This window comes from Herminiimonas arsenitoxidans (assembly GCF_900130075.1).
GTDB classification, from domain to species: Bacteria; Pseudomonadota; Gammaproteobacteria; order Burkholderiales; family Burkholderiaceae_D; genus Oxalicibacterium; species Oxalicibacterium arsenitoxidans.
Map to the genome: position 1 here is coordinate 2,647,880 of NZ_LT671418.1, position 115,343 is coordinate 2,763,222.

General features: G+C 52.6%; 104 protein-coding genes and 4 tRNA genes (2 of these 108 running past the window's edge). 66 read left to right on the plus strand and 42 right to left on the minus strand.

Features of this window, described 5'->3' with window-relative positions:
* Together BQ6873_RS12505 and BQ6873_RS12510 are read right to left on the minus strand one after the other, a co-directional pair.
* A protein-coding gene (locus BQ6873_RS12505; protein ID WP_076592936.1) for a pirin family protein crosses the window boundary here: on the minus strand, nt 1-314 show its beginning. The gene continues 604 nt to the left of window position 1, outside the view; 314 of the gene's 918 nt are visible here — the first part of the coding sequence; the start codon lies at nt 312-314; the stop codon falls past the left edge of the window.
* A gap of 18 nt (nt 315-332) precedes the next feature.
* The gene (locus BQ6873_RS12510; RefSeq protein ID WP_076592937.1) at nt 333-725 is read right to left on the minus strand and encodes an OsmC family protein; all 393 of its coding nucleotides are present in this window, start codon (nt 723-725) and stop codon (nt 333-335) included.
* A 270-nt stretch (nt 726-995) separates the two neighbouring features.
* Between BQ6873_RS12510 and BQ6873_RS12515 the strand changes: the two genes are divergently transcribed.
* Nucleotides 996-2,042, plus strand: a complete 1,047-nt coding sequence (locus BQ6873_RS12515) for an isocitrate/isopropylmalate dehydrogenase family protein (protein WP_076592938.1) — start codon at nt 996-998, stop codon at nt 2,040-2,042.
* 104 nt (nt 2,043-2,146) lie between these two features.
* Here the strand turns inward: BQ6873_RS12515 and BQ6873_RS12520 are convergent, their stop codons facing one another.
* Nucleotides 2,147-2,596, minus strand: a complete 450-nt coding sequence (locus tag BQ6873_RS12520) for a YbaN family protein (RefSeq protein ID WP_076592939.1) — start codon at nt 2,594-2,596, stop codon at nt 2,147-2,149.
* 354 nt (nt 2,597-2,950) lie between these two features.
* Here BQ6873_RS12520 and BQ6873_RS12525 point away from each other — a divergent pair, with 354 nt between their 5' ends.
* Nucleotides 2,951-3,715, plus strand: a complete 765-nt coding sequence (locus BQ6873_RS12525; RefSeq protein ID WP_076592940.1) for a DUF2325 domain-containing protein — start codon at nt 2,951-2,953, stop codon at nt 3,713-3,715.
* Between the two features lie 43 nt (nt 3,716-3,758).
* Here BQ6873_RS12525 and BQ6873_RS12530 read toward each other — a convergent pair whose 3' ends face one another.
* The 6 genes from BQ6873_RS12530 to BQ6873_RS12555 all read right to left on the minus strand — a co-directional run bounded on the left by BQ6873_RS12530 (nt 3,759) and on the right by BQ6873_RS12555 (nt 13,398).
* Nucleotides 3,759-5,660 carry a propionate--CoA ligase gene (locus BQ6873_RS12530; RefSeq protein ID WP_076592941.1) on the minus strand — a complete coding sequence of 634 codons (1,902 nt, stop codon included), beginning with the start codon at nt 5,658-5,660 and terminating at the stop codon, nt 3,759-3,761.
* A 100-nt stretch (nt 5,661-5,760) separates the two neighbouring features.
* Complete coding sequence (locus BQ6873_RS12535) at nt 5,761-7,212, minus strand: bifunctional 2-methylcitrate dehydratase/aconitate hydratase (protein ID WP_076592942.1); 1,452 nt, start codon at nt 7,210-7,212, stop codon at nt 5,761-5,763.
* 174 nt (nt 7,213-7,386) lie between these two features.
* The gene (gene prpF, locus BQ6873_RS12540) at nt 7,387-8,577 is read right to left on the minus strand and encodes a 2-methylaconitate cis-trans isomerase PrpF (RefSeq protein WP_076592943.1); all 1,191 of its coding nucleotides are present in this window, start codon (nt 8,575-8,577) and stop codon (nt 7,387-7,389) included.
* A gap of 20 nt (nt 8,578-8,597) precedes the next feature.
* Entirely contained in the window at nt 8,598-11,207 is a 2,610-nt protein-coding gene (acnD, locus tag BQ6873_RS12545; RefSeq protein ID WP_076592944.1) for a Fe/S-dependent 2-methylisocitrate dehydratase AcnD, read from the minus strand.
* A 93-nt stretch (nt 11,208-11,300) separates the two neighbouring features.
* Nucleotides 11,301-12,458 (minus strand): bifunctional 2-methylcitrate synthase/citrate synthase, encoded by a 1,158-nt coding sequence (prpC, locus tag BQ6873_RS12550; protein WP_076592945.1) that lies wholly within the window; start codon nt 12,456-12,458, stop codon nt 11,301-11,303.
* Between the two features lie 58 nt (nt 12,459-12,516).
* Nucleotides 12,517-13,398 (minus strand): isocitrate lyase/PEP mutase family protein, encoded by an 882-nt coding sequence (locus BQ6873_RS12555; RefSeq protein ID WP_076592946.1) that lies wholly within the window; start codon nt 13,396-13,398, stop codon nt 12,517-12,519.
* Nucleotides 13,399-13,633: 235 nt separating this feature from the next.
* Between BQ6873_RS12555 and prpR the strand changes: the two genes are divergently transcribed.
* The gene (prpR, locus tag BQ6873_RS12560) at nt 13,634-15,310 is read left to right on the plus strand and encodes a propionate catabolism operon regulatory protein PrpR (RefSeq protein WP_076592947.1); all 1,677 of its coding nucleotides are present in this window, start codon (nt 13,634-13,636) and stop codon (nt 15,308-15,310) included.
* Between the two features lie 106 nt (nt 15,311-15,416).
* Here the strand turns inward: prpR and BQ6873_RS12565 are convergent, their stop codons facing one another.
* Nucleotides 15,417-16,016: a DUF2242 domain-containing protein gene (locus BQ6873_RS12565; RefSeq protein ID WP_076592948.1), complete on the minus strand. Its 600-nt coding sequence runs from the start codon at nt 16,014-16,016 to the stop codon at nt 15,417-15,419.
* Between the two features lie 388 nt (nt 16,017-16,404).
* Between BQ6873_RS12565 and BQ6873_RS12570 the strand changes: the two genes are divergently transcribed.
* Complete coding sequence (locus BQ6873_RS12570) at nt 16,405-18,555, plus strand: TonB-dependent receptor (RefSeq protein WP_083664461.1); 2,151 nt, start codon at nt 16,405-16,407, stop codon at nt 18,553-18,555.
* 206 nt (nt 18,556-18,761) lie between these two features.
* Nucleotides 18,762-19,496, plus strand: coding sequence for a 2,3-diphosphoglycerate-dependent phosphoglycerate mutase (gene gpmA / locus BQ6873_RS12575; protein ID WP_231949331.1), 735 nt, complete (start codon nt 18,762-18,764; stop codon nt 19,494-19,496).
* Between the two features lie 59 nt (nt 19,497-19,555).
* Here gpmA and BQ6873_RS12580 read toward each other — a convergent pair whose 3' ends face one another.
* The 3 genes from BQ6873_RS12580 to BQ6873_RS12590 form a co-directional block, all read right to left on the minus strand.
* Nucleotides 19,556-20,791: a DUF1501 domain-containing protein gene (locus BQ6873_RS12580; RefSeq protein WP_076592950.1), complete on the minus strand. Its 1,236-nt coding sequence runs from the start codon at nt 20,789-20,791 to the stop codon at nt 19,556-19,558.
* A 22-nt stretch (nt 20,792-20,813) separates the two neighbouring features.
* Nucleotides 20,814-22,331: a DUF1800 domain-containing protein gene (locus tag BQ6873_RS12585; RefSeq protein WP_076592951.1), complete on the minus strand. Its 1,518-nt coding sequence runs from the start codon at nt 22,329-22,331 to the stop codon at nt 20,814-20,816.
* Nucleotides 22,332-22,502: 171 nt separating this feature from the next.
* Nucleotides 22,503-22,793, minus strand: coding sequence for a hypothetical protein (locus BQ6873_RS12590; RefSeq protein WP_157889221.1), 291 nt, complete (start codon nt 22,791-22,793; stop codon nt 22,503-22,505).
* Nucleotides 22,794-23,265: 472 nt separating this feature from the next.
* Between BQ6873_RS12590 and BQ6873_RS12595 the strand changes: the two genes are divergently transcribed.
* The 4 genes from BQ6873_RS12595 to BQ6873_RS12610 all read left to right on the plus strand — a co-directional run bounded on the left by BQ6873_RS12595 (nt 23,266) and on the right by BQ6873_RS12610 (nt 28,109).
* Nucleotides 23,266-24,327 (plus strand): porin, encoded by a 1,062-nt coding sequence (locus BQ6873_RS12595; RefSeq protein ID WP_076592953.1) that lies wholly within the window; start codon nt 23,266-23,268, stop codon nt 24,325-24,327.
* 10 nt (nt 24,328-24,337) lie between these two features.
* Entirely contained in the window at nt 24,338-25,402 is a 1,065-nt protein-coding gene (locus tag BQ6873_RS12600; protein WP_076592954.1) for an ABC transporter ATP-binding protein, read from the plus strand.
* A 70-nt stretch (nt 25,403-25,472) separates the two neighbouring features.
* Nucleotides 25,473-26,444: an ABC transporter substrate-binding protein gene (locus tag BQ6873_RS12605; RefSeq protein WP_076592955.1), complete on the plus strand. Its 972-nt coding sequence runs from the start codon at nt 25,473-25,475 to the stop codon at nt 26,442-26,444.
* Nucleotides 26,445-26,447: 3 nt separating this feature from the next.
* On the plus strand, nt 26,448-28,109 hold the full coding sequence (locus tag BQ6873_RS12610; protein WP_076592956.1) for an ABC transporter permease: 1,662 nt from the start codon (nt 26,448-26,450) through the stop codon (nt 28,107-28,109).
* Nucleotides 28,110-28,162: 53 nt separating this feature from the next.
* Here BQ6873_RS12610 and BQ6873_RS12615 read toward each other — a convergent pair whose 3' ends face one another.
* On the minus strand, nt 28,163-28,999 hold the full coding sequence (locus tag BQ6873_RS12615) for a hypothetical protein (protein ID WP_076592957.1): 837 nt from the start codon (nt 28,997-28,999) through the stop codon (nt 28,163-28,165).
* A gap of 273 nt (nt 29,000-29,272) precedes the next feature.
* On the opposite strand from BQ6873_RS12615, the gene BQ6873_RS12620 reads away from it, so the two are divergent.
* Nucleotides 29,273-30,016 carry a phosphatase PAP2 family protein gene (locus BQ6873_RS12620; RefSeq protein ID WP_083664462.1) on the plus strand — a complete coding sequence of 248 codons (744 nt, stop codon included), beginning with the start codon at nt 29,273-29,275 and terminating at the stop codon, nt 30,014-30,016.
* A 20-nt stretch (nt 30,017-30,036) separates the two neighbouring features.
* Here BQ6873_RS12620 and BQ6873_RS12625 read toward each other — a convergent pair whose 3' ends face one another.
* The 4 genes from BQ6873_RS12625 to BQ6873_RS12640 all read right to left on the minus strand — a co-directional run bounded on the left by BQ6873_RS12625 (nt 30,037) and on the right by BQ6873_RS12640 (nt 35,502).
* On the minus strand, nt 30,037-30,921 hold the full coding sequence (locus tag BQ6873_RS12625) for a LysR family transcriptional regulator (protein WP_076592958.1): 885 nt from the start codon (nt 30,919-30,921) through the stop codon (nt 30,037-30,039).
* Between the two features lie 249 nt (nt 30,922-31,170).
* Nucleotides 31,171-32,268 (minus strand): ABC transporter ATP-binding protein, encoded by a 1,098-nt coding sequence (locus tag BQ6873_RS12630; protein ID WP_076592959.1) that lies wholly within the window; start codon nt 32,266-32,268, stop codon nt 31,171-31,173.
* On the minus strand, nt 32,265-34,034 hold the full coding sequence (locus BQ6873_RS12635; protein ID WP_083664463.1) for an ABC transporter permease: 1,770 nt from the start codon (nt 34,032-34,034) through the stop codon (nt 32,265-32,267). Before BQ6873_RS12635 ends, BQ6873_RS12630 begins: the two co-directional genes overlap by 4 nt.
* Nucleotides 34,035-34,158: 124 nt before the next feature.
* Nucleotides 34,159-35,502, minus strand: a complete 1,344-nt coding sequence (locus BQ6873_RS12640) for an ABC transporter substrate-binding protein (protein WP_076592960.1) — start codon at nt 35,500-35,502, stop codon at nt 34,159-34,161.
* Between the two features lie 931 nt (nt 35,503-36,433).
* Here BQ6873_RS12640 and oxlT point away from each other — a divergent pair.
* Nucleotides 36,434-37,762 carry an oxalate/formate MFS antiporter gene (gene oxlT / locus BQ6873_RS12645; protein WP_076592961.1) on the plus strand — a complete coding sequence of 443 codons (1,329 nt, stop codon included), beginning with the start codon at nt 36,434-36,436 and terminating at the stop codon, nt 37,760-37,762.
* An 88-nt stretch (nt 37,763-37,850) separates the two neighbouring features.
* Nucleotides 37,851-38,270 (plus strand): hypothetical protein, encoded by a 420-nt coding sequence (locus BQ6873_RS12650; RefSeq protein WP_076592962.1) that lies wholly within the window; start codon nt 37,851-37,853, stop codon nt 38,268-38,270.
* Nucleotides 38,271-38,289: 19 nt separating this feature from the next.
* Here BQ6873_RS12650 and BQ6873_RS12655 read toward each other — a convergent pair whose 3' ends face one another.
* Nucleotides 38,290-39,849 carry an EAL domain-containing protein gene (locus BQ6873_RS12655; protein WP_076592963.1) on the minus strand — a complete coding sequence of 520 codons (1,560 nt, stop codon included), beginning with the start codon at nt 39,847-39,849 and terminating at the stop codon, nt 38,290-38,292.
* Between the two features lie 322 nt (nt 39,850-40,171).
* Here BQ6873_RS12655 and cls point away from each other — a divergent pair, with 322 nt between their 5' ends.
* Nucleotides 40,172-41,593, plus strand: coding sequence for a cardiolipin synthase (gene cls / locus BQ6873_RS12660; RefSeq protein WP_076592964.1), 1,422 nt, complete (start codon nt 40,172-40,174; stop codon nt 41,591-41,593).
* A 78-nt stretch (nt 41,594-41,671) separates the two neighbouring features.
* Here the strand turns inward: cls and BQ6873_RS12665 are convergent, their stop codons facing one another.
* Nucleotides 41,672-42,190, minus strand: coding sequence for a superoxide dismutase family protein (locus BQ6873_RS12665; protein WP_076592965.1), 519 nt, complete (start codon nt 42,188-42,190; stop codon nt 41,672-41,674).
* 362 nt (nt 42,191-42,552) lie between these two features.
* Here BQ6873_RS12665 and BQ6873_RS12670 point away from each other — a divergent pair, with 362 nt between their 5' ends.
* The 7 genes from BQ6873_RS12670 (at nt 42,553) to BQ6873_RS12695 (ending at nt 52,334) form a co-directional block, all read left to right on the plus strand.
* Nucleotides 42,553-44,004 carry a class I SAM-dependent DNA methyltransferase gene (locus BQ6873_RS12670; RefSeq protein WP_076592966.1) on the plus strand — a complete coding sequence of 484 codons (1,452 nt, stop codon included), beginning with the start codon at nt 42,553-42,555 and terminating at the stop codon, nt 44,002-44,004.
* Nucleotides 44,001-45,884, plus strand: coding sequence for a restriction endonuclease subunit S (locus BQ6873_RS12675; protein ID WP_076592967.1), 1,884 nt, complete (start codon nt 44,001-44,003; stop codon nt 45,882-45,884). Before BQ6873_RS12670 ends, BQ6873_RS12675 begins: the two co-directional genes overlap by 4 nt.
* A 73-nt stretch (nt 45,885-45,957) precedes the next feature.
* Entirely contained in the window at nt 45,958-48,306 is a 2,349-nt protein-coding gene (gene hsdR / locus BQ6873_RS12680; RefSeq protein WP_076592968.1) for an EcoAI/FtnUII family type I restriction enzme subunit R, read from the plus strand.
* A 38-nt stretch (nt 48,307-48,344) separates the two neighbouring features.
* Nucleotides 48,345-48,932 (plus strand): hypothetical protein, encoded by a 588-nt coding sequence (locus BQ6873_RS12685; RefSeq protein ID WP_076592969.1) that lies wholly within the window; start codon nt 48,345-48,347, stop codon nt 48,930-48,932.
* A 131-nt stretch (nt 48,933-49,063) separates the two neighbouring features.
* Nucleotides 49,064-51,448, plus strand: a complete 2,385-nt coding sequence (locus BQ6873_RS12690; protein WP_076592970.1) for a DEAD/DEAH box helicase — start codon at nt 49,064-49,066, stop codon at nt 51,446-51,448.
* 225 nt (nt 51,449-51,673) lie between these two features.
* Entirely contained in the window at nt 51,674-51,796 is a 123-nt protein-coding gene (locus BQ6873_RS18360) for a hypothetical protein (protein ID WP_269457243.1), read from the plus strand.
* Nucleotides 51,797-52,031: 235 nt separating this feature from the next.
* Nucleotides 52,032-52,334: a hypothetical protein gene (locus BQ6873_RS12695; protein WP_076592971.1), complete on the plus strand. Its 303-nt coding sequence runs from the start codon at nt 52,032-52,034 to the stop codon at nt 52,332-52,334.
* Between the two features lie 63 nt (nt 52,335-52,397).
* Here BQ6873_RS12695 and BQ6873_RS12700 read toward each other — a convergent pair whose 3' ends face one another.
* Nucleotides 52,398-52,898 (minus strand): GNAT family N-acetyltransferase, encoded by a 501-nt coding sequence (locus BQ6873_RS12700; RefSeq protein ID WP_173830600.1) that lies wholly within the window; start codon nt 52,896-52,898, stop codon nt 52,398-52,400.
* Nucleotides 52,899-53,097: 199 nt separating this feature from the next.
* On the minus strand, nt 53,098-54,267 hold the full coding sequence (locus BQ6873_RS12705) for an MFS transporter (RefSeq protein ID WP_076592972.1): 1,170 nt from the start codon (nt 54,265-54,267) through the stop codon (nt 53,098-53,100).
* A 118-nt stretch (nt 54,268-54,385) separates the two neighbouring features.
* Here BQ6873_RS12705 and BQ6873_RS12710 point away from each other — a divergent pair, with 118 nt between their 5' ends.
* Nucleotides 54,386-55,132: an AraC family transcriptional regulator gene (locus tag BQ6873_RS12710; protein WP_076592973.1), complete on the plus strand. Its 747-nt coding sequence runs from the start codon at nt 54,386-54,388 to the stop codon at nt 55,130-55,132.
* A 64-nt stretch (nt 55,133-55,196) separates the two neighbouring features.
* On the opposite strand, the gene hpxZ (BQ6873_RS12715) is transcribed toward BQ6873_RS12710, so the two are convergent.
* The 4 genes from hpxZ (BQ6873_RS12715) to BQ6873_RS12730 form a co-directional block, all read right to left on the minus strand.
* Nucleotides 55,197-55,580: an oxalurate catabolism protein HpxZ gene (gene hpxZ / locus BQ6873_RS12715; RefSeq protein WP_076592974.1), complete on the minus strand. Its 384-nt coding sequence runs from the start codon at nt 55,578-55,580 to the stop codon at nt 55,197-55,199.
* Between the two features lie 24 nt (nt 55,581-55,604).
* The gene (locus tag BQ6873_RS12720) at nt 55,605-58,103 is read right to left on the minus strand and encodes a branched-chain amino acid ABC transporter ATP-binding protein/permease (RefSeq protein ID WP_076592975.1); all 2,499 of its coding nucleotides are present in this window, start codon (nt 58,101-58,103) and stop codon (nt 55,605-55,607) included.
* Nucleotides 58,100-58,975, minus strand: coding sequence for a branched-chain amino acid ABC transporter permease (locus BQ6873_RS12725; RefSeq protein ID WP_076592976.1), 876 nt, complete (start codon nt 58,973-58,975; stop codon nt 58,100-58,102). The genes BQ6873_RS12720 and BQ6873_RS12725 overlap by 4 nt, the downstream gene beginning before the upstream one ends.
* Before the next feature lie 77 nt (nt 58,976-59,052).
* Complete coding sequence (locus tag BQ6873_RS12730) at nt 59,053-60,237, minus strand: ABC transporter substrate-binding protein (protein ID WP_076592977.1); 1,185 nt, start codon at nt 60,235-60,237, stop codon at nt 59,053-59,055.
* A gap of 188 nt (nt 60,238-60,425) precedes the next feature.
* Here BQ6873_RS12730 and BQ6873_RS12735 point away from each other — a divergent pair, with 188 nt between their 5' ends.
* The 4 genes from BQ6873_RS12735 to BQ6873_RS12750 are packed head-to-tail and all read left to right on the plus strand — an operon-like array spanning nt 60,426 to nt 63,804.
* Complete coding sequence (locus tag BQ6873_RS12735) at nt 60,426-60,860, plus strand: nuclear transport factor 2-like protein (protein WP_076592978.1); 435 nt, start codon at nt 60,426-60,428, stop codon at nt 60,858-60,860.
* Nucleotides 60,857-61,804: a polysaccharide deacetylase family protein gene (locus tag BQ6873_RS12740; protein WP_231949332.1), complete on the plus strand. Its 948-nt coding sequence runs from the start codon at nt 60,857-60,859 to the stop codon at nt 61,802-61,804. The genes BQ6873_RS12735 and BQ6873_RS12740 overlap by 4 nt, the downstream gene beginning before the upstream one ends.
* Before the next feature lie 13 nt (nt 61,805-61,817).
* The gene (locus BQ6873_RS12745) at nt 61,818-63,044 is read left to right on the plus strand and encodes an amidase (RefSeq protein WP_076592979.1); all 1,227 of its coding nucleotides are present in this window, start codon (nt 61,818-61,820) and stop codon (nt 63,042-63,044) included.
* A 31-nt stretch (nt 63,045-63,075) separates the two neighbouring features.
* Nucleotides 63,076-63,804 (plus strand): GntR family transcriptional regulator, encoded by a 729-nt coding sequence (locus BQ6873_RS12750; RefSeq protein WP_076592980.1) that lies wholly within the window; start codon nt 63,076-63,078, stop codon nt 63,802-63,804.
* A 19-nt stretch (nt 63,805-63,823) separates the two neighbouring features.
* Here the strand turns inward: BQ6873_RS12750 and BQ6873_RS12755 are convergent, their stop codons facing one another.
* Nucleotides 63,824-64,087 (minus strand): hypothetical protein, encoded by a 264-nt coding sequence (locus tag BQ6873_RS12755; RefSeq protein ID WP_231949333.1) that lies wholly within the window; start codon nt 64,085-64,087, stop codon nt 63,824-63,826.
* Nucleotides 64,088-64,401: 314 nt separating this feature from the next.
* Here BQ6873_RS12755 and BQ6873_RS12760 point away from each other — a divergent pair, with 314 nt between their 5' ends.
* From BQ6873_RS12760 to BQ6873_RS12780, 5 genes are read left to right on the plus strand one after another with little or no spacing between them, the layout of a single operon-like run.
* Nucleotides 64,402-65,613 (plus strand): amino acid ABC transporter substrate-binding protein, encoded by a 1,212-nt coding sequence (locus BQ6873_RS12760; RefSeq protein WP_076592982.1) that lies wholly within the window; start codon nt 64,402-64,404, stop codon nt 65,611-65,613.
* A gap of 12 nt (nt 65,614-65,625) precedes the next feature.
* A complete protein-coding gene (locus tag BQ6873_RS12765; RefSeq protein WP_076592983.1) occupies nt 65,626-66,489 on the plus strand; it encodes a branched-chain amino acid ABC transporter permease in 864 nt (287 codons plus the stop codon).
* Nucleotides 66,486-67,433 (plus strand): branched-chain amino acid ABC transporter permease, encoded by a 948-nt coding sequence (locus tag BQ6873_RS12770; RefSeq protein WP_076592984.1) that lies wholly within the window; start codon nt 66,486-66,488, stop codon nt 67,431-67,433. The genes BQ6873_RS12765 and BQ6873_RS12770 overlap by 4 nt, the downstream gene beginning before the upstream one ends.
* Entirely contained in the window at nt 67,430-68,164 is a 735-nt protein-coding gene (locus BQ6873_RS12775; protein ID WP_076592985.1) for an ABC transporter ATP-binding protein, read from the plus strand. Before BQ6873_RS12770 ends, BQ6873_RS12775 begins: the two co-directional genes overlap by 4 nt.
* Nucleotides 68,161-68,922, plus strand: a complete 762-nt coding sequence (locus BQ6873_RS12780) for an ABC transporter ATP-binding protein (protein ID WP_231949334.1) — start codon at nt 68,161-68,163, stop codon at nt 68,920-68,922. Before BQ6873_RS12775 ends, BQ6873_RS12780 begins: the two co-directional genes overlap by 4 nt.
* A gap of 22 nt (nt 68,923-68,944) precedes the next feature.
* On the opposite strand, the gene BQ6873_RS12785 is transcribed toward BQ6873_RS12780, so the two are convergent.
* From BQ6873_RS12785 to BQ6873_RS12800, 4 genes are read right to left on the minus strand one after another with little or no spacing between them, the layout of a single operon-like run.
* On the minus strand, nt 68,945-70,084 hold the full coding sequence (locus tag BQ6873_RS12785) for an oxamate carbamoyltransferase subunit AllG family protein (RefSeq protein ID WP_157889163.1): 1,140 nt from the start codon (nt 70,082-70,084) through the stop codon (nt 68,945-68,947).
* 19 nt (nt 70,085-70,103) lie between these two features.
* A complete protein-coding gene (locus BQ6873_RS12790; RefSeq protein WP_076592986.1) occupies nt 70,104-71,312 on the minus strand; it encodes an amidase in 1,209 nt (402 codons plus the stop codon).
* Nucleotides 71,309-71,689 carry an oxalurate catabolism protein HpxZ gene (hpxZ, locus tag BQ6873_RS12795; protein WP_173830623.1) on the minus strand — a complete coding sequence of 127 codons (381 nt, stop codon included), beginning with the start codon at nt 71,687-71,689 and terminating at the stop codon, nt 71,309-71,311. The genes BQ6873_RS12790 and hpxZ (BQ6873_RS12795) overlap by 4 nt, the downstream gene beginning before the upstream one ends.
* Nucleotides 71,689-72,954 carry an amidohydrolase/deacetylase family metallohydrolase gene (locus BQ6873_RS12800; RefSeq protein WP_076592988.1) on the minus strand — a complete coding sequence of 422 codons (1,266 nt, stop codon included), beginning with the start codon at nt 72,952-72,954 and terminating at the stop codon, nt 71,689-71,691. The genes hpxZ (BQ6873_RS12795) and BQ6873_RS12800 overlap by 1 nt, the downstream gene beginning before the upstream one ends.
* A 182-nt stretch (nt 72,955-73,136) precedes the next feature.
* On the opposite strand from BQ6873_RS12800, the gene BQ6873_RS12805 reads away from it, so the two are divergent.
* The 11 genes from BQ6873_RS12805 to BQ6873_RS12860 all read left to right on the plus strand — a co-directional run bounded on the left by BQ6873_RS12805 (nt 73,137) and on the right by BQ6873_RS12860 (nt 84,434).
* A complete protein-coding gene (locus BQ6873_RS12805; protein ID WP_157889164.1) occupies nt 73,137-73,652 on the plus strand; it encodes a MarR family winged helix-turn-helix transcriptional regulator in 516 nt (171 codons plus the stop codon).
* Between the two features lie 672 nt (nt 73,653-74,324).
* Entirely contained in the window at nt 74,325-76,727 is a 2,403-nt protein-coding gene (locus tag BQ6873_RS12815) for a xanthine dehydrogenase family protein molybdopterin-binding subunit (protein WP_231949335.1), read from the plus strand.
* Nucleotides 76,724-77,542 carry an FAD binding domain-containing protein gene (locus BQ6873_RS12820; protein ID WP_076592990.1) on the plus strand — a complete coding sequence of 273 codons (819 nt, stop codon included), beginning with the start codon at nt 76,724-76,726 and terminating at the stop codon, nt 77,540-77,542. Before BQ6873_RS12815 ends, BQ6873_RS12820 begins: the two co-directional genes overlap by 4 nt.
* A complete protein-coding gene (locus BQ6873_RS12825) occupies nt 77,539-78,075 on the plus strand; it encodes a (2Fe-2S)-binding protein (RefSeq protein ID WP_076592991.1) in 537 nt (178 codons plus the stop codon). The genes BQ6873_RS12820 and BQ6873_RS12825 overlap by 4 nt, the downstream gene beginning before the upstream one ends.
* Nucleotides 78,065-78,679: an SRPBCC family protein gene (locus tag BQ6873_RS12830; protein ID WP_076592992.1), complete on the plus strand. Its 615-nt coding sequence runs from the start codon at nt 78,065-78,067 to the stop codon at nt 78,677-78,679. The genes BQ6873_RS12825 and BQ6873_RS12830 overlap by 11 nt, the downstream gene beginning before the upstream one ends.
* 56 nt (nt 78,680-78,735) lie before the next feature.
* Entirely contained in the window at nt 78,736-79,893 is a 1,158-nt protein-coding gene (locus BQ6873_RS12835) for an ABC transporter substrate-binding protein (RefSeq protein WP_076592993.1), read from the plus strand.
* 102 nt (nt 79,894-79,995) lie between these two features.
* Nucleotides 79,996-80,868, plus strand: coding sequence for a branched-chain amino acid ABC transporter permease (locus BQ6873_RS12840; RefSeq protein ID WP_076592994.1), 873 nt, complete (start codon nt 79,996-79,998; stop codon nt 80,866-80,868).
* Nucleotides 80,869-80,870: 2 nt separating this feature from the next.
* Nucleotides 80,871-81,911 carry a branched-chain amino acid ABC transporter permease gene (locus BQ6873_RS12845; RefSeq protein WP_076592995.1) on the plus strand — a complete coding sequence of 347 codons (1,041 nt, stop codon included), beginning with the start codon at nt 80,871-80,873 and terminating at the stop codon, nt 81,909-81,911.
* A complete protein-coding gene (locus tag BQ6873_RS12850; protein ID WP_076592996.1) occupies nt 81,908-82,702 on the plus strand; it encodes an ABC transporter ATP-binding protein in 795 nt (264 codons plus the stop codon). Before BQ6873_RS12845 ends, BQ6873_RS12850 begins: the two co-directional genes overlap by 4 nt.
* Nucleotides 82,689-83,393, plus strand: coding sequence for an ABC transporter ATP-binding protein (locus BQ6873_RS12855; protein WP_076592997.1), 705 nt, complete (start codon nt 82,689-82,691; stop codon nt 83,391-83,393). Before BQ6873_RS12850 ends, BQ6873_RS12855 begins: the two co-directional genes overlap by 14 nt.
* Nucleotides 83,394-83,402: 9 nt before the next feature.
* Nucleotides 83,403-84,434: an XdhC family protein gene (locus tag BQ6873_RS12860; protein WP_076592998.1), complete on the plus strand. Its 1,032-nt coding sequence runs from the start codon at nt 83,403-83,405 to the stop codon at nt 84,432-84,434.
* Nucleotides 84,435-84,978: 544 nt separating this feature from the next.
* Here BQ6873_RS12860 and BQ6873_RS12865 read toward each other — a convergent pair.
* A complete protein-coding gene (locus BQ6873_RS12865) occupies nt 84,979-85,473 on the minus strand; it encodes an AAA family ATPase (protein WP_076592999.1) in 495 nt (164 codons plus the stop codon).
* Nucleotides 85,474-85,837: 364 nt separating this feature from the next.
* Here BQ6873_RS12865 and BQ6873_RS12870 point away from each other — a divergent pair, with 364 nt between their 5' ends.
* Nucleotides 85,838-86,317, plus strand: coding sequence for a VOC family protein (locus BQ6873_RS12870; RefSeq protein ID WP_076593000.1), 480 nt, complete (start codon nt 85,838-85,840; stop codon nt 86,315-86,317).
* A gap of 90 nt (nt 86,318-86,407) precedes the next feature.
* Here the strand turns inward: BQ6873_RS12870 and BQ6873_RS12875 are convergent, their stop codons facing one another.
* The 3 genes from BQ6873_RS12875 to glmS form a co-directional block, all read right to left on the minus strand.
* Entirely contained in the window at nt 86,408-87,109 is a 702-nt protein-coding gene (locus tag BQ6873_RS12875; protein ID WP_076593001.1) for a class I SAM-dependent methyltransferase, read from the minus strand.
* Nucleotides 87,109-87,555: an Rrf2 family transcriptional regulator gene (locus BQ6873_RS12880; protein WP_076593002.1), complete on the minus strand. Its 447-nt coding sequence runs from the start codon at nt 87,553-87,555 to the stop codon at nt 87,109-87,111. Before BQ6873_RS12880 ends, BQ6873_RS12875 begins: the two co-directional genes overlap by 1 nt.
* Before the next feature lie 198 nt (nt 87,556-87,753).
* A complete protein-coding gene (glmS, locus tag BQ6873_RS12885; protein ID WP_076593003.1) occupies nt 87,754-89,571 on the minus strand; it encodes a glutamine--fructose-6-phosphate transaminase (isomerizing) in 1,818 nt (605 codons plus the stop codon).
* Nucleotides 89,572-89,720: 149 nt separating this feature from the next.
* Here glmS and BQ6873_RS12890 point away from each other — a divergent pair, with 149 nt between their 5' ends.
* Nucleotides 89,721-90,194 (plus strand): Lrp/AsnC family transcriptional regulator, encoded by a 474-nt coding sequence (locus BQ6873_RS12890; RefSeq protein WP_076593004.1) that lies wholly within the window; start codon nt 89,721-89,723, stop codon nt 90,192-90,194.
* Between the two features lie 55 nt (nt 90,195-90,249).
* On the opposite strand, the gene BQ6873_RS12895 is transcribed toward BQ6873_RS12890, so the two are convergent.
* Entirely contained in the window at nt 90,250-91,806 is a 1,557-nt protein-coding gene (locus BQ6873_RS12895; protein ID WP_076593005.1) for an MFS transporter, read from the minus strand.
* A gap of 147 nt (nt 91,807-91,953) precedes the next feature.
* On the opposite strand from BQ6873_RS12895, the gene BQ6873_RS12900 reads away from it, so the two are divergent.
* Nucleotides 91,954-92,841, plus strand: coding sequence for a LysR family transcriptional regulator (locus BQ6873_RS12900; RefSeq protein WP_076593006.1), 888 nt, complete (start codon nt 91,954-91,956; stop codon nt 92,839-92,841).
* Between the two features lie 103 nt (nt 92,842-92,944).
* On the opposite strand, the gene glmU is transcribed toward BQ6873_RS12900, so the two are convergent.
* Nucleotides 92,945-94,303: a bifunctional UDP-N-acetylglucosamine diphosphorylase/glucosamine-1-phosphate N-acetyltransferase GlmU gene (gene glmU / locus BQ6873_RS12905; protein ID WP_076593007.1), complete on the minus strand. Its 1,359-nt coding sequence runs from the start codon at nt 94,301-94,303 to the stop codon at nt 92,945-92,947.
* Between the two features lie 18 nt (nt 94,304-94,321).
* On the opposite strand from glmU, the gene BQ6873_RS12910 reads away from it, so the two are divergent.
* Nucleotides 94,322-95,212, plus strand: coding sequence for a DUF6279 family lipoprotein (locus BQ6873_RS12910; RefSeq protein ID WP_076593008.1), 891 nt, complete (start codon nt 94,322-94,324; stop codon nt 95,210-95,212).
* Between the two features lie 27 nt (nt 95,213-95,239).
* Here the strand turns inward: BQ6873_RS12910 and BQ6873_RS12915 are convergent, their stop codons facing one another.
* The gene (locus tag BQ6873_RS12915; RefSeq protein ID WP_076593009.1) at nt 95,240-96,022 is read right to left on the minus strand and encodes a helix-turn-helix transcriptional regulator; all 783 of its coding nucleotides are present in this window, start codon (nt 96,020-96,022) and stop codon (nt 95,240-95,242) included.
* A 113-nt stretch (nt 96,023-96,135) separates the two neighbouring features.
* Here BQ6873_RS12915 and BQ6873_RS12920 point away from each other — a divergent pair, with 113 nt between their 5' ends.
* Nucleotides 96,136-96,900 carry a class I SAM-dependent methyltransferase gene (locus tag BQ6873_RS12920; protein WP_076593010.1) on the plus strand — a complete coding sequence of 255 codons (765 nt, stop codon included), beginning with the start codon at nt 96,136-96,138 and terminating at the stop codon, nt 96,898-96,900.
* A gap of 84 nt (nt 96,901-96,984) precedes the next feature.
* On the opposite strand, the gene ttcA is transcribed toward BQ6873_RS12920, so the two are convergent.
* Genes ttcA through BQ6873_RS12935 form a run of 3 tightly spaced genes read right to left on the minus strand, consistent with a single transcriptional unit; the run spans nt 96,985 to nt 99,154 of the window.
* Entirely contained in the window at nt 96,985-97,920 is a 936-nt protein-coding gene (ttcA, locus tag BQ6873_RS12925) for a tRNA 2-thiocytidine(32) synthetase TtcA (RefSeq protein ID WP_076594125.1), read from the minus strand.
* 16 nt (nt 97,921-97,936) lie between these two features.
* Complete coding sequence (locus BQ6873_RS12930) at nt 97,937-98,332, minus strand: dihydroneopterin aldolase (protein WP_076593011.1); 396 nt, start codon at nt 98,330-98,332, stop codon at nt 97,937-97,939.
* A gap of 42 nt (nt 98,333-98,374) precedes the next feature.
* A complete protein-coding gene (locus BQ6873_RS12935) occupies nt 98,375-99,154 on the minus strand; it encodes an SDR family oxidoreductase (protein WP_076593012.1) in 780 nt (259 codons plus the stop codon).
* A gap of 40 nt (nt 99,155-99,194) precedes the next feature.
* Between BQ6873_RS12935 and BQ6873_RS12940 the strand changes: the two genes are divergently transcribed.
* From BQ6873_RS12940 to BQ6873_RS12970, 7 genes are all read left to right on the plus strand, one after another.
* Nucleotides 99,195-100,355, plus strand: coding sequence for a class I SAM-dependent methyltransferase (locus tag BQ6873_RS12940; RefSeq protein ID WP_173830601.1), 1,161 nt, complete (start codon nt 99,195-99,197; stop codon nt 100,353-100,355).
* A 51-nt stretch (nt 100,356-100,406) separates the two neighbouring features.
* Entirely contained in the window at nt 100,407-100,601 is a 195-nt protein-coding gene (locus BQ6873_RS12945; protein ID WP_076593013.1) for a DUF2905 domain-containing protein, read from the plus strand.
* A 43-nt stretch (nt 100,602-100,644) separates the two neighbouring features.
* Complete coding sequence (locus tag BQ6873_RS12950) at nt 100,645-100,863, plus strand: DUF2905 domain-containing protein (RefSeq protein ID WP_076593014.1); 219 nt, start codon at nt 100,645-100,647, stop codon at nt 100,861-100,863.
* Between the two features lie 126 nt (nt 100,864-100,989).
* Nucleotides 100,990-102,321 carry a hemolysin family protein gene (locus tag BQ6873_RS12955; protein WP_083664465.1) on the plus strand — a complete coding sequence of 444 codons (1,332 nt, stop codon included), beginning with the start codon at nt 100,990-100,992 and terminating at the stop codon, nt 102,319-102,321.
* A 180-nt stretch (nt 102,322-102,501) separates the two neighbouring features.
* A complete protein-coding gene (locus tag BQ6873_RS12960) occupies nt 102,502-103,953 on the plus strand; it encodes a DHA2 family efflux MFS transporter permease subunit (protein ID WP_076593015.1) in 1,452 nt (483 codons plus the stop codon).
* A 148-nt stretch (nt 103,954-104,101) separates the two neighbouring features.
* Entirely contained in the window at nt 104,102-105,328 is a 1,227-nt protein-coding gene (locus BQ6873_RS12965; RefSeq protein WP_076593016.1) for a GGDEF domain-containing protein, read from the plus strand.
* A gap of 204 nt (nt 105,329-105,532) precedes the next feature.
* Entirely contained in the window at nt 105,533-107,206 is a 1,674-nt protein-coding gene (locus tag BQ6873_RS12970) for a response regulator (protein ID WP_076593017.1), read from the plus strand.
* Nucleotides 107,207-107,215: 9 nt separating this feature from the next.
* Here the strand turns inward: BQ6873_RS12970 and BQ6873_RS12975 are convergent, their stop codons facing one another.
* On the minus strand, nt 107,216-107,587 hold the full coding sequence (locus BQ6873_RS12975; protein WP_076594128.1) for an ArsC/Spx/MgsR family protein: 372 nt from the start codon (nt 107,585-107,587) through the stop codon (nt 107,216-107,218).
* A 270-nt stretch (nt 107,588-107,857) separates the two neighbouring features.
* Between BQ6873_RS12975 and BQ6873_RS12985 the strand changes: the two genes are divergently transcribed.
* The 13 genes from BQ6873_RS12985 to rpoB form a co-directional block, all read left to right on the plus strand.
* Nucleotides 107,858-108,919, plus strand: coding sequence for a gamma-glutamyl-gamma-aminobutyrate hydrolase family protein (locus BQ6873_RS12985; RefSeq protein WP_076593019.1), 1,062 nt, complete (start codon nt 107,858-107,860; stop codon nt 108,917-108,919).
* Between the two features lie 118 nt (nt 108,920-109,037).
* Nucleotides 109,038-109,123: transfer RNA gene (locus tag BQ6873_RS12990), tRNA-Tyr, on the plus strand.
* Between the two features lie 53 nt (nt 109,124-109,176).
* Nucleotides 109,177-109,250: transfer RNA gene (locus tag BQ6873_RS12995), tRNA-Gly, on the plus strand.
* Nucleotides 109,251-109,300: 50 nt separating this feature from the next.
* Nucleotides 109,301-109,375, plus strand: a tRNA-Thr gene (locus tag BQ6873_RS13000).
* A gap of 82 nt (nt 109,376-109,457) precedes the next feature.
* Nucleotides 109,458-110,648 carry an elongation factor Tu gene (gene tuf, locus BQ6873_RS13005; RefSeq protein ID WP_076593020.1) on the plus strand — a complete coding sequence of 397 codons (1,191 nt, stop codon included), beginning with the start codon at nt 109,458-109,460 and terminating at the stop codon, nt 110,646-110,648.
* 73 nt (nt 110,649-110,721) lie between these two features.
* Nucleotides 110,722-110,797: transfer RNA gene (locus tag BQ6873_RS13010), tRNA-Trp, on the plus strand.
* Between the two features lie 35 nt (nt 110,798-110,832).
* Nucleotides 110,833-111,216, plus strand: coding sequence for a preprotein translocase subunit SecE (secE, locus tag BQ6873_RS13015; protein ID WP_076593021.1), 384 nt, complete (start codon nt 110,833-110,835; stop codon nt 111,214-111,216).
* A complete protein-coding gene (gene nusG / locus BQ6873_RS13020) occupies nt 111,216-111,818 on the plus strand; it encodes a transcription termination/antitermination protein NusG (protein ID WP_076593022.1) in 603 nt (200 codons plus the stop codon). The genes secE and nusG overlap by 1 nt, the downstream gene beginning before the upstream one ends.
* A gap of 140 nt (nt 111,819-111,958) precedes the next feature.
* The gene (gene rplK / locus BQ6873_RS13025; protein ID WP_076593023.1) at nt 111,959-112,390 is read left to right on the plus strand and encodes a 50S ribosomal protein L11; all 432 of its coding nucleotides are present in this window, start codon (nt 111,959-111,961) and stop codon (nt 112,388-112,390) included.
* Nucleotides 112,390-113,085 carry a 50S ribosomal protein L1 gene (rplA, locus tag BQ6873_RS13030; RefSeq protein WP_076593024.1) on the plus strand — a complete coding sequence of 232 codons (696 nt, stop codon included), beginning with the start codon at nt 112,390-112,392 and terminating at the stop codon, nt 113,083-113,085. The genes rplK and rplA overlap by 1 nt, the downstream gene beginning before the upstream one ends.
* 314 nt (nt 113,086-113,399) lie before the next feature.
* Entirely contained in the window at nt 113,400-113,948 is a 549-nt protein-coding gene (rplJ, locus tag BQ6873_RS13035) for a 50S ribosomal protein L10 (RefSeq protein WP_076593025.1), read from the plus strand.
* Nucleotides 113,949-114,044: 96 nt separating this feature from the next.
* Nucleotides 114,045-114,419, plus strand: a complete 375-nt coding sequence (gene rplL, locus BQ6873_RS13040; protein ID WP_076593026.1) for a 50S ribosomal protein L7/L12 — start codon at nt 114,045-114,047, stop codon at nt 114,417-114,419.
* A gap of 262 nt (nt 114,420-114,681) precedes the next feature.
* Nucleotides 114,682-115,343 carry the 5' portion of a DNA-directed RNA polymerase subunit beta gene (gene rpoB / locus BQ6873_RS13045; RefSeq protein ID WP_076593027.1) on the plus strand. The gene runs 3,445 nt beyond the window's last position, so the window shows 662 of its 4,107 coding nt (coding positions 1-662); the start codon lies at nt 114,682-114,684; its stop codon lies beyond the right edge, outside the window.

Below are 115,343 nucleotides of genomic sequence, written 5' to 3' on the forward strand. Positions count from 1 at the left end.
ACGATGCCGCTGCCGGCGGTCATCCAGTTGACTGCGCCCGGCTGTATGGTTTGTATCGAGCCGACGCTGTCGCGATGTTCGATTTCACCTTCAAACAAATAGGTGACGGTGGCCAGGCCGATGTGCGGATGTGGTCGCACATCCAGCCCGCGCCCGGCCGCGAACACGTGCGGCCCCATCTGGTCGAGGAAGACGAAAGGACCGACCATGCGCTTCTGCGAAGTCGGCAAGGCACGCCGTACTTCAAAGTTGTCGCCGAGATCGCGCGTACGCGGGATGACGACGGTTTCCAGTGCGCTTAGGTCGGTATCCATATCTACCCCAGACTTGGTTTAGTTGGCTTGCGTAATGATCTTGATCTCGCCGGACAGTGCTTTGTGTACCGGGCATTTATCAGCGATCTTGTTCAGGCTGTCTTTTTGCTCAGCGCTCAGATTGCCATGATAGTGCAGCGTGCGATTGAAGACATAAACACCATCTTGTTCAGCTGCGACGACGGTCACATCGACTTTTTCCAGCGGGAGTTCTTTGCGGCCGGCATACATATTCAGTGTGACTGCGGTGCAAGCGCCGAGTGCGGCTGCCAGCAAATCGTGCGGCACAAAGCCTGCATCGTCGCCGCCGAAAGCGGACGGTGCATCGGCGATCAAGCTGTGCGGGCCGGCTTGGACGATCTGTTGCAGCTTGCCTGCGCCTTTGGTTACTTTGATTTCGGTTTGTGCCATCTGTAATGTCCTTAATATGATGCGTGATTGATAGGTGAGTTGAAGACCGATCCTGCGGTAGAACCGTGAGCCTCACTATAGCCCAGGCCTTAATACATCGTCTTGATCTAGGCTTGGTTTGTTAATTTGTAATCTTGTCAAAGATTTACGTCCTCATAAAAAGCCTCAACTCTTATATATGACATAAGACTTTTGAGTTAAACTACGTCCTGCGACTTTTACACAAAGTCATAGCGCTTTTAATTATCTTGATCATGGATAGGACACAACATGCTTAACAGCACGCAGCAACAAATTCCGGTAACGCTTATTCCCGGTGATGGTATCGGCCCTGAAATCGTTGATGTGGTTGTGCGCGTGTTTGACGCGCTGGGCAATCCATTCGCATGGGAAACCCAACAAGCCGGCGTCAATGCGCTGGAAAGCAGCGGCGATTTGCTGCCGCAAGCGACGCTGCAGAGCATCGCCCGCACCGGCCTCGCGTTGAAAGGTCCGCTGAGTACGCCTATCGGTGGCGGCTTCCGTTCCGTCAATGTGCGCCTGCGTGAAGAATTCCAGTTGTACGCCAATGTGCGTCCCGCACGCACCATCGTGCCAGGCGGCCGTTACGAAAAAATTGATCTGGTGCTGGTGCGCGAGAATCTCGAAGGCTTGTACGTCGGTCATGAACATTACGTGCCTATCGGCGATGACGCACATGCAGTGGCAATGGCGACGGGTATCAATACTCGCGCCGGTAGCCGTCGTATTTCCAAGTTCGCATTCGACTATGCAGTGCGTAACAATCGCAAAAAAGTGACCATCGTGCATAAAGCCAATGTGCTGAAGGCATTGACGGGTCTGTTCCTGGAAACCGCAAAACAAGTCGGTCTCAATTACGCCGATCAAGTCGAATTCAACGATCGCATCGTCGACGCATGCGCGATGCAACTGGTATTGAATCCGTGGCAATTCGACGTCATCGTTTCCACCAATCTGTTCGGTGACATCTTGTCCGATCAGATCGCAGGTTTGGTCGGTGGTTTGGGTATGGCACCGGGTGCGAATATCGGTGAGCGTGCTGCTATTTTTGAAGCAGTGCATGGTTCCGCACCGGATATCGCTGGCAAAGGCATGGCTAATCCGACAGCGCTCTTGCTGGCAGCTGCATTGATGCTGGAGCATAAAGGTTTGGATAAGCAGGCCAAGCTTTTACGCGATGCCATCGATTCCGTATTGAGTACAGAAAGCGGTCGTACTGTCGATCTGGGCGGTACCGTATCGACTTCCAAATACGGTGATTTGTTGATCGAACGTATACGCGATATGCAAAAATAAATTGGTTATTGATTGCGGTGCGTTTGCAATCAAACGCACATTGAACAGCAGTAGATAAATGAAAGCGCATGGTGCCTATCCGGCACGGTGCGCTTTTCTCATTTCTACGGCTTGCCTACGCTTGACGACGATGATGTGGCAGATGGTGGTCGAGTCGGTATGCGTAATACCGTTGCCGCACCGATGCCGCCCAGAATGAGCAAGCTGAGCTGTATCCACGGCTGGCCAGAGAAACTCCAGATAGAGATCGCTATCATCAGAGACATTGATCCTATTGCTACGCATTTGGTGCGGCGCGTGAGGCTGCGATGTTCTTCCCAGTTGCGCAGCATGGGTCCTATCAACTTGTGCTGCAACATCCATAGATGCACGCGCGGCGACGCTTTCGCGAAACAGGCGGCCGCCAATAAGACGAAAGGTGTGGTTGGCAAGCCCGGCAAAAAGATGCCGATAATGCCCATCGCCAACGCCAAGCCGCCGACTAGTCCATATAGTATTTTGGCCAAGCGAGATAAGGGCTTGGTTTGATTGCTAGGTGCGATGCTTTGAGTCATGAAAGCAAATAGTAAGTGTGTATGGCTGCTTGAGGCGTGTCGGCCATTGCGCTTTCGGATTCTTTGCGGAGATAAGCAAGAATACATGCTTTCCAGATAGTCGCCGAACTTAGGGGGTGAAGCTTGATTGTCTTGTCCCTTTCCTTGATCAGTCGCTGGTCGATATTGCCATCAGGCCATTAGTATTCATTTCTTCAAATAATAATGATTCTCATTTATAATAAGCCAATTCCTCAAATTTGAGGAGCTGTTATTGGTATGAAACCAAGGTCATTGTTACTGAGCACGTGTCTTGCGGCGCGCCGCTTCTGAAGTGTCTGATGCGCCGCCGCTGATTAAGGTGAAGGATAGATCATGAGTATTTCTCCCAAAGATTTGGATGATATGGCGCGTGAGCATCGCGTGCTGATCAATCAATATGGCCGCGTGCAAAACCGTTGCAGCGAACTGGTAGCACGACAGGTCGATCAAATTGAAGCCTTGCAGGCTGAGCTTGCACGTGCGCGGACAGAAGTAATGCGCTTGCGCGTAGAAGTGATCGTGCGTGATACCGAGTTGGCGTATGTGCGTGAGGATATGGCGGCTCTGCAAGCATCTATTCCCGGCTTGCCTAATCGAATAACTTTGGCGCGTCGCGTCGAATCCTTGACCGAACATCTACACAGTCTGATGCGTGAGCGTCTAGGTTGGCAATGGCGGGCCAAGCCTGCGAGATTTGAGCAACGTGTTGTTCATCCAGTCATCCCTGCAGATTTGCGACAAAAATCCGTGCTGTGTATAGGCAAGAATGAATCGAGCACGACGGTCGCCCAATTGGAAGTGGAGAAGGCCGGCGGTCATTTCTTGCATCACAATGGCGTTGACGGTGTCGACGATGCGGCATTGGAAGCCAGTCTGATTGCGGCCGATCTCGTTATCTGTCAGACCGGCTGCGTGAGTCACAATGCATATTGGCGCATACAGGATCATTGCAAACGTACTGGCAAACAATGCGTGTTGGTCAATCAACCGCAGGCCATGTATTTTGTGCGTGCAGCTACAGACCAGATGACGCTTGCCGACTCAAGCACACAAGCGTCTGTGTTGGAAGTCGAAAATATATCGTCCGCAGATAAATAAGGCGGCAACAAATGCAAGCAGATTTCTCTGCTTGCATCGTTCTCTACGAGGTCACCAATACCGCACGTATTTGCTGCAATGCGGCCGGATCTTCAATCACCGATAAATCACCCGGATCGCGTCCTTCGCAAATCGCTTGTATCGAGCGTCGCAGCAATTTGCCGGAGCGCGTTTTTGGCAAGGCCGTGACAAAGTACACATGCGATGGTCGACCGATCGGCCCGAGTCGCTTATCCACCACCTTCATGATTTCTGTTTCCAGCTTGTGCGCATCTTCAGGAGTTGCTGCGGCCGCATTTTTCAGGATAACAAAGGCAACCGCGCACTGTCCCTTGATTGCATTTTCAACGCCAACGACGGCGACTTCCGACACATTGGGATGGCTGGAAATGCTTTCTTCGATTTCGCGCGTACCTAGTCTGTGCCCTGCGACATTGATGACGTCATCGGTGCGGCCGAGGATGAAGTAATAACCATCGGCATCGCGTATGCCCCAGTCGAAAGTCGAGTAGGCTTCGCGTTTGAAATTGCGCCAGTAGGTATTGACGAAGCGTTCGTCATCGCCGTACAGGGTTTGTAGGCAACCGGGTGGTAGTGGCCCTTCGATGACGACCACACCTTTTTCATTCGGCGCACATTCTTCACCTGTTTCTTCGTTGATGATCTTGCCCTTGAATCCATACAGCGGCTGACCAGGACTACCTGAGCGTGCGGGTTTGTCGCCTACTCCTTTGGCGATCGAGATGGTCGGCCAGCCGGTTTCTGTCTGCCAGAAATTATCGATGACAGGTACGCCAAGTACTCCGGATATCCAATCGGAAGTGGTTTGATCCAGTGGTTCGCCTGCCAGATAGAGTGTCTTGAGCGAAGAGAGATCGTGTTTCTGCAATAGTTCCAGTGGTTGTTTTTTCAGTACGCGAATCGCGGTCGGTGCGGACGACATGCGCGTGACTTTGTACTTCTCCACGATGCTCCACCATATCGAGGCATCCGGTCGTATCGGCAAACCTTCATACAGTATGGTTGTCATGCCTGCCAGCAAAGGGCCGTAGATGATGTAGGAGTGACCGACTACCCAGCCGATATCCGAAGTGCAGAAAAAAGTTTCGCCGGCCTTGCTGCAAAAAACCAAATCCATCGAAGTGGCCAGCGCCACGGCATAACCACCGACGTCGCGTAAGACGCCTTTCGGTTTGCCGGTAGTGCCTGAGGTGTACAGGATGTAGGACGGCGCATTCGATTCCAGCCATACGACTGGCACGACTGCATTCAAATGTTTTGCACGCAGCGTGGCGTAGTCGATGTCACGCTCTGGCACCATCTTCATGGGCGCAAGACCGCGATTAACCATCAATACATGCTTGGGTTTGTGTTGCGCCAGCGCGATGGCTTCATCAAGCAAGGACTTGTAGGGCGTGACGTGACAGCCGCGTGAACCTGCATCGGCAGAGATGATCAAGACCGGTGTTGCATCATCGATGCGAGTTGCCAGACTGTTAGACGCAAAGCCGCCGAATACCACTGAGTGAATCGCACCTATGCGCGCGCAGGCCAGCATCGCGAATGCAGCTTCGGCAATCATCGGCATGTAAATCAGTACGCGATCGCCTTGTCTTACGCCCAGCGCTTGCATCATGGCAGCACTGCGATTTACCTCTGCATACAATTGCGCGTAGGTATAAGTAATCTCCGTGTCGGTCTCAGTGGAGATGGCGACCAATGCAGCTTGATCAGCGCGCGTTGCCAGATGGCGGTCTACCGCGTTGTAACAGAGATTGGTTTCGCCGCCGACAAACCATTTGGCGAATGGCGGTTTGTCGTAATCCAGCGTTTTTGTGAATGGCTTATGCCAATCTATACGCTTGGCCTGCGTGGCCCAGAATGTATGCGGATCATCAACTGATAAACGGTAAAACGCGTCGTATGCTGCGGCATCGAAACTCATAAGTCTCCTCCGGCCAGATAAAAATATTTTTTTAGAATGTTATTTTTATAGTGAGGCAGCCCATGCCGATTCTTGCTTCGGTATGGGCGTTACAGCAAAACTAGATTACGTACAGATCTACATACTCATGGACAGGCATGGCTTCCAGTGCTTTTTGACTCAGTGATACATCCAGAATTTTTTGCTGCTGTTTGGTAGGGAACTGGCGCGCCAGATTGATCTTGAATTTGGCTTCCAGCAGCGGAATACCTTCCTTGCGGCGACGTGCATGACCGATCGGGTATGCGACGACGACTTCTTTCAGCTTTTGACCGTCCTTGAATTCTACCGTTAGTGCATTGGCGATGGAGCGTTTCTTTGGATCGTGATAATCCTTGGTGAAAGTAGGATCTTCCACGCAGACGATTTTGTCGCGCAGGGAGTCGATACGCTTGTCGCTGGCGATGTCATCTTCATAATCACTTGCTATCAGACGACCGAAAATCAGTGGTACTGCCACCATATATTGAATGCAGTGATCGCGGTCGGCCGGATTATCGAGCGTGCCTTTTTTATCGATGATGCGGATGCAGGCTTCGTGCGTACGGATGGTGATCTGTTTGATGTCTTCGACTTGCTTGCCAGATTTGGCAAGCTCTGCGTGCAAAGTCATGGCTGCTTCCACAGCAGTTTGCGCATGGAACTCTGCAGGGAAAGAAATCTTGAACAACACGTTTTCCATCACATAGGAGGCGTACTTGCGCTGGAATTTAAAGGGTTGGCCTTTGAACAGCACATCGTAGAAACCCCAGGTCTTCGCAGTCAGTACCGATGGATAACCCATCTCGCCGGTCTTGGCGATTAGCGCGAGTCGTACCGCACGTGAGGTTGCATCGCCGGCGGCCCATGATTTGCGCGAACCGGTATTTGGCGCATGGCGATAAGTGCGCAGTGACTGACCGTCTACCCATGCCAGCGATACTGCATTCAGAATTTCATCGCGTGTGAGATCCATCATCTCGGCCACTACTGCAGTCGATGCCACTTTTACCAGCACTACGTGATCGATGCCGACTTTGTTGAAGGAGTTTTCGAGTGCGATGCAGCCCTGAATTTCGTGCGCCTTGATCATGCCGGTTAGCACGTCTTTCATTGTCAGTGGTTTCTTGCCGACAGCGACTGCATTGCGCGACAACCAGTCAGCAGTGGCGAGTATGCCGCCCAGATTGTCGGACGGATGACCCCATTCCGCCGCCAGCCAAGTGTCGTTGAAGTCCAGCCAGCGGATCATCGTGCCGATGTTGAATGCCGCTTGCACCGGATCGAGCTGGAATTGCGTGCCCGGCACTTTTGCGCCATTCGGCACGATAGTGCCGGGTACTATCGGCCCCAGCAATTTTTTACATGCAGGATATTCCAACGCTTCCAGGCCACAACCCAGTGTGTCGATCAGGCAATTGCGTGCCGTGTCGTAGGCGAGTTTAGAAACGACTTTGTATGTGCTGACGTAATCGACAATGTCGACCAACACTTGGTCGTACTTGGGGCGGGTATTGGAAATAGGCGCAGACATATTTTTCCTATTATCTAAACACGATTAGAAAATCAGAAAATATCGTTTTTGCCCGAACCCAGAAGCGTAGCTCGTCTATTGCGGGTAAAAAGAACGTGTATGGAATCTTACCAACTTCCGTTCCGCGATTCTCTTCCCGATTACTCTTGTCTGCCTACGACTACTTAATAGTGGTCAAAATGCATCGCCTGGAACGCGTACCCAGCCTTCCATCAAGACGCGCGCACTGCGGCTCATGATGGCTTTGGTTACACTCCATTCACCATCGACCAAATGTGCTTCTGCACCGACACGCAAGGTGCCGGATGGGTGGCCGAAGCGCACTGCCGTACGCTCACCACCACCCGCGGCGAGGTTCACCAGCGTACCGGGAATCGCAGCGGCCGTACCGATGGCGACTGCAGCCGTGCCCATCATGGCGTGGTGTAATTTCCCCATGGACATCGCGCGCACCAGCAAGTCGACATTATTGCTAACAACTGGTTTGCCGCTGGATGCAATGTAATCGAGTGGCTGGGCAACGAAGGCAATTTTCGGTGTGTGTTGGCGTTTGGCTGCTTCGTCGAGGTGCTTGATCAAGCCCATGCGCATCGCGCCATGTGCACGTATGGTTTCGAACTTGGCCAGAGCTTTCGGATCGCTGTTGATGGCGTCCTGCAGTTCAGCGCCGGTATAACCGATGGCTTCCGCATTCAAGAAAATGGTTGGAATGCCGGCATTAATCATCGTCACCTTGAAGTTGCCTATGCCCGGCACATCCAGATCGTCGATCAGATTCCCGGTCGGGAACATGGCACCGCCGGCGCCTTCTTCTTCCGCTGCCGGGGCCATGAATTCAAGTTGCACTTCGGCCGCAGGGAAGGTCACACCATCGAGTTCGAAGTCACCGGTTTCCTGTACCTGGCCGTTGGTGATCGGCACATGCGCGATGATGGTTTTGCCGATGTTGGCTTGCCAGATGCGTACGATACATACACCGTTAGCCGGAATGCGATCGGAGTCGACCAGCCCGCTGCTGATGGCAAATGGACCAACTGCCGCCGAGAGGTTGCCGCAATTGCCGCTCCAGTCGACGAAGGCGCTGTCGATGGACACCTGACCAAACAGGTAATCCACATCGTGATCGGTGCGACTGGATTTGGAAAGAATGACAGTTTTACTGGTGCTCGAAGTGGCACCGCCCATACCGTCGATTTGCTTGCCGTATGGATCCGGGCTGCCGATGACGCGCATCAGCAGCGCGTCGCGTGCTGCACCTGGTACTTGCGCAGCAGCTGGTAAATCCTGCAAACGGAAAAACACACCTTTGCTGGTGCCGCCACGGATGTAGGTGGCGGGGATTTTGATTTGCGGTACGTGAGTCATATGCATATATTCCTGATTACTTAAGCGGCCTTCGCCGTCGATTCGAGGAAGTCTTGCGCAAAGCGTTGCAGTACGCCACCGGCTTCGTAGATTGAAACTTCTTCCGCAGTATCGAGACGACAGGTCATAGTGACATCGACACGCTCACCATTCTTGCGAATGATCACCAGCGTCAGATCGGCGCGTGGTGTGCGCTTGCCGACTACGTTGAAGGTTTCTGTGCCGTCGATGCTCAGTGTTTTACGTGTCACGCCCGGTTTGAATTCCAGCGGTAACACGCCCATACCGATTAGATTGGTACGATGGATACGCTCGAAACCTTCGGCTGCAATCACTTCCACACCTGCAAGACGTACGCCCTTGGCCGCCCAGTCGCGCGATGAGCCTTGGCCGTAATCGGCGCCGGCGACGATGATCAGTGGTTGCTTGCGCTCCATATAGGTTTCGATTGCTTCCCACATGCGTGTCACTTTGCCTTCCGGTTCGATACGAGCCAGCGAACCTTTTTTGACTACACCATCGACGACGGCCATTTCGTTGACCAGTTGCGGATTGGCGAAGGTGGCGCGTAGCGCGGTCAGGTGATCACCGCGATGCGTTGCGTATGAGTTGAAGTCTTCTTCCGGCAAGCCCATCTTGGCCAGATATTCGCCAGCGGCTGAATCTGCAAGAATAGCGTTGGACGGCGACAGGTGATCGGTGGTGATGTTGTCCGGCAATACCGCCAGTGCACGCATATTGGTCATGGTGCGCGCACCAGCCAGTGCGCCTTCCCAGTATGGAGGACGACGGATGTAAGTGCTCATGGCGCGCCAGTCGTACAGCGGACTGACTTGTTCGTCCTTATCTACTTGCAGTGCAAACATCGGCGTGTAGACATTGCGAAACTGTTCTGGCTTGACCGAGGCTTTGACGACGGTATTGATCTCCTCATCGCTAGGCCAGATATCTTTCAAGCGAATTTCCTTGCCATCGACCACACCCAGCACATCTTTCTCGATATCGAAACGGATGGTGCCGGCGATTGCATACGCCACTACCAGCGGCGGCGAAGCGAGGAAAGCTTGCTTGGCGTACGGATGGATACGGCCGTCAAAGTTGCGATTGCCCGACAAGACAGCAGTGGTGTACAGATCGCGGTCTATGATTTCCTGCTGGATGACTGGGTCGAGCGCGCCAGACATGCCGTTGCAGGTGGTGCAGGCAAACGCGACGATGCCGAAACCGAGTTTTTCCAGATCGCCGGTTAGGCCGGCTTCATCCAGATACAACTCCACGGTTTTGGAGCCAGGGGCCAGAGAAGACTTTACCCACGGTTTGCGGGTCAGTCCCAATTTGTTGGCGTTGCGCGCCAGCAGACCTGCGGCAATGACATTGCGCGGATTGCTGGTGTTGGTGCAACTGGTGATGGCTGCGATGATGACTGCGCCATCCGGTATCAGGCCTTCCGCTTCCTGCGCGCGTGCTTGAGCCAGATCGACGGCGATGCCGCGTTCGGCCAAATCCGATACTGGCAAGCGGCGATGTGGATTGGATGGGCCGGCCAGCGTGCGGACAACCGTGGACAGATCGAACTTCAAAGTGCGTTCGTATTGCGCAGTCTTCAGGCTGTCGGCCCACAAGCCGGCTTCTTTCGCATAGATCTCGACCAGTTTTACCTGTTCGTCGTCGCGACCGGTGAGTTTCAAATAATCGATGGTTTGCTGGTCGATGAAGAACATCGCCGCAGTTGCACCGTATTCCGGTGCCATATTGGAAATCGTTGCACGATCACCCAGCGTGAGTGCAGACGCACCTTCACCACGGAATTCCAGATAGGCGCCGACTACTTTTTCCTTGCGTAGGAATTCGGTCAGCGACAGCACAACGTCAGTCGCCGTGATATTCGGCTGTGGTTTGCCAGAGAGTTCGACACCGATGATTTCTGGCAGACGCATCCATGAGGCGCGACCCAGCATGACGTTCTCGGCTTCGAGGCCACCAACACCGACCGCGATGACGCCCAGCGCATCGACGTGTGGCGTGTGACTGTCGGTGCCGACGCACGTGTCTGGATAGGCCAGACCATTATCGTTGTGAATTACTGGCGACATTTTTTCCAGATTGATCTGGTGCATGATGCCGTTGCCGGGCTGGATCACGTTGACGTTTTTGAAGGCTTTCTTGGTCCAGTTGATGAAGTGAAAACGATCTTCGTTGCGCCTATCTTCGATGGCGCGATTCTTCTCGAACGCTTGCGGATCAAAGCCACCGCACTCCACCGCCAGCGAGTGATCGACGATCAGCTGCACTGGCACGACTGGATTGACTTGCGCCGGATCACCGCCTTGATCGGCGATGGCATCACGCAGACCGGCGAGATCAACCAACGCAGTCTGGCCAAGAATGTCATGGCACACCACGCGTGCCGGGAACCACGGAAAGTCGTGATCGCGCTTGCACTCGATGATTTGCGTCAGGGATTCCGTGAGGATGGCCGGATCGCAGCGGCGCACTAGATTTTCTGCATGCACACGCGACGTATAAGGAAGCTTGTTCCAGGCACCGGTCTTGATTGTCTCAACCGCGGCACGGGCGTCGAAATAATCCAGTTTGGTGCCAGGCAAAGGTTTGCGGTTTGCGGTATTCATTGCTCAATCCAGAAAGAAACATGGCTAAGAGATGCAGCCTGCCCGCCACTCACTGGCACGGCAGGCTGCAGATGCTGCGAGCGTCGGTAAAAATTACTTGCGCTTGCTGATAGGCTCGAACTTCAAATCTTCCGGACCGACATAATTGGCCGATGGGCGGATGATCTTGTTATCGATGCGCTGCTCGATGATGTGCGCCGCCCAGCCGGAGGTGCGTGCGATCACGAACAGCGGCGTGAACATCGCAGTCGGTACGCCCATCATGTGATACGACACAGCCGAGAACCAATCCAGATTCGGGAACATTTTCTTCGCGTCCCACATCACTGTTTCCAAACGTTCTGCGATGTCGAACATCTTCAGTGAACCGGCATCCTTGGACAGCGTGCGCGCCACTTCCTTGATGACCTTGTTGCGTGGATCGGAGATGGTGTAGACCGGATGGCCGAAGCCGATCACGACTTCCTTGTTTTCGACGCGTTGTTTGATATCGGCTTCTGCTTCGTCAGGGCTTTCATAACGTTTTTGAATTTCAAATGCGAATTCATTGGCACCACCGTGCTTCGGTCCGCGCAAGGCGCCGATCGCGCCGGTGATCGCGGAGTACATATCGGAGCCAGTGCCGGCGATAACGCGACCAGTGAAAGTCGATGCGTTGAATTCATGTTCCGCATATAGGATCAGCGACGTGTGCATTGCTTTTTCCCACAAGGCTGATGGCTTTTTGCCGTGCAGCAGATGCAGGAAATGCGCGCCGATGGATTCATCATCGGTTTCGACTTCGATGCGTTTACCGTTATGGCTGTAGTGATACCAGTACAGCAACATGGAACCGAGCGATGCCATCAGATGATCGGCGATATCGCGTGCGCCCGGCGCATGGTGGTCATCTTTTTCCGGCAATACGCAACCGAGCACCGATACGCCGGTGCGCATCACATCCATAGGATGCGAAGAGGCCGGCAGACATTCCAGCGCTGCCTTGACGCTGGCTGGCAAGCCGCGCAGTGCTTTCAGCTTGATTTTGTAAGCTTTTAATTCTGCTGCGGTTGGCAACTTGCCGTGCACCAGCAGATGCGCGATTTCTTCGAATTCGCAGCTATCAGCGACATCCAGAATGTCGTAGCCGCGATAGTGCAAATCGTTACCAGTTTTGCCGACGGTACAGAGTGCGGTGTTGCCTGCGGTCACGCCGGACAGTGCGACTGATTTTTTCGGTTTGAAGCCTGGTGTTGTTTGTTGTTCGCTCATAGTTGTCTCCTTGCTGATTTATATATTGATGTCCGAGTTGGGATTATTTTCTACGTATTTATTTGTAGCCGTATTTCTTTTCCAATTGATCGAAGAGGGGTTTGTTGACCAGACGCTGACGTTCGGCGAATGGCGTTACGAAATTCGGATCTTCGTCGAGCCTATGCGTGTCGCGCAATACGGTTAGCGCTTTTTGCATGCCGGCCACTGCGCCTTGCAGTGCTGCGTTGGCGTACAACACGATGCCGTAACCGAGTCCGGCCAGTTCGTCGGCGTTGAAGATAGGTGTCTTGCCGCCGATCACCAGATTGACCAGTTGCGGCTTGTCCAGCGCTTGCGGCAGACGACGGATTTCTTCGGCGGTTTCAGTTGCTTCGACGAACAGGATGTCGGCGCCTGCTTCGCTATAGCGTGCTGCGCGCTCCAGCGCATCGTCGAAACCATGTACGCTGCGTGCATCGGTACGCGCCATGATCAACATGCCTTCGTTGCTGCGAGCATCGACTGCGGCATGGATTTTGCCAACCATCTCGGCACAGGAAATGACTTCCTTGCCGCTGAAGTGGCCGCAACGTTTGGGGGAAACCTGGTCTTCCAGTTGTACTGCATCGGCACCGGCTCGTTCCAGCGTGCGTATGGTGTGGCGTACGTTCAAGGCGTTGCCGAAACCGGTGTCGGCGTCGACGATGATGGGGATATCGACTGCATCGCGGATGCGTGCCGTGTGGTCGGCCAGTTCATTCAAGCCTATGAAGCCCTGGTCCGGCATGCCGAAATACATATTGGTCACGCCTGCGCCGGTGATGTAGAGCGCTTCGAATCCGAGATCAGCGATTACGCGTGCCGACAGTGCATTGAATGCGCCCGGCACCAACAGGCCGCGACGCTCGTTAATCTTGTCGCGCAAAATCTGTTTGCTACTTTTGGACTGACTACTCATGGAGATCCTTTTGCCGGAATGTTTCATGGAGGTTGTTTGTGCCTATTATTGCAATGCGCGTGCCATGCAACTCTTGATGTCCGGCTACCCCTGGATTGGCTTCCATGATTTCTCATAAGTACATGAAAAATAAGACACTTATATATTTGTGAGTCACGACTGACTACTTGTTCGTCAGTGTGCCATCGTTCCATCTTGTGTTACATTTGGAACGTTTGAAACATTGGTGTGAAACATGAAACGTCCTTCCTCTTCCTTTCGCGACCATGCTGATAAACCGGTGATCTGGACCGTTTCGGTATCCCGCCTGTTCGAGTTGTTCCGCGACATCACGCTGGAATTCGACGATCAAGCCGACATCGAACCGATCAATCTGGGCTTCGAAGACGCGGTACGCCATATCCGCGAACGTCTGGCAACCGAGCGCTGCGATGCGGTGATTGCCGCCGGTTCGAACGGCGCATATTTAAAAAGTCGTTTATCCGTGCCCGTCATCATCGCCAAGGCCAGCGGCTTCGATGTGATGCAGGCACTGGCGCGTGCGCGCAAGATCACGCCTGATATCGGCCTGATCACTTATCAGGAAACCATGCCGGCGCTGACTGAGTTTCAAACTACCTTCGGCTTCAATATTGCGCAACGCACTTACGTCACAGAAGAAGATGCGCGTGCGCAAATCAATGAATTGAAAACGGCCGGCATCAAAGCCATCGTCGGCGCGGGCTTGATTACTGATCTGGCGGAAGAAGCGGGCTTGACCGGCGTCTTCGTTTATTCAGCAACATCAATACGCCAGGCATTTGACGATGCGCTGGAGTTGGCACGGCTGACGCAACTGGAAGCCACGCGTGGGCGCAGCTTTCCAGTCGCCGATACCTTGCGTGCCAAGCATCACATCAATGACTTGCGCGGCGATTCGGCTGCGATGGAAAGCGTAAGGCTATCCGTCACGCTATTCGCTAAATCGCCAGCTACGGTATTAATTCAAGGTGAAACCGGCACCGGCAAGGAGTTGGTCGCGCAAGCAATACATCGCGCTCATCCTCTGATGCAGGGCAAGACGCAAGCCAGTCATCCTTTTGTTGCCGTCAACTGCGGCGCGCTGGCAGAGTCGCTGCTGGAGTCGGAATTATTCGGTCATGAAGAAGGTGCGTTTACCGGCTCGCGTCGTGGCGGACGTGCGGGTTTGTTTGAGGCGGCGCATCGCGGCACCTTGTTTCTGGATGAAATCGGCGAGATGCCTTTGTCTTTGCAAACGCGTCTGTTGCGCGTGTTGGAGGAGCGCGAAGTAGTGCGTGTTGGTGGCACACGGCCGATTCCGATCAGTGTACGCATCATCAGCGCGACACACTGCGATCTGGATGCGCGTGTCAGGGAAGGGCGCTTCCGCGCAGATCTATTTTATCGTTTGAGCGTGTTGCGTTTGACGCTGCCGCCTTTGCGTGATCGTCCTGAAGATTTGCCGCCGCTGGCCGAGTGGTGTCTGAAAAATGCCTTGGCTTCGCTGGATATGCGTCCACATGCGAATCTGCCTGCCGAAATACTCGGCTGTCTGCCTTTACTGGCAGCTTATGCGTGGCCTGGTAATGTGCGCGAGTTACGTAATTTGATGGAGCGGCTGGCCTTGTTTTTGGCAGCAGAACCCTTGCAAGCACTAACGCCCGCATTTTTGAAAAACATTGCGCCGGAACTTGTCGCACCGGGCATGAGCATGCCAACGCTTGCTTCTCATAAAACGTTTGTACAGAATGCGACGCCAGTAAAAACCGAGACGCTGCAGCAAGTATTGCAGCGTTATCACGGCAATCGCGAGGCGGCTGCAAATTATCTGGGCATCAGCCGTACAACTTTGTGGCGTAGATTACAGGCTGCCGGTGGAGTAAATGCGGTAGAGGACGGGGAAGAGAATTAAGCGCGTGCTTAAAAAATCGTAATAGAAATGCGGATATGTTTTTAGACTGATTTAGGAAGCAGAGCTTGATGCACTCTGCTCCACATAACACTCGGCGGCCGGCAATCTAGTCCCCTGTCGTCGACTTAGCCTGAGTACGGAATGATTTCTCCGGCATCTCCATGGTTTCCGATGTCGGTGAGTCTTCATTGGCCAGATAGCGTTCTACCAATTGAAAGAAGCGCGTGTAAAACTTCTCGGATGAAATCGTTTCGCTGGCGACTTTCACCAGCGAATCGTCGCTGGATGAAAACGGTAAGGACAGCGAACCAAGTGCACCGACGCCGAGGCTGGCCGAGTTATTGGTTTTCTTCAGCGCGTATCTATCTTCCAGCGCATTCACAAACACCGATGCCATCGCACCATCCGCTGCATCGGTCGCACACACTACGCGAAATGCGATTTGCACGTGTACATCGCTCTGCGGTTGAAAGCTCTTGCGGCCATCGATCTGATTATTGCTGGCCGCGCTGATGACATAACCTTGACTGAGTAAGGTGCGACGAACTGCCTCGCACGCCACCTCGGACGACACCGGAAAGCGACGCGTGAACGTATCGGTGGAGTCGAATTTTTCAGCCTGATAGACAACTGGTTTGGTCCCCGCACAACCGGCGATGACAGCAAGAAGTCCTGACAGCAACAGGACACGTGAGCTTGATCGCATAAATATGGCTACTTCCTTTTTATTCCGTTTTGCATGTACCGCGTGACATGCCTTCAATGGACAGTCCAACTCGTCAAAGATTCCTGTTTTCACGTTTCTATAAAAATACGGTCCGTATGACGTCATCCATTGTATGTTGCATCGATTAACGACTATCTAACACTTGCTTAACGCTAGTTTTAGATGTTGGTCACATAAGTTTTCATCCTGCCAATTTCTTTTCAGAAACGTGTTGCCCGACCACGACAAGATGCAAATTTAAGCGCTGCGGAGCCGGGTAATTTTGACAGGATAAATATAATAACCATTCTCATTCCGAGAATCTGCCAGCCAGCCAAAATTTGTTGCCTAGCCAGCCCGCAGCAAACTATCCACGCCCCAAGGATTTATGAATCACTCATTGCGATTACGCACTATTGCGGTCGCGGCCTTTGCTATCGTCAACGGTTTACCTATGCAGGCTGCATACGCAGACGATCAATTACCGGAAATCGAAGTCACCGCGCCGCACGAACATGGCGAGAACTACGCACCGACCGATACCAGCACCGCACTCAAGATTCGTGCGCAACAAAAAGATGTGCCGCAAACCATCAATGTGATCACGTCGGAAGTCATCCGCGATCAAGGTGCACGCACATTAACCGATGTACTCAAGAACGTTCCCGGCATCGGTCTGGCGACTGGCGACGGCCAACGCGATGCTTTCGTGATTCGCGGTTTTACTGCGCTGTACGATATTTTGCTTGATGGCGTGCGCGACGATTCGCAATATTTCCGTGATCTGTACAACATCGACCGCATCGAAGTACTCAAAGGACCTGCAGCCGTATTGTACGGGCGTGGCTCATCCGGCGGTTTGATCAATCGTATTACCAAGAAACCTAGCTTCACGCCATCGGCAGAGATAGGCGTCACGGTAGGTTCTTTCGATTTGCGTCGTACCGACTTCAACGTCAATCGTCCTGTTAGCGACACCGTCGCGATTCGTCTGGATGGCGCGTATGAAGATTCGGGCAGCTATCGCGATCAGGGCTATATACAGAACAAGGATATTTCTCCGAGTCTGTTGTGGAAAGATGGCGCGCAAAGTTTGTTGCTGCAATTTGATTACCAGCATCAAAAGCGTTCTATCGATTTTGGTGTTCCAGGCTTCAATGGGTCGCCGCTTAACGTAGATCCAGCTACGTACTACGGTGCAAAGAATGCTTATCCGAACGATTACACCGAATCGGAAGTGAAATCGACGACTGCGCAATACAAACAAAAGATTTCGGATACGACTTCCTTCACCAATACCTTCCGTTACTTCGATTACACGCTGGACCGTAATCACACGCGTGTTATCAGCATCACCGGTACCGCTGCGAACCCGCTTCTGAATTTCCAACGCGGCAATATTGCGCGTCATGAATACGGCTGGTTCAATCAATCGGAGTTCACACATGATCTGACCTGGGGCAATACCAAGCATCAATTGCTGATGGGGCTGGAATTCGGTGAGCAAAACAAATACCAGATGGTGAACAATTCTAGTACTGGTGTATATACGTATGCAACGTCGCTGTATAACCCGGTATTGCAGGATTTGCCGTTTACCGTTGCAACCAAACCGCAAAACAAGGGAACTGCAATCCTGAGTACGCAAGCTGCCTACATACAGGATTTGATTACGTGGACGCCACAGATCAAGGCCTTGTTTGGTTTGCGCTTTGATCGCTTTGGTCAAAAATATAATGATGAACTTGCTGGTAACAACTTGAATCGCACCGATAACGTTTTCTCGCCACGCGCAGGTCTTGTTTGGCAGCCTACATCGACCCAAAGTTATTACGCGACGGCTTCTAAATCATTTCAACCTTCAGCTGAAGGTGGTGCTCTTGCGACTAACAACGCACAACTCGCGCCGGAAAAAACGCAGAATCTGGAAGTCGGTACCAAGATTGATTTATTCAACGGCGCAGCCAGCTTCAATGCGGCGGTGTATCAGTTGACTCGTAGTGATGTCAAAATCACTGATCCGAATAACACGACTCTGTTGATCCCGATAGGCGAGCAACAAACCAAAGGTCTGGAGCTGAGCATCAATGGCGAAGTCGCACGCGGCTGGCAAGTGATCGCAAGTTATTCGTACATGGATGGCAAGGTGACCAAGGCAGTAGGTAATGCGCCGACAGTAGCAATGGTAGACGTAGCAGCATCAGCGCTGCAAGGTAAAACACTGGCATTGACCCCACGTCATACCGCCAGTTTGTGGACCTTGAAATCTATCGAACAGTGGATACCCGGCGTGCAAGTTGGCGGCGGTGTGACCTATCGCGGCGGGAATTATGCGGCGATCGATAATGCAATTAAATTGCCGGCATTCACAACTGTTGATCTGGCCGCGTATTACCGTCCTGCGCCTAAGGGCATGAGTCTCGCGCTGAACCTGAAGAATATTTTCGATAGACGCTATTACATCTCGGCCAATAACGATTTTGGCATCATGCCTGGTGCACCGCGCAGTGTAGAGTTGACTGCGCGTTATGCGTTTTAAGTAAGACGCTTACGCCGTGTTTTGCACGGTGCAACGATGATTTGACGGTGCTCTTTATTGCCGCCTGCTTAAAACCGGGCGGCAATTTTTTATCTGCATTCATGCAGGAATGGCAATAAATTAGGCAGGAAAAATCCTCTGAAAAGCGATGAAGTCCATGCCGCCTAGACGAAACTCAGTTAATCTTCATGCTTTGTCGCTTCAATATGAGAAAAGCAATGGGTAATCTGGTGATTGTTCGCCATGGCGAGTCACAGTGGAACAGGGAAAACCGCTTTACCGGCTGGGCAGATATCGACCTGACAGCCAATGGCATCGAGCAGGCGCGCTGCGCTGGTCGTGCACTGGCGCAAGCCGGTTTCTGTTTCGATCTTGCGATTACCTCGATGCTGAAAAGAACCATCCGTTCGCAATGGCTGATACTGGATGAGATGGATGCGATGTTTACCCCCATCATCAGTCATTGGCGTCTAAATGAACGGCATTACGGCGCATTGACCGGTCATAGCCGTGCCGAAATGATCGCCAAATTTGGCGAAGAGCAGGTATGGGCTTGGCGTCGTGGTTTCGCCAGTCGTCCGCCTTTGATGGATGTCAGCGATGCGCGCGCACCGCAGCAGGAAGCACGTTATGACGATGTGTCGCGCGAACTGCTGCCGTTGGGTGAGTCGCTGGAAGATACGGTGGAACGCGTCCGCGTGTTGTGGGATGGCATGATTGCGCCGGTCTTGCGACAAGGCAAAGACGTGATCATTTCATCGCACGGCAATAGCCAGCGTGCTTTGGTCAAATTGCTGGAAGATATGCCGGACGAAGAAGTCGCACGTTTCGATGTGCCGAACAGTGTGCCGCTGGTGTACAAGCTCGATAAGGATTTGCGCGTGCTGGAAAGAAGTTCGATGACGCATATCCCGCATCCGGCGGTATCCGCGATACTTTAATTGCCTGACATAAAAAAAGCCGCTCACTCAGCGGCTTTTTTTATGGGCCTTGTCTGAGATCAGGTACGCATGAAGTTGATTCTGCCGCCCATCGATGGCGCAGATGGAAACAGTTGCGTCAACTGTCGGTCACTCAAATACAAATGACGTTCCGCAATCTGCGCCAATACCGAACGGAAGTCCGTTGTCACTGGCACATCACGGTCTTCATGCAAGCCAGCCGACGATAAACCTTTCCAATCTCCATACACTTTGCCACCGGCGATATCACCGCCGAGCAACCACATCACATTGCCGTGACCATGATCGGTGCCGCCGTTGCCGTTTTGGCGTGCGGTGCGGCCGAATTCGGACATCACGATGATGGTCGTGTCTTTGAACATCGGGCCGAGTTGCTGCGCCAGCGTCGCCAAACCTTGTCCCAGCGGTGCGAGGCGACTGGCAAGTTGTCCTGTACCTGCGCCTTGATTCGCATGTGTGTCCCAACCACCCAGTGCGAAAAAAGCGATCTGTATCTTGGGATCGTTGCGCATCAAGGTCGCCAGGCGTGATGCATCTTTAGGGAAACCATTCGGCAACGGTGCACCATTGTTGGCCATCTGCATTTCATTTTCCAGCGACGCATTCATGACTTCTTTATGCGCATCTTTTGCATCCTGATAAGTGCGAGAGAATCGTGCACTGTCTTGATACAGCTGATCGAAGGCCGTACCGACTTGTGGTTTATCCAGCAGATTGGCTTTGGTGTCGGCATCGCCGGAAGCCAGATTGGTAGCAGAAGCGCGGCCGCTGAGTATGCGCGGCATGACGGGACCGATGCTGACGGCGCGGGTGGGCGACGCGTTGCCGGGCAAGACCGTCAACATGCGATTGAGCCAACCGTCTTGCGTGGATTTTTTGCCCGGTGTGCCGGACTCCATATAATCCTGCGCATCGAAGTGCGAGCGTGTTGGATCGGGCGAACCGCTGGCATGAACAAAGGCCAGTTTCTTTTCTTCCCACAGCGTTTGCAGCGGTGCCAATGCCGGATGCAGGCCGAAGTAACCGTCTAGATCGAGCACGCCATTTTCTTGTCCCGGCCGCGCCAGCGCGATAGTCGGGCGCAGTCGTGCATAGTCAGCATCACCGTAAGGCGCGACCACATTCAAGCCATCTACTGCGCCGCGTAGCATGACGACGAGCAATTTGCGATTGGTGTTTTGATTGTCGCCACCAACTGCGGCCCAGGCCGATTGACCAACCGGGATCATCAATCCGGCGGCTGTAATCATGTGTAAAAAATCTCTGCGTTGCATGGTGTGCCCCAATCAATTTGGCTTATTGCTGCATGAAATCTGGACTGCCCAGCACCATCGCGCTGCGTAAGTTAGCCGGATTGTTCTCTATCGTCGTACGCGTCTGAGCCGAGATGCCAGGGCCTAAGGTGTCGAGTAAGGCATCGGTATTCAATGGCGGTGGATTTTGTATCGCGGGCGGATTCATCGCCTGTGCTTCGTCGTTGATCTTGTTCAAAGGCAGACGACCACTTGCCAGCGCATTGGCAAATGCAATGCGACGCGTCAGCGCATCCGGATTCAGCCAGGCGCTCTCGGTATTTTTATAACCGTCCGGTGTTTGGCAACCGTAGAGCGGCATGCCAAGTTGATTTAATGCATTAAGGAATGGACGCACATTGGTGAACTGCACTTGCCCGGCACGGGCGGCAGAGACGACGAATTGATATGGCGTCTTGAACTTGCTGCCGGTACCGGCTTGCGCCATGAACTCGCGACTATTGAACAAGGTGAGCAAGACTTCGCGGATATTGCCGCCGGTTTCCAGATAGCGACGCGATAGACGTTCCACCAATGCAGGCGGCGGTTGATCTTGTACAAAATATTGCGCCAGTTGATAACTCAGGTGGCGCGCAGTGGCAGGGTGCATCGCCAGAATATCGAGCGCTCTTTCGCCTTCCAGCTGACCTTCGGCGCGTATCGTTTGACCCAGCCATTGCTTGTCGCCATAGTCATGACGCTGTGGGTCGAAGCGGAAGGTGCGGTTATTCATCACCATATCGCGCTGATCGAAAGTCCAGCCGGTGAAGATGCGCGCCAGTTCGGTGACATCGTTCTGGCTATAGCCACCATCCACGCCCAGCGTATGCAACTCCATCAACTCGCGCGCGTAGTTTTCATTCAAGCCAGAATTCTGCGCATTCTTTCTACGCGCCTGATACTCGGCTGAAGTAGATAACCAGTTATCCAGATAGAACAACATGGCCGGATGCTTGGCGGTCGCACCTAGCAGATCGCGGAATGATCCCAGCGCGTAAGGGCGTATCGCATCGCGCTCATAACTACCAACCAGCGCACGATCCAGACCTTTGCCGGAAAACACATTGAAATGGTTGAACCAAAAATCGACCATCACTTCCTGCAACTGGCGTGGGCTATCAATGGCTTGTGCCAACCGCGCTTCAGCCGTTTGATCCGTCAGCCGTGTCACAAATGCACGTTGCTGCTGTTTGGCTTCCTCATCCTTTTGCGCTGTTGCTGCTTTACGCAAGGACAAGAAATTGCCGAGGAGGATGCCGTCGGCTTGATTGACGGTATCCAGCGCGTCGAGTCGCGCGACCAGTGTTGCCGGCAAGGGAATATTTTCGGGATGTAATTGCTGATCGATGTAGCGCGTGATCCCGATTTGTTTGACGCGTTCTATATCGCCGGGTTTGGGACCGTAGCCTAATCGGTTTAGTACGAGCAATACTTGCTGATCTTGCGAGACATTCGCTGCATGCGCATTGAAAGCGCACAGAGCAACGATGAACAGAGCGGCCAAGCGAGTGTGAAATTGCACGTCATGTCTCCAGACAAGATGAGCGAATAAGAACTGTATTCCTTATTGCAGCGAGATGCTTTATTGCTGCAATCACAATATTTCTGCGTGTTAAAAAATGAAAAAGCCTATGCAGGCTTTTTCATTGATCCACCAAGCGCGATAACAAGTATCTCGAATCGATGCAGACGATTAGTGACCGATTTGTTTGCTGACACCATTCTCTTGCTGATTCAGGGTGCGTTGCTCTTGTTTGGTGATATGACCGCCGTTCTGGCTGGCCATCGCGTGTTCTTCCTTGCGAATTTGGTGATCTTCATGGTGCAGCTGTTTTGCCTGTGCCTTGGAGATTTTTCCGGTCTTTACTTCATTGTGTATACGTTTGTCCTGATTTGCCAGGCGATGGTTCACTTCTGCGCGGCGCGGATGATCTTTTTGGAATTCAGTTGCCGCAAATGAATTGCCGGTCACAGCGGCAAGCATGCCGACGACGCCGATCAGGGCAAAGGTTTTACGCAGATTTTTTGTGTTCAGCATGATGTGTTCCTTGAGCGTTGATTGAGTTGTAGCGGTGTGTATGTCACCACCTGTACATCAACGTGCGTGCAGCATCTTTGCTGACAAGGATTGTCAGGTGAAGTGTAAGGAATTGTTTCGATATGCAAATTTAATTTGTCGAACAAAAAATATTTTCCGCATGCCAATTACTTTGTATTTGACGCAAGCTGGCACTTACTGATCATCGTGTGCTGTCGCTGTCTGTTTTTCGGAACAAACAATTCACGTCACACAACTGTCATCAGCACGAAATATTTCTCTCTTATTCTTCACGTCGCTGTTGAGTTGAAACATACAGGGATTACTCAATTATCGAATCGCACGGCGTTGCGATAACGGCGCACGGCTTCGTTCTGTCATCAACAGAACGATTTCTTTTTTACACCAGGGGAATTCAATGCAGTTAAAAACACTCAGCGTCGCGATCAGCGCCGCTGTCGCATCATTGTTGCTGGCCGGTAGCGCCGCAGCACAAAGCAACGTAGAAATTTACGGTATCGCCGATGCCGGTATGGAAGTCATCAACCATGCAACTACTGGCTCCAATTCGAACCTGGCACGCTTGAGCTCGGGCAATCTGTCCGGTTCGCGTCTTGGCTTCCGCGGTACGGAAGATATGGGGAATGGCTTGAAAGCAGTCTTCGTTCTGGAAAGCGGTATTGCTTACGACACCGGTGCATTCCTGCAAGGTAGTCGCGCATTCGGACGTCAAGCTTTCGTCGGCTTGCAAGGTTCGTGGGGCAGTTTGTTACTTGGCCGTCAAAACAGCTTGATGCTGGAGTGGATGAGTAAGTACAACACCATGGATAACGCAACATGGTCATCCAAAGTGCATGACGAAGCATTCTCGGATCGCATGGATAACTCCGTTAAATACATCGGTAAATTCGGCGCGGTTGATGCTTCAGCTTATTACAGCACTGGTTATGATTCCACTAAAGGTGGTGAAGTTGCTGGTCATAGCAAAGCTGGTCGTCAATTAGGTGGTGGCCTGCAATACAACGGCGGCGATTTTCGTGCAGCAGTTGTTTATGACCAAAAGAATGGCCAGACCGCAGTACTGGAAAACAATACCGACAAGCATCTGACCTTCGGTGCGCGTTACAAGTTTGGTTCAGCTGAAGTATTAGGCGGCTATCTGCAACGCAAGCAAGAAACCGTAGGTACAGCAGATGTTCGCACCAATATGTCCTGGATCGGCATGACTTATCAGGTAACGGGTGCTTTGCAACTGAGTGGTTCGTACTACAAAACCGACGTTAAAAATTCGAACAAAGATCCATCGTCCATCATCACCATGGTCAAGTATTCCTTGTCCAAGCGTACCGATCTGTATCTGATCAACTCATACGCGATGAACAAGAATGGCTCGAATCTGGGTGTTAACGGCTTCGCCAAGGATATCGTCGCCGGTGAGAATCAGTTCGGTACGATGGCTGGCATTCGCCACACATTCTGATGTGTAAGCAATGACAGAGAGTCTAGTCAAAAAGAAGGCAGGCACATCGATCACCATCGATGGCCTGACTCATCGCTTTGCGCAAAACCCGGTACTTGATCGGATCGATATACATCTCGAGCCCGGCCAGGTACTGGCTTTGCTCGGCCCTTCCGGTTGCGGCAAGACGACCTTGCTGAAATTGCTGGCAGGTTTGTTGCCAGTCGCAGCCGGACACGGACGCATACTCTTTGGCGACAAACTGGTGGCCGGTGACGGTCACTTTTTGCCGCCTGAAGCGCGTGGTCTGGGCATGGTGTTTCAGGATTACGCATTGTGGCCGCACATGAGCGTCGGCAAGAATGTCGCCTTCGCTCTGGAAATGCGCGGCATGCCGAAGAAGCAGCGTGATCCGCGCGTCGCGCGTGCGCTGGAAATCGTTGGCCTGAAGAATCACGAAGATCGCAATCCATCCAGTTTGTCCGGTGGGCAGCAGCAACGTGTGGCTTTGGCGCGCGCGATTGTGGCTGAACCGCAGGTCTTGTTGTTTGACGAACCTTTGTCGAATCTGGATAGAGATTTGCGCGAAAGCTTGTGTCATGAAATTGGCAGTCTATTGCGCGAGATGGGCACGACAGCCGTCTACGTCACGCACGATCAGGAAGAAGCATTTGCTCTGGCAGATGTGGTTGCCGTGATGCAGGGCGGACGCATCCGTCAGTTAGCTACGCCGGATATGTTAGTCACTGAGCCGGCCAATACCTTGATCGCTGAATTCCTGAAGCTGGGTACCTTGCTGCATGCAAAAGAAGTTCCGCATTCCTGGCATCCACGTTTTGCACAAAATTCTGCAATTGATGCACAGCATCTCTTCATTCCGCAATCGGCATTGTCGCTGGCATCGGATACAACGCACGCATTTCGCGGTGAAGTCTTGATGCAGCGCTATCGCAATGGACGCTTCATTACCGAAGTACGCACCGCCGAGGCTCCCAAGGGTTTGGTCTTGACGACCGACACCCGTTTATCACACGGCCAAATCATAGATCTGACTGTGGATTGGCAGCGTTTGCGCTGGTTGCCACAAGCTGCCTGAGCCTCGCAAGTACACCGGCCGCTTGCGGCCCATCATCGAACAAGTAACAGGAACGCAATAGGACAATTCCATGAAAAAATTAATGCCACTCACCGTCGCCTGTCTGTCGCTCGCAGCGGCATTCGCAGCACCTAACGCATTAGCGTTAACCGTTTATAGCGCCGGCCCCGGCAAGTTGATCGAAACGCTGGCAGCAGATTTCAAGGCAAGTACCGGCGTGACGGTTGATGTATTTCAGGCCGATACCGGCAAAGTCATGGCGCGCTTGCAGGCTGAAGCTTCCAATCCGCGTGCCGACGTCGTCATCTCAGCATCGTGGGATAGCGCGCAGGATTTGGATAAGCGCGGTTGGTTATTGAATTATCAAAGCCCGAACGCACAACAAGTGCCGGCCCGCTTCAAGCAGCCAGCGTATGTGGCGCAAGGTTTGTCGGTGTTGTCTATCGTATGGAATACCAAGAGCGGTACGCCACGCCCGACCGACTGGGCCGATTTGACGCAAGCACCGTTCAAGGACAAGGTCACCATGCCTGATCCATCGCAATCAGGCGCTTCGCTGGATTTGCTGTCCGGTTTGCAAAGTCGTCAAAGCGAAAAAGCCTGGCAATTGTTTTCTGCATTGAAGGCCAACGGCATGGTCATTTCCGGCCCGAATGCGCAGGCGATGAATCCAGTCTTGCAAGGTGCAAAGGCAGCGGTATTCGGCGCGGTTGATTATGTGGCACTGGGCAGTCAAGTCAAAGGCGAAAGCATAGAAGTGATCTTCCCGAAAAGCGGCACCGTCGTCGCACCGCGTCCCATGATGATTTTGAAATCGTCGAAGGCACAGGATGATGCACGCAAGTTCATTGATTTCGTCTTGTCGCCGCAAGGTCAGGCGCGGGTGGCCGAGGCTTACCTGATCCCGGCGCGTGTAGACATCGCAGCCAAACGCCAGACTTTGAAAGAGATCAAGTTGTTGCCGGATGCAGAAGGCGATGCCAACTACGCATCACGTGCTGCACTGCTGCATCGCTTCTCGACTTTGTTTGGTCGCAAGTAAGTCATGCGTGGAGTGAATGGCACGCCGCTGATCATAGGCGGTACGACGGCGGCTTTACTGATAGTGGTGGCATTGCCGCTGCTCTTCGTTCTGTTACAGGCGATTTTTCCTGAGTTTGCGAATGGTTCGCTGCTGGCACCTTTATCGCATCTGGCCGTTATTTTCAGCGATCCGGCTTTGCTCGGTCTGACCTTCAATACCTTGCGGCTTGGTGTTTGCGTCGTTTTGCTTAGCGCTGCCATCGGTATTCCATTGGGTGCTTTGCGCGGCTTGTTCAAATTGCCATTCGCTGGTTTATGGGATTTGCTATTCCTGGTACCTTTCATGATCCCGCCTTACATCGCGGCGCTAGGCTGGATCATGATGCTGCAACCGAATGGCTATGTTGAACAATTGGTCGGAATACACGCGGCCTCGTTTCTGTTTTCATTTGGCGGCGTGGTCTTCGTGATGACGCTCAATGTCTTCCCTGTCGTGTACTTCGCCGTGTCGCGTAGCATTGCCAGTTCCGGTTCGCGTTTGGCGGATGTCGGTCGTGTTTGTGGCGGCTCGCCATGGCAATGTTTTTTCCGTATTACGTTACCGTTGGCGACACCCGGCATTGCGGCCAGTTTGTTGCTGGTGTTTGCGATGGCGATAGAAGAATACGGTACGCCGGCAGCATTGGCGGCCAATGCAGGTTTCTTCGTATTGGTTACCGGGATTGAACGTCGCTTCTCTGATTGGCCGATTGATTTACCCGGTGCTGCAACTTTGTCGGTGGTGTTGGTGATCTTGGCGATGCTGGCATTCTGGTTGCAGCGTCGCATTCAGGGCAAGCAGGTATTTGAAACGTTGAACGGCAAACCGAGTGATACGTCGCTGCGTCCTTTGGGTGTCTGGCGCTGGCCGGTGACTATCTTGTTTGCAACGGTGGCACTGATAGCGACTTGCGCACCTTTGTTTTCTATCGTGATTACGGCATGCATGCGCACCTTGTCGGGTGGATTGCAGCGCGACAATTTATCGTTCACGCATTTCGATGCGATCTTCACTAGCGGTAATGCAGCCTTGCAGGCACTGGGTACCAGTGCGGCATTGGGTGTCGCGACTGCTTTGCTGACTGGCTTGTTGGGTTTGCTTGCGGCTTATTGTGTGGTGAAAACTTCGATGCGCGGACGCGTCTTGCTGGATGCCTTGTCGGTGATGCCGAATACCTTGCCTGGCATTGTGGTCGCAGTCGGTTTGATTTTGGCGTGGAATCAATCGTTCTGGCCGGTGACGCCATATAACAGTTGGGTGATTCTGTTACTGGCGTATTGCTGCTTGCTGTTGCCGTATCCGGTGCGCTATGCGAGTGCCGCCTTTGCGCAGATTGGTGACAATATGGAAGCAGCGGCACGCGTGCACGGCGCGAGCCTGCGACAAACCTTGCTGAAGATTTTGCTGCCCTTGGTGTTCCCAAGTTTGTTGGCAGCGATGTTGCTAGTGTTTGCGGTGGCATCACGCGAGTTGGTCGCTTCGCTGTTACTAGCACCGACGGGTATTCAAACCACATCGCTGTTTATCTGGCGACAGTTTGAACAAGGTTCAGTCGGGCAGGGCATGGCCATGAGTGTCGTAACTATCTTGATGACGACGACAGTGATGGTGGGTGTGACTTTATGGCGGCAACGCCATCAGTGAAGAAATAAAACGACACCGGATTACATGCTTGTATTCCGGTGCGTATGAATTCCCTAACGGGTGACTTCGAAGAAATCCCGTTTCAAAAACTCTTCCAGCTCGGCACTGTCTTGCACACGTGCCGACAAAATAACGACGCGACCCAGGCGGGGAGAATTCCAGTTGAAGTCGCCTTTTTCGTACATGCGTATCAATTCAATCATGCGCCGTACGATGGCAGTGTCGATGTCGAGGTTAGGTCCGGCATCGACAGTAATCAACTGACGCGAATTGGTGCGGCGGCGCAAATCCCAGCCACGGAATAAAAACTCTGCCGTACGTACACCCTTGAATGTGATTTGAAATACGCCACCGGATTCATTGCGTCCGCGCGACTGTCTTTGCATCATCTCGGCAATATTGGCGCGCGCAATCGCGTTGTCGTCTTGCGCTGGTTGCCTGTCACTGGAATCCGGTTCCATGATGCCGGCCGCACGACGACGCTCACGTGCGGCCTGGATCATGTCGGACATGTCTGGCGGCAAAGGCGTGGTGTTGGTCGATTTTGGCGCGATTGGTGGCGGCTTGGCCTTGGCCACCTCATTCGTCTTGCTAGGTGAAGATTTTTTCTGCGGGCTGGCTTTGGCTTGTTTGGTCTCGTTCGGCTGCCCGGATTTTTTGATTTGCGGCGATGGCTGTGTAATCGCGGTTGATGCGTCGGGTTTGGACGAGGGTGCTTGCGCAATCAGACTAACGGTCAGCGGCGCGGTCGGCGAGTCACCTGATTCTGCCACGCGCACGGTTGGGCGATCCAGCGCATAGAGCAGGATCAGAGCATGTATCAGCAGTGAGAGCCCGATGCCGATGGCAGTGCGAGCGCGCTTGTTGGATAGAGTCGGGTTGGACTTCATGTTCTACAGCAAATGGAAACTGCTGCCATTATGAACGCGCTGAGGATTTTTGTTTAACTGATCTTTTGTAAAGTTAATCGCACAATTTGCGCATGGCGGTGCTGTTTTAAGTGCAATTTAATAATGATGTGTTGGTCACGCTGGTGACAAAGATCAACTTTCAGAGTTTTTCTGGCACGCAAGCTTGTCCATCTGTCATTTGATGCTGCTTGCAGAGTGGGCTTGAGCAGGAGCAAGATAGCCCAACTTTATAAAAATGGCTGGAGACCTTTCATGCACATCATCCGCAAATTCTACGGCTTACTCCTTGTTGTTTTCCTCACGGCATGTGCGACGCAGGCGCCATTGCCAGTCAGCACATCGACTGCCAATGCCCAGGTAATTGCCGCGCCGGTACAGCAGGTTTACCTCAGTCCGGAGCAGATTGATACCACGCGTTTCCTCGGACCACCGCCGGATGAGGCTGCCACCAAGCGCGAGATTGCTTATATGTTGTCATTGCAAAAGCAGCGTACGCGGGAGCAAGCCAAGGCTGCTGCGGCCGATCTGGACCAAAGCGTTTTCCGCTTTGCCGATGTGATGGGCGACAAGTTCGAAAAGGAATTTTTACCCAAGACGGCTAAATTGTTCGCGAACTTGTACAAGACCGGCAACGGTCTGGATAAACAAGGCAAGAAGAAGTGGAAGCGCGTGCGCCCGCCTTTAGCCGATGCGCGTATCCATCCAGTCACCAAATATTCTTCCAGCGGTTCTTATCCTAGTGGTCATGCCACTTTCAGTTACCTGTCCGGTATCGTCTTGGCAGATATGGTGCCGGAAAAGAGTGAGCAGATTTTTGCGCGTGCTCGTGCTTTTGGCGAGAATCGTGTCATCGGGGGCGTGCATTATCCGAGCGACGTGGCGGCAGGGCAGCGTTTAGCGACGATGATTGCTGTTTTAATCCAGCAGAATCCGGCGTTTCAAAACGACTATGCGGCAGCGCGTGCAGAATTGCGTGCCGAGCTGGGTTTGCCGTGATTGCTTGAAAAGTTGAGTGCTTAAACCGTTGCGCCCCAGGCATCGCGCAAGATAGACAGCATGCCAACGATCACTGGTTCAAATTCAGCCGCGACTGGATACAGGAAGGAGAGTTGCGTATCGACGGTGGCGTGACTCCAGATCACGATCTCCGCTTTCTCCGCAGCCACCAGCGCCAGATCTTCTCGCATCAGCGCCAGGCCGACACCGGCACGCACCAGACTGTGTGGCGAAGTCAGTTCATCGGTTTCCATCACGATGTTGGCTTGCAAGCCCTGACGGCCGAACATCGCAACCAGTAATTGATGGACATGACTTTTATCCGGCGCGCCTATCCACGGCATTGCCGCGATATCTTTCCAGCCGCAAGTAGAAAGCTGCTTCGCATAACTGATAGGTGCGACCACGCGATAGCGCACGCCGCGTAAGGGCAGGCTGGCGACATCGCGATTGTTGACGGTGCCGATGTAGAAGCCTGCAGCAATTTCACCACTGGCGACGCCTTCCAGAATCGCGCCCGCCAACACGGAGCGCGTTTTGATTTCCAACAGCGGTAGAGCGGCCATCAAGCCGTTGAGAAAACTACCCAGTCGCAGAAAATCCGGATCACCCAATGTGCCGATCAATACACGGCCAGTGATTTCCCCTTTGATTTCCTTGGCTTTGGCCAGCGTGGCATTGAAGGCGCTGAGCGTACGCTCCACTTCCGGCAACAATAACTCGCCATCTTTAGACAAGGCGATCCGACCATGACTGCGGTCGAATAATGCGATGCCGAGTTCCTGTTCCAAGGCCTTGATATGCCCGGTCACTGCCGGTTGTGTGACGTGCAACGTTTCCGCAGCCTTGGTGATGTGCCCCAGCTTGGCAACTGTCACAAAGGTTCGAAGTTGATAAATTTCCATAGGCGGCGTGCGCTCCCTTTTTACATCCAGCCGATTTGCATCAGTCTGCTTGAGCCCGGTGTGCCGAACGATATTTTTATGATCATCGCGAACGGCCGGTCTTGTTCTGCAAAATTCTCGCGCCACGCAAGTACGCGAGGCAAATGGTCTTGCATGCAGTGTAGACGGCGACGCGGGGAATCGGCAACAAATCGATAGCGTTACGAAGGCGTGAACTGATTGCGTTCACGCCTACGCTAAACGATTTGATCAGGCTGGCAAGTAGCGGATTTGCGATGCATCTATGCCCAGACGGACCGATGCTGAATCTGCGAACTGCGCCATGCCGGAGAAATGCGCCTGATCAGCCGTGATGATGGCTTCACCGACGCGCACGCGATAGCGTGTGAACTCGCCGAGGAACTCGCTGTGTTCGACCGCACCGTTGAGCCAGATGTAAGCGCCGTCATGTACTGCATCGCCGACGATCATCTTGATCGTGTGCGGACGGAAGCTGATGGCGACACGACCAGCGCGTGCCGACGGATGTTTCGGCAAGGTGATGTCGCCGATGCCGGGCGCACGGAAGCGCAAGGTATCGCCGCTAATGTGATCGATCTCGCCGGACAGCAGATTGGTGGTGCCGACAAAATTCGCGACAAAAGGATTGGCCGGGTAATCGAACAAAGCGGCTGGCGTACCAAGTTGCTGCACGATGCCTTTGTCCATTACCGCCATGCGGTCAGCGGTCGTCATCGCTTCTTCCTGATCGTGCGTGACGAAGACAGTGGTGATACCGAGCTTGCGTTGCAGCGACAATAATTCTTCACGCATTTGCACGCGCAGCTTTTTATCCAGATTCGATAAAGGTTCATCCAGCAGCAGCACTTGCGGTTCGATCACGACAGTGCGCGCCAAGGCCACGCGTTGTTGCTGACCGCCGGACAGTTGATTCGGACGACGATTGGCGAATTGCGACAGGCTGACCAATTCCAGTACCGCGCCTACCTTTTGCTTGATGGTGGCTTTGTCCATGCGACGTTCAACCAGACCGAAGGCGACGTTGTCCCACACGGTCATGTGCGGCCACAACGCGTAGCTTTGGAACACCATGCCGATATTGCGCGCATGTGGTGGCACGCCGGTAATGTCTTTGCCATCAACCAGCAACTGGCCGCGCTGATGCTGATTGAAGCCAGCGATCAAACGCAACAGCGTGGATTTGCCGGAGCCGGATGGGCCGAGCAGCGCGAAGAATTCACCCGGCTCTATGCGCAGGCTGATGTCTTTCAATACTTCTGTTTTGCCACCGTCATACGACAGGCCGATGTTTTTGCACTCGACTGCGATTTTTTTGAGTTGTTTCATGATGTCGCTTTCACTTCATTAGTTGCTATCGTGCCTGTCGGCAGGCTTGGTGTGAGGTTCGCCAATGGCGGCAGCTCTTCGTCTTCAACGCGTTTGGATCTGGTCAGTGCCGAAGTACGTTCGACGACGACATGCGATGCATAAGTGCCAAGCGCGACAATGATGACGGCCAACACGCCCAGCGCTGCGCCCGGCCCGCGACCCGCGATACTTTGCATATATAGATAGATGCCATAGCTCATAGGCGCTTGCGATTCGGATGAAGTCAGCAAGATGGTGGCCGACAATTCAACTGCAGCAGTGATGAAGCTGGTGACGAAGCCCGCCAGAATGCCGCCCGCCATCAGCGGAATCACGATGCGTTTGATGGTGCTGGCCTTGGATGCGCCCAGACTTTCCGCCGCTTCTTCCAGACTGACGTTGATCTGCTGCAGTGCTGCCATGCAAGAGCGCAGCGCATATGGCAGACGACGAATCGCATACGCAATCATGATCAACACCCAGGTTTGCGTGAACAGCGTATCTGTGAAAGGAATCATCACGTCTTTGAACAAACGCAGATAACCGATCGCCAGCACCACGCCGGGAATAGCCATCGCCGCGCTCGCCGCGTAATCCAGCCATTGGCGGCCGACCATCTTGGTACGCAGTATCAGATAAGCGATTGCAGTACCGAGCACCACGTCGATCAAGGCTGCCAAGCCGCAATACAGCAGCGTGTTGCTGATCATGCTGCCAGAGTTGGAAACTACCGTTGTGTAATGTTGCAGCGTGTACGCATCCGGCAATACCGAGAAGCTCCAGACACTAGCCAGCGACAACAGCAAGATGCCGAGGTGCGGTGACAAGACCACCAGAAGTACGATGGCGATCCAGCCATACGCCATGAAGGATTGCCATTTGCTCAGCTTGCGACGCTGAATGGCGCTGCTGCCTTTTTGTGTGGTCGAGTAATCCTTGCCTTTAAGCACGCGCGCCGACATCCACAATGCGAGGATGGAGAAGCCGATCATGATGAAAGAGATCACATAACCGAGCGGATCGTCGAGGCCGACTGATGTGATGCGCAAGTAAGCCTGCGGTGCCAGCATATTGGTCGTACCCAATACCAGCGGCGTACCCAGATCATCGAAAACCTTGACGAAGACCAGCGCCGCGCCAGCGATAAAGCCAGGCATCGCCAATGGGAAGATCACGCGACGGAACAGGCGGAAACCTTTTGCGCCCAGATTCAATGCGCTCTCTTCCATTGCGCCGTCGATGTTGCGCAAGGACACGATCAAATTCATCAGAATGAAAGGGAAGTAATGAATACTTTCCACAAACACGATGGCGCTCAGACCATCCATGATCGGAATCTTGAAATCGAACCATTCGCTCAGCAACAAGTTAATGCTGCCGTTCGTGCCGAAGATTAATTGCAATGCCACCGCGCCGACGAAGGGCGGCATGATCAGTGGCAACACGCCTAGTGTCTGGATCAGAATGGCGCCACGGAATTCAAAGCGCACCGTCAGATAAGCGAGTGGAATCGCGATCATTGAGGCAAACAATACCGACAGCAAGGCGACGCTCAAGCTGTTGATAAAGGATTCGCGCAGTAACGATTGCTCGAAGAAGGTGACGAAGTGATGCAGCGTGAAGTTGCCATCCGTGCCAAAGGCAGAAAGGATGACGGTACCGACCGGCAGAATCAGGAACGTCAACAGTATCGCGGCGATGATGATCGCGATCAGGGTTGGCGCAATTGGATATCGAAATCTCATAGTGGTGTCCTTCTCGGTGCCTGCGCACTGAGAATGTTGGTACGGAATAGCTGATGGATGAGGGACGAATCCATGGTGAACTAGTGGACTCGTCCCGTTCGCTAACGCAACGCTGCGCTAGTTATTACTTGATTGCTGCCGATGCTTGCTGCGCCAGTTCCGCCGCCTTCAGGTAATTAGCCTTGGCTTTGGAACTCCATTGTTCTTCCAATGCAGAGACCTGACGATTGTTGGCGTCGCCGCTGCCTTTTTTCGACAGTGTTTTGGAGAACAGTTCGAGGAAGGCTGGTTGCTCTACCAGTTGCACATCAACCTGCGGTGAATAAGCCAGCGTACGCGCTTGCTTGATCAATGCGGCTGCTTGTGGCGATGGTTTCGCTGCCAGTTTTTTCTCGGCTTCTTGAATTGCCTTGGTTGCAGCTTGCAATTCCTTGAGACGGAAGGTGATTGTTTGATCGAACATCGACGTCACAACGTGATAACGCGCTTGTGCTTTCATCGAATCAAATTGCACCTTGGACTTCTTCGCGACTGCAAAGATATCCGGGTAGCCTGGCGGCACTTTGGTTTTCAGTTTGTCGTAAGGGACGATAGGCATGCGCGAGATTTTTGGATCGAGCAATACTTCCTGTCCTTCGTTCGACAGGGCAAAGGCCATGAACTTCTTCGCATCGCTTGGATTCTTCGCACCGGCTACCAGCGCAATGCTGGCTGGTACCACTGCCGTGACGCTTGGATAAACGAAGTCCACCGGGAAGCCGCTGTACTTGCCGGCCAGACCAAAGAAGTCGATCACCATGCCAACGCCGAATTGACCACTGTTGACGCCGTCCGGCACGCCGAAGGAGCGCTCGGTGATTTGTGCGCAGTTGCCGGAAATCTCCAGCATCTGTGCCCAACCCTTGTCCCAGCCTTCGCCTTGCAAGATGGTTTCGACCGTCAGATGCGAAGTGCCGGAGCGCGATGGCGCGCTGAATGCAACGTGACCGAAGTAAGCCGGTTTGGTCAGATCGCTCCATTCTTTAGGCACAGGCAATTTGTTCGCCGCCAGATAGCGCGTGTTCCACATGATGCCGTAGCCCGACAAGGCCTGGCCGTAGTACATGCCGTCCGGATCGTTCAGTGGATAGTTACCGATCTTGGCAGGCGCATTTGGATTTTTTACTTCAGGTGCTTTTTCCAGCAGCTTGTCATGCGCCAGTACTTCAAACGCATCAGGTGCGGACGCCCAGAAGATGTCCGGACGTTGTCCCGGCGAGACTTCCTTGATGAAGGCCAGCGAAGCAGTGGTGTTCTTGTTCAGGACTTCGACCTTGATGTCCGGGTATTTCTTCTCGAAAGCCTTCTTGTAGGTCTCGGTGATTTCTTTCGGGAAGGACGTGATGATGGTGATAGGTGCCGCGTGAGCGCCGGCGAATGCCAACGATAAAAGCGATGCAAGCACCGTATGACGTGCTGTGAATTTCATTGTGTCTCCTCGTATATGGACAGCGCGCAGCTGTTCTGTCCGGACTATAACGAGGGCAAAAATTAAGAGCCAATCATAAATTCCGATGTCATTACAAAGAAATCGTGATGCTGCACTGCAATCACTGCTTTGTTGGTCGAGGTTTGCTTTATGGCTGTTTGGATGGCGCAACAAAACCCGCAAAAAGACATTCCATATTTACAACTTGCTGAAGAAATTTAGAAAAAAATCGCCATGCTGCGGCGCAGCAATTGCATGTAAATGTGTGCTCGGAAATTTTTCAGGATGGGCGATTTCTGGCGCAATCACGAATTCGGTTTTTCCTATAAATGGTGCGGCTTGGCGGGCGATTTACATTATAAATTTTATGAATATCAGGCATTCATCGCAACGCAGCAGAAGGCCAAAAAAGTCGATTTTTTAAGGGTAATCACGTATTGCGGCTACGTATAAGTACGTATTGTTCGCCCAATGGTAACTACGTATCGTCACGAAATCTTAACGTTAGCTTCACCCTATGCTGAGATGGGCGACCAGCCTTTCTCATCTTCCCTAAGCTGCTCCGCACCGACATTTGCCAACCTATCTGGCAGTCGAAATGTTCCTCGCTCATAGGTGGAATGCACTGCGGCAAAGTTTAGGAAAGGCTGGGCCATCAGCTCAGAAAATGGTTTGTTTCACGAAAGTGAAAGTGAGAATTAGGTTAAGAAAACTGCTTTGGTGATTCGATAAGGATTGCGAAAGCAGAAGGCGGAACGGCACTACGACCGATTCATAAAATGACTGCCTTAAAAACAACATTCTGCGCGTGTCTTTGCAGCAGTATGCGAACACATAAATTTATCAATCGTTGTCTGTTTTGTAAAAAATACAAACAGTGGCGAACATGAGGAAGAAAAATGAAGGCATTTTTTAATTCAGGAGTATCCAAATGAGCGGCGGACCAGCATTAGCATTAGACAAACCAGTCTCCAACAAGCGTTGGTGGCAGTTGGTCGTCGGCGTCGTATGTATGATCGCAACTGCGAACATTCAGTACGCATGGACATTGTTCGTTCCAGAAATTCAACAAGAATTCGGCTGGAAACGTGCAGAGATTCAAATCACATTTACCATTTTCGTTCTGGTACAAACCTGGCTCGCACCAATTGAAGGTTACTTCATCGACAAATTAGGCCCACGCCTGATGGTCGCATTCGGTGCATTGTTCATCGGTTTTGCTTGGTACTTGAACTCGCAAGCTACCTCCCTGACCGGCTTCTACGTCGGCGCAGTGTTCGGTGGTATCGGCGTCGGTTCGATCTACGCAACCTGTATCAACAACGCGTTGAAATGGTTCCCGGACCGTCGTGGTCTGGCAGTTGGCTTGACCGCTGGTGGTTACGGTGCTGGTTCTGCAGCAACGATTCTGCCTATCGCAGCAATGATCGAATCGTCGGGTTTCCAAGAAACCTTCCTGTTCTTCGGTATCTTGCAAGGCGGCCTGGCATTTATCGCTGCATGGTTCCTGCGTTCGCCAGCTAAAGGTGAAGTCAGCGCATCGAGCAAATTGGCACAAGCAACTCGCGATTACACGTTGAAAGAAGCACTGAACACCAAACTGTTCTGGCTCATGTTCTTCATGTTCATCTGCGTAGTTACTGGCGGCATGATGGCTGTTGCTCAGCTCGGCGTTATCGCAAGTGATCTGGGTGTTAAAGAGTTCGAAGTCGATTTGCACTTCTTTGTCATGGCAGCATTGCCACTGGCACTGATGCTCGACCGCATCATGAACGGTATCTCCCGTCCATTGTTTGGCTGGATCTCAGACAACATCGGCCGTGAAAAAACCATGGTTATCGCGTTCACACTGGAAGGCTTCGGCATTATTGCTCTGGGCTACTTCGGTCACAACCCATGGGCGTTCTTGATCTTGTCCGGCGTCGTGTTCCTGGCATGGGGCGAAGTTTACTCCCTGTTCTCGGCTCTGGCTGGCGATGCATTCGGCACCAAGCACATCGGTAAGATCTACGGCGTGTTGTACACCGCTAAAGGTATCGGCGCTCTGTTCGTTCCAGTCGGTAACTTGATGATGGAAGCAACAGGCACATGGTCTACCGTTCTGTACACGGTTGCATGTATGGATATCACGGCAGCGATTCTCGCTATCGTGGCACTCCGACCAACACTGGCGAAACACGTTGCGCACTCGAAAGACTTGTTGGCGAAGGAGAACGCGGCAGCAGCTAGCGGCGGCGCTCCCTCACCAGCGCATGCGTAACTAGGTTTTTTCCCTAGTAGTAACAGACTCAACTTTCAAGGCTCCTTCGGGAGCCTATTTTTTTTCTAGCAAGAATGAAAGCCGTAACATGAAAGAGGAACAGCAGCCTGCTGTGATCAATGCCCTGCTTGAAGGTGCCGCTCGCGACAGGAAGGCGATGAGCGATGCCATTGTTGCGCTGAATCAGCGGATCGAAGAATTAAACGGCAACGCAAAACGCGCATTGACCAAAGAGCAAGAAGTCACCAAGGGCTACATGCGCTGGCTGCTTATCCCGGCAGTCGCCATGGCGATAGGGCTATGGTTATACGTGCCCAGCCCATTCTCGATACAAGATATGCGGGAAGAAAAAGCAAAGCTGACCAAAGATATCGCCAAACTTAGGCAGAGCGGTGCCAACGCCGACGTAATTACTTGTGAAGTGGAGCAGGAAATACGCTTCTGCGCCAAGATAGACAAGAGCGTGCGTGGTGATTGGGATGGCTATCAAGTCATCCAGAATAAATAAGTCAGTAATACAATGCGCATCAACTCAAGGGTTTGCGTTGCAGGATGTTCTCTTTATAGAAGGCGATAAAAGCCTCCGCCGGCAATGCTTTGGCAAACAACCATCCCTGACCAAAATCAACCTCGCGCGCCAGTAGATAGTCTGCTTGCGCTTGCGTCTCTATACCTTCCGCCACAATTTGCAGCTTCAGTGTCTTGGCCATATCGATGATGTGCGAGGTCACGCTGCTGGTCGCAGAATTGGTATCTATCGTATCGACAAACGATTTATCAATCTTCAAGGCATCCAGTGGGAAGCCCTGTAAATAAGACAGGCTGGAATAACCGGTGCCAAAGTCGTCTATCGCCACCGCGTGTCCCATCTTGCGCGCCTGATCGATAGTCGCACGGGCCGCATCAATATCCATAAAGCCGCGCTCGGTTGCTTCCAGCCAGATTTGCTGCGTTTGGATGTCGGTCTTGGATAGCGCATGTTGCATCACATCCAGAACGCGCCCGGTTCTAATATCCTGCGCGCTGATATTAATAGCGATGTGCAAATCGCGATCTGCCACCAATACTGCTTGCATGTCGTGGATCACGTCATCGATGACCTGGTCTGTAATCGGCAAAATCACGCCACTTTCTTCCGCCAATGGAATGAATAAGTCCGGCCGCGTCATCTGGCCATCCGGCCGTTGCCAGCGCACCAGCGCTTCCGCACCTATGCAAAGACCAGTCTTGAGTTCCATGATCGGTTGGTAATGCACGATGAACTCGCGTTTCTCCACCGCGATCTTCAATTCACCCAGTGGCGACAAACGCCTGCGTGAAAACCAGACCACCAAGCCAACGATAAAGGCCGCCATTAAAACGCCCAGCGGCAGCAACACCTTGATCTCGTTCTGCAAGCTTTCGGCGATATTGCCGTCAGGCTCGATCACAACCGCCATCAGATCGGCGTCGGGCAATACGGTAGAGAAGTAATCGTTGTTCTGCTTCTTCGTTTGCAGCAGGGCGTGGACTTGCGCGGGATCGGGATCGTGCAGCGTGCCTAATATTTTTCCATCTGCCGTTGTGATCGCCAGCTGTATCTCGGGATCGAGAATGATGTCGGCAAAACGCACAGGATCGATCAGCACCTTATACGCTTTGTACGACAGCCCAACCATGCCCTTGCCACCGTTGATCGCGGGGATCACGTTCAGGCTAACCTCGATACCATCTTGGGTAGTGAAGTCGGCAGCAGTCTGCGGCACGATGTTCTTTACGATTCCGCCAGAAGTGCACTTCAAAAAGCCATTCTCGAAATAGCCCAGGTCTTCAATGCTGCGGGTATTGACGGCGATGATGCGCATTTGCCGTATGTGTTCTTCCGAGCAGGGCGCGGCAGTCAGATAGTCGGCCGCATGCAAAGCCTGGCTGGCATCACTAAAGGAAATGCGGGCGCGCTCAAGTCCGCGTTGTGCAAAGGAGAGCAGGCGTTCCTGTTCAAGATCGGAGGCGCGCACCCAGGATAGATAAAGTGTTGCAGAGATAGGGAGCAGAACGCCGATCACCGCCAGCAGCGTCGCAATGACTATGACCTTTGCACGATTCAATGCGTCTCCTTGTTCGATCTGATGGATGCGTCAAGTGATTGTCGGTACTGATCATACGTCTTCCTTATTGCCGGAATGACGTGTTGGATAGAAAACATTACGCCGGTTTTCGTGGTTTAGGCTGATTTTATTACGGCGTCCGGTATTTTATTTTTCAGCCTATTCATTTTTGTCTGTAGTCCGGCGTCGTTCTTTTGGTCTCTTGCTTGACGAGTCACCTAAAGAAAAACACATTCGCGCCATCCATGGGCAAGCAAGAGTTTGTATTGAAGGCTGGGCTTATTGGTTAAAATGGATTCATACCAACACGGGAGATGACTGCATGTCGCATGTACCGCTTGGCCTGATTTCCATCGTCATCCTCCTCTTGCATGCGGCCGGCATACTCGCTGCCGCACATGCCTTGATGCATACGCGTACGCCGCAGGGCGCAGTCGCCTGGGTCTTTGGCTTGATACTGCTGCCGTACTTCACCTTGCTGCCTTATCTCTTCCTCGGCAGTAAACATTTCTCCGGCTACGCCGAACTGCATCAATCAAGACAGGCGCGCAAGCGCACCTTGACCGATGCGAACTGTCAGGCATTGAGCAGACAGCATCCGCCGCATCCGGATGCACAACGTTACGCTGCGATTAGCGCCATGCTCGGCGTCCCTTTCCTGAGCGGTCATCACTTGCGTTTGTTGATCAACGGCGCGACTACCTTTGACGCGATCTTTGCTGCCATCGCTGCGGCAGAACACTATGTGTTGGTGCAATTCTTTGTCATACACGACGATGAGCTGGGTCGCCGATTGCAGGCTGCGCTGCTTGAACGTGCCGCGGCAGGTGCGCGCGTTTATCTGTTGTACGACGGTGTTGGCAGTCACGCGCTGCCCAACAGCTACGCCGCCATCTTGCGTGCCGGTGGCGTGCAAGTACATCCATTCGCAACACGACGCTGGAAGAATCGTTTGCAACTCAACTTCCGCAATCATCGCAAGGTCGTCGTCGTCGATGGTTGGCGCGGCTTTGTTGGCGGCTTGAACGTCGGCGATGAATATCTCGGCAAGAAGCCGCCGCTGTCACCATGGCGCGATACGCACATGGAGTTGCAAGGCCCGGCAGTCGCCGATCTGCAAATGGCGTTTGATGAGAACTGGCACTGGATCACTGGCGAACAACTGCAGCTGTTGGCACCACGCGTCACCGATGGCCCGGCTACCAGCCTGATTGCTGCGACCGGCCCGGCCGATGAGCAAGAGACTTGTTCACTGTTCTTCGTGCAACTGATACACGCCGCTCGTGAGCGCATCTGGCTGAGCACACCTTATCTAGTGCCGGACTCCGCCTTGAACGCCGCATTGCAACTGGCCGTGTTCCGTGGTGTCGATGTTCGCATCCTGATTCCATCGCGTCCCGATCACCGTACTGTGTATATGGCGTCCACCTTGTACGCCCATGAATCGGTGCGCGCCGGGATACGCGTATTCCGCTATCAGCCCGGCTTTGTCCATCAAAAGGTCATGCTGATCGATGATGACACTGCCGTAGTCGGCAGCATGAATCTGGATAATCGTTCACTGCGCCTCAACTTCGAGATCAGCGCGCTTAACGTCGATGAGGCTTTTGCGGGAGAGGTGGAGGCGATGCTGCGCAAGGATTTTGAGCAAGCTGTCGAGATCGGCGGCAATGACTACGCGCACTTGCCTTATCTATATAGAGTGGCCATACACGTGGCGCGCTTGTTCAGTCCGGTGTTGTAGCTGGGCGATTTGATCGAACGGCCGCCATGTTTCGGCGGCACGTTACGATCATTCATATTGCTGTATCTACGCCGTGACTTACATCAACTTGATGACACCACAGCCCAGGCGTTTGCCTGAGTTGCCAGTTGGCTGTGTTTTGTAATCGTCAGGATCAGCGTGCACGATCAGACCTTTGCCAATAATGCTGGACGCGGCATCATTGCTGATTGCGCTGGCCGGGATGCTAAGTTGCAGTTGAGCATTGCCGCTGGCATCGGCTGTAATGTTGCCCAGATCGCCGACATGATGCGCGCCATGCATAGGATCGCCATGCGGCTTGCCCGTCGGGTTGAAGTGACCGCCGGCGCTCATCCCATCGGGCGCGCTGCAATCCCCTTTTTCATGAATATGGAAGCCGTGCGGGCCAGGCGGCAAGCCGGTCAGCCGCGCATCCACCAATAACTGATCGCCTTTTTTGATAAAGGACACAGTGCCTTGCGCCTTGTTGCCCTGCGTGGGAGCCATGTTGGCGACAGCGATAGGGTCTGAACCTGACATTGATGCACAACCGGCAACGACGACGATGCTCAATAGTGCGAGAGACAGTTTTTGCATGACGAACTCCTGTGTGAGTTGGCAAGGATGGCATCCGTCGTGATAACGATTGCCGAAGTTTCTTTATACAGGGTTTGATGGCTTTTTTTTGTTGCTTATCGAACATTTGTAATTCACGCAGTTCCTTTTGCGTTAAGTCGAGACTATATATTCTGTCGCATCTATATATGGCGTATGTTGTTGCTGGCATGGACACTTATGGTTTTTTGTTGAAAATTTAGTAATCAAGATAAGTTGATAGGTGGTGCTATCTATACTTTGTCACCATTTAAGATAGGCCTGAGGGATAATTTCTTTCCGTTAGAAAAATCGGCATAATACATTGCCTCTTAAGCAACTAAAAGTAACAACAGAAAGATTCAATGTTCGAGCAAGCTTTCAAAAATATCGACGATATCCTGCATAAAGATGCAGGTTGTACCAGCGAGCTGGACTACACCGAGCAAAGCTCGTGGTTGTTGTTCCTCAAATATCTGGAAGCGCTGGAAACCGAGAAGTCGCAGATCGCCGAGCTTGATGACAAAAAGTACAAATACATTCTCGAGGAACCGTATCGCTGGCAAGTCTGGGCTGCGCCGCGCACGGCAGATGGCAAGCTCGATCACAACAACGCAATCACCGGCCCCGATCTGCTGGACTTCGTCAACAGCAAGCTCTTCCCGTATTTGCAAGGCTTCAAGCAAAAAGCCACCGGCCCCGATACCATCGAATACAAGATCGGTGAAATTTTCAGCGAGATTAAAAACCGTATTCAAAGCGGCTATAACCTGCGTGAAGTGATCGAACATGTGGAAGAACTCAAGTTCCGTTCACAAACCGAGAAGCACGAACTCTCGCACCTGTACGAAGCCAAAATCAAGAATATGGGCAACGCCGGGCGCAATGGTGGCGAGTACTACACACCGCGTCCGTTGATCCGCGCGATGATCACGGTGGTAGATCCGCGCATAGGCGAGACGGTCTACGACGGAGCAGTGGGGTCGGCTGGCTTCTTGTGTGAAGCCTTCGATTACATGAGCATGCAGACGAAAAAGGCCGCAGACCTCAAGACGCTGCAGGAAAAGACTTTCTACGGCAAGGAAAAGAAAAGCCTCGCCTACGTCATCGCGATCATGAATATGATCCTGCACGGCATCGAAGCGCCCAATATCATCCATACCAACACGCTGGGCGAGAACATCAACGACATCCAGCCCAAGGATCAGAAGGACGTGGTGCTGGCCAATCCTCCATTCGGTGGCAAGGAGCGCAAGGAAGTACAGCAGAACTTTGCTATCAAGACCGGCGAAACCGCCTTTCTGTTCCTGCAGCACTTCATCCGCATGCTTAAGCCTGGCGGACGTGGCGCGATCGTCATCAAGAATACTTTTCTATCGAACAGTGATAACGCTAGCGTCAGCCTGCGCAAGTTGCTGCTGGAGAGTTGTAATCTGCATACCGTGCTTGATATGCCGAGCGGTACCTTTCAGGGTGCAGGTGTTAAAACCGTAGTGCTGTTCTTTGAGAAAGGCGCGCCTACGCGCAAGGTCTGGTACTACCAATTCGACGCTGGTCGCAACATGGGCAAGACGAATCCGTTGAATGACGATGATCTGCAAGAGTTTGTCGCTTTGCAAAAAACTTTTGCTAATTCAGCCAAGAGTTGGAGCGTGGATGTTGCAATGATCAATGCAACTAACTTTGATTTGTCGGTAAAAAATCCTGATGGCGGTGAAGCGATAGTGCAGCGTAGTCCGCAAGAGATCATGGATGAGATTGCAGTGCTGGATGCGGAGAGTGCGGACGTGCTGGCGAAGATACGGGAGTTGCTGTGAAAACGGGATGGAAGGCACAATTACTCGGCAGTCTCTTTCAGATTGGTTCAAGCAAACGTGTGTTGAAGTCGCAATGGACGACAGAAGGAGTGCCCTTTTACCGTGGACGAGAAGTCACGCGGATGTCTATTGATGGATTCGTAGACAATGAACTCTTTATTGCTGAAGATCATTATGCCGAACTCGCACGCCAGTATGGCATACCTCAGGATGGTGACATTATCATCACCGCTATCGGGACAATTGGTAATTCGTACATTGTTCAGACAGGAGATCGTTTCTATTTCAAAGATGCGAGCGTTCTTTGGATGAAAAAGACTTGCGATGTTAGTAGTCAGTTCATTAATTACTGGTTGAAGTCACCAGTGTTTTACGACCAACTTGATCGCGGAAACGGAGCGACTGTAGATACGCTGACGATTCAAAAACTTCAAAATGTTCAGGTGCTCACTCCGCCGCTCGCAGAACAACAACGCATCGTCACCACCCTCGACGAAGCCTTTGAATCCATCGCGACCGCTCGTGTCAACGCTGAGCAAAACCTGCAAAACGCCCGAGCTCTTTTTGAAAGTTATTTGCAATCAATTTTCACGCATCGCGGTGAAGGATGGGAGGATGCAAAGATCGGTCAACACATTCGGTTTATTGACTACCGTGGCAAGACGCCGACGAAAATGAACCAAGGTCTTCGTCTCATTACGGCAAAAAACGTAAAGATGGGGTATGTCCAGCAAGAACCAATGGAATTTGTTGCCCCCGAGTCTTACGCCCCATGGATGACGCGCGGCATTCCACGTCGAGGCGATATTCTATTCACTACAGAAGCTCCTTTAGCAAACGTGGCCCAATTAGATACCGATGAAAAAGTCGTTTTCGCGCAACGAATAATTATCATGCAGCCAGACGCGTCCAAGCTTGACAGCACCTTCCTAAAGTACTTGCTTCTCTCTCAACCTATTCAGCAACGTATTCGAGCAAAAGGGACTGGTGCAACAGTCCAAGGAATCAAAGCTAGTCTTCTGAGGCTGATTGATATTTCTTTCCCCACATCTCTGCCTAGTCAGCGAAAGATTGTTGAGATGCTCGACTCCCTTAACAGAGAAACCCAACGCCTGGAATCCATCTATCAACAAAAACTCGCCGCTCTGGATGAACTCAAGAAATCCTTATTGCATCAAGCATTCTCTGGCGAGTTGACCAAGCATTTCAATACCGCAGTCGTAATTCCTTTTCCTAAAGCGAAAAACGACATGGCGCATATCGAATTGCACGCAGGCCTGCTCGCAATTGCCTATCAACGCCATCAAGAAGCTGGAAGCGCAAAGTTTTTCCATCACGTGAAATCTGAAAAAATTGTGCATATGGCGGAGGCGTATCTAGGCATTGACCTAGGTCGTACTCCAATCAAGGATGCTGCCGGCCCTAGCGATAAGCAGCATAGACTTGATGCTGAGAATTGGGCATATGAGAGTGGATTTTTCTCTTTCAAGCAAGTTGACGGCGGCGCTTACGATTTCAAAAAATTACCGAAATTTGACGCGCTTGTCGCGCAGACAAAGCAAATGTTAGGCGATCGATGCGCCGACCTTGATCGATTGCTGCAATTGATGTTGACAATGGATATGCGTACTTCTGAGTTATTAGCGACGGTCTATGCTGCCTGGAATAATTTGCTCTTGCTGCAGAAGTCGGTTGATGATGAAGGTATTGTTCTAGAGGCGAGAGAAAACTGGCATCCCGATAAAAAGAAGATTCCGCGCAGTGAATTCTTTGACATGATCGCCTGGATCAAGCAAAAAAATATAATTCCTCTAGGTAGAGGAAAATTTGTTGGCCTGAAAAACAGTCCAGGTAACCTCCTTGACGTTTTAGATAACTGATATCGAGAACGTTGCAGTACCAAGTTTTGCGTTTGGTTTCATATTTAATAATTAAAATTAAGAATTTCAAACTATGAACGAAGCCGAAACTCGCGCTGAATATATTGATCCTGCTCTAAAGGCTGCCGGTTGGGGTGTGGTCGAAGGTAGTCGGGTGCGACGCGAACACATCACGCCGGGTCGTATCGAAGGCGGTGGTAAACGCAGCAAGCCGGAGATTGCCGATTATGTACTCGAATATCGCAATCGCAAACTGGCGGTGATCGAAGCCAAGGCTTGGGGCAAACCGCATACCGAAGGCGTGGCGCAGGCCAAGACTTACGCACACAAGCTGGCGGTGCGCTTTACCTATTCCGCTAACGGGCAGGTGATCTATGGCATCGACATGGTGAGTGGCAAGGAAGGCGATGTGCTCGCTTATCCGAGTCCGGATGAACTGTGGCAAATGACCTTTGCGGTTGAGAATGCATGGCGCGACCGTTTTGCTGTTGTGCCTTTCGAGGACAAAAGCGGAACTTGGGGCGCTCGTTATTATCAGGACAACGCCATCAATGCCGTGTTGGAGGCAATCGCAGCCAAGCAGCAACGGGTTCTACTGACATTGGCAACTGGTACCGGTAAAACTTTTATCGCGTTTCAACTGGCCTGGAAATTATTTCAGAGTCGCTGGAGCTTGAAGGCGCGGGAAGTAGACGATGCGCAAGTTGAGTTGGAACCTACGGTGTATCGCCGTCCGCGCATTCTGTTTTTGGCTGACCGTAATATTCTCGCGGATCAAGCTTATAACTCGTTCTCCGCTTTTGCGGAGGATGCGCTGGTGCGCATCGATCCTGCCGATATACGCAAGAAGGGGCGTGTTCCCAAGAACGGCAGTATCTTCTTCACGATCTTTCAGACATTCATGAGCGGGCCTAAAGTAGATGGTGTGGCCACGCCATATTTTGGCGACTATCCGCCAGACTTCTTTGATTTCATCATCATCGATGAATGTCATCGTGGAGGTGCAAATGATGAAGGCAACTGGCGTGGCATTCTGGATTACTTTGCGCCGGCAGTACAGCTTGGATTGACGGCAACGCCAAAACGCCGCGATAACGTCGATACCTATGCTTACTTCGGTGAACCGGTCTATGTGTATTCACTGAAAGAAGGAATCAACGATGGTTTTCTGACTCCGTTCAAGGTCAAGCAAATCGCGACCACGCTGGATGAGTATGTGTATACATCGGATGATGAGTTAATTGAAGGTGACGTCGAGGTCGGTCGGCGTTATGAAGAGAAAGATTTCAATCGCATCATCGAAATCAAGCAACGCGAAGCGTATCGCGTGAAGTTATTCATGCGGATGATTGATCAGCGTGAAAAGACAATTGTTTTTTGCGCGACGCAGTTGCATGCGTTGGCAGTGCGCGATCTGATCAATCAAATCAAGACCGCTAGCGATCCGTTTTATTGTGTGCGTGTGACGGCAGAGGATGGTGCGTTGGGTGAGCAATCGCTACGCGATTTTCAGGATAATGAAAAAACCATTCCTACTATTTTGACTACGTCACAAAAGTTATCGACTGGTGTTGATGCACGCAATGTGCGCAATATCGTATTGATGCGGCCTATAAATTCGATGATTGAATTCAAACAAATCATAGGCCGTGGTACACGCCTGTATGACGGTAAGGATTTTTTCACGATCTACGATTTCGTCAAAGCGCATCATCATTTCAGCGATCCAGAATGGGATGGTGAACCAGTTGGTAACACAACGGAGTCGACAAATTCCTCCACTACGGTAGTTATTGCTGATGATAGAGCAGATCAAGAGCGTGAATCCTACGAAACGCGTAAGAAAATTCGCATCAAGTTACGAGATGGTAAGGAACGCAGCATTCAGCACATGATGGCAACTAGTTTCTGGAGTGCCGATGGCACACCCATGTCAGCAGCACAGTTTTTGGAAAGCCTGTTTGGTACGTTGCCTGATTTTTTCAAGAATGAAGATGAATTGCGTGCAATCTGGAGCTTGCCGGAAACACGTAAGGCATTGTTAATGGGTTTGGCCGACAAAGGTTTTGGCAAAGACATGATGGCCGAGATGCAAAAGGCCGTCGATGCAGAAAAAAGCGATCTCTTCGATGTATTGGCCTATGTCGCATTTGCCTTACCAACATTGACGCGCGAAGAACGTGCTGCCAATGCGCAAATAGCGATCCATGCCAATTTTAACGATAAGCAGCAGAGCTTTCTTGATTTTGTGCTGGCGCAGTATGTGCAACAGGGTGGTGATGAACTTGATCAGGAGAAGCTATCCCCATTGATCAAGTTGAAATACAACGCGATTGCCGATGGCATGGATGCATTAGGTGGACCGGCACAGGTACGCGATGTTTTTGTCGGGTTTCAGAAATATTTGTATCAGCAGGCTTGAGCGAATCTCCCAATTATTAATAATCAACAGAAGAAATAATGAAAAAACTTTTTCCCCTCGCATCGGTATCTTTGGTTTTATTGCTCTCGGCTTGCCTTGTTCCTGAAAAATTTTCTGCAAAAATTGATGTTCAGCCAGATGCTAGTTATATCTTTAACTATTCCGGCACGGTCATCAATGCACTCGCGGCTGCGCAAATAAAGAAGGCAGGTGCATTGAGTGAAAAAGACCAGGCCAGCCTTGCAAAAGAAGTGGGTGCTTTTTCGAAAAATGCCGATGTAAAACGCGCGGTGTACAAAGGCGATGGTCGTTACGAGCTAGAAATTGAAAGCAAGAAAAAACCAGGCGAATCCTTGCGCATGCTTGATATTTTTAGCGTCAGTACCGATAAGAGTGGGGTGATGACTTTGGCGTCTGCTGAAATTAACGACAAGACGAAACGTGAGCTGGCCGAGTTGGATATTAAGATCGGCGGCACATTAGAAATCAGCCTCCCTAAAAATGCAGAAGTCCTTTCCCATAACGCAACGTCTTCGCCTAAATTATTTGGCCTGTTTGGTACTTATTCTTGGAAGATTGGGAGTGCAGATCAACGGCCGATGATGAAAATTAAATTTAAGCAATAAAGTCCTCAGTAAGTAAGCTAGTTAGAAAAAGCTCGCGTATAAGGCGGGCTTTTTTATTACTTGGGCCAGCAAGAGAGTAAACTGCGCTCATCTTTCGCATTTCCGCGATACGAACATTCTTGTGAGTAACTATGTCTGAAGCATCCTTCCCCCTATTTGCCGACCTTAATCTGAGCGAGCCTATCCTGCGCGTGCTGCAGGAATTGGGTTATGAGTCGCCGTCGCCGATTCAGGCAGCCACGATCCCGCTGCTGATGAATAACCGCGATGTGCTTGGGCAAGCGCAGACCGGTACCGGTAAAACAGCGGCTTTCGCTTTGCCTATTCTGGCGCGTATTGATATCAAACAGACCACGCCGCAGGCTTTGGTGCTGGCGCCTACGCGTGAACTAGCGATCCAGGTGGCGGAGGCTTTTCAGCGTTATGCGACGTATATTCCCGGTTTTCATGTGTTGCCGATTTATGGCGGCCAGAGCTATGGCTCACAGTTGAGCGCATTGCGCCGTGGCGTGCATGTGGTTGTCGGTACGCCAGGTCGCGTGATCGATCATCTGGAAAAAGGCTCGCTTGATCTGTCCAAGATCAAGACGATGGTGCTGGATGAAGCCGATGAGATGCTGCGCATGGGCTTTATCGATGATGTGGAAACGATTCTGCAAAAAACACCGGAATCGCGTCAGACCGCATTGTTCTCCGCGACCATGCCTTCTGCCATCAAGCGTATCGCCACGACTTACTTGCGCGATCCTGACTTGATTACTGTCGCTGCCAAAACCGGCACTGCCGACAATATCCGTCAACGTTACTGGCTGGTCAGTGGCATGCAGAAGCTGGAAGCGCTCACGCGTATTCTGGAAGCGGAAACCTTCGACGGCATGATCATCTTCGCGCGTACCAAACTGGGCACCGAAGAATTGGCGAGCAAATTGCAGGCGCGCGGTTTCTCCGCTGCGGCAATTAATGGCGACATTCAGCAACAACAACGCGAGCGCACGATCCAGCAACTGAAGGATGGCAAGATCGACATTCTGGTGGCGACCGACGTTGCTGCGCGCGGTCTGGACGTTGAGCGCATCAGCCACGTTATTAACTACGACGTACCGCACGATCCGGAAAGCTATACCCACCGCATCGGTCGTACCGGCCGTGCTGGCCGTAGCGGCGAAGCGATTTTGTTCATTGCTCCGCGTGAACGCAATCTGTTGAAGGCGATCGAGCGCGCTACGCGTCAGCCTATCTCCGTGCTGGAATTGCCTAGCGTGGAAGCGGTCAACGATGTGCGTATCTCCAAGTTCAAGGAGCAGATTGCAGAAACCATCGCTGCCGGTGGTTTGGATGTATTCCACTCGCTGATCGAGGATTACGAGCGTGAACACAATGTGCCTGCAGTGGAAATCGCTGCGGCATTGGCCAAAATGGCGCGCGGTGATGTGCCGCTGCTGATCGATAAAAACAAACCAGCGCCACGTGAATCGTGGGGCAGCGACAAGCCGGTATCCGGCGGTCGCTTTGAACGCTCAGAACGTTTTGAGCGCAATGATAGACCAGAGCGTTCGGAAAGATTTGAGCGTCCTGAACGTAGCGAACGCTCGGCTGCGCCACGCAAGGAACGCGTTCCACGTGCGCCGGATGAAGGCATGCAAACCTTCCGTATCGAAGTCGGTCATGCGCACGGCGTCAAGCCGGGCAACATCGTCGGCGCGATTGCGAATGAAGCCAACCTCGATTCCAAATACATCGGCCGCATCGAAATCTACGACGATTACAGCACGCTCGATTTGCCTGAGAGTCTGTCGCCGGAACAATTCAATCACCTCAAAGCAGTGTGGGTGGCTGGACAGCAATTGAATATCAGCCGCGATGGCGAAGCTGCATCATCCGCGCCAGCACCAAAGGCTGCACCGCGGAAAGAAGCCTCGTTCGACAAGCCTGTGCGTAAAGAAAAAGACTTTTCTGAAAGCAAAGAACGTCCGGCACGTGCTGAACGACCAGCGCCGACAGCTGCAGCTCCGAAAGAACATTTTGAAAGCGACGAGCCAGCGGTGAAAGAGCCGGGCGCGCAAAAGAAAGAACGTACTGCACAGAAAAAAGCAGGCGCGGTTGAGATGGAAGCTTTCCGTATCGAGGTTGGCCATACGCACGGCATCAAGCCAGCCAACATCGTTGGTGCCATCGCGAATGAGGCGGGACTGGAAGCCAAATATATCGGACGCATCGAGATTTTCGATAATTACAGCTTGCTGGATTTGCCTGCCGGCATGCCGACAGAAGTATTCGATCAACTGAAAACGGTCGCGATAGGTCAGCACAAATTGCGCATCAGCCATTCCGGCGTGCGTCCAACGGAAGAGCCATCTCTCGACAAGCGCGTCACTCTGGCTGCGCCGAACAAAGGCGGCGACCGACGCGTAGCGGAAAAAGCGCGCAATACCAAAGCGCCTTCGAAAAGAACAGCTGGCGCGCCTAGCCGTCCTTTTGATCCGACCAAGCCTAAGGTGAAGTTGAATCGCAAGTGATGATCTGAGTAATTACATCTAATCGCTTGCGTTTGATCGCAGGTACACAGAGTTAAAAAGAGGGCGATTTATTTCGCCCTCTTTTTTTTGTCCTTGTCATTTGGGTTGAGTGTACGCGCTGGTCTGTTGCTGATTTGATGCAATCCGCTGGCTCATACTCCAAAAGTGCCACCGCGCTCAAACCTGCGCTATTATTGGCAATCGGCAACCGCCTGCGAGGTAATGATGAACACCTTACTTTTCGGTTTGTTTTGTATCGTCCTGCCACTCTGGCTGTTCGCGGGTTTGTATCTCGGCGTGGAAATCGCCGACGACCTGAAGAAGCGCTATCTCAAGAAGATAAAGTGAGCGCTCTCTGCCGATAGTTGGCGCTCACATCAGCGGAGCAATTCCGCGTGATGGCAACTCCTTCCTTGCATCCTTGATAACGTCCGGATGTCTTCCCCGCAGTGATGATGCTTATTGAGTCAGTGTCGCGCGCGCCTGTTTCTATCTCTATCGATTTGTTTCATCACCGTGGCATGCATAGTTCGCAGGTGCGGCAGGCATAGTCTGTATAGTGCGTGATCGACTCAAGGCATACATGAAAAAAATCACCGTCACTTTATTACTGAGTATTTCTTCTGCGTTCGCACATGCTGACGCCAACATGGATAGGCAATCGTATTGCGCCAGCTACGGTGCCATGTTCACATCCATCGCCGCATGGCGCGATCAAGGTGCAAAGCCTGAACATACGCTCGACATGATCATCGGCGTCAAAGGGATACCGCTACAGGCGAAGAAGGATGCAATACAGACGGTTTATTTTGACAAGGCTTTGGCAAATTCCAGAGGCAAGGAATTCGGCCATCAAGTGCGCTTGAGTTGCCTGGCCGAGAAGTGAGTTGAAGAGATGCTGCGACGATGCGTGCTCTGGCTGATCGTCGCAGATAAAAGCGTGAGCGCTCTATCCGATATAGGATAAAACAGCGAAGTCTCCGCCATTGAATTGAAATTCCCCCACCTCGCGCATACCCATGCGTGCATGTGCGCGTATCGATGCTTCGTTATCGCGTCGTATAAAGAGTATGCCTTCGCGCCCCGATTCCAGACGGCGCAATTCTGCAAACATGGCTTGCGCCAAGCCCTTGCCGCGCTCATTTGCATCTACGCAGATTGGGCCATATACATAAGCATTCGTTGAACCTTTGTATGCAGCGAACATCGCTTTGACTATCGCCAGATCGGCATTCATCTCGCGTGTGGTCGTCATCAGGAATCCAACTACTTTCTCATTGCGGCGCGCAACGATTAGCGGCATATCCTCCATCATCGCCGCCACGCGTGGGCGTGGCAGATTGGCCGACAAGGTGCCGCCTTGATCTACCTGATTGGCAGCTTGCAGTTTGAGGATGCCGTCTAGATCAGCTTCGCTGGCCTTGCTGATGGTGCCGAGGTTTTCAGTCATAGAGTTAGTCTCCGACAAGAGGCAGTCTGTTCATGTTTTTGCAAGCGTAGTCTATGCGCTACTCATGTTGCAAGCGCTTGCGATGTGTTTTTATTTGTGTCGGAATCAGCGCTTAAACAAAAGGGTTACGTTCGCACGTAACCCTTTCTTGAGTCTGAGCGCGACGGATTAACAGTCAGTCGCTCGAATAAACATCTGCTTAAGCGTTGGATCGCTCTTCATTTGGAAAAGCAATGGCCGCAACGATGATCAACACACACAGCGCACCCAAGGCCTGCAACATCAGCGTGAAGCCGCCGCGCTCATGCAGCATTGCAACCAGTCCGACCGAGGCACCCGCTGCGGTAAATCCTAGGAAGTAACGTACCGAGTAAGCGCGCGAGCGCCATTCGTCGCTGGTGTACTTGCCTATCATTGCGTCGTTGACGGTGATTTGTCCAAAGATGCCGATGATGATGCCGATGCAGACCAAAACCAGCGGGATGCCGGACAAGGATGCGCCGAGGAAAAGCAGTGGTGCAAGTACCACGGCCAGTGGCAGGAACAAGGTTTTGAGCGAATGCTTGTCGAGTAAGTGTCCGATCGCATATTGTGCAAATGCGCCGAACACATAGGTGCCCGCAGCGATGAGGCCGATCAGCGCGGTATTGCTCGTCAGGTCAGCCAAGCGTTCTGTGAACAGTTTAGGCAATGCCACCGTGAGCGCATTGAACGTGGTGGAGCTGGCAATGATGGTGATGATGAGTGCGACGATCACGCGCCACATCGCATCTTTCGATACGCGTGCCGTGGTGGTGCTGGCCGCCTTGCGACTGCCGCGTGCTTCGTGTTTGACCTTGCTCATGAAGAAGATGCCAGCCATTACTGCAGCGAGACCCGGCAACACAAACGCCCAGCGCCAGCCTATGTATTGGCAGACCACGCCGGTGATGAGTGCAGACGTCGCAACACCGAGATTGCCCCACACACCATTGATGCCGACTTCGCGACCGAGCTTGTCGGCATGCGCAACCAGCATTGCGGTGCCGACCGGATGGTAGATCGCAGCGAACAGGCCGACGGCGAGCAAGGCGATGCTCAATTGTTGCGGCGACTGCGTCAAACCGACAGCCATCATCGCCAGACCGATACCGATAAAAAAGATCACCATCATGTGCCGCCGACTCCAGCGGTCGCCCAGCCATCCAGTCAATAGCGAGCCAGCGCCGAAAGCGATAAAACCGGGCGTCGCATACGGCAGCAAGTCGGCGTAAGACATGCCGAAGACAGGTGCCATGACGATGACCGCTGCGGCGAAGACCAGCATCGCGTAGTGATCGATGAAGTGGGCGATGTTCATGTAGAGAATGACGGTGCGGGGATTATTCATTTGCCTAACCTTTCTAAAATAGCCTAGCTAGGTTAATCTGACTGTTCATCGACGGGGCGACAACTAACATCGCTTACACGCCAATTCTTAGTCGTATTTTTGGGTTTGAGAGGAAGAAATGATCGTTGGAGCCACCGCTTACGCACGCGGCACGCATTTGGGATTGCACGTACATCGCGAGGCGCAATTGCTGTTTGCATCCAGCGGCATCATGCAGGTGACGACGCCCAAAGGTCGCTGGCTGGTGCCGCCTGCGCGCGCAGTCTGGTTGCCGCCGGGGATAGAACACGCGGTCGATGTGCTGGCTGATATTCAGATGCGTGCCTTGCTGGTGCCTGCGGATTGGTTGGCAACACATCCCGAAGCGCCACGATTGCAGCGCGAATTCGTCGTCGCAGTCGGCCCCTTGTTGCGCGAGACGATACTCGCCGCATTCAAGCAAGGTTCACATCCCAAGCGCATCGATCTATTGGTGGAGCTAGCCTTGTTCGAACTCGCCGAGGATGAAGATGCTGCGACCTTCATGCCTTTGCCGACTGATCCGCGCGCACGGCGCGTGGCTGAAATGATCCTGGCCGATCCAGCCAACGACCGCGAACTGGAAATCCTCGCGCACACTGCCGGCGCATCAGCACGCACGATCACGCGCTTGTTTCCAGCGGAAACCAATTTGACGTTCAAGGAGTGGCGACAACGCGCGCGCATCATGTCTGCAGTCGAAGCTTTGGGTCGCGGTGGTTTGTCGATCAAGCAGATATCGGCACAACTGGGATTCAGCAGCGTCGCGGCTTTTGGTCATGCGTTTCGGCAGATCATGGGGATGACACCGAGCGAGATGGTGCGGAGATCGGGAGCCAAGGATTAAGTGCTGGTGAAAAAATGGCACCGAAGCTGAGTGCCATCGGTGCCATTGAATGAAATTTCGTAGTTTATGCAGACATCAAGGACACATGCGCCGCCACGATGCGCCAGCCTTGCGGCAGACGCAGCCATGTATGACTTTGACGGCCGATACGTGTTTCGCCTTTGCGGGTGAACTCGGTATTGGCGGTGGCGTAGTCGCGACCGTAAGTCGTGATGACGGTGTTGACCAGATCGCGCTCCAGTCCCTTGGATGGACGCGCAAGGCGGAATGCCTGGATCGCGTCGTAGCCCAGCAGATTTTCTCCGACACCGTAGCGTAGCGTGTGCGGACTGTTCCAGAACAACTCATCGAGTACGGCGACATCATTGCCGGTGAGTGCTGCTTCATAACGCATGAATGCAGCAGTCACTTCGGCAACGACTTCCGGCAAATTGATTTCGTGTTCCATCTTGCTTGTCCCTTTTTATATTCGTTAGTGTCCGCCAAGATAAGCCTTGGCCAATCCATCATTGCTGGCGATTTCCGCTGCTGTTCCTTGCGCCGCAACACGTCCGCCTTCGATCACATACGCGCGGTCGGCCAGCGCCAGGGCCAGAGCTGCCATTTGATCCACCAGCAATATCGTCATGTTCTCGGCACGTAGTCTATCCAATGCAGCAAACAATTCGGCGATTATCTTGGGTGCCAGACCAAGCGATGGTTCATCCAGCAGCAAAATCCGTGGCCGTGACATCAGACCGCGCGCCACTGCCAGCATCTGTTGCTCGCCACCGGAGAGCAGGCCGGCACGTTGATGCAAGCGTTCGCGCAAACGTGGGAAACGCGTCAGCATTTCTTCGACGCGCGTGTTCATGTCTTGCGGATACAAGAAAGCGCCCAGTCGAATGTTATCCAATACCGACAAATCTTTAAACACTTGTCGTCCTTCCGGCACCAGCACCAAACCTTTGGCGACGATGGCGTCTGCCGACAATTTGCTTAATTCGCTACCTTCAAAATGGATGCCGCCGCTGACTGGTCTATGCAAACCGGCGAGTGCGCGCATCAAGGTTGATTTGCCGGCACCGTTGGCACCCAGTAGCGCCACCATCTCACCGCGTTTGACCTGGATGTTGATGCCTTGCAGTACAGGTTCTGCGCCGTAGCCGGTTACCAGATCGCCGACGCCGAGTACTTCTTCTCCCGTAACGACTCTATGTACGCGTTTGGAAATATCGCTGCTATCCATATTGGCGTCGCCCAGATAAGCCTGACGCACAGCAGGATCGTTCTGGATATCGGTCGGTGTGCCTACTGCCAATCGTTTGCCTGCATCCAGCACTACGATTTGGTCACAGATATCCATTACTAAAGTCATATCGTGTTCGACCACGACAACACTGATGCCTGCGGCGGCTATGCGTCGCAACAGCGCGGCCAGTTGTACTTTGTCTTCGGTCGAGAGACCGGCGGCCGGTTCATCCAGTAAAAGAACATCCGGGTCGGTAGCGAGTGCGCGTGCGATTTCTACCAAGCGTCTATCGACATGCGCGAGATCTGCCGCAGGTGTATCGGTTGCGCCGAAGTAGCCGCAGTAAGCCAGCAACTGTTGACTCAAGTTGCGCACGCTAGATGTGTTGAAGCGTGTCGTGTCGAGCAAGTGTCCCAGCTTGCCGCGACTCATCGCGAGCGCTACATTGTCCTCGACGCTGAGGGTGCCGAATAATTCTGAAGTTTGATACGTACGCGCAATCCCTGTTCTGGCAATCGCATAAGCATTTTTGCCTTGCAAGGCTGCGCCATCCAGACTGAAGCCGCCCTTGGTCGGTTGATAGAAACCACTGAGCATATTCAGCGCAGTGGTTTTACCCGCGCCGTTCGGACCGATCAAGCCGGTAATGGCAGCCGGTTTGACTTCAAAGCTCAGATCGGTGACTGCACGCACGCCGCCGAACACCATGCTGAGTGCATCGGTACGCAGTGTGCGACGTGGACGCGAGGTGAGTGCCATGTCCGCTGCATTTGCATGGCTGGCAGAAGTTTGTTTTTGCGTGCGACGTGGTTTGCCGAGTTGACGCAATGCACCGACGACGCCATCCGGCGCGACCCACAGAACCAGCAGCAACAATGTGCCGAAGAACAGCAAACGATATTCTGCCAAGCCTGACAACAACTCAGGCAGCAAGCCGACGATCAGCGCGCCGACCAGTGGTCCGGCAACGGAACCAGCACCGCCGACGACCACGATCAATACGAACAAGATCGATTGCATGAAGCCGAAACTATCTGGTGTGACGAATGCAGATAAAGGTGCAAACAATCCGCCAGCCAATCCTGCCAGCATCGCCGAGACGACAAACGCAGCCGTCTTGATCGTGAGTGGATTGAGGCCTATCGATTCGGCGGCGGTTTCGCTATCCTTCACTGCGCGCATGGCTGCGCCCCAGGTGCCGTTCGCAAGACGAGAAAATGCAATGAAGAGAACCGCGGCCGTGATCAGTGCAAGTAATGCGATCCCTGTTTCACCAGCGACGAGGCCGCCAAAGCTGGGTGCTGCGATGCCCATGATGCCGTTCTGTCCGCCGGTCAGTCCGCGCATTTCCACTATGCCGTGCTGCACGATGAAGCTGAACGCGATGGTGATCATCGCTAAGTACGGACCTTTGACACGCAATGCAGGCAAGGCAAGCAACAAGCCGAAGACGCCGGATATCAGCGCAGCGACTGGCCATGCGAGCCAGAAACTCCAACCCATGCTGGTCGTCAATATGGCGACCGCATAAGCACCGATGGCATAGAAGCCGACATGGCCGAACGAGACTTGTCCGGTGAGGCCGAGCAAGACGTTCAAGCCGATACCGACTATTGCCGTGAGTGCGATGCTGGCCAGCACGAAGACATAGTAGCCATTCAGTCCAAGAGCAAGACCGCAGGCCGCGGCAAGAAATACAAGTGTGAGCGCGAGCTGCGATGGAAAAGAAAATTGCTTCATACTTTTTTAACCTCGTTTTGCCCAAACAGGCCGTTGGGCCGCACAGCCAGTACGACGATGACCAGCGCGAATGTAATGATCTGGGTATAACCGGAACCTAGCGACGATGTCACCAGCGCTTCGACGATGCCGAACAACAGACCGGCCAGCATGACGCCCCATGCACTCGTAATGCCGCCGAGGATGGCAACGGCAAATGCCTTCAAACCGAAGAGCGTGCCCATATCGGCATTCACGTTAAATAGTGGTGCGATCAAGATGCCGGCAACGCCAGCGAGTAGAGCGGAGAGTGCAAACGCGGCAGCGATGGTGCGCTTGATCGGTATGCCCATCAGTTGTGCCGCCTGACGATTCTGTACCACCGCGAGCATCGCAATACCCCAACGCGTGCGGCGCGAGATCGTGTGCAGCAATGCCGCCAAGGCCAGTCCCAAAACAGGAATCAGCAATTGCAGCGGATAGACGCCCAGACCAATGCCACCGATTTCTATCGGTGTCATGGCCAGGTCGGAAGGCAAGCTGCGTGGTTCTTTGCCAAATGTATGCATCACCAGATTATCGAGAACGATGCCGAGCGCGACGGTGGACATTAGCCAGGCATTGGAGCCGCGACTGGCAAACGGACGTACCGCCAGCAACTCCACCAGCAAGCCATAAGCTGCACACAAGGCCAGTGCAAACACGATGGACAGCCACATCGGCAAGCCCAGTGTTTGCGTAAAACAAAAGCACAGTACTGCGCCCAGCATCATCGAACTGCCTTGCGCAAAATTGACTGTGCCGGACACGGCGTATGTGATGTAGAAGCCCAATGCGAGCAAGCCGTACATGCTTCCCAAACCGATACCGCTAATCAGTGCTGATAACAACATTTGTCATTCTCCGAGTCGTGCCATCTGCAAAGCTGGCAGGCATCAAGTGATGCACTGCCGCTACTTTGAGGATGTATTTATTTCGCCAGACCGACAGGCAGGATGCGGTTGTCGATGAATTGCGCCCACACATAATCGTTCTCGCTGAGCGCGTCATGATTGGTCGGGCTGTATGGCTTGGTGTAGGTTTTGATCAAGCCTTCGTAACGGTCGATGCTCTCGAGTCCTTCACGAATGGCTTCTCTATCGCTGGAACCTTTTTTTGTGATCGCCAGCGCCACCAGTTGCATGCCGTCATACGCATTTGCTACGCCGACAGCCGGTGTTATGTCGTCCGGGCCTTTGACGTTGGGATATTTTGCTTTCAGCGCATTGATGACTTTTTCACCAACCGGCGATTGCTTGCCGAAGAAGCTATAGGTTTGTACGAAGTGCACGTTCTTTGCATTCGGACCTGCCAGTTCGGTGAAGCGTCCGCCAGCCGGACCCCAGTGCGAAACGACCGGGACTTTCCAGTCCATGCGATCCAGCGATTTGACGACTTGTGCGGATGGTCCGACGTTGCCAACCATATAGAGCGTGTCGGCACCGGCTGCTTTCAGGCGATTGAGTTGCGGTACGACATCGATGTCACTGCCTTCGAATTTTTCAATACCGACTGGCTTGGTACCTTTTTCAGCGAGTGCTGCGACCAAGCCTTTTTCATTCGATTCGCCCCAAGGATTGTTGATCAGGATCAGACCGGCCTTGCTGGATTTGAAGGTTTTTTGCGCATATTGCACCATCGCTTTGTCGACAATCTCATCGACTGCGGATACGCGGAATACGTAATTCGGGCTTGCGCCATTCTTGGTAATGCCAGTGCCAGCAGCCCATGGACCCATGAACGGTACTTTTTCCTGATTCACCAGCGGCACCATCGCCATCGATACCGGCGTGTCCAGTCCACCGAAGATCACGGAGACTTTTTCCTTGTAGATTAGTTCGCGTGCAGCGATCACGCCTTTGGCTGGATTGCCTTCGTCATCGCGACGTACCAGCTCTATCTTGCGTCCTCCCAACAGACCGCCTTTGGCATTGATCTCATCAATAGCCACGCTGAGCCCGCGTGCAATTGCTTCGCCTGCTTGAGCCGATTGTCCTGACAAAGCGGTGACCAGACCGATCTTGATTGGGTCGGCGGCGAATGCGGTCGGTATGAAAGCGCTGCATGCAACGAGCGTGCAGGCGGCGGCGAAAGTGCGGCGGGTAAATCTAATCATGATGGTTCCTCTCGGTGAGATTAAGGAAATGGAATGCCCGGCACGACTTATGCAAGGTGTGTGCCATCGCAACAAAATGATGTTCATTTCATTGGCAATTTATTGACTGTATTGCCGACAATTTGCAGAAAAAGCGATTTGGTCTGTTTAAACAGCGCACAAGAACTGTGCGAACACTGGAGAAAATGATGCAGCACGCACCACTAGGCAGCACGCAAGTACAAGCCACCGAGGCAGCAGCAGTTGTAGATGAATATCTGCGCTTGCTGATGATTCCAAATCCCGAAGCCGCGCGTCGTTTGACGGCGGCTGATTTGGTCATTCGTTTTACCGGCGGACGATTGATGCAGGAGCCGGCAGAATGCGCGCGCTTCAATGCTGCGCGTTATAGCTGGGTCAAGAAACGTATCGAGAGTACGGAAGTCGTTGTCGGTGGCACGCCGCAGCACACGATTGTTTACAGCTACGGGACTTTGTATGGCGCGTGGCCGGACGGCAGCACATTTGAAGGTAATCGTTATGTGGACCGCTATGTAGTGCGCGATGGCTTGATCGTACAAATGGATGTCTGGAACGACAGCGCGGAATGGTTGCTGGTGCGCGCAGGTTTGGCGGTGCTATGACGACGCGCGATTCCACCATCATGAATGCGTTTGCGCCATTAAATACGCACCAGCGCTTTCCCTATTCGGCAATTACGCAGCGACCACAGTACCGCTGGCCGAACGGTGCAGGTCTGGCTGTCTATATAGGTTTCAACATCGAACACTTTGCTTTCGGCGAAGGCATGGGCGCAAAACTAGGCCCGGCTTGCCCGGAACCGGATGTATTGAATTACGCCTGGCGCGAATACGGCAATCGCGTCGGCGCATGGCGCTGTCTGGAGTTGTTCGATGCGCTTGGCTTGCCAGCCGGTGTGTTGGCGAATACCGCTCTGTATGATCACTGCCCGGAATTGATCGCTGCTTTTGTCGCGCGGGGCGATGAACTGATAGGACATGGACATACGAATGCGCGGCAGCAGGGCACGTTCCCCGAACAGGAAGAACGCTTGCTGCTGGAACATTGTCGCGAGCGCATGCTGGCTGAAAGCGGTAGCGCACCAGGCGGCTGGTTATCACCGTGGATTTCAGAGAGTCTGGTCACGCCGGATCTGCTGGCAGAAGCCGGTTATCGCTACACCTTGAACTGGTGTCACGACGATCAACCGATACGGATGAATACACGTAGCGGCAAGTCGCTGTGGTCGCTGCCGTATCCGCAAGAGGTGAATGACATCCCGATGATCATTGCGCGACAAATGGACGGCAAGGATTTTGCGCAACTGATCGTCGACAACTTCGATGAAATGCTGGAGCAATCCAAGCAGCAGCCTTTAGTCATGGGCATCGCGCTGCATCCTTATCTGATTGGTCAGCCATATCGTTTGCGCCATTTGCGCGCTGCACTGACGCATCTCACACGCGCTCGTGACCAAGTCTGGTTTACCACGCCGGGCGCGATCTGCGACTACGTCGATACCCTGGACGTACTCAAAACCAACGAACAACTTATTCAACATATATAGACGGAGCATTTGCATGAACTTAAATACTGACGCTATCAAGGCTGATGCCAACTTCCCGATTCTGGACACCATAGGCGCATGGGTGCCGTATGGTCGCTTTGTCGTTAACGGTGCACCGACGGGGCCGCTGGCGGGTTTGACTTTCGCCGCCAAGGATTTGTTCGATGTCGCAGGTTATCCAACTGGTGCCGGTAATCCAACCTGGCTGGCGACGCATCAGATCCCAAGCAAGAGCAGTCCCATCATCGACACATTGTTGAATGCTGGTGCGACCTTGGTGGGCAAAACGCTGACCGATGAACTGGCGTACAGCATCAATGGTGACAATGCGCATTACGGCACACCGCTCAATACCTTGGCGATAGGACGCGTGCCGGGTGGTTCATCCAGCGGATCAGCGGCGGCAGTGGCGGCCAGATTGTGCGACTTTGCGCTGGGTACTGATACTGGTGGTTCGACGCGTGTGCCAGCCAGTTATTGCGGCTTGTGGGGTTTGCGTACTACGCACGGTTTGTTGCCGAGTGCAGGCATGGTGCCGCTGAATCCCAGCTTCGATACACCGACCTGGTTGGCGCATGATGCGGATACTTTCATGCGCGTCGCCGATGTGTTGCTGCCGGAATCACCGACATCCAATTTCCGCCGCGCGATGTTGTTTGATGATGTGCTGGCGCAGGCCGATGAGGTGTTTCATGAAAAGGCCGAGCAAGTCTATGCTGCACTAGGACAAAATCTGGAGACATTCCGTACACGGGTGACGACAAACGGAACGAGCGAAGAACTGGATGAGTGGCGCTTAACATACATCAGCGCATCGGCGCGCGAAGCCTGGCAAGTACATGGCGAGTGGATAGAAAAGCATCAACCCGTTTTCGGTGCGGCAGTCGCCTCACGTTGGGAGATGGCGCGCAATACCAGCCAAGTTGCAGCCGATGCCGCAGTTGCCAGACAGGTAAAAATTCGTGCTTCCATCAGAGATATGCTGGGTACTGACGGTGTGGCTGTGATTCCATCCGCAGCCGGTGTTGCGCCGCTACTGACAGCATCCGGCGCGGAGGTGGATAATCTGCGCAGCCGTACCTTCCGCATTACCTGTGTTGCCGGTCTGGCGGGCTTGCCGCAAGTCAGCTTGCCGTTCAACTCCGCGTCGGGCTTGCCGATAGGCATATCACTGATAGGACCGGCTGGCAGCGATCGTGCTTTGATAAAGCTTGCGGTGGCACTATGGCAGCAGTTATAACAATAATCTTGTGAGAAACGACGAGCAAAAGATGGCGAAATCACCTGCCCCAATTCAGGGCATAGTTGCAGAGGCTGATCGTACGGATAGCGGTGATGCGCTGGTACTCCGTATTTATCAAACGGTATTTGACAGCGTCATGGGCCAACGCCTGAAGCCCGGCACCAAGTTGCCGGAAGCAGCGCTATGCGAATTGTTCAATGTCGGCCGGACGACAATTCAAAAAGCACTGCAAAAGCTGGCTCATGATCATATCGTCGAACTGCGTCCGAATCGTGGGGCGGTGGTGGCGATGCCGACCAAGGAAGAAACGCGACAGATTTTTGAAGCACGTCGCGCGCTGGAAACAGCGATGCTTCCGCTCGCTGTAAAAAATGCGACCAAAGCAGACATCGCCAAATTACGCGGCATGCTGGATGAAGAGCACAAGGTCATGCACACTTATAAGCAGGTGGATTGGGCGCGACTGGCATCCAACTTTCATTTGCGTGTTGCCGAGCTGTCGCACAACCCTTTGTTGCAACGTTATTTGAGTGAATTAGTGTCGCGTTGCTCGCTGATCGTTGCCTTGCACGAGCCGGGCGGTCACGCATCTTGCGAACATGACGAACATACATTGATCGTTGAATGTATAGAGCGTGGTGATGTCGAGGGTGCGACGCAAGCGATGCAGGCGCATCTCTCGGTGCTGGAAGAACGTATAGAACTGATGAATGAGAAATCAGAAAACAGTTTGGCGCGCATGCTGGGGATGAACTAAGACGGGATTTCGTCTTGGTTCATTTTTTCTCTGTGGTGCCGTGGGACTCTGCGGCCATCTTTTTCTGTGTCGCTCTCACCAGGGTTTGTACTGCGTTGAGCAAATCACCTTTAGTCGTCGCATCCTCTATAACAATTCCGTAACGTTCAGCTTCATGCTTGTGTTGCTGATCGGCGGCCTCATCCTGGTCTTCCCGGACCGTCATCGATAGTCTGATCGCATATTCCAGATTTGTTAAGCGCTCAACTAAATCAGCATGACTAGTCTCATTAACATTTTTCAAGATGTGCTCTTTTCATAGAAATAACTGGCGCACGATTTTACCAATGCCGCCATCGAGCGGGGATCGTGATTTTGAGTGATGGCATCTTGTAATTAGGAACTAAAACTACGGGAAGTGTTCTTACTCAAACGGGTGACGCCATCATTGTATGTATTTCTGGCAACTTAAAGCGAGAGTGCATCAGCAAGCGCATAGTTTCCGGTTTGTCATCTAAGGCAGCTTGTGTAAGCGGCCTGGACGGATGGGTTGTGCAGGAGTAATTTGATTTCCCTTGAAGTGTGAAGTGTCTGAATTGCATAAGAAAGAGGTAACCCATGTTACTCACATCTTTTCGTTTATTCTCAGCGCTACTGATTTCCTTACTCTTCGCGACTCCCGTCACTGCCTCGGCGCAGGATGTGGTGCTCGGCGCATCGGTACAGCTGACTGGACCGGTAGCCAATACCGGGCGTTATTACCGCGATGCCTACCAACTCGCGATCGACAAAATCAATGCAGCAGGCGGCGTCAAAATCGCCGGTCAGCAACATAAGCTAGCGCTGAAGCTGTATGACAACCAGTCCGACGTCAATCTCAGTGTGCGCCAGTACACGCAATTGATCACACAGGACAAAGTCAATCTTCTACTCGGACCATTCGCTAGTAATTTCGCACTGGCGGATTCTGCCGTGTCGGAAAAATATAAAGTGCCTATGGTGCAGGGCGGTGGTGCTTCCGACCAGATCTTTACGCGGCAATTCAAATACATATTCGGCACACTGGCACCCGCCAGTAATTACTTCGGCAGCACGATAGACATGTTGAGAGCGCTGAAGCCAGTGCCGAAAACGGTCGCACTGCTGTATGCCGATGATGCTTTCGATGTATCGGTGGCGGAAGGTACGCGGCCGAAATTGAAACAAGCCGGCTTTAATATCGTGATGGATGAGCGTTACAGCACGAACGCCACGGATTTCAATTCACTGTTGTCACAAATTAAAAGCAAAAATGTTGAAGTTGTGTTGGTTGCCGGACACGAAACTGAAATTTTGAATTTCGTGCGACAAGCCAAGAGCTTGGCTGTGGCACCGAAAATCTATTCATTTACAGTCGGCGTACCTAGTGAAGATTTCCGCAAGGCACTTGGCGCGGATGCTGATTACGCATTCGGCATGACGGCATGGTTGCCATCGGCATCGCTTAAAGATCGCTGGTTTGGTGATGCTGAAAAATTCGCGAAAGAGTACAAGGCCAAATATGGCTACGACCCTGATTACCATGCAGCGTCTGGTGTCGCTGATGTAGAAGCACTGGTACAGGCGATGGAAGATGCCAACAGCATGGATCCGCAAAAAGTGCGCGATGCACTCGCGAAGGTGAAATTCGATAGCCTGTATGGCCCGATTGCTTTCAATCAAAATGGACAGATAGATTTGCCACAGGTCGTCATTCAAGTACAGGGCAATGAGCTGGTCGAAGTTTACAACGCGAAAGGTTTCGTCAAGCAACCGAAATATCCGATGCCGGCCTGGAATGCACGTAAGTAAGGGCGGCCTGCCATGGACCTGCTCGCGCAAATCCTCGTCAACGGGGTACTGTTAGGCGGACTGTATGCGGTGATGGCGCTGGGTCTGGCGCTGGTGTGGGGTGTGCTGAATATCGTTAATTTGGCACACGGCGCCTTCATCATGCTGGGCGCTTACGCTTCCTGGTATCTCTACACTTATCTGCACATTGATCCCTTCATCGGCTTGCCGCTCACGGCACTGATCATGTTCGGGTTCGGCTATGTGTTGCAGCGTGGACTATTAAATCTGGTCATACGCGCGCCGATGTTCAACACCTTGCTGATCACCTTCGGGCTGGAAGTCGTATTGACCTATCTGGCGCAAATCATGTTCTCGGCAGATTTCCGCACTATCAATCCCAGCTATGCCGGTAACAGTCTGCAATGGGGACCGGTGGTGGTGCCGGTAGTGCGTCTGGCCGCTTTTGGCGCAGCGATTATCTTGACGGTGGGCATGTGGCTGTTCTTGCTGCATACGCGGCTCGGACTGGCTATACGTGCCACTGCGCAAAATCTTCTTGCGGCGCGCCTGTACGGTGTGGAGCCACGTCATCTGTATGCCACCACGTTTGCACTCGGTCTTGCTCTGGCCGGTGCTGCCGGCGGACTGTATGGCACCGTGTCGCAGATCAATCCATACATCGGTGCCACGCTGACGGCCAAATCATTTGCGATTGCGATTATCGGTGGCCTCGACAATCCGCTAGGGGTGTTGGTGGGTGGTTTGTTTTTGGGGATAGTGGAATCGCTGACTGCGCTTTACATCGGCCCTACGTATTCCGACGTCGCCAGTTTCGGCATTTTGGTGCTGGTGCTGATACTGCGTCCTAGCGGTTTGTTGGGGAGAGCCGCGTGAAAGGATTACGCATAGGGTTGATTTTGGTGGCACTGGTGATTCTGGCTGGCGTGCCTTGGTATGGTTCAGATGTGTTGGTGCAGTTTGGCATCAACGCTTTATTGCTGGCGGTATTGGCGCAAGGCTGGAACATCATCGGCGGCTATGCCGGTTACGCTTCGTTTGGCAATTCCGTGTTCTTCGGTCTAGGTAGTTATGGTGTGGCGATTGCGATGGTGCAATGGCATCTACCATTCGGCGTCGGCATGGTGTTTGGCGTGGTGCTGGCAGTGATTTTTGCGGTGCTGCTGGGTTTGCCGGTGCTGCGTTTGCGTGGTCATTATTTTGCGATTGCGACGCTGGCCTTGTCGCAGGTGATGACCGCTATCGTCTCCAACATTGGCGTCGCTGGGCAGAATATCGGCCTGGTGTTGCCGCCGCTGAATAACGATCCCTTGTTTTACGAATTGTCGCTGGGTTTGCTGGTGGTCGCGACTTTGACGATATTCTGGCTGACGCGCAGTCGCTTCGGCTTTGGCTTAATCGCAATACGAGAGAACGAAGAAGGTGCGGCGGTGATGGGCGTCAACACCACTTTGTACAAGGTATTGGCGTTTGCATTGTCTGGCGTATTCAGTGCGCTGGCCGGTGGCATACACACTTACTGGATTACCTTCCTTGATCCGGTCAGCGCCTTCGACATCAGCCTCAACGTCAAGATGATCATCATGGCGGTGTTCGGTGGCGCAGGAACAATATTCGGGCCTATCGTCGGCGCCTTGTCGCTATCTGCCATTTCAGAAATTCTGTCGAGTGAAGTGACCAGCATTGCCGGCTTGTTCTTCGGCATAGTGATAGTCGTCGCGGTGGTGCTGATGCCGCGTGGTCTGGCCGACATGCTGCGACGATTCCGCAAAGTCGGCTGGCGCTATTTCATTGAAAACATTCGATCGCATCGACTATGAGTACGCTACTGGAAGTCCGCCATGTCACCAGACGTTTTGCCGGTTTGATTGCCGTCAACGACGTTGATTTTTCCTTGGCGCAAGGTGAAATTTTGGGCTTGATCGGCCCCAATGGTGCCGGCAAGACCACGCTGGTGAGCTTGATCAGCGGCACGCTGGCACCCAGCTCCGGCGACGTACTGTTTCAGGGCGAGTCGATTACTGCCGTGCCTGCATATCGTCGGGCGCGCTTGGGCATAGGTCGGACCTTTCAAATCATGCGGCCGTTTCCAGGCTTGTCGGTGCTGGACAATGTGGCGGTTGGTGCCTTGTTCGGACGCGATGGCGGTCAAGCCAAATTGGGATTGGCGCGTGAACAGGCGCGCGCTTGTCTTGATTTCGTCGGTTTGGGAAAAAATGTAGATCAGCGCGCAGATGAACTTGGTGGTCCAGGTCGCAAACGTCTGGAGTTGGCGAAAGCCTTGGCGATGCAGCCGAAAATTTTATTGTGCGATGAAGTGATGGCCGGCTTGAATCATGTCGAAATTGAAGAAGTGATCGAAGTCATCCGCAAGGTGCGCACACAAGGCATCAGCATTCTGGTGATCGAACATGTGATCAAGGCGATCAAAAGTCTATCTGATCGTTTGCTGGTATTGCATCACGGTGAAAAAATTGCCGAAGGTACGCCGGATGTAGTGTTGTCGAATCCGGCAGTGATACAGGCGTATTTGGGAAGGAAACGCGAATGAGCAGCGTTCTGCAAGATGGATTGCAAGAGCCGCGCGCTATGCCGCATCGTGCTCCCTTGCTCAAAGTCGCAGGACTGTCCGCCGGCTATGGCGAAATGCCGGTGTTGCATGACATTGCCCTGGAAATTTACCCGGCAGAAATGGTCGCACTGGTCGGCAGCAACGGTGCCGGCAAGACGACCTTGCTGCGGGCGCTGTCGCGCATGTTGTCGTGTAATGGCAGTATTCAATTGAATGGGCATGAGCTGGTGAGCATGACGCCGGATCAGGTGTTTGCTCTCGGCCTTGTGCAAGTCCCGGAAGGGCGTCAGTTATTCGACCGCATGTCGGTGCAAGACAATCTGTTGATGGGGAGTTACAAGCGCCGAGACAAGGCGGAGTTGATGCGCGATCTGGAACGCATGTACACCTTGTTCCCGCGTTTGGCAGAACGGCGGAAGCAACTGGCCGGCAATATGTCGGGCGGTGAACAACAGATGTGTGCGATGGCACGGGCCTTGATGGCCAAGCCGGTGTTGATGATGATAGACGAGATGAGTCTGGGTCTGGCGCCGGTCGTGGTGGATCAGCTGATGGAAATATTGGCTGCGATACAGCAAGACGGCGTGACCGTGTTACTGGTCGAGCAGGATGTGCAACTCGCCCTATCCGGAGCCGATCGCGGCTACGTGATGGAAACTGGTCGCATCGTGCATGAAGGTTTGGCCAAAGTGCTGATCGATGATCCAGCGGTACAGCGCGCTTATCTGGGCGTTTGACTGTACCGCTGTCGCAAGATTTTCAGGACTCAGTGCATGAGTACCTTAAAGTGACTTCACTCGGATCTGCAAACAATTGCGTAGGCACTTTGAAAACACCGCGTCCGATCAAGCCTATCTCTGCAGCTTGATCGAGAATGGCGAGGTTGACCATGGGCGAGCAATCTCTGCTCAGGATGTTGGTTAAGTCCACCATGCCACTGCGAGCATTCAATACCTGGGATCGATGCGCGTGCAAATCGCTGGGTAAAAATTCTTTCCAGTCATTGGCCAGCGTCGGTACATAAGCCAGTGCCTGTGCACCCAGCCCGCAGAAATCGATGACGGCGCTGTCGCCTATCGCACCAAGCGCCACCGTGTTTTCATATCCCTTGAATCGCGTACCTTGCGGTGGCGTTGCAGGAATGGTTTGCCATTCATTTGTTTCGCGCAGACGATAACCGAAAACCTGTCCATTGCCACCTGCAGCAACGATGTGTCCGGTCTGTTCCAGGCGCAATGCACATGCCGCCATCAAAATTGGCAGCACGAAACCCGGATTGGCCAGTATGACCTGGCGATCTTGGCTGCCTAGTGCATGGAGTTGTGCGGTCAGTGCAGTATTGGCGCGGGCTGTGAGTGCATGACATTCTTCCCCACCGAGCAAAGCGTAGTGTATCGGCGTGGATAAGGTGATGGCCTGGTGCTTCACTATCGGCTTTAATACATGCATGCCAAATTGTGAAAGTAGCTGCAAATGCGCGCGTGAACTTGCGTTCGGTTTACCGAAACGCAGGGCGGGTGCGGTACCTTCGACCATGGGCGCATAACGCGTTGCGCCCTTGTTTTTGACGACGAATAGCGGCATCGAGGCAGACACTACTTGCGCCAGTGGTGTGACGACTCCGTGATCCTGAGCCGGCATCAGTATGACCTTGCCCTGATCAAGCAATTGCGCTGCTGCTTCATGATGTTCTGCCAGTCCTTCAAACAACAAGGCTTCCATCGCAGCTTGCCTGATCGATGCAGGCATTTCACCTACCAGCGGTGGACCGGCATGCAGCAGTACATCGGCGGGCAAATCAGGTAGCGCCTGGGAGCGCAACACAACATCCGTCCAGAGTATGTCGTGAAAGCGGTTTGCGATCAGTGCGATTTCATCGTCGAGACTGGCTGTGTTCATGCTTGTTCTCCGTGAGTGATCAATCCGTGATGTGACTATGTAACTTGTGTGCTGCATGTAGAACGATTTCGTCGCAACCGCGACCACCGATGATGGATAGACCGACTGGCGCACCGTTGATCTGGATCCACGGCATGCTGAGTTGCGGCAGACCGACCAGTCCGGCGATACAGAGAAACTGTTGTGAACGCATGCGTATATCGTTGACCTGCGCGCTGTCTGCCGTGAGTAGTGGAGCCGGTGTGGGCACGGTTGGAATGACGATGACCTTGTGCTGGTCATCAAGAATCTGGTTCAGTGCGCTGATGGCCGCAATTCTGACTTCTTGCGCCGCGCGCACTTGCGCTGTCGTCACGCTGGCAGCGATGTCGAAGCGTTGACGAATATCGAGCCCCAATTCACTTGCATGCTGCGTAACCCACAAGCCATGTTCCATCCACGCTTCGGATGCTTGCAGGATGCGAAAGGCTGCAGCCCAGGCTGTCAGATTCAATGCGCTTGTTACTGCGACAAAATCTGTTTGTTGATTTTTCAGCGCACTAAAAGCATGGAGTACAGCAGGATCCAGCAAGCTGTTGATGCCGTCATCGTTGAGAGTCAGAAATGTCGCCGGCATGCTGGTGGCATCTGCATGTGCCAATGCGCAGAAGGTTTGCTCCAGGTGTTCCAGCGTATTGGCAAACCAGCCGACCGTATCAAAACTGTGTGCCAGCGTGAGGCAACCATGCCCGGACAGACGGCCATGCGTAGGTCGCATACCCCATACGCCGCAATAGCTGGCTGGCAACCGGATCGAGCCGCCGCAATCTGTGCCGAGTGCGATATCAGCCAGACCCGCTGCGACGGCTGCTACCGAACCGGATGATGAACCACCCGGCAAGCGATCCGGACTGGCGGGATTGCGCGGTACGCCGTAATGCGCGTTGATGCCGGCCAGGCTGTAGGTGAGTTCGTCGGTCAGTGTTTTACCCACGAAGGTGGCACCGTCAGACAAAAGCCGCTCTACCGCTGCAGCATGTTTTTTTGCCACAGGGTTGCCGGACAGCCAGACCGGATTACCTGCACCGGTACGCGTGCCGGCGATGTCGAATACATCCTTGACTGCAAAGCGCAGGTTTTTCAATTTGTTGCCCAGCGGGCGATGTGCCTGCAAGGCATGACCAAAAGCTTCAGCCAGAAAGGCACCGCCGGTATTCGGTTGTAACTGATTGCTCAATGGCGTGTTCATTTGCTTTCCATCCAGCTCACGTGCGCGGCGACCACATGCCAGCCATCGGGAAATTTCACCCAGGTTTGGGTTTGTCTGCCGATGCGCGATTCACCAGCCTTGGTAAAGGTGATGTTCGCAACTGCACAATCCGTACCGAAGGTGGTGATATGTCGACTGGTGACGGTGCGTGCCAAATTGGCGGAAGGGCGTTGCAGGCGAAATGCTTGAATCGCATCAAAGCTGACCAGGTTTTCGCCTGCGCCATAACGCAAAGTGGCAGCATCGTTCCAGAACAGCTCATCGAGCTTCACCACGTCATTGCCTACCAGCGCCTTCTCGTAGGCATCGAAGACCTGTTCAACTTCCTGCAGGGTAAGGGGCTGATTAACTTTCATCATGCAGCCTTGGCGACCGGAAGGATGGCGGCATTGGCATCGAAACGTTCGCCATTGCGATAACAGAATGCAGGATGCAACATGCGTTCGGTAATGACTTGTGTACCTTCGTTGTCATGCATTACCCAGCGTCCGCGCAGATCATCGAGCACACTGACGTCTGCCACGCTGCCGACTTTGAGCGTGCCGATTTCATCTTCCATACGCGCCAGTTTTGCCGCATTGTTGGTAACCATGGCAACGACATGATTGAGCGGGATGCCGAGTGCCAGCATGCTACTCATGGCCGATACCAGACTGAAACGTTCATTGCCCTTGAAGATATGCACGCTTTCATCAGGATGCCAGGACGGTGTACCGGCTGGTGGTGGCACGATGGTGTTGTAGCCATGCATGTCGGCACCCAAGGTGTCGGGCATGACGCCGGCGTCCAGTACGATGCGCGCGGTTTTGAAGCTGAAGTGCGAGCCATGGCCAACGTCGATCTTCAGACCACGTGCAATTGCTTCATTGACCATAGGATGGAGCTTGCCATTGAGCTCAACGAAGCCACCCGGGTGACGACTGAATGGGTGCGCCAAGATGTCGCCTGGTTTCAGCATGTCGACCACTTGATTGAAAATATTGTCAGGATTGACTGGCGAACCACCATCTTCAGGCTTGGGCCAGAGTTGGCCGAAGTGTATATAGACTGGTAGTTCTGCTTCGCGTCCGATCTGTGCGGCGATACGCATGACGTCAACGCCCCAACGCGCAAAACCGCCTATCTCCGCGTGTGCTTTCAGCCCGCGCACAATATCGCGGTTCTTTTTGGCGGCGGTAACGGTCGCTTCCACGTCCAGGCAATCCGGGCGATAGAGCTCAGGGTAGTAATGGCCTTCCAGACCGCCAACCAGATAGGCCGACATATATGACAGCACACGTGTCTTCGAAGGTTCGATCACGTATTGGCGGAAACCGGGCAGGGTGATGCAGCTGGCGCCGCCTTGGTCGACCAAGGTCGTCACGCCGGAATACACGCCGCACATATCGGCATTGAGGCCAAAACGGCCAGTGACGCCTTGATACACATGGCCATGTGTATCGATCAGACCAGGCAGTACCAGCTTGTCACGACAGTCGACTATGGTCGTATTGCTATCTGGTGGTGTGATGTCACGGTCTACTGCGGCGATGGTGCCATCCTTGATCAATACATCAAAAATACCGTCGCGATTGGCTGCTGGATCGATGACGTGGCCACCTTTGAGAATAATATGATTCATGGCAATCCTTCCTGGTTGAGATAATATGTGGTGCACCTCATATTCTATGCTAACTTTAAATAAATGTGGTGTGCCACATTTATAATCTATTTATATTTATTGGCTCTAAAGCGGATTCACATATACTTCTGGTTTGCGGCAGACCGGATTCCATCCAGTTCTTTTATATACCTTGACCATCCATGAACATGATTGAAGAAGCAGCTTTTCCCTTTCTGACGAGTGAAATGGAGTCAGTACAGGCACGATCCCTGTTGCTGACACGTCCTGGATTCCTGATTCGTCGGCTACATCAGATCCACAGCGCATTGTTCATGGAAGAGACAGAGGAATACAACATCACGCCGGTGCAATACAGTCTGTTGACGGCGCTGGAAGAGTATGGCGAGCTGGATCAGAACTCACTCGCACACCATATCGGTCTGGAACGTACCAGCGTGGCGGAAGTATTGCCGCGTCTGGAGCAGCGCGAGTTGATCGCGCGCAGCCAGTCTGAGCACGACAAGCGCGTCAAGTACGTCAAGCTATCCCGCAAAGGGCGTGCGCTGGTCAAAAAAATGCGTCCTGCCGTACAGAAGGCACATGACCGCACTATCGAAAATCTCTCGCCGGAAGAGCGCCAGCTGTTCATTCTTCTGATGGTGAGGTTGGTCGATTCCGAAGCCACAGATCGCGTGCCTTTACTCAAAGCGCGCTAAAACTTTTCTCTCTTTTTAAATTTCGCCGCATTGCAGTGCAGCGTGCATATTCTCATTCACTTTGAGATGATTCATCACGTTTGTTGTACATGCGCATGGTCGCTTGCTGCGCGCGATGATGTGCTTCGTTAAGATTTCGTTGCGAGCAAAAATGGTGCGTACATAAAAATGGTTTTGCACTTTTTTGAGACAAAATTTTTCCAATTTGATGCAAATGCTGCGATTTTCATGTACAACAACAAATATCGCTCTTCATTCAAGAACATTGTTTGATAAAAGTCTAATAAATGTGCTGTACCACATATATTGAAATGCAATAAATTTTATTGTAATCAATGACTTGAGTAGCGTAATATCTGACATGTCTGCATGGTTGGCATGGTCATTGCTAAAGGTATTTCGTGAATTCTATGTATGTGGACGCAGCATAAAAAAACGCATTTTGAAGTTGATGTGCAGTATTCAGTATCGCGGCTTTGCACAGTGTTCTATCAGGCAGAACACTTGGAAATAAAATCGTAGTACAGCGCAAAGGAGGTGAAAAATAATTCATGCTCGTAATGCAAAAATGAATGACACATGGCTATATAAATGTGGTATGCCACATAATTATTAGGGACGCGAATGAGTTGAATTTTAATTTCAACTTCCGGCAATGTTCAGGAGAAATTGATGAATGATCTGGTGATGCCCGAATTGCTGATACAAGCCGGTGCCGATCAAGGAATTGGTCGCGAGGTATTGCGCAAAGAGGACAAGCGGCTGTTGTTGGGCCAAGGCAAATATGTCGGCGATATGCGCATGCCGGATATGGTTGAAGTGGCTTTTGTCCGTTCACCGGTTGCGCATGCGCGCCTTGGACAGATCGAAAAGCCGGAAGGCATGGCACATCTGGTCTACACCATGGAGGACATGAAGGACGTACGTCCTATCGTCGCAACCTCCTCTTTACCCGGTTTCAAACGCTCCGCCCAATATCCACTTGCACAAGACAAGGTGCGCCATGTCGGCGAACTGGTTGCTGCCTGTATCGGCACTGACCGCGCTTGTGCCGAAGATGTCGCGGCAAGTGTAGTTGTCGATTATCAGGAATTACCTGTACTGGCCGATATGTACGGCACCTTGGACAGCGATGCGCGTGTGCATGATGACTGGAGTGAAAACGTCTTTGCAGAAACCAATGTTGATCGCCGTGTGAGCGCAACTGAGGAAGCAGTACACAGCGTCAGTCGCAAATTGCGCATGGCGCGCCAATGCATGGCGCCGATGGAAGGTCGTGCGGTTCTGTGCTGGTGGGATACCCGCGTAGATCAACTGATCATGTACACAGCCGCGCAAGTGCCGCATATCAATCGCACCGGTCTGGCCGAATGTCTGGGATTGGATGAAGGACAGATACGCGTCATTTCGCCAGACGTAGGCGGCGGCTTCGGTTACAAGGGCATTTTGCTGCCAGAAGAAATTTGCTGCGCCTGGCTGGCAATACATCTGAAGCGTCCAGTGCGCTGGCTGGAAGACAGACGCGAGCAGTTGAGTGCCAATGCGAACTGCCGCGAACATGGCTATGACATAGCCGTAGATGTGACGCACGAAGGAAGACTGGCCGGCATACGTTGCGATGCCGTGGTTGATTCAGGCGCTTATTCCTCTTATCCATTTAGCGCCTGTCTGGAAGGAGCCCAGATCGGTTCTATCTTGCCTGGCCCATATGTAATGGATAGCTTTGTGTGTCGCACACGTTCGGCCGCCACCAACAAACCACCTATCTTGCCGTATCGCGGCGTAGCACGTACCGGCGTCTGCTTCGCGCTTGAAGTGATGCTGGATATCGCGGCACGCGAACTAGGCATAGAGCCGCATGTATTGCGCGCCAAGAGTTTGGTGCCTGCATCGGCCATGCCGTACTGCAATATCACCAACAAGCTATTTGATTCCGGCGATTACACAACTTGCATGAACAAGGCAGTGGCAGCGATCGACTGGGACGGTTGGCGTGCACGGCAAAAAGAACGTCATGCGGCCAATGGCGATGACGCCGCGCAGAAGCGCCTCGGCCTCGGCATGGCGGTGTTCTGCGAACAGGGCGCACACGGCACCTCCGTTTATCACGGCTGGGGCATACCGATGGTGCCGGGTTACGAACAATGCACGGCACGCTTTACACCTGATGGCATTCTTGAATTACGTATTGGCGTGCACTCGCACGGCCAAGGTCTGGAAACTTCAATGGCGCAAGTCGCGCATACGGTACTCGGTATTGATATCGCAAAAGTGCGGGTGATCCACGGGGATACCGGCATGACGCCATATTCCACTGGTACCTGGGGTTCGCGCTGCGCGGTGATGGCAGGCGGTGCAGTCGGTACAGCATGTGAACAATTGGCCGAACGCATCAAAGCGATCGCCGGTGTTTTGCTCGATACCGATGCCAGCTTGGTCGGTTTGAAAGACGGCACAGTCGGCGTGCAAGACAGCATCAAGCGTGTGTCGCTGGCAGAGATTGCACACACCTGGTATCGCGCCCCACAAAAATTGCCAGTCGGCTCAGTCGATCCGGGTGGACTGGAAGTCGTCGCCGGTTACAAGATGATGCCGGATGCGGGCACGTTCAGCTATGCCTGTCATACCTGCGTGATCGAGGTAGATACCGCCACCGGTCATGTCGCAATTCTCGATTACGTCATTTGTGAAGATGGTGGCGTCTTGCTGAATCCGATGATCGTCGACGGCCAGATTTATGGCGGCTTGGCACAGGGCATCGGTACCGCACTGTACGAAGAGATGCCATTCGATAGCGAAGGTCAGCCATTGGCATCGACTCTGCAAGATTATCTGTTGCCAGGTGCGGGAGAAATGCCGCCGACCAGATTGCTGCACATGGAAACCCCAAGTCCGAACAGCAAATACGGACAAAAAGGAATCGGCGAAGGCGGTGCCATTGCACCACCGGCTGCCATCATCAACGGCATCAACGATGCACTCTACGCACTCGGTGCAGAGCTGACGCAATGTCCTGCCAATCCGCGTCGCGTGCTGGAAGCATTGGCGGCTGCCAAGAAGGAGGCACGCGCATGAAACCTTCCGCCTACAGTTTGACCTGTACTGATGATCTCGCTCAAGCGAGCGCGCTGCTGGCCGAAGGTGGCTGGGGCAGCAAACCTGTCGCCGGATGTCAGTCGTTGGGTGCGATGCTGAACTTGCGTTTGGCGCAGCCAGACACGCTGCTTGATCTTGATGCGTTTGAATCCTTGCGTGCAGTCAGCGATACCGGTAATGCGATTCGCTACGGTGCGATGACGACGCATGCTTCGATAGAAGACAAGCGCGTACTTGATCCTAGTCAGGGCTTGATGCCGTTCGTCGCACGCGGCATTGCCTATCGCGCGGTGCGTAATCGCGGCACGCTGGGCGGCAGTCTTTGTCATGCCGATCCTGCGGCTGACTGGATCAGCACTATGCCTTTGCTGGGCGCAACACTCCATGTACTTGGCCCTGCTGGTCAGCGCGATATCGCAGCCCGCGATTTCATGACCTCTGCTTATGAAACACAACTGGTAGACGGCGAAATATTGATCGCCGTCAGCGTGTCAAAACGCACGAGCGGCATGCAATGGTCGTATCACAAGTTATGTCGCAAGACAGGTGAACTGGCGCATGCCATGGCATCAGGTATGCGCGATGCCAGCGATGGTACGGAGCGCGTGGTGTTGGGTGCGCTGGATGGCGCACCGCAAGTAGTTGAACGCCCGGGTCTGATGACGGATTTGCTGCAAGCGACAGTACGTGAACAGATCGTGATGCAGGCCGCACCAGATCTTGAACTTGATCGTCGCCAGTCTCTGATGGAGATGTTGAGGTTGGTGGCATTGGATATGGGGAAAACACGATGAGCGCATTACCTATTGAATTCCCAGCGGTAGAAACTACCGACGTACAGCTGAACATCAATGATCGCTGCTACCAATTGAAGCTGCAACCGCGCACGCATCTCGCCGATGCCTTGCGTGATCACTGCGGACTGACAGCTACGCATGTCGGCTGCGAGCAAGGCGTCTGTGGCGCTTGCACTATCGAAGTCGATGGCGCGCCACAACGTAGCTGTCTGCAATCGGCCAAGCGTTTCGAAGGCAAACAAATTCGTACGCTGGAAGCTTTCGATAACGATCCCGTCATGGCACAACTGCGTGCCGCATTCTCGGCCGAGCATGCACTGCAGTGCGGCTATTGCACACCGGGCATGTTGATGACGGCACGCGACATCGTCACGCGTTTGCCCCAAGCCGATGAGGCGCGGGTATGCGAAGAATTGGCGGGCAATCTGTGCCGCTGCACCGGTTACTTCGGCATCGTCCGCGCCATCTTAAGTGTGTTGCGTGTACGAGCACTATCAGTTTCATCACAGGAGAACATTCATGCAGCTTGAACAATCGTTTCACATCGCAGCATCGACTGACGTTGTCTGGAAAGCTTTTCACGATATTGAGTTGCTGGTGGATTGTTTGCCTGGAGCCTCGATTAATACTGCCGCGACGGCCAGCGAAGAGGGTGCAATTCCTCTGCTGTTCAAGGTCAAGTTGGGCCCTATCGCGGCTGGCTTTTCCGGACAGGGGCGATTGAATCTGGATGAAGCATCGAATAGCGGCGCGATAGTCGGCACCGCAGTCGATGCCCGCAGCAATAGCCGTGTAAAAGGTGAAGCGCATTTTTTAGTCACCGCAGCACCAGATGGCGGCACCAATGTGCAGGTCAAGGTTGATCACACCATTACCGGTTCGCTCGCGCAGTTCAGTCGCGAAGGCATCGTGCGTGCACTTGCTGAACAATTGACCAAACAGTTTGCAGAAAACTTGCAGGCGCGTTTGCCTCAGCCAGCAGCAGCGGGCGATGTGCATGGCAGTGGTGTATCCGACATGGCATCGGCTAGACCTGCCGCGCCGCGCGCCGCACAGAGAGATACCTCTTCGATAGACCTCTGGACTTTGCTCAAGGCTTGGCTGTCCGGTTTGTTTTCCAGTCGTCGAAATTAAACACACTTCATCAATCACTTATTTACTCCCTCACTTCGGACACAAGGATACTCATCATGAATTGGCAAATTTCAAAATCCCTGGCGGCCTCTATCGGCTTCGCCATGTTTGCAGCGACTTCCGCTTATGCGCAAGAGACCATCAAAATCGGCGTGACCGAACCATTGACGGGACCTGTTGCAGCGTCCGGTACCTATGTCACCAACGGCGCACGTATTGCCGCCGATTACATCAACAAGAATGGCGGTGTGCTGGGTAAGAAGATTCAGCTTGTCATTGAAGACAACAAGTCGAATCCGCGTGAAGCCGTCAACTCGGTAGAGAAATTGATTTTGAAAGATAAGGTTCCTGTCCTGATGGGTGCATGGAGTTCCACCTTCACGCTCGCGATCATGCCTAAACTGACTGAATATGGTGTGCCGCTGGTAGTGGAAACAGCATCGTCGAGCAAGATCACGACCGCAGGTAATCCATGGGTGTTCCGCACCAGCCCAACCTCTGCGATGGAAGCACAGGCATTTGCCAAGTTGATCGACGGTTACAGCCCAGCGATCAAGAAAGTCGATTTCCTGGCAGTGAACAATGACTGGGGCCTGGGCGCTGCAGCCGAGTTCAAGAAAATGCTGGAAGCCAAAGGCATCGCCATCGGTCGTACCGAAACCATGACACCAGACATGACCGATCTTTCCGCGCAGCTGGCTTCGTTGAAGGGTAGCGGTTCCGACACCGTGATCGTGACCTCAGGTATCGAACAATTGACACTGGCGATTCGTCAAGCCGGCGAACAACGTCTGCCACAACGCATCATTACAACCGGTGGCTCGTTTCCAGAGCCACTGTTGAAGACACCTGGCCCTAAAGGTTATGTCAGTCAGCATCTGTTGTTCTTCGCACCGTGGGCACCTGAGCGTGCCAAGCATCCTGCCATTGCCAAGGCATTTATGGATGGCTGGAAAACACGTGGCTTGGAATTCGCTGGTCAGACCGAAGGCTTCCGTGGCTTTGACGCGATTCTGACAATTGCTGAAGCGATCAAGATTGCCGGCAAGGCAGAACCTGCAGCCATCCGTGATGCGCTGTGGAAGGTACAAGTCCAAGGCGCTAACGGCGATGTCGCCTTCAGCAAGGAAGGTCCTGCTGGCAAGGAGAGTGGTCAAGCTGCACCGAATGTCTACGTCGTCGAACTGAAAGACGGCCAAGTCACGGTCAAGTAATGCATAGCGTGCGGGGTTGCGTGTTGCGACTTCGCTCTCTCTCACCTACACGTGGGTAGTGCGTGACACTTGCTTGATCGCACCGCTTGCCGGAGGAATCCTGTGGACCAATTATTACAGCATACGCTCAACGCTCTCGTGCTGGGCTCGACGTACGCCTTGCTCGGGATCGGCCTGACACTGATCTTCGGGATCATGCGGGTAGTGAACTTTGCGCATGGCGAATTGTATGCACTCGGTGCGTATGTCGCTTATGGCGTGGTTGCCATGTTCGGCATGAATTTTTTCGGCTCGCTGATAGTCGCTGCCATCGTCGGCTTCCTGTTAGGTTCGGCGATTGAATACTTCCTTTTGCGTCGTCGTGATCTGAAGGCGATCGATGAAGTCATGCTGATCATGATCGGTGTGATGATCATCATGCAGAACGCGGAATTGCTGATGTGGGGCGGCGTCGCTAAATCTGTGCCTTCACCATTCAGCCAGGAACCTATCGTGTGGGGCGCGATTTCTGTTTCCCCGATACGTCTGTTCGTATTGGCGACAGCCGTAGCTTTGCTGGTGATTTTCTATCTGTTGATCGAGCGTTCGCGTCTTGGTTTGGCGATGCGGGCCACCTTCCAGGACAAGGATGCAGCCAAGATCGTCGGCGTGAATGTGTCGCACATGTACACGCTGACCTTTGCGCTGGGTTCCTGTCTCGCTTCGGTAGCGGGTGCCTTGCTGGCTCCGGTATTCGTTGTGACGCCGACCATGGGCGATCTCGCGAGTTTGAAAGCATTTGCCATCGTTATTCTCGGCGGGCTAGGTAATCTGCCTGGCGCAGCTTTGGGCGGATTCGTGCTGGCTATCGTTGAAGAGTTTGGTGCCGGTTATATCTCCACTGCCTATCGCGATGCACTGGGCTTTCTTGTCATTCTTGGGGTCATGATTTTCCGCCCACAAGGCTTGTTTACCGTCCGGGAAAGGGTAGGTTGATCATGAAAAAGAAAATCACTTTTCTTGTCTCTGTGTTGGCACTGGCTCTTCTGCCATTGGTCTGGCCTGATCCATATCTGCTGTCGGTCGTAGCCTCGGCAGGTATCTTCATCATCGCCGCCATTAGTCTGAATCTGTTGCTGGGTTTTACCGGGCAACTGAGTCTCGGACATGTGGCCTTCTTCGGCCTGGGGGCGTACACGACTTCACTCATGTCGCTGGGCTTTGATGTCACCTTGTGGGGTATGACTACGCCGCTGGTAGTTGATCCCAAACCGGTCTGGCTCTCCTTCATCTGCGGCATCGGAGTTGCTGCCATCTGCGGTTGGCTGCTCGGCAAACTGGCCTTCCGTGTGCGTGGTGCCTACTTCGTGATTGTCACGATCAGCTTTGCCCAAGTCACACGCATGGTTGCGCTGAACTGGGTTGATCTGACAGAAGGTCCGATGGCATTGAACAGCATTCCAGCGCTGACGATGTGGGTGCCGGGCGAAGGCGTGATCGATCTGGTCAGCAAGGCGTCGACTTACTGGTTGGTGTTGGGCATAGGCGTACTGTCCTATCTGCTGGTCGCTGCCATGGTTCACAGCCGCGTCGGTCGCGCCATGATCGCCTTGCGTGAAAACGAAGTGCTGGCGCGTTCTGTCGGCATACGCGTGACCCACTATCTCGGCATCGCCACCATTTTTGCCGCTGGTATTGCTGGTGCAGCAGGTGGACTGTATGCGCATACGGTTCGGATTATTGATCCGGATGTCTTCATGTTTATGTTCACCATCATGATGGTCATCATGGTCATCGTCGGTGGCAAGGGCACGCTGGCAGGCCCGGTGGTTGGTGGCTTGTTGTTCGGTCTGCTGCCCGAGGTATTGCGCGGCGTGGTCTCGCCTGAAATTCAGTGGATGATTTACGGTGTGCTGATGATCGCCGTACTGGTCTACATGCCTAAAGGTGTGGTGCCATCGGCCGGTAATCTGCTGCGTCGTTATTCTTCAAAAGCCTTGAAAGAGCAGGCACCTGTTGTGCGGAGGAAAACAGCATGAGCCAAATGAATACAACTCCCGCGCTGGAACTCGAAGGCGTGACCATGCGTATCGCCGGCCTGACTGCGGTGGATAACGCCAGCTTCTCCGTACCGGCCGGCAAGATCGTCAGTCTGATCGGCCCTAATGGTGCCGGCAAAACGACGACCTATAACGTGATTTCCGGCTATATGAAACCGACTTCTGGTCGGGTCAAATTGTTCGGTCATGACATTACCGGCCTGGCACCGGAACAAATTTCGCAGCTAGGTTTGGTACGCAGCTTTCAGCGCACCAGCATCTTCTCGGCTTGTACGGTAGCGGAAAATATACTCACGGCCTTGCATTTGAAAGGGGAGTGCGGCGTACTGCACGCCTTGTTGCGGACGCAGAAATTCCGTCGTGAAGAAGCTGATTTGAAGTCGCAGGCAAATGACTTGCTGGCCTTTCTTGGATTGGGCGCGAGAGCCAATACCCTGGCATCCAATCTGTCCTACGGTGAACAGCGGTTACTGGGCGTAGGCCTCGCGCTTGCCGCCAAGCCCAAGGTGTTATTGCTGGATGAACCGGCTGCAGGTTTGAATCCTTCAGAGACAGAAGCCTTCAAGGACATGGTCAGACGCATAGGCCAGAGCGGTGTCACCGTGCTGCTGGTTGAACATGACATGCACATGGTGATGTCGATTTCAGATCACATCGTGGTGTTGAACTATGGGCGTTTGATCGCCACTGGTTCGCCATCGGAAATTCAGAATGACCCTGAAGTCATTCGCGCTTATCTTGGATCGGGGATTGAACATGCTGAAGCTTGAAGAAATCACCGTACGCTACGGAGCCACCACTGGTGTTAACAAGATTTCGCTGGAAGTAAATGAAGGCGAAATCGTCACCCTGATCGGTGCCAACGGCGCAGGCAAGTCAACTACGCTGCGTGCCATCAACGGACTGGAGCCGCTGGCACATGGCAGTATCCGCATGAATGGTCACTTGGTATCAGGCGCTTCGCCGGCACAGATCATCGATCATGGCATTTCACATTGCCCAGAAGGACGACGTGTTTTCCCGCAACTGACGGTGCGTGAAAACATGGAGATGGGCGCGTATCGACGCAAGGATAAGACGAGCGTGCGCGACGATATGGAGCGCATGTTCGACAAGTTCCCACGCTTGCGTGAACGCGTACAGCAGGTTGCAGGCACGCTGTCCGGCGGCGAGCAGCAGATGCTGGCGATTGCCCGCGCATTGATGTCACGTCCAAGACTGGTGATGTTTGACGAACCATCACTGGGACTGGCACCGAATATCGTCGAGCAAATCTTCAACCTGATTAAAGAGATACGCAGCGAAGGAACGACGGTGCTGATCGTGGAGCAGAATGCTTATGCCGCGCTCGCCATGTCTGACCGTGGCTATCTGCTGGAAAACGGTCATATCGTGACACACGGTACTTCCGCAGAAATGCGTGCCAATCCGGAAATTCGTCGCGCCTATCTGGGCGGATAAGGAGTTCTGATGGAAAACCTCGACCTGATCGTGCTGCGTACCTTGCGTGACTGGCGTCTGCAAGGAAAGAACGCCGTACTCGCCACCGTAACGCGAACCTGGGGCGCGTCACCGCGACCGGTGGGTTCGCTGATGGCCTTGTGCGAAACGGGCAGTGTGGTTGGGTCGGTTTCTGGTGGTTGTATCGAGGATGACTTGATTGCGCGCTTCGCAACTTGGGAGAAGTTTGTCACTGAGGAAGGAACAGCGCGTCGTCCGCAATGGGATTGTTACGGTTTATCCGCTGATGAAGCGCATCGATTTGGACTTCCTTGTGGCGGTACGCTGGAACTGCTGCTGGAGTTCAATGCAGATGCGGCTGTGCTCGATCAACTAGTCCAGCAACTGGAGGACGGCGCGCTGGTACAACGCAGCATTGATCTTGCCAGTGGACGCGTCACATTGATTCCGGCAGAGCGCCCATCTGCATTGACCGTCACCAAACATGAAGTAAAAGCTGTCTTCGGGCCAGGCTATCGGATGTTGTTGATAGGCGCGGGACAACTCACTGAATATCTGGCGACGATGGCCGTGTTCAGCGGTTTCGCCGTGACAGTCTGTGACCCGCGTGAAGAATATCGGCGTGGCTGGGCAGTACCGAATGTTCGTTTCATCGAAGGCATGCCGGATGATGCCGTGATCGCGATGAAACTGGATCAACGTAGTTGTGTCGTCGCGTTGACCCATGACCCCAAGCTTGATGATATGGCGCTGATCGAAGCATTGGCGAGTTCCGCATTTTATGTGGGTGCCATCGGTAGTCGACGCAACAATACCGCACGCAGAATGCGACTTGCCGAGCATTTCGAACTAAGTGATGAACGCCTGGCAAGGTTGCACGGCCCGGTTGGTATTTACATCGGCAGCAAGACACCATCCGAAATCGCCATCAGCATCATGGCAGAGGTCGTCGCGGCCAAGAACGGTGTGCAGCGCTCGGATCTCGACGTGGCGAGCAACAAGCAGAAGCAGGACGTTGATATGTCGCCGGTCGCGGCATGACTTTGTCTTAAAGAAGTGTAGATTTTTGAAACGTCGAGATGAATGGTCTTTATAGCTGCAAGTTCTCTTGAATGCTTGCAGTTAGCTGATTGCGGACATAATCAGGGCTTCTTTCTATTAACCCAAAGCCCACCAAATGAATGTGAGGCATACGCCAGCACAGCCTAAATACAGACCGACAGATGCTACTCTGGCAAGAATGATGAGGTTCCTTAATTCAATGTCTTTTAACATCTCACGTGAAGTTTCCCCCCCATACATACTTCGTCCGAAGTGACGTTCCAATCCCATGCTGTGTGATTGCATACCATGAACGATCAAGTGTAAAACTACGTCTTGCCAAAACCAGATGAAACAGTTTTTCTCGAATTAGTTGCCTTGCAATAATCGACGCTCCAAATAGCGCCATGCATATCCAGCAAAAAGTGAGGGAAAAATCATCAATAGTCATATCAAATCAAGCTTCAAAATATTTAAAGACTGCTTCTGGCCGTTAACGGGCTGATGGTTTTCTACTTCAAGCAGCTATTCATCGGGGCCGCATTTATTCCTTAACGACGTTAAAGCCTTCCGCAGAAGAAGGCGCTACAAAATAGCGAGTGATCGCATCGAACTCTGCTTCACTAGTCGTGAATTGATGCGAGCCATCATTATTTCTCCGTTGCAGTCTCGCCTTGCATACTTCATCAGAGACATCCAGATAGTGCAGGCTATGGGCTGAACCAGCATGCTCGAAAATACTACGCATCCATAGACGGCTATCTATTGTATTCGCAGGAAAATCCAGTACGACCGAGATCCCAGCGCGCAGCAAGTGTTCGACATGCACACCCATGACGCTACGCAGCCTGCTCGTGTATCGCACATAGTCCTGCAGCGTGTTTATTTCATCCGGGAAAAGCTGGCCCAACCATGCATCCTCGCTGATCAAGACAGTTTTCGGTTCTGCCGCGAGTCGCTGGGTTAATGTCGATTTTCCAGAGGCAATCTTTCCGCATACCAGATGCAGTGTAGGTGGTTCTTGCGTGCTTGTTTCCATGGATATCTCCGATGACTACTTGGGTAAATTCCTCAAAAAGCAGTCGAAAAAAAACCGCCTCTTGGGGCGGGTTCTTTAGCTACTTCAACACAAACGCTATCCCACCATTTTTGGAATGGTGCAAATAATCGCTGAAGTTTGTGGGTGGAAATATTTCATGGCGTTCAATATCCCATAGTTACATAATTCCGGCAATCAGCATCTTCCATTTATCAGCGGCTGTCATAGAATCAGCGAACACTATGATTTTTTTCGGTACTCATTTCACACAATCTAATCGAAGCCTATCTGGTAACGCATCTCAGCCTAAAGCTTGATTGATGAATGGCAATTCTGTTGCCTGTCTCAACTCAGGAGAATCAAGATGATGAGCAAAAACACGATTTGTCTCTGGTACGACGGCACTGCGTTGGAAGCCGCAAAGTTCTACGCCGAAACATTCCCTGACAGCACAGTAGACGCTGTCCATCGCGCGCCCGGCGACTATCCTTCAGGCAAGGAAGGCGATGTGTTGACGGTCGAGTTTACGGTGGCGGGTATTCCTTGTCTCGGCTTGAACGGAGGGCCGATGTTCAAACACAACGAGGCTTTCTCGTTTCAGATAGCGACAGATAACCAAGCTGAAACGGATCGCCTGTGGAATGCGATAGTTAGCAACGACGGTCAGGAAAGTGCATGCGGCTGGTGCAAGGATAAATGGGGATTGTCATGGCAAATCACGCCACGCGTCCTGACAGCCGCGATCACCGATCCTGATCCAGCTGCAGCCAAGCGCGCATTCGAAGCCATGATGGAGATGACTAAGATAGACATCGCTGCAATTGAAGCAGCTCGGCGCGGCTGATACTCCTGATAATTTCTTCAGACTGTTTTGAATCGTTCTCTAGTTTTGAAAAAATGTCCGCTTTCGACTCAAAGCGGACATTGATGCGTTTCAATCAGCTTTAGCTTTTGTAACCCAGGCATGAATGAGTCCACACTGATAAAAAAGCGTCGGTTGTTCAAATCCGCCAGCAGCAATTATTCCCCCGACCTTCTCTTGCGGCAGGATTGCAACGTCTCGCGCGTACGCAGCACGCATCTGCTCGCGCTTTTCATGCCCAATGTCGGCACCACTCATCATTCGCATCCATATTTCCAATAGATTCTGATAGTTGTATGAATCTATGTCGGAAGAGAGATCCGAATTGATTAGATATCCGTCTGGGCGAAGTCTCTGTTTGATACTTTGAAAAAATTCAATTCGGTCATCTTGTTCAAGGATGAACTGAGAAACTAGGAGCGATGTCGCGGCATGGAATGCTTCACTCTCAGGAAGTGAATTCAAATAACCTTCGTGAAAGGTACAACGTGAAGCAATGCCTTGTTCTTCGGCTTTTCGACGAAAAACATCAAGCATAGATCCCGACGGCTCAACAGCCGTGAAATGCCATTCTGGAAATTTCTCGGCGAGACTGAGTATTTCAGTACCGGTTCCAGTGCCGATACTGAGGATTCTTGCATCAGTGGGTAAATTGGAAAGAACTGCGCCGATGAGCAGGTTCAACGCATCCCGCAAAGAGGCCAATTTTGCCCATTGACTGTCGTACGATGCGGCTTGCTGATTGAATACTGCTTGAAGTTCTTCGTTGTTCATTATTCGCCCGTTTGTTTTTTTGCTCTCTTAAATCGCTTGTGAAAATCAGCGCTCAACATTGCCAATGTCACTTCTCCTAATCGAGAGATGAGTAGTGCTTCTGCTTCGTCAAATGTTTTATTGAGTGCGGCGTTAACCGCTTGTTCTACCAGGCAATCCGGTGCCTCGTTTCTGCTCCCGATAGCGAGCAAGGAAGGGCTTCCAAGCGCTATATAGATGTCGCGTAATGTAACTTTTGATAAGTCACAGGCGAGCGTCCAGCCTCCACCATGTCCTTTTTCTGATTGCACATATCCTTGTTCCCTCAGGCCAGCCATGATTCTCCGAACGACGACTGGATTAGTATCCATGGCCTTTGCAAGCAGCTCTGACGTCATAGGGGTTTGATGCTCTGCAATGTGCAGAAGAATGTGAAGTACTCCTGATAATCGGCTATCTTGTCTCATGTAACTTAATATATTACATGATGAGGAAGCGTGTCAATTGCTTCTAATTGGAAGTGATTTGCGAATATTCTCTATGGGTCGATGAATGTCTCGACTAAGGTAGCAACAAATACAAAGAGGCTGGAACAATGATTGTTCCAGCCTCTTTATTTCAAACTTTAATTGTCGTGAACACTGCTTGTGTGCACGTGTGCCGGTTTATTCAACCGTCACAGATTTTGCCAAGTTTCTCGGCTTATCAACGTCAGTGCCACGTGCCAATGCCGTGTGATACGCCAGCAACTGCAACGGCACCACATGCAAAATCGGCGACAGCAAACCGTAATGTTCCGGCAGACGGATCACGTTCAAGCCTGGGCCGGAGGTGATGCGCGAATCGCCATCGGCGAAGACGTAGAGTTCGCCGCCACGTGCACGTACTTCCTGCATATTCGATTTCAGTTTCTCGATCATCGAGTCGTTAGGCGCGACGGTGACGACTGGCATCTCTTCGGTGACAAGTGCGAGCGGACCGTGCTTCAGTTCACCGGCCGGATACGCTTCAGCGTGGATGTAGGAAATTTCCTTGAGCTTGAGCGCGCCTTCGAGTGCGATCGGGTAGTGGATACCGCGACCGAGGAAGAGGGCGTTTTCTTTGCGCGCGAAGGCTTCTGCCCACGCGATGATTTGTGGTTCCAGCGCCAGCACGGAGCTGATCGCGACTGGCAGATGGCGCATTTCTTTCAGGAAGGCGGCTTCTTTTTCTTCACTCAAGCGGCCTTTGACTTGTGCCAGCGTGAGCATCAACAAGAAGAGGGCGGCGAGTTGTGTGGTGAAGGCCTTGGTCGAGGCGACGCCGACTTCAACGCCTGCACGTGTGATGTAGGCGAGTTCGCATTCGCGCACCATCGCGCTGGTCGCTGCGTTGCAGATGGTTAGCGTGTGCAGCATGCCTTGCAATTGCGCATGGCGCAGTGCGGCCAAGGTATCTGCAGTTTCGCCACTTTGCGAAATGGTGACGACCAGAGAATTCGGGTTAGGCACGCTATCGCGATAACGGTATTCGCTGGCGATTTCTACATTGCAGGGTACGCCGGCGATGGCTTCTATCCAGTACTTGGCGGTCATGCCGGAGTAGTAGCTGGTGCCGCAAGCGAGGATTAATACCGAATCGATCTTCTTGAAAATACTGAATGCCTTGTCGCCGAAAATATCCGGCGTGATGCTGCTGATACCTTCGAGCGTGTCGGCGATGGCGCGCGGTTGTTCGAAGATTTCTTTCTGCATGTAATGACGATACGGGCCAAGCTCGACTGCGCCGGTGTGGGCGTGTACGGTTTTGACTTCGCGCTCGACTTGCTTGCCGTTTGCATCGACGATCCACACGCGTTGCAATTGCAGATCGACGACGTCGCCTTCTTCCAGATAAATGATTTGATCGGTGGTGCCGGCCAATGCCAATGCATCGGAGGCGAGGAAGTTCTCGCCATTGCCGACGCCGACGATCAGCGGCGAGCCACGACGTGCGCCGACGACGCGATGTGGTTCGTCACGGCTGAAGACTGCAATCGCGAAAGCGCCGGTTAAACGCTTGGTTGCCAGTTGCACGGTTTCGAACAGATCGCCTGTATAGAGGTGATCGACCAGATGCGCGATGACTTCGGTATCGGTTTGGCTTTCGAACACATAGCCGAGTGCTTCTAGTTCTTCGCGCAGTTCATCGTGGTTCTCGATGATGCCGTTATGGACGAGTGCAATGCGATCGCGAGAAAAATGCGGATGTGCATTGTGCGATGCCGGCGCGCCGTGCGTCGCCCAACGTGTGTGTGCAATGCCGGTAAAGCCGGCGAGGTGCGTGTTCTCGATTTGTTTTTCAAGCTCGGCCACGCGCGAGGTGCTGCGTGCGCGCTGCAATTTGCCATCCACATGCAAGGCCACGCCGCAGGAGTCGTAACCGCGATATTCAAGACGCTTGAGCCCTTCGACCAGAATAGGGGTGATGTTACGTTGAGCGACTGCACCGACAATACCGCACATGGCTTACCTCGTTGTATTTGGAATGAATTGGACAATACTAGTGGAACAGATATGAAATAAGATTCCTAAATTTAGTTATAAGTGGTTTATTATTTCACTGTTACTTGATGGTGAAATATAAATTCAAATAATCTACTTATTTTTAATAAATGAACAAAGAAGTTATCGCGTTGGATGAATTGGACCGCCGCATTCTGAATGCATTGCAGACTGATGCGTCGCAAACCAACAACGATCTGGCAGCTGCCGTGCATGCTTCGCCGCCGACTTGCCTGCGCCGCGTGAAGCGTTTGGTCGATGCGGGAGTGATCGAGCGGCAGGTCGCCATCGTCGCGCCGGATATGGTGGGTGCCCGTTTGACCTCGATAGTCGAGATCACGCTGGATAATCAAGCCGCTGAGCGACAGCTTGAGTTTGAGGAATTGGTCGCGAAAGAGAGCGCGGTGTTGCAATGCTATCGCGTCTCGCCAGGGCCGGATTTTGTGTTGGTGGTGCAGGTGGCAGATATGCCTGCCTACAATGCATTGGCGCATCGCCTGTTTGCGGCACATGCAAACGTACGCAATGTGCGCAGCTTCTTTTCGATTAATCGCAGCAAGTTCGAAACGCGCATCGATGTCTGAGTTGCCTATCAGTGTCTAGCTAAGACCAACTGATAGGCAGGGTTGCTACACACTTTCAAAGTGGCTCGCCAACTTCCGCAGGCGCAGCTTGATGTGCCGCCCTCGGGCCGAAGATCGTATAACTAAGCGCCGCCAATATCCACACGCCGATGCCGCCATACAGCATCACCGTGCCGAATCCATGCGTCAATGCTGCATGCAGTAGCGCTTCCGCATCATCCAGCCGCACGATCTCCGGAATACGTTGTGAGAGTCCGCTCAGATTGCCGGCCGCGACCATTTCGGCGGCGAGGCGCAATTGCGTGTCGGACACAATGCCGGCCACGCTATTCTTCAAGGAGGCCAGCACGCCCTCCAGCAGTATGAAACCCATCAGCGCAATATTGATCGCCAGTGTGATCAGACGCGCACTCATATCGATACCCGACGCCATGCCAGCGCGGCTGCTGGAGACAGAAGCGGTCGCCGTGTTGGTCACCGGCGTATTCGTCAATCCCAGTCCTATACCTGCCAGCAAGGAACCCGGCAGCATGGTCAGCCAGCTTGCGTCTGACAGGCCGCTGGCATAACGCATCAGCATGAAGCCGAGTCCAATAGTGAACAAGCCAGCAGGAATCACCAGACGCGGCTGGTAGCGCAGCGACAGACGTTCGGCAAACGGCGGCACGATCAGTGTCGGCAGCGTGTAAGCCAGCAAGGCTAGTCCGGCATGGATGGCGTCATAGCCGAGTGCGCTTTGAAAATACAGCGGCAGATAAATGATGAAAGGCCAGAAGCTGAAGTTCATGCCGATGGAACCCATGATCGCGCCCGAGAAGTTGCGGCTCTTGAAAACAGAGAAATCGAACATCGGATGCGCACGGCTTTTCTCCACGATGATGAAGGCGGCGAAGCTGCACACGGTTACCGCAATGATGATCAATGCGGGCAGACTGCTGAAGCCGAGGTCTGCACCTTGCGTGATGAAATAGGTGAGTCCGAACACGGAGAGCGACAGCGTAATAATGCCCAGCAGATCGAGTTTTTTCGCGTGCGGATCACGTGATTCTTTGACTCCTTGGTAGGCCAGGAGCACGGTCAGTGCCGTCAGCGGAACATGCACGAGGAATACCCATTGCCAGTTCAGCAGTGCCACAATCGCGCCGCCGATCAAGGGACCAAAGCCCAGTCCAACTCCTAGCATAATGCCGAATGCGCCGAAGGCTCGGCTGCGCATGGCGCGATCCTGAAACTGATGCGACAGTATCGCCATCAGACAGATAGTCATGGCACCGCCGCTCATGCCTTGCAGGAAACGGGCGGCGATCAGCGTCGGCATCGATGTCGCCAGACCGCAAATCAGTGAAGTGATGCCGAAGAACAGCAGGCAAATGATGAACATACGCTTGCGGCCGTAACGATCGGCCAGCGTTCCCGCTGCCATCAGCACGGTGGTGCAGGCGATGGTGTAGGCATTCATGATCCATTGCATGTCTTTCAAATCGCCATGCAGGACTTTTTCCAGCGTAGACAGAATGACCGGCACGCTGGAGATTTCCAGGGCGAACATCAAGGCGGCTAGGCAAACCGAGGCCAGTGCGTAGGCATCTTTTCTGGAGTGGAAGAGAGACATCTTGGGCTTTCACATCAATAAGGTGTTTCGGGCTGAGGCAACGCATTTGTACGTTGTTTCAGTGGAGGATGCGATTTTCGGTTAAGCTCATTAGTGACGCAAATGATTTAAATTTGTGGAATTTATTAATAACTATCATTAATCGCCATGGACTTTGATCCCAACCTCTTGCGCGCCTTCGTCGCAGTGAAAGAAACCGGCAGCTTTACGCGTGCAGCCGAGCGTTTGCATCTGACCCAGTCGGCGATCAGTCACCAGATACGCCGTCTGGAAGAACAACTCGGCCAACCTTTATTGCGCCGTACGACGCGTAGCCTGACCTTGACCGAAGATGGCGAAGATCTGGTGCGTCACGCCGAACAGATACTGGGCGCGATGGATGCATTGAGCCGTCGTTTCCAACCTTCACCGATATCGGGAGAAGTGCGCTTCGGTGCGCCGGAAACTTTTGTTGGCGACCGCTTGCCGACATTGCTGTGCCAGTTCGCACACGCTTACCCCGCGGTACGGATGGACGTGAGAGTCAATATGCAACTGGATTTGCGTTCGCTGATCAATGATGGCGAACTGGATCTGGCCGTCATCATGACGCCGGGCGACAGCAAGGAAGGGACGGTGATGCGTCAAACCCAATTGGTGTGGGTAGCGTCGGAATCATTTGAAGTGGCATCCGGTGCGACGTCATTGCCCTTGGCCTTTTTTCCACCGCCGTGCATCAACCGCAGCATAGGCGTCAATGCGCTGAACGACACCAATATGGATTGGCATGTTGTATTCACGTCACCTAGCCAGCAGGGAATCAGCGCTGCGATTCTGTCCGGTCTGGCGATTACGGTGTTGCCCGAAGAAGACATGGAGCCGGGCATGCGCATAGTTGATGGACAGTATGGTTTGCCACCACTGCCGAAGGCTAATTTCACATTGATCTGGAGTGCCAATGGCAAGACGCCCGCGGCTATGGAATTTGGTCAGCTGATCATGGAATTATCAAAGCCAGTTGCCGCGACACGACGCGCTGTGCGCAAAATGCGTTGAGATGTCGGAAGGGAAAAGTCATCCTTCCTTATGTGGCAGTGCAGATCAAGCGTTAAATAAAAAATCGGGCCGCGGCCCGATTTTTTATATTAATACCTGCAAATTATTTTTTGATCTTGACCGGTCGCTGCCAGCCATCAACCGTGATTTGCTTGGCGCGTGAAACGGTCAGCTTGTCGGCTGGCGCATCTTTGGTCAGCGTAGTGCCAGCACCTATCGTCGCTCCTTTGCCGACGCGTATCGGCGCAATCAATTGCGTCGCACTGCCGATGAAGACGTCGTCTTCGATGATGGTGCGCGATTTGTTCACGCCATCGTAGTTGCAGGTAATCGTACCTGCGCCTATGTTGACGTTCGAGCCTACGGTGGAATCACCTACGTAAGTCAAATGATTGGCCTTGCTATGCGCGGCGATCTCACTGTTTTTCACTTCGACGAAGTTGCCGATGTGTACGTCTTCTGCCAGCACTGTGCCTGGGCGCAGACGCGCATAAGGCCCGATGATGCAGTCGGCACCGACGACGGCATTTTCAAAATGGCTATAAGGACGCACATGCGCACGCGCGCCGATAGTTGAATTGTGAATCACGCAGTTGGCATCTATACGTACGCCATCGGCTAACGTCACATCACCTTCGAATACGCAGCCGACGTCGATAGTCACATCGCGTCCACAAGTCAAGGTGCCGCGTACATCTATGCGCGCAGGATCAGCGAGCGTCACGCCTTGCTCCAGCAAAGCGTGAGCGATATTGCCTTGGTGTATGCGTTCCAGTTCGGCCAGTTGCACCTTGCTATTGACGCCGTGGGTTTCCCACACGTGATCGGGTTGTGCTGAAACAACGGACACGCCATCGGCGACTGCGCTGGCGACGATATCGGTCAGGTAATACTCACCTTGCGCATTGTTGTTGGACAACTTGGCCAGCCATTTTTTCAGCAAGGCGGTTGGTGCAACGATGATGCCGGTGTTGACTTCGCGAATTGCGCGTTCGTCTTCATTGGCATCTTTTTGTTCAACGATGCGCGTAATAGCGCCGTTTTCTCGCACGATGCGGCCGTATCCGGTCGGATTGTCGAGATCGACGGTCAAGATGCCCAACTTATCGTTACCAGCGATGTCCAACAAACGCTGCAGCGACGCGGCAGTCGTTAAAGGCACATCACCATACAAAATCAGCGTCGGCGTATGATCATCCAACTGCGGCACTGCTTGCATGACAGCATGGCCGGTGCCGAGTTGCGGTTCCTGCTTGGCGAATGACAGATCCTTGGCTTGCAGCAATTGCGGTACTTGCTCGCCGCCGTGACCATAGATGACGCAGAGTGTCGATGGCGACAATTGCCGCGCGGTATCGATCACGTGGGACAGCAGCGGCTTGCCCGCCAGAGGATGCAATACTTTCGGCAGCGCGGATTGCATGCGCTTTCCCATACCTGCAGCAAGAATGACGATATTCATAGGAAGCCAGTTAAAAGAATGCAAAATTTTATCACGCGTCCCTTTTATACTTTTGCAAAAAAAGCAGTGATCTGCGGCATGGCGGTATTGTTGCTCGGATGCAGCGCTGCACGTCTGGGTTATAGCAATGGCGAAACCATTTCTTACTGGTGGCTCAATAGCTACGTCGATTTCGACAGTACGCAAAAACAGTGGGTCAAGCATCGTATCGATGCGATATTCGTCTGGCATCGCAAAACGCAGCTGAAAGAATACGTACATTTGATGGCGCGTATGCAGCATCGCGATTTTTCTACTGTGACGCAGGCGGATTTGCTGAATGATTATCGCGATGTAAAAACGCAGTTATTACATATTGCAGATAAGGCCGTACCTGATTTTGCCGAGCTGGCTTTATCGTTGAAGACAGAACAGATCGCCAATATTGAAAAGAAATTCGCCAAATCCAATGACACCTTCCGCAAGGAATATCTGGTTGGTAGCGCTGAGGAACGGCAGGAATTTCGTTATAGAAAAGCCTTGCAGCAGGCGCAGTTTTGGTTCGGTAGCTTCAGCAAAGAGCAGGAAGCAAAAATACGCGCCTTATCAGATGCGCGTCCATTGAATAATGAATTACTGATGGCAGAGCGTGTGCATAGACAGCAAGAGTTGATCGAGCTGCTGAAAAAAATACACGATGAAAAGCCGAGTAAAGAGGTTGCGACAGCCATGCTGAAAAAATTTATTACGGCGATGGATGAGCGCTTTGGCAATCCGCAGCATCAGAAATTTTTCGAGTCATTAAATGATGCGAACGCCAATATGATAGTCGGCATCATGCATGCTGTGACGCCCAAGCAAAAGCAGTATTTTGTGCAAAGCTTGCAGGACTGGGTGAATGATTTCAACAAGCTGGCGGCTGCGGCTTGATGGCAAGTTCTCTCGACAAAAACGAGTTTATTCCGGCAACAGCATCACCAGTTTGTAGCCGCGCCCTGCAGCCAGATTCAAGGTCACTTGTTCAAACGTCAGCGCGCCTTTAGTCGGATGCATAAAGCGTCGCGTGCCACCGTCGCGTCCGACGACGTGTTGCGAATTCCATAGCTTCTTGAAATCTGCACTGTCGCGTATCAAGTCATCGATCAGACTTGCCAGCGGTTCTTCATCCGCATGCTTGCCGCAATCGGCGCGGAACTCCGCTACCAATCGTTGTGCGCGATCCGGCCAATCGGCAATCAAGGCATGCGCTTTGGGTTCCTGAAACATGAAGTGCAAGAGATTGGCTTGTGCCGTCTCCGCTGATTTTTTCTTGCTCGTATCCAGCCAGCCTGCGAACAAATCTTTAGCCGGACGATTCCATGCGATCGCATCCCATTGTCGATTCAGTATGTAGGCCGGTGCCGTGATGGCTTTGACGATGGCGTCGAGATTGCCACTCGGACTGTCGTTGCTGATTTCCAGCATAGGATCGAGTTTGTCTGCCAGTCGGAATAAATACGTTCGCTCGGCGGCTGTCAGATGCATCACTTCTGCCAGCTTGCTCAAGACCTTGGCCGATGCTGATACCGGCCGTCCCTGTTCCAGCCACGTCAGCCAGGTTGGACTGACCTCACACAGTTGCGCTAATTCTTCTCGTCGCAAACCCGGCGTGCGACGTCGTCCGTCGGCGCGCAGCCCGACATCCTGCGGTTTGATTTGTTCGCGGTGTAAGCGGATGAAGTCGCCGAGTTTGTTATGCATAGTCGCTATCTTGCGTTTCAGTCTGGCAGAAAATATACCAGTATAAAGTGTTGTCTTGTTACAGGATAAATCATCGCCTATCGTACATCTACCCAATCATGTGGAGGTGGAAAATGAAACAGGCAGCAGTGGTAGCAGAACAATTTGGCAATACGGCAGCAGCATATTTGACCAGCACGGTGCATGCGCATGGCGCGGATCTGGATGCAGTGAAAGAAGTCGCGCGCAGCTTCAACGCGCCAGTGGTGCTGGATCTGGGTTGCGGCGGTGGTCATATCAGTTTTGCGGTGGCGCCATTTGCGGCAACGGTCACTGCTTGTGATTTATCGGATCAAATGCTGGCGGTGGTTGCAGCGTCGGCCGCACAGCGTGAGCTGGACAATATCGAAACCGAGCAGGCGCAGGCAGAAAAATTGCCATTCGCCGATGCTACTTTCGATATCGTGATCACGCGTTTCTCCGCGCATCACTGGTTGCATGTACCGACCGGCTTGCGCGAAATGCATCGTGTGCTGCGTCCAAATGGTATCGTGATCGTCATCGATATCGTCGCATCGGAAATCGCCTTGCATGACACGACTTTGCAAGCAGTGGAATTGCTGCGCGATGCTTCACATGTGCGTGATTACCGCGTGTCGGAGTGGTCGGCGATGTTTGCAGGTGCCGGTTTTTCACACGAGTACGTCAATGGCTGGAAGTTGAAAATGGTATTCGACGAATGGATAGCGCGCATGCGTACGCCGTCTGAGCGTGTGACGGCGATACGCAGTCTGTTCGATTCTGCACCGGAAGAAACCCGTGCTTATTTCGAGGTGGAAGACGATTACTCGTTTTTTATTGATGCTGCGTTTTTCACAGCCAGAAAAATTCCTGCTTGAATCTGCGTGACGAAAAGATGCTGGGATGGAAATAAAAAAGGCTCCGAATTTCGGAGCCTTTTTTCAAACTAATTACATAGTTACTCAATCATCTGAATCTGAGCGCAATGGAATGATGCTGGAAATGCTGGTGCTTCCAGTCGAGCATGGTTCTTCATCAAACGCGATATCGCCATTTGCCATCGCCTCGCCGGTTGCTTTCAAGTCAGCAAAGCCGAACAAGTCCTTGTCCATCAAATGCGAAGGCACGACAGTCGAGAGCGACGAGAAAATATTATCGACACGGCCGGGGAATTTCTTTTCCCATTCGCGCAGCATGCCTTTGATTTGTTTGCGTTGCAGGTTTTCCTGACTGCCGCACAAATCGCAAGGAATGATGGGGAAGTTCTTGACCTGCGCATAGCGCTCGGTATCGGCTTCCTTCACATAAGCCAGCGGACGGATCACGATGTGTTTGCCGTCATCGGATTGCAGCTTGGGCGGCATGCCTTTGATCTTCGCGCCGAAGAACATATTCAGGAAGAAGGTTTCCATGATGTCGTCGCGGTGATGGCCGAGCGCAATCTTGGTGGCACCCAATTCATCGGCAACGCGATACAAGATGCCGCGACGTAGACGCGAGCACAGCGAACAGGTCGTCTTGCCTTCCGGGATCAAGCGCTTGACGATGCTGTAGGTATCCTGATTCTCGATATGGAATGGGATATCCAGTTGCTTCAGGTAAGCTGGCAAGATGTGATCCGGGAAGTTCGGCTGCTTCTGATCGAGATTGACGGCGATGATGTCGAACTTGATCGGTGCGCGTTCGCGCAGCGTCATCAGGATATCCAGCAATGCGTAACTATCCTTGCCGCCGGACAGGCAGACCATGACCTTGTCACCGTCTTCTATCATGTTGAAGTCGCCGATGGCTTGACCGACCTGGCGGCACAGACGTTTGTGCAGTTTATTGTTTTCGTAAACGATTTTCTCGTTTTGCTTGAAGCTCAGCGCTGCATCCGTTTCCGGTGCGGCGGTCATCACGGATTGCGACACCTTAGTTCCCCTTGATCTGGAAGACCTCGACGCCTACCGATTCACAATCGGGATAGACGTCAGGCTTTTCGGTTGAAACGCGTGCGGCGCGAACTTTCGGATGTGCCAGCATGGCTTTGACCACGTCATCGCACAGGGTTTCCTGCAAATGGATATGACCTTGCGCCATGCGCTTGGCGATCGTGCTGCGCATATAGTCGTAATCGACGACTTCATCCAGATGATCAGCGGTTGGTGTCGATTCCTTCAATGGAATGAACAGATCAACGTTGATTAATACGCGCTGCTCGCCTTTTTTTTCAAAGTCGTGCACGCCGATGTTGATTTGTACTTCGTAATTACGCAGGAAGAGGCGGCGGCAATCAGCGAGTTGTGGATGGAACAAAAACGAATTCATAGTTGTAAACCGGTAGTACTGCAGGTGAAAAATCTTAAAAAATCAGGATGCGACAAACATCACATCGCGTTGTAATGGAATAAGGTGCTGGCCGCCATCGACGAGCAATGTGGTGCCAGTCATCGCTTGTGCTTCGGCGACGAAGCAGACCGCAGCAGCGATATCGTCTGGCGTGCTGGAGCGACCCAAGGGCGTTACTGTATGCGCATGGGTAAATCCAGCTTCGCTCTGGTCGCCGGATACCAGCGTGATGCCAGGGGCGACACCGACCACACGTACTTTAGGTGCGAGTGCTTGCGCCAGCATGGTAGTGGCGCTGTGTAGCGCGGCTTTCGATAGCGTGTACGACAAAAAATCAGGATTCAGATTAAACAGCTTTTGATCGAGCAAGTTAACGACAACTGCTTGCGCACCATCCGGCGTAGCTTCGTGCAAGGCTTGCGCCAATAAAACCGGTGCGACCAGATTGGTGTGCATGTGTGCATCCAGCGTCGCGCCGGAAAAATCGGCAGCGTTGTCGTAATCAAATAGCGAGGCGTTATTCACCACGCAGGAAATCGGGCCGAGCACAGCCGAGGCGCGGCGCACCAGCGTTTTCACCGTAGCTTCGTCATTCAAGTCGCAATGCAAGGCGATGGCGCGTCGGCCCATAGCCTCAATCTCGGCAACGGTGGCTTGCGCCTCGGTTTCTGAGCGCGCGTAATGCACGACCACATCCCAGCCACGTTGCGCCAGGGCGAGCGCGATCGTGCGGCCGATACGCTTGGCGGCGCCGGTCACAAGGGCAGTCTTTTTCAATGACGTTTGTTTATCTGTGGACATGAATGGTTGTGTGTTTCGCTGATTTCTCTACAATACCGCCATGCAACTGCAACTCCCAGAACCTTCTTCTGACGCATTATCTGCGTCACACGCGCTCCAGCAACTGATCGTTGACGAAATTCGCCGTCATGATGGCTGGATTTCTTTCGCCCGTTATATGGAGCTGGCGCTGTATGCGCCGGACGTCGGTTATTACAGCGGCGGCGCTGCAAAACTTGGCAAAGACGGTGATTTTACAACCGCGCCCGAAATTACGTCGCTTTTTGGTGAAACGCTGGCCCATGCGGCTGGCGACCTGATGGCACAAAGTACACCGAATATCCTCGAATTCGGTGCCGGTACCGGTAAATTGGCGCTGGATATCCTGACGGAATGCGCGTCTGCCGGTATTCCGCTGGAACGTTATTCCATCGTTGAATTGTCCGGCGAATTGCGTGCTCGACAACAACAAACCCTAGTTGGCTTCCCGCAAGTGACCTGGCTGGACGACTTCCCACCGGCGTTTTCTGGCGTTGTACTCGGCAATGAAGTGCTGGATGCGATGCCGGTGTCGCTGGTTGTCAAAGAGGAAAGCGCTTGGCTGGAACGCGGCGTTGGCTTCGAGGATGGACGTTTTGTGTTCGCCGATCGTCCATGCGACCAAGAATTAGTGGCGCAAATCCCGGATGCGGAAGAGTTGCCCATCGGTTATCTGACCGAAGTACACCCGATTGCAGTCGGCTTTATGGGTTCGCTGGCGACCATGTTGACGGCGGGCTTCGAGCAATCAGGCAAGGGCGGGGCTGCGATACTGATCGATTACGGTTTCCCGGCGAGCGAATACTATCTGGACCAGCGCGTCGAAGGCACCTTGATGTGCCACTATCGTCATCATTCGCACCCCGATCCGTTTTACGTGCCAGGTTTGCAAGATATTACGGCGCATGTTGATTTCACTGCCATGGCGTATGCCGCGGTACGCAACGGTTTGGAGATGGTGGGCTATATGAGTCAAGCGGGTTTCCTGCTGGCGGCCGGTTTGGGTGATCGCTTGCTGGTCACGGCACCGGACGATCACATGGCTTATCTGCCTAAAGCGAATGCAGTACAAAAACTGACTTCGCCGGCAGAAATGGGCGAGTTGTTCAAAGTGTTAGTGGTCGGCAAAGGCGTACAGTTGCCGGACCAGTTTGATCGCGCGGATCAAAGCCGCCGACTTTAATATCGAGACCAGACGCTGGCAAAGCTTGCCGGCGTGTCATGAAAGTTGCCCATGCTGCGCTGGTTCCTAGTCATCTTCATTGCCGTGATCGTGTTTTCCGCCGCCTTGCCGTGGCTGGAAAAATTCGGCGTAGGCAGATTGCCGGGTGATGTGCGCTTTACCTTGTTCGGTAAAACCATCTTTTTGCCATTTGCTTCGACGGTCTTGTTGTCGCTGGCGGTTTTTTTAGTGGCACGCCTGTTTTAATTAAGTATGACCTCTGGCATGTCCATTTAACGGGGGAGTAGGAATGATACGTTGGGTTGCAGTGATTTTTATCGGTTTGACAGTTTTTTACGCGTTGATCCCGTGGATTATCGAAAAACTGGGCGTAGGTCGCATTATTGGCGATGTACGTTTCAAGCTTTTTGGCCGCATGTTCGTCCTGCCCTTCGGTTCTACCGTGCTGTGGTCGGCCGTAGCTTTCCTGATTGCCGAGATCGTAAAGCGGACCTGTCTGTTCTGCTGAGCCCGGTGAAATGTGCATTTCAGGCCAAGAATTTGCCCATTTTGATGCTGTGGCGCACGCTAATGATATGATTCACGACTTATCAACAGTAGGGCTAGCGGGTAGAAACTGCGAGTTCCCTTAGTAGTGGACATATTAATTATCCTGGGTTTGATCCTGGTCAATGGCATTTTTGCCATGTCTGAAATTGCGATCGTTACCTCCAAACGTATTCGTCTCCAAAAATTATCTGAAAACGGCAGCAGGGGTGCACAAGCGGCACTTGATCTGTCGGACAGTCCTAGTCGCTTCCTCTCCACGATACAGGTCGGTATCACACTGATCGGCATTTTCAATGGTGCGTTCGGTGAAGCCTCGCTGGTTGAACGTCTGACGCCTGAAGTCGCCATGATTCCTTTCGTCGCTTCCTATGCGCGCGAAATTGCGCTGGCCGTGGTGGTGGTCGGTATTACCTTCGGTTCCTTGATCCTTGGTGAATTGGTGCCTAAGCGCATCGCGATGCAATATCCGGAAGTCGTTGCTTCGCTGGTTGCGGCACCGATGTTGTGGCTGTCGCGTCTGATGGGGCCATTTGTCAAAATCCTGACTGTGACGACGGAATTCATCCTGCGTATATTAGGCATGCAGCACAAGAAGGACGATTCGGTCACGGAAGAGGAAATCGCCGGCTTGTTCCGCGAAGGTGCGGATGCCGGTCTGTTTGAAAAAACCGAACACGATATCGTGTCGCGCGCCTTGCGCCTGGACGACCAGCGTGTCGCCGGTTTGATGACACCGCGCCTGGATGTCCACTTTATTGATCTGGAAGATTCGATAGAAGTGAATCTGGCCAAGATCGCTGACAGTTCGTACAACCGTTTCCCCGTCTGCAAGGGCGATATCTCGCACGTGATCGGTATCGTGCATGCGGGTAGCTTGTTTGAACAGGCAATCCGCGGCAAATCCATCGCGACTGTCGATATAGCAGCTGCTACGCGTCCGCCACTGTTTGTGCCGGAAACCATCAGCGCGATGCAGTTGCTGGAAACATTGAAGAAAAACCGCGCCGAACTGGCGTTGGTGATCGATGAATACGGCGAAATCGAAGGTATCGTTACCTTGAGCGACGTACTTGGCGCGCTGGTTGGTGATGTATCGGTGATCGATGAGCATCATGAAGTGGATGGCGTGCGTCGCGAAGATGGCTCATGGCTGATTGATGGCGGCGTATCGTTTGATCGCTTCCGCGAATTACTGGAAACCGAAGTGCGTTTCCCGGAAGAAGCGTCCGGCACGTATCACACGCTGGCTGGTTTCGTGATGACCTTCCTTGGTCACATCCCGCAAATGTCGGATCATTTCGAGTGGGAAGGTTACCGGATAGAAGTGGTCGATATGGATCGCAATCGTATCGATCGTCTACTGATTACCAAACTCGATCCATCGCCAGATGACATGCCGGCTGATGATGCGGGTTGAGTAAACAGATTTGCCAAATCAAAACGGGCCGGAATTTTTCCGGCCCGTTTTTTTATCTGAAGCTCATACGCGTATTCAAAAAGTAATTCATTTTCAAGATTCTATTTTCACAAGCAAGGTAGAGCTGTAACAGCAGTGGCAGCTATATACTAATTCTCGTCTATCCAAGGTAAATCTAATATGCAAGCACTCACTCTGGAAGAGCTGCGCAGCCGCTATGGTGCACGCTATAAATGGCTGGTCTTGTTGACTTGCATGATAGGTAGCGTCGCGGCGATTCTTTCTTCCACCATCGTCAATGTGGCGATCCCTGATCTGAGCCGTTACTTCGCGCTCGGGCAAGAGCGTGCGCAATGGGTTTCTACCGGCTTCATGCTGGCGATGACTTTGTCTATGCTGATGACACCGTGGTTACTGCTGCGTTTTGGCTTGCGTCGTACATACGGCGGAGCGATTGTCTTGTTGCTGCTAGGCGGCGTGGTCGGCGGTTTCAGTATCAATTATCAGATGTTGTTAGCTATGCGCGTGCTGGAAGGATTGGCTGCCGGCGTGATGCAGCCGATACCGGCAATCGTGATTTTGCGTGCGTTCGAACAGCACGAACAGGGCAAGGCGATGGGGATATTCGGTTTCGGCGTGGTGCTGGCGCCGGCGATTGGACCTAGTGTGGGCGGTTTTCTGGTGGAGTTGTTTGGCTGGCGTTCGATTTTTTTCGTGGTGGTGCCACCGTGCTTGCTGGTGCTTTTTCTGATCCAGCGTTTTCTCGCGTCATATACGCCAACGCTGGAGCATGCCAAACCACTCGACTGGAAGGGTTTGCTGTTAATCGGCGTCAGCATTATCAGTTTGCTTAATGGCGTCGTCGAATTGCGCGGCGATATGTCGCAGGCGGTCATTTTGCTGGTGCTCGGTGTGACGACCTTGATTGCTTTCATCATTTATCAAATGCGTACCAAGGCAGAACCTTTGATGAATATGAAGCTATTCCGCTATCGCCAGTTTGCGATGGGTGCGTTGGTGGCGTTCATTTACGGCATGGGCTTGTACGGTTCGACTTATCTGTTGCCGATTTATATGCAGATGGCCATGAATTACGCGCCATCGCAGGCGGGTTTGGTGTTGTTGCCAGCCGGGATAGTGCTGGCGGTGACGATACCGCTGGCTGGGCGTCTGGCAGACAGTTATCCGCCTAATGTACTGGTGGCTATTGGTTTGTTTTTATTGGCGTCGTCGTTCGCCTTGATGGCAAACGGTTCACCGGCAACCAGTTACTGGCTGCTGATGGCGTGGGCAGTGATAGGTCGGATAGGTTTGGGTTTTGTATTGCCGGCACTTAGTTTGGGGGCGATGCGTGGTGTGGATAACAGTTTGATAGCGCAAGGTGCCAGTGCCATCAATTTCGTACGTCAGCTTGGCGGTGCCATCGGTGTCAGCATGGTCGGCGTCGTGCTGGAGTGGCGGATTACGCTGCATCAATCGCGTCAGGCATTGGGTATAGACAATCATCGCAATGCCTTTAATGAAACTTTTTTACTGGTTGCCGTCTTGTGCGCAGTGGCTGTCATAACGGCTTGGTATATGCGCGAAAAGCCATGGCAAAAAGACAAGCAAAATAATATGACGGGATTGTGACTTATGGTTACAAAGCAATAATAGTGCGTGTATTCTGCTGATGGATATGGTCTAGTAAGAAACAGAAAAAATAGAGCCCAGCAGTAAGTTATTTCGGTCGGATAGTGTGCGTCAACCTCGTTGGCTGAACTTTCTTAGACGGATGTGCATGCGACAAATCAGTGAACAGAACGCTGTGCCGGGTGCGGACGATGCGTCGCCAAATGCGACTGCATCGGAACTGCGAGCGCCTGTGCGCGGCGCGGCCAAATCTGCAAAAATCCATGTCGTTCGTGCGCGTCGCCAAACTCTGCTGCATCACAAAAATCGCCAGAATGCGCGCATCAAGCGTCTGCTGCTGATAGGCGTGTTCGCCCTGTTTTATCTGATCGGTGTCGGCGTGTTTTACCTGCACGGCTTGGTCGATCATATGGCATTGATCGTTGCGACTAGCTTGAGTGTTGCTGTGCTCGTCGTGTTTTACGCTTGCTTCGCACTGGGTTGGAACAACAAGACCCGAGAGAAGAATCTGCGTGTTCCGATCACGTTATGTGCGATCGGCATCATGTTGCTGATGACGTATCTGGCGCCAGCCACCCAAATTCTCTTCACCCCTTTTCTGTTTTTGACGATGGCATTCGTCATGCACCGCGTCTCGCCCCGAACGATGTTGTTGCTGACGATGGCGACATTGTTTGGCTATATGGCGGTGATTGCCTCGCATTATTATCAGTACGATGATTGGTCCATGCTGAAGCTGGAAGGAGCTTTGTTCCTTGGTTTGCTGCTGACCTTGCCCGGGTTTGTTGTGCTCGCCAGCCGGATGCAGGAATTGCACAATGCCTTGTTCAAGGCAACGAGAAAAATCAAGGATATTGAAGAAGATGCGCGACGCGATGCCTTGCTCGGCTGCTTTAATCGTCGCTACATCGTCGCTGCACTGGAGCAGCAAAAGCGCATGTCGGATGAAACTGGCTCGCCCCTATGTTTAGCCGTGATCGATCTGGATCATTTCAAACGTGTGAACGATGAAGCTGGTCATCTGGGCGGCGATGAAGTTTTGCGCACCTTTGCGCGCATTGCAGAAAAGAATGTGCGCCAGCACGATGTCTTCGGTCGTTACGGCGGTGAAGAATTCCTGCTGGTTTTGCCGGAAACCTCCTTGTTGGCCGCCTTGAATATTGCCGAGCGCATACGCGAACAGGTCGAGCAACACGATTGGAATGGAAAATTGCGCCATCGCGTCACGGTCTCCATCGGCTTGACGCAACACATTCCAGGCGAATCCGTGCTGGATTTATTCTCGCGCACCGATACCGCCATGTATATGGCCAAGCAGGGCGGCCGTAATCAAGTGGTGGTCGAGGAGCCGACGGCGGATAGTGCAGTTGCCTGATTTGAATTCAGCTTGATAGACCTGAAGCGCCGCTTGTTTCTTGTCTGTATTGCACGTCATGACGAAATTGTGTCGTCCTATGACGCTGTATTTATCAAATTGCGATGACATCGTTTAACAAATGTAATATTGTTGTACGGAAACTTTCATTCTGCACTCGCGCTGTCATCCAGGCGCACGCTCATTTTTTGGCTTTGAAACACCATGCAAGAACTCGCCGGACTAACCGCACTGATTATTGAGCCGCATGCGGGTATGCGGGCCAGTATTCACAACATGCTGAGCATAGGTGGCATCAGCAAGATCGAGTATGCGGCCAGCTCAGGCAGCGCAATCCGTCCCTTGAAACACAAGATGTTCGATCTGGTGATCTGCGAATACGATCTGGGCGAAGGCCAGGATGGTCAGCAATTGCTGGAGGACTTGCGGCATCACAAGATCATTCCGCCATCTACGGTATTCATTATGGTCACGGCCGAGCGCAATCATGAAAAAGTCGTGAGCGCGGCGGAATTGGCGTTGAACGATTATGTGCTGAAGCCGTTCACGGCAGAAACGCTGATGGATCGTATCGCCAAAGCCATAGAAAAGCGTAATGCCTTCATACCGATTTACCAGCTGATCGAGCATGGGAATCTGAGCGAAGCGATCAATGCCTGCGTTGCAAGTGAGCGCACGCACACACGTTATCAGGCGGAATTTATACGTCTGCGTGCCGAGTTGCACATCACCTTGGGCGAATTGACGGAAGCGGAAGCGATCTATTCCGAGCTTTTCGCCAAGCGCTCTATCGCATGGGCGCGTCTGGGTTTGGCAACCAGTTTGTACATGCAAGACCGCTTCGAAGAAGCGGAAGAAATGCTGACTTCACTGGTCGCCGAGAAAAAGCAGTTTCTGGAAGCCTACGATTGGCTGGCCAAAACGCAGGAAGCCCGAGGGCAAATGCAGCAAGCGCAAACCACGCTGGAACATGCGGTCACGCGTTCCCCGCATGCCTTGCAGCGCTTGCGCAAGCTGGGCAATGTCGCGCTGGAAACTGGTGACACGGAAACCGCCCATCGGGTTTTTCAGCAAGTCATCAATAAAGCCAAATTTTCTGAGTTCCGCGAGCCGGAAGATCACGTGCATTTGGTCAAAACATCGATAGCCAAGGGTGAAGTAAAACTCGTTTCTTCCATTATTCGCGATCTTGCAAAATCCTTGGCCAACATCAAGAAAACGCCAGCCTGTCGCGCTTTGGCTGCTGCCATGCTGCATAAACACAATGGCGATACGGAGCTGGCAGTAGAGGAATTGGGTGCTGCCGTCCTTGCTTGCAAGGAACCTATAGGTTTATCGAACGATACCAAAATGACTTTGGCGCTGAATTGTCTGGAAAATGGCATGGAGCAAGATGCCGTGGAAGTTATGACTTCGGTGGTCGGTAACGCTTCAACCAACGTGGCGATGACGAGGGCTATGCGTTTATTCAGAGAAGCCGGGCGCGAAGATTTGGGCAAGCGCGTCACACGCGAAAGTAAAAGCCAAGTCGTCGATTTGGTATCGGCCGGTGCCGAGAAGGCGCGTCTTGGCGATTATCACGGCGCAGTCGCCTTGATGTCGGAAGCGGCAGATAAATTGCCGGAAAACCCGCAAGTGGTTTTCAATGCAGCCGTTGCGGTGCTGAAATGCCTGGATAGTCTGGGGTGGGATGAGCAATTGGGCGAGCAGGCGCGTACTTATATTAGTAATGCGCGTCGTCTTGATCCGCGCAATCCGAGACTCTCCTTGCTCGCCAGTATGTATCGCGACATTCTGAAGAAGTACGCGATGGAACGTGCCTATGGCGTACTACCAGCCAAGGCTGTCAGCAACGTCGCGCAGATTGAAAAACAATAAATAGCCTGCTTAGGATGCAACCAGAATTGCATTTGCCAATTCTGGTGGACGTGCGATCACCGCGCGTTGATGAAAGCGAACGATCGGGCGTTGCAATAATTTTGGATGCGCTGCTAGTGCGCGCAGCAAGCTTGCATCATCGGCATGCGCTAATTTCAAGCTTGTGAATTCGTCTTCATTGTCGCGCACCATGTCGCGTACGCTAACGGCTTGTTCTGATTGCAGAATGTGGTGCAGCTCCGTCAATTGAGCCTGCGTCAGCGGCGTTTTTTGATAATCAACGACATCTAAAGTCAGACCGTGTTGTGTCGCAAATTGCTGCGCCAGTTCCAATGCGCCGCGCGATTTCGAACAACGTGGATTGTGATAAATGATGAGCATGGTGTTTGAATTCAAAAAGTTAATGGATAAGGCGATAGCTTGCATTATCCCGTTTTCAGAGCAATTCAGTGGTCGACATGATGACGAGCTTCGCAGTCTTCCTTGCCTGTGCTGAAAGAGATCTACTTATAATTCGTGATGTTATGGTTGGGTTTAATGTTAATTTGACTGATGTTCAGCGATTTTTATGTATTTTTCATCAATTCGGATTGAGCGTGGATAATTTGCTGATACGCGCTGTCTACTTCTTCTCGATACTAAAGTGATGCCATGTCTGACACCTCTGATAGCAACTTGCCACCTGTTAAGCCTTCATCTTCCGACGCCGCACCAGATTCAGCTGCACCAGATCCAGTTTCTCCGCCGGCAACGCCTGCTGCCGAGCCGCAAATAGCACCTCTGCCTCCCGCTTTCAATTTCGCGACCAAGCCGGATTTTGGCAAGCACAGTACGCCTGCTTATCAAATGCCGGACGATACGCCGTGGAAGCAAACTTGGCGTATTTTCCAGGCGCGTCTGCAAAGTTTGTCCGAGCAAGTAGGGCGGCGCCTGACGCAGCGCACACTCAAGATTGGTGTTTCTGCCCGTATTTTTCATCCGGAAAGCGGCGCCAAGGGTTTGCAGGGGAAGACCTTGCAATACCTTGAAGAGTCTATTGCACAGTGGGTGATGTCGCGTGATGTGCTGGTGTTGATGATCCCGACCGTCAACACGAACGGTCTTTTGCATCCGAGCAAAATTCGTTTGCGCGATTACGCCAAGCATCTGGATGGCTTGGTGTTGCAAGGCGGTGCTGACGTTGCGCCGCAGACTTACTCCCAAACGGCGACACGGCCGGAATGGAGCGGCGACAGTTCGCGCGATATGTATGAATTGGAACTGCTGCACGAATTCATTGAAGCGGGTAAGCCGGTGTTAGGCATATGCCGTGGTTGCCAGTTAATCAATGTTGCCTTTGGCGGTACCTTGTATCAAGACATCGCAACCGATGTGCCGACGGCAATGCCGCACGTTAACGACTTGTACGATAGTCATCGCCATGCCATCCAGTTCCCGCCGGGATCTTCGCTGGCGTCTCTTTTCCAAGGGCAGACTGCGCCTTTGGTTAACTCGATACATCATCAAGCCGTGCGTGATTTAGGGCGCGATCTGATGATCGAGGCGATATCGGCAACTGACAATATTGTCGAAGCGGTGCGCTATACGAAAGCCCGTTTTGTCATGGGTTTGCAATGGCATCCGGAATTCCATCGTGCGGGTGGTTCGGAGCTGCTCGATTGCACACCAATACTCGACAATTTCCTCCGCGCGGCACGAGAAACGCGTTTCTAATCCCCGTTTTGTCGATTCGGCATGAAAAAAGAACGAATAATTTGAAAAAATTAGTCGAAGAATCGTTGCAAGTTGTTGACAAGGTGGGTCGACTCCCCTATAGTTTGGGGTTCCCCGCGGAGGGGTGGCCGAGTGGTTAATGGCAGCAGACTGTAAATCTGCCTTCTTACGAATACGCTGGTTCGAATCCAGCCCCCTCCACCAAGTTTTTAGCAGCAAAAAGAACAAAAGAAGTGAGTTGTGTAGTGGTGGCCCTCGCGGGTGTAGCTCAATGGTAGAGCTGAAGCCTTCCAAGCTTATGACGAGGGTTCGATTCCCTTCACCCGCTCCAGTTTTTAAAGGTTGGACGTGCCGCAGTGGTTGGTATCGGACGGCTAGTTTGCCCTTTTAGCTCAGTGGTAGAGCACTCCCTTGGTAAGGGAGAGGCCACGTGTTCAATCCACGTAAAGGGCACCAAAGAATTCAGTTGTTCATTTTTATCGGTAAGTCGGTCGGGCGTTTGCCTGAACATTCTCATCAAAATTGTTAGGAGTCTAAGATGGCAAAAGGCAAATTCGAGCGGACCAAGCCGCACGTGAATGTGGGCACAATTGGTCACGTCGATCATGGTAAAACCACATTGACGGCAGCGATTGCGACCGTGTTGTCGAAGAAATTTGGCGGCGAAGCTAAAGCGTACGATCAAATTGACGCAGCGCCAGAAGAAAAAGCGCGCGGCATCACGATCAACACCGCACACGTCGAATACGAAACAGCAAACCGTCACTACGCCCACGTTGACTGCCCAGGCCATGCTGATTATGTTAAAAACATGATTACTGGTGCTGCACAGATGGACGGCGCGATCCTGGTTTGCTCCGCAGCAGACGGTCCTATGCCACAAACTCGCGAACACATCCTGTTGTCGCGTCAAGTTGGTGTTCCATACATCATCGTCTTCTTGAACAAAGCAGACATGGTCGATGACGCAGAATTGCTGGAATTGGTCGAAATGGAAGTGCGTGAGCTCCTCTCCAAATACGAATTCCCAGGCGACGACTTGCCTATCATCAAAGGTTCCGCTAAGTTGGCACTCGAAGGCGACACAGGTCCATTGGGCGAACAAGCAATCCTGGCGCTCGCAGAAGCCCTCGACAGCTACATCCCAACACCAGAACGCGCAGTTGACGGCGCATTCCTGTTGCCAGTAGAAGACGTATTCTCGATCTCCGGTCGCGGTACCGTTGTTACCGGTCGTATCGAACGCGGTATCGTCAAAGTTGGCGAAGCCCTCGAAATCGTTGGTATCCGTGACACCCAAGTCACCACCTGTACTGGTGTTGAAATGTTCCGCAAATTGCTCGACCAAGGTCAAGCAGGCGACAACGTCGGCGTATTGCTGCGTGGTACCAAGCGTGAAGACGTGGAACGTGGTCAAGTTCTGGCAAAGCCAGGTTCGATCAAGCCACACAAACATTTCACAGGCGAAATCTACGTACTGTCGAAAGACGAAGGCGGCCGTCACACACCATTCTTCAACAACTACCGTCCACAGTTCTACTTCCGTACAACGGACGTAACTGGTTCGATCGAGTTGCCGAAGGATAAAGAAATGGTTATGCCAGGCGACAACGTGTCGATCACAGTAATGTTGATCAACCCGATCGCGATGGAAGAAGGTCTGCGTTTCGCTATCCGTGAAGGCGGTCGTACCGTCGGCGCTGGTGTCGTCGCTAAAATTATTGAGTAATAAATGAATGCTGCGGCGATCTCGATGTTGAGATCGCCGTTAGTGGTTCAAGTAGTGGTAGTGTAAAAACCGTAGGGGCGTAGCTCAATTGGCAGAGTGTCGGTCTCCAAAACCGAAGGTTGGGGGTTCGAGGCCCTCCGCCCCTGCCACCGATTCTGGTGCAGGGCATCGAAAGTAAAGTGTAATGGCTAATCAACCCGTAGAAACTGTTGGCGCGTCAGGCGATAAGATCAAGATCGTTTTGGCGATTCTTGCCGCAATCGCGGGCGTAGTCGGATTCTATTTTTTGTCGGATAAAGCAACGGCAGTTCGTGTTGCAGCATTGGTTGGTGGTTTGCTTGTGGCAATTGCGATTGCATGGACATCTGCATCGGGTCGCGACTTCCTCAATTTTTCAAAAGAAGCAGTTCGCGAGACCAAAAAAGTAGTTTGGCCAACACGTAAAGAAGCATTGCAGATGACCGCAATTGTTTTTGGTTTCGTTTTGGTCATGGCGCTTTTCCTGTGGGGTACGGATAAGTTACTCGAAGTTGTGCTGTACGACCTGATTTTGGGCTGGAAAAGATAATGAGCGACAATATTCAGGATGATGCGCAAGACGGTGCGCCAAGTGCCGCCGCTGCAGCAGCTTCCACTAGTAAGAAACGTTGGTATGTCGTGCACGCCTATTCCGGTATGGAAAAGAGCGTGCAACGTGCGTTAATAGAGCGTGCAACGCGCGCCGGCATGGAAGACAAGTTTGGGCAAATTCTGGTGCCTACCGAAGAAGTGATCGAAGTAAAAAACGGTCAAAAATCGGTTAGCGAACGCCGCTTTTTCCCAGGCTATGTTCTCGTCGAAATGGAAATGACCGACGAAACATGGCATCTGGTCAAGAATACGAACAAAGTAACCGGCTTCATCGGTGGCAAGTCCAACAAGCCTACCCCGATTCCGCCGCACGAAGTCGACAAGATCATGCAGCAAATGCAGGATGGCGTCGAAAAGCCACGTCCAAAAGTGTTGTACGAAGTGGGCGAGCTGGTGCGTATCAAGGATGGTCCGTTCACCGATTTCAACGGCAATGTTGAAGAAGTCAATTACGAGAAATCCAAGGTTCGCGTATCGGTAACGATCTTCGGTCGTGCTACACCGGTAGAGCTGGAATTCGGTCAAGTCGAAAAAGTTTGATTCTGTAAAGCATTAACGCACTCCGTAGCGTCTGACGCGTCAAGTTTCAGGAATTCGGAAGCAGTAAAAAAGAGGAGCCACAGTAATAAGCCGCAAGGCAAGTGAACAGGCGCTACCACTCAATCAATGTAGGAGCCATCATGGCAAAGAAAATCATTGGTTTTATCAAGCTGCAAGTTCCAGCTGGTAAAGCAAACCCATCCCCACCAATCGGACCTGCTTTGGGTCAACGTGGTCTGAATATCATGGAATTCTGCAAAGCGTTTAACGCGCAGACTCAAGGTGTTGAGCCAGGTATGCCAATTCCGGTTGTGATCACCGCGTTTGCGGACAAGTCTTTCACTTTCGTGATGAAGACTCCTCCAGCAACGTACCTGATCAAAAAAGCAGCAAACCTGACCAAAGGTTCGGCTAAGCCACATACCGACAAAGTCGGCAAGATCACACGTGCACAAGCTGAAGAAATCGCTACAACTAAACGGCCGGATTTGACGGCTGCCGACATGGATGCAGCTGTGCGTACTATCGCCGGTTCCGCACGTTCCATGGGCATCACGGTGGAGGGTCTGTAATGGCTAAGTTATCGAAACGCGTTAAAGCATTTAAAGCAAAAGTTGATCGTACCAAAGCGTACCCATTCGACAATGCACTTGCTTTGATCAAAGAATGCGCATCCGCTAAATTCAACGAATCGATCGACGTATCGGTTCAATTGGGTGTTGATGCTAAGAAATCTGACCAAGTTGTTCGTGGTTCCGTAGTTTTGCCAGCTGGTACCGGTAAATCGGTCCGCGTTGCAGTATTTGCAACTGGCGAAAAAGCAGAACAAGCGAAAGCAGCTGGTGCTGATATCGTTGGTATGGAAGATCTGGCTGAGCAAATCAAAGCCGGCAACATGCCTTTCGACATCGTCATCGCATCGCCAGATACCATGCGTATCGTTGGTACCTTGGGTCAAATCCTCGGCCCACGCGGCATGATGCCTAACCCTAAAGTTGGCACAGTTACACCTGACGTCGCTACTGCAGTTAAAAATGCAAAAGCTGGTCAAGTGCAATACCGTACCGACAAGGCTGGCATTATCCACGCAACTATCGGTCGTAAATCATTTACCGACGAAGCACTCAAATCCAACTTGTTGGCTTTGATTGATGCGTTGACCAAAGCTAAGCCAGCGACCAGCAAAGGTGTTTACCTGCGTAAAGTTTCGCTGTCGTCAACGATGGGCGCTGGTGTACGCGTCGATCAAACGACTCTGGCTGCTTAAGTTATTGAATTAAGTCCCATTGCCAATTTGGCGATGGGCGCATCTTTGGGCTGGACCTGATTCGGCAGTATTGAAGCAGGTTCAGGCAATCAAAGACCGTTGGGCGGCGTGCATGTAAGTTGTGTGCAAAGTTAAATGTGGAATCGGCAACGATCTCATACCCAACGCAGATGGTGAACCCGAACAAGTTTTGTAGTCTCTCGCTGGCTTGCCAGTACTGAACTCCTAACTTCGGACGCCGTGTTCGAACCGATGTGAGGCAAGCAATCAATGACGATTGTGTAAGCGCTGAACATCATTTTTGGAGGTTGATCTTGAGTCTCAATCTGAATGACAAAAAGGCCGTAGTCGCCGAAATCTCTGCCAAAGTTGCATCGGCACAGACCATCGTCGTGGCCGAATACCGTGGCATCCAGGTTGGTCACTTGACACAACTGCGCGCCAAAGCGCGGGACCAAGGTGTGTACTTGCGCGTATTGAAAAATACGCTGGCACGTCGCGCTGTTGAAGGTACCGCATTTGCCGACCTCGCTTCAGCAATGACCGGTCCGTTGATCTATTCGATCTCGGATGATGCCGTTGCAGCAGCAAAAGTCATCAATGACTTTGCTAAAACCAACGACAAATTGGTTGTTAAAGCAGGTAACTACGCAGGCAAGTCGCTTGATAAAGCGGCTGTTGCAGCGTTGGCAAATATTCCTAGCCGTGAAGTCCTGCTGGCCCAAGTCTTGGGCATGATGCTGGTTCCGGTTGCGAGCTTTACGCGTGGTCTGGCTGCTCTTGCTGCACAAAAAGCTGAGGGCCAAGCGCCTGCAGCTGCAGCAGAACCAGCTGCCGAAGCGACCGAAGCAGCAGCGGAATAATAGGTTGCCGCAGAGATGCGGCCCTGCGCTCTTGTTTCGACGCTTCGCGTCAGTACCAATCAGATGTAATTATTGAAAAAAATTTAGGAGTTTCAAATGGCAATTAGCAAAGACGACATCCTGGAAGCCGTAGGCAACCTGACAGTTTTGGAATTGAATGACTTGGTTAAAGCATTCGAAGAAAAATTCGGCGTATCCGCTGCTGCAATGGCTGCTCCAGCAGCTGGCGGCGCAGCTGGTGGCGCTGCAGCTGAAGAGCAAACCGAATTCACAGTTATCCTGGCTGATTTCGGCGCGAACAAAGTTGGCGTAATTAAAGCAGTTCGTGAAATCACCGGTCTGGGCTTGAAAGAAGCTAAAGATCTGGTTGATGGCGCACCGAAACCTTTGAAAGAAGGCGTTTCGAAAGCGGATGCAGAAGCAGCGAAGAAAAAACTGGAAGAAGCTGGCGCAAAAGCAGAAATCAAGTAATTTCGATTTGCCCGCGCTACTTTACAGCGCTCGAGTCAAAGCACGAAACCTCCCGAAAGGGCGGTTCGGCTTTGGCTCCTTTGTCGTTCTTGATTTTATGTAGCTAAAGGCAGGCTTGGTTGACTTCATGTAATCTTGTCAGCATTTGGTTGTTAAAGGGCAGAGACTTGAGGTTTCAATGTTTCGAATTGTGTTGTTGCAATTCGGCAATGCAGCCTGAATCCTGAATTCTCTATCCTTCCCTGTCACTCACGGAGTGTCCATGCACTACTCATTTACTGAGAAAAAGCGCATTCGCAAATCATTCGCGAAACGCGCTAACGTTCACAACGTTCCGTTCCTGCTGGCGACCCAGCTCGAGTCTTACCACGGCTTTTTGCAAGAAGACAGAATACCGTCCCAACGCAAAAACGAAGGCTTGCAATCTGCCTTTACGTCGATTTTTCCTATCGTTTCGCACAATGGTTTTGCGCGCCTCGAATTCTTGTCATATGTGCTCGGCGATCCGCCGTTCAACATTAAAGAATGCCAACAACGTGGATTGACCTACGCGTCACCTCTGCGTGCCAAAGTTCGTCTGGTGATCCTGGATAAGGAATCGCCAACCAAGCCTGTCGTTAAAGAAATGAAAGAACAAGAAGTCTACATGGGCGAATTGCCTTTGATGACCTCGACCGGTTCCTTCGTGATTAACGGTACAGAGCGCGTTATCGTGTCGCAGTTGCATCGTTCGCCAGGCGTGTTCTTTGAACATGATCGCGGCAAGACGCACTCGTCCGGTAAATTGCTGTTCTCCGCACGTATCATTCCTTACCGCGGTTCATGGCTGGACTACGAATTCGATCCGAAAGACATCCTGTTCTTCCGCGTCGATCGTCGCCGCAAGATGCCTGTCACGATCCTGTTGAAGGCTATCGGCATGAC

Coding starts and splice junctions, on each gene's coding strand:
- hsdR (WP_076592968.1), top strand. CDS start 45,958: ATGAACGAAGCCGAAACTCGCGCTGAATATATTGATCCTGCTCTAAAG.
- BQ6873_RS12620 (WP_083664462.1), top strand. CDS start 29,273: ATGCACATCATCCGCAAATTCTACGGCTTACTCCTTGTTGTTTTCCTC.
- BQ6873_RS12785 (WP_157889163.1), bottom strand. CDS start 70,084: ATGAACACAGCCAGTCTCGACGATGAAATCGCACTGATCGCAAACCGC.
- BQ6873_RS12725 (WP_076592976.1), bottom strand. CDS start 58,975: ATGTTGTTATCAGCACTGATTAGCGGTATCGGTTTGGGAAGCATGTAC.
- hpxZ (WP_076592974.1), bottom strand. CDS start 55,580: ATGGAACACGAAATCAATTTGCCGGAAGTCGTTGCCGAAGTGACTGCT.
- BQ6873_RS12930 (WP_076593011.1), bottom strand. CDS start 98,332: ATGAATTCGTTTTTGTTCCATCCACAACTCGCTGATTGCCGCCGCCTC.
- BQ6873_RS12510 (WP_076592937.1), bottom strand. CDS start 725: ATGGCACAAACCGAAATCAAAGTAACCAAAGGCGCAGGCAAGCTGCAA.
- hpxZ (WP_173830623.1), bottom strand. CDS start 71,689: ATGAAAGTTAATCAGCCCCTTACCCTGCAGGAAGTTGAACAGGTCTTC.
- rplA (WP_076593024.1), top strand. CDS start 112,390: ATGGCTAAGTTATCGAAACGCGTTAAAGCATTTAAAGCAAAAGTTGAT.
- BQ6873_RS12690 (WP_076592970.1), top strand. CDS start 49,064: ATGTCTGAAGCATCCTTCCCCCTATTTGCCGACCTTAATCTGAGCGAG.
- BQ6873_RS12920 (WP_076593010.1), top strand. CDS start 96,136: ATGAAACAGGCAGCAGTGGTAGCAGAACAATTTGGCAATACGGCAGCA.
- BQ6873_RS12640 (WP_076592960.1), bottom strand. CDS start 35,502: ATGAAATTCACAGCACGTCATACGGTGCTTGCATCGCTTTTATCGTTG.
- BQ6873_RS12815 (WP_231949335.1), top strand. CDS start 74,325: ATGAATGATCTGGTGATGCCCGAATTGCTGATACAAGCCGGTGCCGAT.
- BQ6873_RS12730 (WP_076592977.1), bottom strand. CDS start 60,237: ATGATTAGATTTACCCGCCGCACTTTCGCCGCCGCCTGCACGCTCGTT.
- BQ6873_RS12635 (WP_083664463.1), bottom strand. CDS start 34,034: ATGAGATTTCGATATCCAATTGCGCCAACCCTGATCGCGATCATCATC.
- BQ6873_RS12625 (WP_076592958.1), bottom strand. CDS start 30,921: ATGGAAATTTATCAACTTCGAACCTTTGTGACAGTTGCCAAGCTGGGG.
- ttcA (WP_076594125.1), bottom strand. CDS start 97,920: ATGACCGCCGCACCGGAAACGGATGCAGCGCTGAGCTTCAAGCAAAAC.
- prpC (WP_076592945.1), bottom strand. CDS start 12,458: ATGAGCGAACAACAAACAACACCAGGCTTCAAACCGAAAAAATCAGTC.
- tuf (WP_076593020.1), top strand. CDS start 109,458: ATGGCAAAAGGCAAATTCGAGCGGACCAAGCCGCACGTGAATGTGGGC.
- BQ6873_RS12950 (WP_076593014.1), top strand. CDS start 100,645: ATGATACGTTGGGTTGCAGTGATTTTTATCGGTTTGACAGTTTTTTAC.
- BQ6873_RS12960 (WP_076593015.1), top strand. CDS start 102,502: ATGCAAGCACTCACTCTGGAAGAGCTGCGCAGCCGCTATGGTGCACGC.
- BQ6873_RS12525 (WP_076592940.1), top strand. CDS start 2,951: ATGAGTATTTCTCCCAAAGATTTGGATGATATGGCGCGTGAGCATCGC.
- BQ6873_RS12880 (WP_076593002.1), bottom strand. CDS start 87,555: ATGAGACAAGATAGCCGATTATCAGGAGTACTTCACATTCTTCTGCAC.
- BQ6873_RS12890 (WP_076593004.1), top strand. CDS start 89,721: ATGAACAAAGAAGTTATCGCGTTGGATGAATTGGACCGCCGCATTCTG.
- BQ6873_RS12900 (WP_076593006.1), top strand. CDS start 91,954: ATGGACTTTGATCCCAACCTCTTGCGCGCCTTCGTCGCAGTGAAAGAA.
- rplK (WP_076593023.1), top strand. CDS start 111,959: ATGGCAAAGAAAATCATTGGTTTTATCAAGCTGCAAGTTCCAGCTGGT.
- BQ6873_RS12825 (WP_076592991.1), top strand. CDS start 77,539: ATGAGCGCATTACCTATTGAATTCCCAGCGGTAGAAACTACCGACGTA.
- cls (WP_076592964.1), top strand. CDS start 40,172: ATGTCGCATGTACCGCTTGGCCTGATTTCCATCGTCATCCTCCTCTTG.
- BQ6873_RS12740 (WP_231949332.1), top strand. CDS start 60,857: ATGACGACGCGCGATTCCACCATCATGAATGCGTTTGCGCCATTAAAT.
- BQ6873_RS12630 (WP_076592959.1), bottom strand. CDS start 32,268: ATGAAACAACTCAAAAAAATCGCAGTCGAGTGCAAAAACATCGGCCTG.
- BQ6873_RS12600 (WP_076592954.1), top strand. CDS start 24,338: ATGACAGAGAGTCTAGTCAAAAAGAAGGCAGGCACATCGATCACCATC.
- BQ6873_RS12720 (WP_076592975.1), bottom strand. CDS start 58,103: ATGAAGCAATTTTCTTTTCCATCGCAGCTCGCGCTCACACTTGTATTT.
- BQ6873_RS12975 (WP_076594128.1), bottom strand. CDS start 107,587: ATGCTCATCATTTATCACAATCCACGTTGTTCGAAATCGCGCGGCGCA.
- BQ6873_RS12590 (WP_157889221.1), bottom strand. CDS start 22,793: ATGCTTGCCGCTGTGACCGGCAATTCATTTGCGGCAACTGAATTCCAA.
- BQ6873_RS12985 (WP_076593019.1), top strand. CDS start 107,858: ATGTCTGACACCTCTGATAGCAACTTGCCACCTGTTAAGCCTTCATCT.
- BQ6873_RS12530 (WP_076592941.1), bottom strand. CDS start 5,660: ATGAGTTTCGATGCCGCAGCATACGACGCGTTTTACCGTTTATCAGTT.
- BQ6873_RS12790 (WP_076592986.1), bottom strand. CDS start 71,312: ATGAACACGCCATTGAGCAATCAGTTACAACCGAATACCGGCGGTGCC.
- BQ6873_RS12915 (WP_076593009.1), bottom strand. CDS start 96,022: ATGCATAACAAACTCGGCGACTTCATCCGCTTACACCGCGAACAAATC.
- BQ6873_RS12830 (WP_076592992.1), top strand. CDS start 78,065: ATGCAGCTTGAACAATCGTTTCACATCGCAGCATCGACTGACGTTGTC.
- BQ6873_RS12870 (WP_076593000.1), top strand. CDS start 85,838: ATGATGAGCAAAAACACGATTTGTCTCTGGTACGACGGCACTGCGTTG.
- secE (WP_076593021.1), top strand. CDS start 110,833: ATGGCTAATCAACCCGTAGAAACTGTTGGCGCGTCAGGCGATAAGATC.
- BQ6873_RS12875 (WP_076593001.1), bottom strand. CDS start 87,109: ATGAACAACGAAGAACTTCAAGCAGTATTCAATCAGCAAGCCGCATCG.
- BQ6873_RS12845 (WP_076592995.1), top strand. CDS start 80,871: ATGAAAAAGAAAATCACTTTTCTTGTCTCTGTGTTGGCACTGGCTCTT.
- nusG (WP_076593022.1), top strand. CDS start 111,216: ATGAGCGACAATATTCAGGATGATGCGCAAGACGGTGCGCCAAGTGCC.
- BQ6873_RS12610 (WP_076592956.1), top strand. CDS start 26,448: ATGCGTGGAGTGAATGGCACGCCGCTGATCATAGGCGGTACGACGGCG.
- BQ6873_RS12695 (WP_076592971.1), top strand. CDS start 52,032: ATGAAAAAAATCACCGTCACTTTATTACTGAGTATTTCTTCTGCGTTC.
- BQ6873_RS12945 (WP_076593013.1), top strand. CDS start 100,407: ATGCTGCGCTGGTTCCTAGTCATCTTCATTGCCGTGATCGTGTTTTCC.
- BQ6873_RS12595 (WP_076592953.1), top strand. CDS start 23,266: ATGCAGTTAAAAACACTCAGCGTCGCGATCAGCGCCGCTGTCGCATCA.
- BQ6873_RS12580 (WP_076592950.1), bottom strand. CDS start 20,791: ATGCAACGCAGAGATTTTTTACACATGATTACAGCCGCCGGATTGATG.
- BQ6873_RS12860 (WP_076592998.1), top strand. CDS start 83,403: ATGGAAAACCTCGACCTGATCGTGCTGCGTACCTTGCGTGACTGGCGT.
- gpmA (WP_231949331.1), top strand. CDS start 18,762: ATGAGAAAAGCAATGGGTAATCTGGTGATTGTTCGCCATGGCGAGTCA.
- BQ6873_RS12670 (WP_076592966.1), top strand. CDS start 42,553: ATGTTCGAGCAAGCTTTCAAAAATATCGACGATATCCTGCATAAAGAT.
- oxlT (WP_076592961.1), top strand. CDS start 36,434: ATGAGCGGCGGACCAGCATTAGCATTAGACAAACCAGTCTCCAACAAG.
- BQ6873_RS12835 (WP_076592993.1), top strand. CDS start 78,736: ATGAATTGGCAAATTTCAAAATCCCTGGCGGCCTCTATCGGCTTCGCC.
- BQ6873_RS12910 (WP_076593008.1), top strand. CDS start 94,322: ATGCAAAATTTTATCACGCGTCCCTTTTATACTTTTGCAAAAAAAGCA.
- glmS (WP_076593003.1), bottom strand. CDS start 89,571: ATGTGCGGTATTGTCGGTGCAGTCGCTCAACGTAACATCACCCCTATT.
- BQ6873_RS12760 (WP_076592982.1), top strand. CDS start 64,402: ATGTTACTCACATCTTTTCGTTTATTCTCAGCGCTACTGATTTCCTTA.
- prpF (WP_076592943.1), bottom strand. CDS start 8,577: ATGACTCACGTACCGCAAATCAAAATCCCCGCCACCTACATCCGTGGC.
- BQ6873_RS12800 (WP_076592988.1), bottom strand. CDS start 72,954: ATGAATCATATTATTCTCAAAGGTGGCCACGTCATCGATCCAGCAGCC.
- BQ6873_RS12615 (WP_076592957.1), bottom strand. CDS start 28,999: ATGAAGTCCAACCCGACTCTATCCAACAAGCGCGCTCGCACTGCCATC.
- BQ6873_RS12665 (WP_076592965.1), bottom strand. CDS start 42,190: ATGCAAAAACTGTCTCTCGCACTATTGAGCATCGTCGTCGTTGCCGGT.
- BQ6873_RS12820 (WP_076592990.1), top strand. CDS start 76,724: ATGAAACCTTCCGCCTACAGTTTGACCTGTACTGATGATCTCGCTCAA.
- BQ6873_RS12805 (WP_157889164.1), top strand. CDS start 73,137: ATGAACATGATTGAAGAAGCAGCTTTTCCCTTTCTGACGAGTGAAATG.
- rplL (WP_076593026.1), top strand. CDS start 114,045: ATGGCAATTAGCAAAGACGACATCCTGGAAGCCGTAGGCAACCTGACA.
- BQ6873_RS12775 (WP_076592985.1), top strand. CDS start 67,430: ATGAGTACGCTACTGGAAGTCCGCCATGTCACCAGACGTTTTGCCGGT.
- BQ6873_RS12940 (WP_173830601.1), top strand. CDS start 99,195: ATGCAACTGCAACTCCCAGAACCTTCTTCTGACGCATTATCTGCGTCA.
- acnD (WP_076592944.1), bottom strand. CDS start 11,207: ATGAATACCGCAAACCGCAAACCTTTGCCTGGCACCAAACTGGATTAT.
- BQ6873_RS12780 (WP_231949334.1), top strand. CDS start 68,161: ATGAGCAGCGTTCTGCAAGATGGATTGCAAGAGCCGCGCGCTATGCCG.
- BQ6873_RS12700 (WP_173830600.1), bottom strand. CDS start 52,898: ATGACTGAAAACCTCGGCACCATCAGCAAGGCCAGCGAAGCTGATCTA.
- BQ6873_RS12535 (WP_076592942.1), bottom strand. CDS start 7,212: ATGTCTGCGCCTATTTCCAATACCCGCCCCAAGTACGACCAAGTGTTG.
- BQ6873_RS12685 (WP_076592969.1), top strand. CDS start 48,345: ATGAAAAAACTTTTTCCCCTCGCATCGGTATCTTTGGTTTTATTGCTC.
- BQ6873_RS12970 (WP_076593017.1), top strand. CDS start 105,533: ATGCAAGAACTCGCCGGACTAACCGCACTGATTATTGAGCCGCATGCG.
- BQ6873_RS12750 (WP_076592980.1), top strand. CDS start 63,076: ATGGCGAAATCACCTGCCCCAATTCAGGGCATAGTTGCAGAGGCTGAT.
- BQ6873_RS12515 (WP_076592938.1), top strand. CDS start 996: ATGCTTAACAGCACGCAGCAACAAATTCCGGTAACGCTTATTCCCGGT.
- BQ6873_RS12895 (WP_076593005.1), bottom strand. CDS start 91,806: ATGTCTCTCTTCCACTCCAGAAAAGATGCCTACGCACTGGCCTCGGTT.
- BQ6873_RS12865 (WP_076592999.1), bottom strand. CDS start 85,473: ATGGAAACAAGCACGCAAGAACCACCTACACTGCATCTGGTATGCGGA.
- BQ6873_RS12735 (WP_076592978.1), top strand. CDS start 60,426: ATGCAGCACGCACCACTAGGCAGCACGCAAGTACAAGCCACCGAGGCA.
- BQ6873_RS12520 (WP_076592939.1), bottom strand. CDS start 2,596: ATGACTCAAAGCATCGCACCTAGCAATCAAACCAAGCCCTTATCTCGC.
- BQ6873_RS18360 (WP_269457243.1), top strand. CDS start 51,674: ATGAACACCTTACTTTTCGGTTTGTTTTGTATCGTCCTGCCACTCTGG.
- BQ6873_RS12965 (WP_076593016.1), top strand. CDS start 104,102: ATGCGACAAATCAGTGAACAGAACGCTGTGCCGGGTGCGGACGATGCG.
- BQ6873_RS12745 (WP_076592979.1), top strand. CDS start 61,818: ATGAACTTAAATACTGACGCTATCAAGGCTGATGCCAACTTCCCGATT.
- BQ6873_RS12710 (WP_076592973.1), top strand. CDS start 54,386: ATGATCGTTGGAGCCACCGCTTACGCACGCGGCACGCATTTGGGATTG.
- BQ6873_RS12765 (WP_076592983.1), top strand. CDS start 65,626: ATGGACCTGCTCGCGCAAATCCTCGTCAACGGGGTACTGTTAGGCGGA.
- BQ6873_RS12935 (WP_076593012.1), bottom strand. CDS start 99,154: ATGTCCACAGATAAACAAACGTCATTGAAAAAGACTGCCCTTGTGACC.
- BQ6873_RS12565 (WP_076592948.1), bottom strand. CDS start 16,016: ATGCGATCAAGCTCACGTGTCCTGTTGCTGTCAGGACTTCTTGCTGTC.
- BQ6873_RS12650 (WP_076592962.1), top strand. CDS start 37,851: ATGAAAGAGGAACAGCAGCCTGCTGTGATCAATGCCCTGCTTGAAGGT.
- BQ6873_RS12555 (WP_076592946.1), bottom strand. CDS start 13,398: ATGAGTAGTCAGTCCAAAAGTAGCAAACAGATTTTGCGCGACAAGATT.
- glmU (WP_076593007.1), bottom strand. CDS start 94,303: ATGAATATCGTCATTCTTGCTGCAGGTATGGGAAAGCGCATGCAATCC.
- BQ6873_RS12570 (WP_083664461.1), top strand. CDS start 16,405: ATGAATCACTCATTGCGATTACGCACTATTGCGGTCGCGGCCTTTGCT.
- BQ6873_RS12850 (WP_076592996.1), top strand. CDS start 81,908: ATGAGCCAAATGAATACAACTCCCGCGCTGGAACTCGAAGGCGTGACC.
- BQ6873_RS12605 (WP_076592955.1), top strand. CDS start 25,473: ATGAAAAAATTAATGCCACTCACCGTCGCCTGTCTGTCGCTCGCAGCG.
- BQ6873_RS12855 (WP_076592997.1), top strand. CDS start 82,689: ATGCTGAAGCTTGAAGAAATCACCGTACGCTACGGAGCCACCACTGGT.
- prpR (WP_076592947.1), top strand. CDS start 13,634: ATGAAACGTCCTTCCTCTTCCTTTCGCGACCATGCTGATAAACCGGTG.
- BQ6873_RS12705 (WP_076592972.1), bottom strand. CDS start 54,267: ATGAATAATCCCCGCACCGTCATTCTCTACATGAACATCGCCCACTTC.